Origin of the sequence: Niallia sp. RD1, from assembly GCF_024219955.1 — a bacterium.
GTDB lineage: Bacteria > Bacillota > Bacilli > Bacillales > Cytobacillaceae > Niallia > Niallia alba.
The window spans coordinates 5,169,532-5,284,874 of the sequence record NZ_CP100420.1 but is presented as its reverse complement, the minus strand read 5'-3'; the positions used below and the strand labels follow the sequence as shown (position 1 = coordinate 5,284,874).

Here is a 115,343-nt window from a genome sequence, read left to right as displayed (position 1 = left end):
ATGGCTCTTGGAAGATGGCACTTTAATGGATGTTACAAGAAGTGATAAACGCAAAGAACGCTTTAAATTAGCAAATAAACTACATTGGTATAAACGTGGTCAGGAGTTAAAGCAGAAACGTACTGAACTAGGATTATCACTTACTAAATTGGCTCAAATGATTGGAACATCACCAAGTCGTATCACCAATTTCGAGCAAGGTGAAGCAGTTTTAATGGCTAATCAGTTAGCTCAATCTTACAAACTAGCATTGGAACACTTTGAATTAACAAATAAGAATAGTAACTTAGTAAATCATGTACTCATCAGACACCAAAGCGATAACACATTCACTATTTACCTAGTGATGGCAGATTCGGAAATAAGCTTTGTAGAAAACTATGATGATTTAAGTTTAGCATTAATTATTATTGCTGATGCATTCAAAAACTTAGATGTTCAAGTTTACTTAGAAGATGAACGAGAACAAAGAATGCTTGTTGGACACAGTAAAGATATTAAGTCTCGCCATATTAAATCATGCAAAAACTTCTTGAAATTAGATACGAAAGTAGGTGCTTAATGAATACTAAAGAAACCACTAGATATGAATATGCATTACTTAAAATGAACTCTATACAGCTTAGAAACCACATCAATGAAAAGGTTAATGAACTTACTAAAGGTCATGATACGCATAAAGAATTAGACTTAGCAATTGATGAACTAGACGAAAGATGTAGTCAATATGCTTACGATACTACTCGATTAGACAATATTTTAATGTCTTTTATAGGTGAATACAAACTATATGATTTGTTTGCTGACCATGTTGAAAAGCTTGTCAAGGAATTAGATGATCCAGAAGATACATATCAAGTAGGAAAAGAAATGTATGGAGAAGATCTAGCAGATTTTATAAAGCAGCGTCCTTGGTTAGTAGGAAAATAATAATAGAACTTACATAATAACAGAGACTAATTTGCCGAGTGAGATTAGGCACACATGGGAGAGATGTGATGGGATGAGCGATAATGTTTCAACTATGAAAGAAGATGTTGCTAAACACTTACAGTCTAATGGATTTATCTTGCTTAGGGTCGAGGATATAGATGATAAGAAAAAGTATATCTTCAAAAATACTGAGGGTATACAAGCAACAGTTAAGGAATATCAGCTAATCAAATACTTAAAATATGATGAATTAGAGTCAAAGATATTCATAGCTAATGAGATATTTGACGACTTACAGAATCATATGAAGAAAGCTATACATATACCAGTTGCATATTCGTTTTATTACTTAGCTTCTTGGCTTTATAGGTATGCTAAATACTACGATACAGTAGCAACTATAAAGAAAATGAAGCGTATATTAGGCTATAACCCTGAATCTAGGGGGATTGATTACATATTTAAAAAGAATGGCATATTAGACACAATGGGTTATACATCAACAGATAGGGACTTCCCGTATTATTGGAATATGGAGGATCCACCTTTTGATAATAGACCAGCGTTTACCATGTTTTATCATCCGTATGTCCAAGAAGCATTGCCTAGTGATTACATAGGGAAGATACATAATAAATTCGTCATTAAGACACCAATAAAAGGTTTACATAGGTATGAGGAAGACCTGAAGGAAGGACATGAAAATGGAACTTTCTTTGAGGTGGATAATACTACCCTAGTCCCATTTGAAGTATTTCTATACTGTATGGCGAATGATGATCTAGGATGTACTGCATTCTACTTATACAGTTACATAAAAATGAAGAATCAAATATTCGGTGGTAGATATGACTGCCCGATGATTAAACTAGCTCAGGAAGTAGGGTTGTCTAATACTACCATGAAGGAAGCCTTATCAAAATTAAGGCAGCATAGAGTAATTGACGGTATACATAATCAGGAATACTTCTGCGTGTTATTACCAGATGGGGAAAGGAAAGCAAATACATACATAGCTAATGACTATATCCAGTTTGCTGGAGTTGCAAAACCGTACGACAAGATAAAGGTATTGGAAGCAAATGAATACTTAAAGTTGGAAGAAGAGAAAAAGAAAGAAGTTGAAGGTGAAAGTTTTCCGGTTGAGTTACTTCCTTTTTAATTGACATTTCTCATTGTGTACAATTCCGACCTACATATTAATATAATATGTCAATCTATTAGTATAGTAGATTAATTAATCAATTATAAAATTAAAAGTAAAATAATTATTCTATATTATGATTAGGTCAGATTTATACATTATTAAAAATAGTAATTAAATTATTAGGCTCTACGCCAAAATCTGTTCTTGCTTAAAAAAGAGTACAAAAAAACATCTGTATCCGTTAATGTTGAAAGTACGACCAAACAACAGAACGAGGTATACAGATGCATTCCCATTCTATCAAGGTTTTACTCGATTTACCAGAGTTAAATGTATGTGCTATTCAAAAAGTAAAAGATCAAGTGCTCATTGAAGTGACACCGATTGATGCCACACAGCCTTGTCCAGTATGTGCATCAACGCAAACGATTCGTCGTGGCACGGCTTATCAACGAAAAGTACGTCACCTCCCTGCGTTTGGGAAACGGGTGTATTTACTGCTGCCCGCTATCCGTTTAACATGCAAAGATTGTCATGCCCATTTTGTGTGGCATTACGACTGTGTTGCGCCAAAAAAGCGCTATACAAAGGCATTTGAAGCCACGTTACCGAAACAAGCGATAGGAGCGACGATTGCCCATGCGGCGCGCCTCTCTGAAACACCACCAACAACGGTTCACCGTGTTGTACGTCAATGGATGGCAGTGGAGTCGGTTCGCGTTCAAAGACGATGCGCACAACAGGCTAAAGTGAGTACGGGTCTTGTACTGGGTATCGATGACTTTGCGATTCGTAAAGGACATCGATATAACACCGGCTTACACGATTTACGTGGTGGCACGTTTTTAGATGTCATCCCAGGTCGTACGATTGCAGAATTACAGGATTATTATCAAGCGCAGCCGATTTGGCAGACGCTTAATCCCGTCGCTGTCGTCATGGATTTAGCGCAAGGCTATCATACATTCGTAAAAGAAATGTATCCAAATGCCATTCGAATTGCCGATCGTTTTCACGTCAATCGTTACGTAACGGATACCTTACAAACTATGCGAAAACAGGTTCAAAAGAGCCTTTCTCCCTGTGCGAAAGCCGATTTAAAACAACACTTCCATATTCTTGGTAAACGTCATGACCAGATCACAAGAGACGAAATGGTGATTTTAAAACGACTGCTTGGTTATGCGAAATTACTTCGCCAAGTGTATGAATGGAAAGAAGCCTTCATTGCTTGGTATGACTGCAGTCCATCGTATAGCCTTGCCAAAAAAGGTTACGAAAGATGGCTGGCGCAAGGAAAAGCAATTGACCATCCGATTGTAGAAATCTGTTTAAAAACGATGCACAATTGGCAAGAAGAAATCTGTAATTATCATCAATTGCGTTTTACGAATGCATCGGTTGAAGGAAAAAATAATAAAATCAAGGCTCTGCAGCGTCGTCACTATTTCACTCGCAATCCGGAGTGCTATAAGCAACACATTTTATTGGAGTGCAATGAAGAATGGATTCAATACGGCTACGGCTCTTAGTCAAGAACATGTTTTGATAAAGAGCCAATTATTAATAAATTTAAATATGCAATTATCAATACATAGGAATTAAAAATTTCAGCTTTATATTATGATTAGGCCGAAAAGATACATAATTGATTTTTATAATAACCGGTTGACTACTTAATATAAATAATAAATTACAAAAGGGAGAGTTGTTGTTGAATAAATTACCGACATATATACCATCATTTGAAGCTGAAGAGTTATACGATTTATCTGTTAGAGGTATTGAAACTGATATGAATTACAATGGGATGCAACCTTTCTCATTAGAATTAATTCAACTTAGAAAAATGAAGGAGTTTACAGAGAAGAAAATTAAACTAAAAGGTAATCTAGATGAGAATGGTAATCCGAAAGTTAAGTATCAATCGGACGCTATTATCAATGTTAAGTTTAAAAATAAGGTGAAGGATGGTAAGGAGATTACTTCATTTGTCAGAGGATATGAAAGTTTAATTGACCGATTGAGCTATCAAATTAAGAAACTACATAATCAGAAAAAGTATTGCTTAGAGAAAATCGAATTATCGCAAAACAGTCGTAAAATTAATACATATGAGAAAACAATCGCCAATTGTGAATTTAAGATTGAACGTTTAACTAATCAGATTGAACACATTGAAAATAATAATAATGCTGACATTTATCAACCTATGACATCTGTGGAGTTAAGAAATTATCTGTATACTCAAGGATTTACCTACAAGGGTAATAATTATGTTCTATACAAAAATACAGCTTCTAAAGCTAGAAATTCACAAACTTTATTTATTTTAGATACACTACATAAAAATATGCAAGAGTGGTCGAGAATGGGATTAAAATTCGAAGCACATAAGAAGTATGATATAGCTAGTCTGAAAGCTTATGAGAGTCTGTTGTCGAGTAGTATTATTGGTACAATAAATATTCATCCCGATAACATCTTTATTATTGCAGATGAGTATAGCAAACTGGAAACAGAAGCTTTGGAAGTGGGGAATGATCTAAAAGCCAGCTTTAATCCTGAAGCAACTATTAAAAATAACATATGGGACGGTCAGGCACTTATAGATGTGTCATTAATGAGAAGCATTGGTAAAGAGAAAGCTGGTTCGGCACAGTTAAGAATGCATTTCTTTAAATGTTGTAGTTTCAACACTAATATTCAAAAATTCCTAAGAAATAAACACACCGAATTGACTAATCCATTAAATGAAGAATATGATCCATCTATTCCTGTTAACTTTGATGAGTGGAAACTAACTGATTTATACGGAAACGTTATACTAGCATCTAAGATTTTATTGATCACCACACCTTCAGCATTAAAATTCATGAAATTTGCTGAGAAGGGGAAAGAAAAAGAAGCATATCAGAAATGGTGTGAAAGAGTTATCGCTGATAATTGTCAATGGGGTATATGTAAATTTGAGAAATCCAGCAAGCATAACGGAATGATTAGAAGTTCGTATCAAATGATTAATACTATAGATGCTCAACCTAAGGACATAAAAGAATTAGCAAAGTATGAAGTTGATTACATAGAACAGTTGCAAAATAACAATGATGAGTTTGTGAAGTATTTAAAGGAAGATGCCGATCTTACTAACTGTAATAACATGCTTGTAGACTTATACAATAAAAACAATGAAGTGGCTAATCTTAAATTTTTCCGTACCACTCGGAAAAGTAAAATATCTGCTTATCGAACAAAAGTAAAAGGTGGGAAGGTTCGTTTACAAGGTGAATATTGTACGGTAGTCAGTTCACCTTATGAGATGTTACTCAGTGTTATTGGTAAGCTCAAAGATGAGAATGGAGAAGTAATATCACATACTTTACATAATAATGAAGTCTATACAACATTACATAAATTTAATGAAACATATACAGTCGCTCGAAATCCACATAATGCAATGAATAATTATTATAAGGTTAAAAATACTGATAATCATTTAATTGAAAAGTATTTCAACTTTACAGATGCACCTAATATTATTGTTATCACGGCTATAAAAAGCACAATCCTTGTAGTGGCAAATGGAATGGATACGGACGGCGATACTTTAGCAGTATTCTCAGATGAAAAATGGAACAGTGTCATAGATAAAACGTTATCGAATAGGAAGTATCCAGTCATAATAAATACTATAATACCACCTTCAGATCCAGTTGAATTAACAAATGAAAATTTAAGTCTAATAGATGAAAAGGGTGCGTTAAGTCAAAGGTGGATCGGATCAGTAACTAATACTGCTCAATACCTAGTATCTGTCTTATGGGATATACAAAATGATGATAAATACATAGTGGATAAGGATAAAGTAGATAAAGAGAAGGATATAGATGATATACAAAAGGAGTTAGCTGTAACAGTCGTATTGTCGAATGTTGCGATTGATTATGTAAAGAAGAAAGTAGATATAGATGTTGAAGGAGCACTAAGAAGTATAAAATCAATGCCTGAATTAAAGATACCTACACTTTCATCTAGAGGAAAATTAAGAAGGAAATCAAGAAAGAAACCATTGTTTTGGAAATATGTTACATCAAGTAAACCGAAAAATACAGTTGAATTCAAAACACCAATGGATACGCTAATTCAACATATCGATGCTATTCCTAAAGCTGAATACAATACGAGTAAATTAGGATTGATGGATATAGTGAGAGATTTAACACCAGTAGAATTACAAGAAAAATATGATAACAAGCAAATTGAAGATATTATCGAAGGTGTTAAAGAGTATAAGAAGACAATTGGTAGGATTTATGCTACTGAAAGTATTGAAGAAGATGAGGAGTATCGTGCTTTAAATGATGCTGCTGAAAAAGTTAATTATAAGATAAACAAGAAGAAAATTAAGATCAGTACTTTACATAGGTTATTGCTGGAATTAAGTTACATTATGGAGGTTAACACAAGTAAAAAGGAGGATACAAAAGCAGAGAAACGTATGAAGAAAGATATGCAAGGTATTGCATTATACATCATGAACTATGTGTATATGAATAATAAGGAGAATTTTCTTAGTCTGATAATAGATAAAGAGACTAATTGATTTCATTTTCCCTAAAATAAATACGAAATAAGCCTAAGAACGTTGATTTAATAGGCTTTCTAGCAAACTATTTTGGTTACTAAATGGTAGGGGATTAGCGAAACGCAAGAGCGCTCAAATATTGCGACCGAACGACAAAGAAAGTTAAAGTCGAAGTAGATAGCTAAAATACATCTCCTACCGATTTTTTTATTATTAATATTTAAATTGGAAAATAATTCCGTATAAAAAAGATACTTTTATCCAGTTGAGATAATTGTATCAGATAGAGTTATAGAAAGCAAGGATTAGTTTGTAATCTTTATTAAGTTTATCTACTGGGCGTTACTCTCCCTTTCGCTTTACGGTAGGTAGACTTAATAAGGATTACAAATTTTAAATCCGACAGTGAGTCTGTTAGGGTGAGATGCCTAACAAGATGTGAGAATGTCGAGAAGATATGCTTTACATCCAAACCATTCCATTACAACTTAATATTGAAGTATTATCACTAAGTGACAATCAGGTGTTGTTTGTCTGTAGCTCGCCTATATCAAAAGAAACAGTCAACAAAATAAAATGGAAAAGGTGGATGATTTAATGAAATTAGTAAGACAGGCAAGTTTTGGTACACTGACTATGGATTTTTACATGGACAGTGAAAAAGAAGTATGGGCAACAAGAAAACAAATTGGTGAAGCTTTAGGGTATGCAAATCCACAGAAGGCGATTGACAATCTTCATGCTAAATATAGCGATAGACTGGATGGATTTTCAGTTACCCTCAATTTAAGGGGTACTGATAATAAGTCGTATCCTACAATGTTGTACAATTCAAAAGGTATTATGGAAGTTTGCCGTAAAGCTAGAACTGATAAAGCAGATGATTTCTTTGACTGGGTATCAGATATTATCAATGAATTAAGAGTTAATGGTGTGGTAGTATCAGAAAATGCTTCTCATGAGCAGGTCATCTACAATGTAGATACTTTTATTGCTAACTTAGATAACTACAATGTAACTAAACTATACGATTTAATTGAGGACTTCATGAATCATCATCGAGATAAAAAGACTAGATTAAGATACAAACGTAATCATAAAGCTAGACATGGTAATAAAAAGTTAAAAACTCATATTGAGTCTATGCAAGAAATTAGAGATTATCTAGTGGACTATTTAACAGTTCAAATTAATCATTTCAATAATACTAATCAGTCCGGTTTGTCACAAGAATATATTAGAATTCGTGAAATGGTTCGGGTTAATGTTGAAAACATGAAATTTAGAACAGCAGCTTGTAAAAAATAATTTTATTATAACCTAATTTTTACATACTTATTCAATTTACATATTACATAAAATATCATATTCAAGTCAAGTGGCAATTATGTCTCTTGGCTTGTTTTAATTTATAAGGGAGGAACTAAAGTGCAAGAAATGGAAACAAAGGACTTATTCGAATTACCAGGATTCAGTCGATATCTAGTTGATATTTATACAGGTAGAATCTATAGAAAGCCAACAGATAAGAGAACAGGTGCTTGGTTAAAAAAAACATCAGCAAACAAGGTAGGGTACTGTTATACGACATTAATTAATGATGACAATGAGCTAGTACGAATGGGGTTGCATTGGATTGTACTTTGTGCAGCTACCGAAAGCACTAAAGAGTTTTTTACATCAAAAAATTTACAAGTAGATCATAAGGATCGTGTCAAGTCAAATAACAATATACATAATTTAAAACTTTGCACAGCTAAACAGAACCATGAAAATATTCATAATAGGAAGAAGCCGGGTAGATTAAACCAAGAAGCTAAAGAAGTTATCCTTCAAGAATTTGCAGAGTGGGAAGGTAAGAAAACAGACTTTTACCAACAGCAAGCTGATCGTCATGGTGTCGTTTGGCAATCTATACAATATATGATTTTGAGAGAAGGACAAACGGTATGAGTGAAGAGTTTTACAGCTTAGTAGATGTTGTAAAGGACAGAATCAAAGAAGAAATGGGTTACTATAAAGCATTGTTTGAATCTCCAGGATATGATGATTTAGACGATTACGAACAGAATATGCTTTGTTCGATAGTTATGACTGATTATGGATATGAAATGAAGGATTTTATACTTGAATGTGTACAAGAGTTAGTAAGTAAAAAGCAATAATACATAATAATTAAGTAATACATATTGATTTAAGATTCCTGCTAGTCTACATGGCTAGCGGGAATACATACTTATAATAAAAACTAGTCTCGGACATTTTAGAATCTCTGAGACTTGAATTAAAAAACCCTTCAGTGGGCAAATATGAAATTAAAGTTTAACACCTCCCACACACTAACCGATGTCAAATTTTGGAGAGTTTGACCCTGACAAAGTACGAACGGATTATGTATTACATTTTATCTAGTTGGATAAGAACGCAAATGTTCTCTTACAAACTCAAGATTCCCTGCTCGGAATCTCTTGTATGCACGCACACGAACAAACTTATTATTCATAAGCTACACCTCCCTGTCAGTTAGGCGGTGTGGGATTAGCTATACTATATCACTAGTATTTGGTAAATGATAGCATTAATTTCTCTATTGGGAATGTTTTGTTCTTTATTTAATCAAGCCACCCAACCGCAACAACTGACAAAATGTTCTTTATTTCGAATTATCTTCTCCCTATCACTCTCTTAATATGGTAAAATATAGAGAAATATGGGGGGGTGAGAGTTTGAGTAATATAGATGATAATTTTAAAAATTTACCGTTAAAAATAAATGAGTTTAATAAGTTGAAATTTAAAGATAAATCTATTTATATCCATAATCTAAAGAAATGGTTAATAAGTAGTGTTGAACGCAATTTAAAAATTAAGAAAAACAATAAATTAGAAAAAGTTAATCGAATCAGGCAAAACGTTTATTGTATTGATTACGGGGTTAACATTGGTTCTGAGTTTAATTATTTTCATTTTGGCGTAGTTATTAAAGAATTTGATTATACTGCTATCATTGTTCCATTATCTACAGAAAAAGAAAATGATGCTGATTGGAAAAGTGCATCTAATTTAATTGTTCCAATTGGAGTCATTGATGATATGCCTAAAGATAAAAAACCTGTTTATGCTATGATTAATCAAATTAAGACCGTTAGTAAGCAACGATTGACTGATTATTATGTAAAAGAAGAAAAAAAGTATTATCCAATGACATTAAGTCCTAAACAAATGCAAACAATATTAGATGTAATAACGATGTCGATTGGACAACAAAAAGTCAGAGAAAAGAAAAAACCTGTTGAAACTGTTTGACACTGATAAAATAATGTAGTAGTATTATTTTAAAGAATAATTTCGGTTTAATTACCAACTCTATACTTGCATACGACTTAATTGTCAACTACATAATATGCATAAAAAAGACCTTCACTTTAACTGGTGGGGTCTTTTTTATTGTGCTGACTTAACCAACAACTGACAAAAAACGATACATAAAAAATGAGGTTTTTTTGTCTTCGAAAAAAGGTATAAAAAGATATCGGGATTTTTCGCATTTTTCATATGTCTAATTTTAACAAATTTTCATCATTTCTGTCGTATCCAAAAAGGAATCATTTAATAAGCATATATTTTATGCTTTTTTTCGCTATATTATTCCATTTCATTTAGAAACTTGGTATAATTTGTTTAAAGGAACACACACTAATCCCGTTTAATATATAGTTAAAGACTATAGTCAGGTGGTGATTTAGTGTGTAACGAGGAGGAAAAAGATATGTCAACAAATACTCTTGAGATACCTAAAACAGTCCATAACAATATTATTAGAGCTTTAAAAGAAGTTGAGTTGATTCAAAGTGGTAAATTACCAAGAAAAACTGCTAGAGAATTTTTAGCTGAACAACGAAAAAAATAAAATATGAGTGATTATACAGTTATCATTACGCCAATGTTCGAAGAATCATATGAAAAATTAAAAAGAAGATATCGTCAAATTGATGATGACTTTGAAGACTTTATTAATGATATTGAAGAAAACGGTAATATTGGAGACAGTGTTCCTAAGATTATTAAAGATGGAAATAAAGTGTTTAAAAAAAGAATGAAAAATTCTAGTGCGAACAAAGGTTTGTCTGGAGGATTTAGGATTATTGAATACCTAGTTACAGAAGATAATTCAGTGCATTTATTAGATATCTATTCAAAATCAGATCAAGAGGATATTGAAAAGAAAAAAGTATTAAGATTAATTAAAGAAGTTAAAAGATATGCTAGGTTAGATTAGAAATTTAAATTCGATATTTTTTAATTCATTTAAATTTAAATTCGAGTATTTTAAATTCGAGTAGTTTTTATTCGACTAAGACCTTCACTTTAACTGGTGGGGTCTTTTTTATTATTTAAGGGAGAAAAAATAAGTGAGTAAAATTAAACGAATATTAATCTTAAATAAGCCTAAGTACATTAGAGCAAGGTGTTAGGGCTATGAGTAACTTTTACAAATCAAGTCAATGGGTCAACAAAAGAAAAAGAATACTAAGGCGTGATGAGTATCTATGTAGAGAGTGTAAAAGGTATGGTAAGAATACTGAAGCTACATTGATACATCACGTATATCCTTTCCTTGTTAGACCTGAGCTAAGACTAACCAGTTGGAACTTACTAAGCCTATGCAAGACATGTCATGAAAAGATGCACGATAGAACTACAGATGAGTTAACTGACTTAGGAATACAGTGGGTTGACCGAGTAGAAAGGAACAGAGTGAATGAAGTATAAGCATGTATGTTTAAGTGATCAATGTGATTATGAAGAAGCGAATAATATTATAAAAGATGCAATGTTGAAAAAATAATAAGCCCCCCACCTTTTCTTATTCTAAAAACAATCTTATAGGGAACGAGAGGGACAACTTTTTCCAATAGAGCGGTTCTTCAGAAACTTTTTTTGGGAGGTGAAGACGATGACGAAAGTTCCATCGAAAGAAACCATTAAACGAAGAACAATCAAAGATATGAAAGGTCTACAAGTCTACAAAATTGAGTATTCACGCTTGATTGACATCTATTCTGAGTTAGTATTTCAGTACCTAACAATCAGTAAAGAGTTTGAAGATAGCGGATACGAGTACCAGGTAAACACTGATCAAGGTGGTGCAAAAAAATCCCCAATTGTTGCAACCCTAGAAACATTAAGAAAAGACATTTTGGCATATTCCGACCGTCTTTGCCTTAATCCAAAATCAAAGATGGAGAAGAATAATGATAAAGGTAAACCTACTCAGTCGAGGTTGGCTGCGGTGTTGAGTAATTTAGAATGAAGAAGAAATACGAAAATTATGATTTAGTAATGGAATATGCCACAAGTATAGTTAAGGGGACAAAATTAGCTAACAAAGAACAGATTCAAGGTTGTAAAAGATTTTTTAAATACATAGACAATCCTAAGTATGATTTCAGACCGAGTGAGCCTGAATTAATAATTAAATTAATTGAAAAAACCTTTATGCATCAACAAGGGGAAAAAATAGATGGTACTCCATTAAGGTACGAGCCTTTTTTATTGGAGCCGTTTCATAAGTATCAGATTTATAACATCATGGGTTTTTACCATAAGGATACTTTTGAACGTGTTATCAAAGAGTGTTTTATTTACATACCAAGGAAGAATATTAAGACAAGTTTTGCTGCCGCATTAGCATGGGCATTGAGTTTGTATTATAGAAAGTCAGGTTCAAAGTGTTATATAGTTGCATCTGCTTTGAAACAGTCTCTAGAAAGCTTTAACTTTATTAATTTTAATCTTGGACAAATGGGAGAGAAAGAAAACTTTAGAGTCATTGACAATAACCAGGAACATTCTATTGCTGGTGACTTTGGTGACGGTTCTCTTTATATCCAAGCATTAGCAGCTAACCCAGATAGACAGGATTCATTGAACTGTAATATCGCTATTGCCGATGAAATTCATGCTTATAAAACACCTAAACAGTACAACATCATTAAGGAAGCCATGAAAGCTTATACGAATAAGTTGATGATCGGTATTACAACTGCCGGTGATGATATGACAAGCTTCTGTTATCAAAGACTACAGTATTGTAAGAAGATTCTTGATGGAACTGTTAAAGATGAAGCTTATTTTGTTTTTATTGCTAAAGCTGATGAAGATGAAAAAGGCAATGTTGATTACACAAATCCTATTGAACATCAAAAAGCCAATCCTGCATATGGGGTTTCAATTAGACCGAACGATATTATGAATGATGCTATGCAAGCTCAAAATGATCCACAACAAAGGAAAGATTTTTTAGCTAAATCATTAAACATTTACACATCTGCAATGAGAGCATACTTTAACTTAGATGAATTTAAAGCTTCCGACAAAGAGTATTCTTGGAGCATTAAAGACTTAGCTAAGTTGAATATTGAATGGTTTGGTGGAGCTGATTTAAGTAAACTTCATGACTTATCTGCTGCTGCTTTATATGGCAACTATAAAGGTATAGACATTGTTTTAACTCATGCGTGGTTTCCTATTGTTGCAGCTAGACAAAAAGCGGAAGATGACAACATTCCTTTGTTTGGTTGGAAAGATGATGGGTGGTTAACTATGTGTAATACACCTACTGTAAACCATAGTGACATTATCAAATGGTTTGATGATATGAAGAAAATGGGATTCAAGATTAAACAGGTTGGATTTGACCGTAAATTTAGTCGTGAATTCTTCTTAGGTATGAAAAAGAAGGGTTATAGAATGGTTGATCAGCCACAGTATTTCCATAAGAAGTCTGAAGGGTTTAGGCGCATTGAGAAGAAAGCAAAAGACGGAATGTTTTATTACTTACATTCTCAAGCATTTGAATATTGTGTTCAGAATGTTTCAGCTATAGAGAAAACAGATGACATGATTCAGTATGAAAAGGTTATGCCTAATCAGCGCATAGACGTATTTGATGCTGCTGTATTCGGTGCTGTTCGTATGCTTGAAAATATGGACAGAGCTGTTAGTGCTTCTCAATGGCTTAATAGTTAAATTGATGAGAAAGGAGGTGTTTAAGTGGCGCTATGGAAATCTAGAAGAAAAAGAAATGCAGATAAAACATTAATGCAAATTGCATATGGAGATGTAGACAATGTTGTTGGTTACACAAAGTTATCTGATAATCCTGACATTCTAATTGCAGTTGATAAAATTGCTGACCTTGTTTCCAATATGACAATTCATTTAATGGAGAATACTTCAAAAGGAGACAAAAGAGTAAGGAATCAATTATCAAGGAAAATTGATATTGAACCACACCAAAATATGACTCGTAAAGCTTGGGTTTATAAAATTGTAAGAGATTTATTATTAGAAGGTGATGGGAACTCAATTGTACATATTGGAGTTGATCCAGAAACAACATTAATTAGTGATTTAACTCCATTTCAAATGCAAGCTGTATCTTATGAAGACATTGATGGTGGATATTTAATCAATTATAATGGGAAGATTTTTCATCCTGATGAAGTTATTCACTTTGTAATGAATCCTAACCCTAACTATCCATATAAAGGAACAGGATACAGGGTTGCGCTAAGAGATATTGTAAAGAATCTAAATCAAGCAAATAAAACAAAAAACAGTTTTATGAGTGGCAAGTATATGCCGTCACTCATTATTTCTGTTGATGCAATGTCCGAGGAATTAACAAGTGAAGAAGGTAAGGAAGAAATACTTAAAAAGTACACTACTGAGTCTGATAGTGGAGCAAGACCATGGTTAATTCCTGCAGACCTTGTAAAAGTAGAACAAGTTAAGCCTTTATCTCTAAAGGATATTGCAATCATCGAAGGAGCAGAATTGGATAAGAAGACTTTAGCTGGACTCATAGGAGTGCCGGCTTTTTTCTTAGGTGTAGGAAGCTTTAATAAAGAAGAATACGTTAACTGGGTTAATACTCGTGCTTATTCATTAGGACAAATACTTTCTCAAACATTAACTAAGGATATCTTATTCAATCCTAACTGGTATTTCAAATTGAATGCTAGAAGCTTGTACTCATATGATTTATCAGAAATGGTTACAGCAGGTGTACAAATGGTAGACCGTAATGCCATGAGAAGAAATGAATTGCGTAACTGGATTGGTCTAGATCCTGATGAAGAAATGGAGGAACTTATTGTACTAGAAAACTATGTTCCTGCTAGTCAATTAGGGGATCAAGAGAAGCTGAAAGGAGGTGGTAATAACAATGACGATGAGTAAACGTACTTCCTTTCTGAAAAGTGAATTTCGTGCTGGTGAACAGGAAGAGAAATTATTATTAGAAGGTTATTTTATTAAATACAACGAAGAAACAGAGCTTTATCCTGGAGTTTTTGAAGAAATCGACTCAAGGGCTGTAGTTAACAGTTTGGCAAATAACGATGTTCGCTGTTTGTTTAATCATGATACAGGAAAGGTTCTTGGTCGTACAGGTAATAGTACGCTTGAATTAAGAACTGATGATGTTGGACTTTACGGAGTTGTTGAAATAAATAGAGAAGATCCTGAAGCAATGGCAATATACGCACGTATTAATCGTGGAGATATTAACGCTTGTAGCTTTGGATTCTTTCCGATACAAGAAGATATTGAGTTTCGTGATGATGGAACAACAAAGTTTGTAGTGCGTGAAATTGACTTGTTTGAAGTGTCAGCAGTTACATTTCCAGCGTATCCACAAACAGAAATTGCAGCACGTAATAACGATATTGAATCAATTAAGAAACAAAAATTAGAAATTAGAAAAGCGAAATTAAAGGAGCGATTAAAGAATGACTAATCCGGTAGTTATTGGAGCTAAATTAAAAATGAAACGTGATGCTTTATCAGTTATTCAGGCGGAACTTGAAGCATTGCAATCTAAACGTAGTGAGTTTGAAGCAGCGATTGAAGCTGTTGAAAATGATGAGGATCTTGCAGTAATTGAGAAAAGCATTGACGATAACGATGCTGAAATCACAGAACAAGAAACTGAGAAAACTAAATTAGAGGAAGAAATTGTTGAACTTGAAAAAGAATTAGAAGCAAACAATCGAAAATCACCTAACAAAGGAGCGAAAAGAAACATGGCTAAAAACTTGGAAGTAAAAGAAGGTATCAATAGTTACGTACGTTCAAAAGGAGAACTGCGTGATGGATTCACATCGGTAGAAGGTGGTGCACTTATCCCAGAAGAGTTGTTAACTCTAAAGAAAGAACTTGTTGACGTTGTTGACTTAACACAATATGTACGTACTGTTCCAGTAAATCGTGGATCTGGTAAATACCCAATCATCAAGAAATCAAACGGTAAAATGGTATCCGTTGCGGAACTAGCTAAAAATCCAGAGTTGGCAAAACCGACTTTTGATGAAGTAACTTATGATATTGAAACATACCGTGGTTACATCCCAGTATCTCAAGAAGCAATTGATGATGCAGACTATGATATCTCAGGTCTAATTGCTGACGATATTAAGGATCAAGATTTGAATACTAAAAATGCTCAAATTGCTGCAATCTTTAAATCTGCTAAAGCTAAAGCAGTTACGGGTCTAGATGGTGTTATTACATTATTAAACACAGGATTCAAACAAGTTTATAATGTGAAATTCTATGTATCTTCTTCTCTATTCAACGAACTTGATTTGTTGAAAGACGGTAATGGTCGTTTCTTACTACAAGATGATATTACTGCTGCTTCTGGAAAACGTATCAAAGCAAGAGAAGTTGTCGTTCTTGATGATGAAGTAATTGGATCTGCTAAAGGCGATCTTGTAGGTTTCGTGGGAGATGCTAAAGAATTCTGCACACTATTTAATCGTAAACAAGCTTCTGTTAAATGGACTGACAATGATATCTACGGTCAATTACTTGCTGGTTATGTTCGTTTTGATACTAAGAAAGTTGATGAAGAAGCTGGTTACTACATCACTTACACAGCAGAAACTGCTGGAGCATAATCACTCATAGAAAGGGTGGTTCATAATGAAATACATAGTTCTTAGAGATTTTAGAGACTTGCAGGATGATAATCATGTCTATCGTGTAGGTGATAAGTATCCAAGAAAGGGACGAGTGAAAAGTGCAAGGGCAGAGGAATTAGCTTCTTTTGCCAATAAACTTAAAGTCCCTTTGATTGAAGAAGTGAAAGAAAATGAATAACGCCATACTTGAATTATTGAAAATTGACTTGGGCATCACTCATAACTTGAGAGATGCCTATTTTATGAGTGCATTGGAAAGTGCTAAAGAAGAAATGGAAGGATTCGGAATTGTTTTTGACTTAGATAGAAGCGATGATCAAATGCTTATTGCTGATTATACTGCTTATACATATCGGAATAGACAAAACAACGTACCTTTATCTAGAAGTATTCAATTTAGAATTAACAATAGAGTGATTAAAAAGGCAGGGACATCGAATGCCATCAATTAAATCAAGCTTAGGTAATTCAAATAACATTTCACTTGATGATATATGCGAATTGATTTCTACAACATCTGTAAAAGGTGAACTCAATCAACCTGTCTTCACAGAAATTCCAAGACAAATTTTCTGCTCAGTAATGAGTATAAGTAGGGCTGAGTTCTTTTCCGCAGGTCAATCATCATTGAAACCGCAGATCATGTTAATTGTGGACTCAGATGAATATGATGGAGAAAAGTTGGTAAAGTACAGTAATAAAAAATATTCCGTTTACCGCCATTTTCTACGTGTTGATGGATTTACAGAATTGTACTGTGAGGTGAAAGCTGGTGGCAAGTAGTGTTGACCATATTGTACAAGATATCATGAGACAACTGGAACTATACACAGAAGAAGTAAAACAAGAACTTGAAGTTGCGAAAGAAGAAGTCGCAGAGGAGACCGTTGCACTTTTAAAGAGTAATAGTCCTAAAAGAACTGGAGACTATGCAGAAGGATGGACTACTAAAAAAGTGGGCGGGAAAGTTGTTGTTCATAATAAAACAAATTATCAACTTACTCACATTTTGGAAAAAGGACATGCAAATGTTGATGGAGGAAGAACTGCAGCACAAGTACATATTGCACCTGCTGAACAAAAAGCAATTGATTCAATGGTTGAGCGTGCTGAAAGGACCGCAAGAGGATGAGTATAAACGACTTAATGAAACTATTGGAGGAAGGTACTGGTTTACCAGTTGCTTATTTTCAATTTATCGAAACCGATGATACTCCATTACCAAGTCTTCCTAATATTTGCGTTGTTGCATTAGACTCAAATAATTTCTTTGCTGATGACACTGTTTATCTTGAATCAGAGAATGTTGATATCGAACTTTATACAAAGGATAAAAGTCCAAGCACAGAAGCAATAGTTAAAAATGTTTTAAAAGAAAATAACCTACCCTTTCAAAAGAATGAGGTATGGATTGAATCACAAAAAGTATTTCAAATAACATATGAAGTGGAGCTGAAATTATAATGGCGGAAAATAAAGTTACTTACGGATTAAAGAACGTAAGGTACGCTAATTACACAATTACAGATGGGGTTGTCAATTTTGGATTACCAGTGGCAATTCCTGGAGCTGTTGAACTATCCCTAGAACCAAGAGGCGACATGGTTGAATTTTATGCGGATAACATGCTGTACTACTCTGCACCAAATAACCAAGGTTACGATGGTACATTAAATATCGCAAACATTCCTCAACAATTTGCTGTGGATTGCTTAGGTGAAGAACTAGATGAAACAGATGGCGTGTTGACCGAATATGCTGATGCAAAGCCAAAACAATTTGCACTAATGTTTGAATTCGAAGGAGATCAAAAGGCTACTCGTCACGTTATGTATAACTGCACAGCAAATAGACCTACATTGAGTTCAGCAACTAAGACTGACTCTGTGGAACCAAACTCCAATGAGCTTACATTTATTGCAAGTGCATTAGAACTTAACGGTCGTACTGTTGTTAAGACTAAAACTACTGATAAGACAACTCCAGCAATTTACGATTCATGGTATAACGAAGTTTATGTTAAAGAAGGTGCTGCTTAATGGAAAAAACGATTGTTGTTGATGGGCAATCGGTACAGTTAAAAAGCTCAGGTGGTACTGCTATGCGCTATAAAACTCAATTCCGAAAAGACTTTTTTACGGAAATTTTAAAATTGCATAAGTTAGGGCAACTTGAAAAACTGGATTTAAATAAGATGGATGATAAAACAATGAAGGCAATCGACGGATTAGACTTTGAAGTGTTTTATAATTTCACATGGGTACTCGCAAAGACAGCTAATCCTAGTATTCCAGATCCCTTAACTTGGCTAGATTCATTTGAAGAGTTTCCGCTATTCGATTTTTTGCCTGAGATTCAAGATATATTAGCTGCTACAATCCAATCAAAAAAAAACAGAATGATGATGAAATAGAAGATGGAGTGCCTGATGAAGACAGTGCAATGAACACTGAAACTTTTCAGGCTCTTTGTTATAAATGTAAACTGACAAGGGCTGATCTTGAAGATATGACTATTGGTGATTGTCTTGATTATATTGATAGTTATGTTGAATTAATGAATCCTAAGAAAAAGAAGAAAAACAAAGCAAGAAAAGCTAAACAAAATGACTTTGATAAGTTCTAAAAGTGAGGTGAGAATATGGCAAGTAGAATAAAAGGAATAACTATTGAGCTAGATGCAAATACATCGAGTCTTGAAGGTGCTTTATCAAATGTCAATAAGAAGTCTAAGGATTTACAGAATGAGCTAAAGGACGTTGAAAGGTTACTTAAATTCAATCCCAATAGCACTGCAGCATTAGCACAAAAACAAGAACTATTGACAGGAGCAGTTCAAAACACTACCAATAAACTAGAGCAATTGAAAAGAGCAGAAGCACAGGTTCAACAACAGTTTGAACGAGGAGATATTTCTCAAGAACAATATAGAGGATTTCAACGTGAATTAGCTCAAACTGAACAAGCGTTGCAAGGTTATCAAAATTCTTTATCTGATATGCAACAAGAACAGCAGAAAGTAGCTGAAGGAACTAGGAGATTAACAACCTTCTTTGATGCAGCAGGAACATCTGTTGAAGATTATGCTGGCGTACTTAATCAACGGTTAGTAAGAGCTATTCAAAACGGAACTGCAACAAGCAGGGACTTAGAATATGCATTTCAGCGTATTGGAAGGGAAGCTATTGGTTCAGAGGGTGATATTAACCAACTAAGGACAGCGCTTAACAGTGTCGATAGTGGGAATTCTTTGCAAGAAGTTAGACGAGAATTGCAACGTATTAGTGATGAAGCTTCAGAAGCTGAAAACTCTATTGGAGATTTAGAAGTAGGTATTGAAAATGTTGCTGGTGCATTAGTTGCGGGTGGAGGTATTTCCGAAGCAGTTGAAGAAGCATTGGATTATGCAGATTTAAATACCACAATAGACATTTCATTTGATGTTGATGAAGAAGCCCAAAAAACAATTATCGAAACCATTAGAACTGTTGAATCATACGGAGTTGATACTGAAGCATCTTTAGAAGGAGTCAGAAGACAATGGGCTCTTAATAAAAACGCTACAGATGAAAATAACTCTGCTGTGGCAAAATTAGCTGGAACAGTAACTAGAGCATACTCAGGTGTAGATTTTACTGAATTGATTCAAGAGACAAATGAAATTGCAGCTACATTTAAAATAAGCAATGAAGAAGCTTTAGGATTAGTTGATACTTTGTTAAAAACAGGATATCCACCCGACCAATTAGATACAATTGCTGAGTACGGGGATCAAATGATTCGTGCTGGCTTTGAAGCGGAAAAAGTTCAGGCAGTAATGCAAGCAGGGGTAGATACTAAAAGCTGGAATATTGATAATTTACTGGATAAAACATTGTCCCTATGAGTGGTGACATTCATAGAAAACTCCTTTAAAACGGTGGAACTCTCTTTCATAGAGACAATACCGTGCCAAGCATTTAACAAATTGACGATAGTTATTTTTTGTACTCGGATAACTTTTCCTTTAAGGCGGATTCAACCAATCGAGCTTGCGGAATCATAGTTTCTTCTGACACCTTTTTTAATTGTTCGATTAATTCTTCTTCTAAAGTGAATGTAATTCGTTTTTTCATTAAAAACACTCCTTTTTTACAATACAATATCATACAAATATTGCATGTGCAATACAATATGATACAATATAAGTAACGTTAAATATTGTTATTAAGGAGTGGGTTAAATGGAAAGGAGATTTTACATTTACGAATGGATTAGACTTGATACGAATGAGCCTTTTTATGTAGGCAAAGGAAGCGGGAATAGGGCATTGGGTATAAATTCAATTTGTTAAATGAAGGTGTAACGACTAGTCGAAAGACGTACACTATAAGCGAATGATAGTGGAAATGGGGAGCATCTAGGCTCTCTTTTTTAATGCCTAGATGATGATATAGTCTGGTCTACATGGCGACATGTAGAAGTTCATAAGAGAACTGACGTGACGTTGCGAATCACGTTGAACATAACGGGTATCAAAGAGGGTCGTATCCAAATGGCTGACTTTGGTTCTGGTACAGATAAAGCAACCAGAGAAATTATTGATTCAGCGGGTCTTGCAATTGATAAATTCGAAGATTGGGGTAAGGCAATTGCTGAAGGTGGAGATAAAGGGCAAGTTGCTATGCTTGAAGCTACAAAGTCTTTAGCTGGAGTAAGAGATGAAACAGCAAGGAATCAATTAGGTACTAAAATGTTTGGTACAATGTGGGAAGACCAAGGAACTAAGATCATTGATACCATTTTAAAAGCAGAAGAGAAACAAGTTGACTTAAAAGAAAATACAGATAATCTTAATGATTCTATGGCTCAACTTGATAGTAATCCATTAGTTATGATTAAGCAGGCAACTAGTGATTTATTGGTTACTTTATCACCTTTATTAACTATGATTGCCGAAGTCATAAGTATGATAGCCAGTTGGGCTCAAAATAACTCAACTTTAGCAGCTATTATAGTGACAGTATCAGTTGCTCTAGGTATATTATTGGCGGCAGTATTAGCCTTATCACCAGTGATAGCTTCGTTAACTGCAGCAGCTATTGCAGCAGAAGTGACAATTGCAGCACTTGTTGCACCATTTTTAGCAGTAGCGGCTGTTGTAGCTGCGGTAATTGCAGTCATAGCGTTATTAGTTGCAGCTTTTATTAATCTCTATAATAAAAATGAGGAATTCCGAAGCAATGTCCAAGCAATCTGGACTAGTATACAGGAGTTCTTTTTTATTGCTCTAGATTATATCAGAAATTTAGTTATTACCATTATGACCGAGGTTGCCACATTCTTTGGGGAAATCTTAAGTAAGATTAAAACTTTCTGGGACGAAAACGGTCAGCAGATCATGGCGGTTGTTTCAACATTTATGAATATTACTTGGACGATTATTCAGACGGTGATGAATGTCATCGTGGAAGTGTTCAAGATTGCCTGGACTTTAATACAGGCAACTGTAAAGTATACGTGGGAAACCATCAAATTAATCATACGAACAGGTGTAGACTTGATTTTAGGAGCTATTCAGACCATGTTAAAAATACTACGTGGAGACTGGGAAGGTGCTTGGAATTCCATTAAACAAACGCTTGTTAGCATCTGGAATAACATCACGTCTTTCTTGGAAGGAATCGATCTTGCCGGAACAGGTAAGCAAATTATACAGGGTTTAATTAATGGTATTTCCTCAATGGGTGGTGCAATTTGGGACAGTGTTAAATCTATAGGAAGTAGTATTAAAGATGGATTCACTGATTTCTTTGATATAAACAGTCCATCTCGTATGATGCGTGACAAAATAGGAAAGTACATTGGGGAAGGTTTGGCAATAGGTATACAAAGATCCACAAACATAGTAGATAAGGCTTCTAGGGCGATGCAAGAAGCAGCTACACCAAATGTTACAAATCAATCCAAGCAACAAGGTGCGAATGCTTCAATGCCTTCATTACAAATTAATCCTGCACCAGTAATGATTGATGGATACGAATTTGCAAAAATAACTTTCGATTACTTTGATGGAATGATACAGGATAGAGTGCAAAATGCGTTAAGTAGACAGGGGTGATTAAATGTACTTAACCATCATGAAAGATAATCGCACAATAGATCACCGAGATTTAGGGGCGAATTTATTGAGTTTTAGAAAAGCTTCTTTAGAAGCTACTAATAATTATGAAACTGTAGAAGGTCGACATGGTTTAATTCCTAATGGAACAGTCTGGGGAGGAAGGAAACTTACCGCAGGTTTTATTATACAAGCTCTGGATCATACTGATTTAATTCTTGTCATAGACGAGTTTATGGAGATATTTTCTACAGAAGAAGAGATTGGGCTAATTGATAGCCGACAACCAGGTAAGATATGGTTTGCTAAAGTAGATAGTGAGTTTACCCCTGAATTTGTTAATGCAAGTACAGGTAAATTCACTATAGATTTTACTTCCTCATCTCCGTTTTGTAGATCACTTGGAAGTACATTGGATGACCCTATTGACTATGGAAACGATCAATGGCAAGCAATTGGTGGAGAAATATCACTTGAAGATGATGCTGTTTATAAATTTAACACTTCCAGTTTCAAAGTCTATAACGGTGGTGTGTTGGTTGATCCAAGACAATTTCCTTTAAATATTACATTTAAAGGAACATCAAGCAATCTACAGATTAAAAATAATACAACTGGTGACTTATTCACTTATAAAGGCAATACAAGTAATTCAGACAAAATCGAATTAAACCGAATTAGACATTTAAAGAACGGTGTTAGCATATTCGCTAACACCAATCATAAACGTATTACATTAGCTCACGGTTGGAATGAGTTTGAAGTATTTGGAGCAAGTAACTCTTTTGAGATAACATTTGATTTTAATTTCTGGTATAAGTAGGTGAACATATGAAGGAAAATGAACTTTTGATGATTAAGGATAGAAAAGGAAATGTAGAGCCTTTGTATGGTTTCTCATGTACTTTAAAGGAAGGTCAACAAGGGACAAAAACACTAACTGTATCAGGAACTAAATTAGATGAAAACAAAGTTGGATTTGAAATGATTCAACAACGAAATTATTTTATGTATAAAGGCGAAGAATACATCATTACTAAGACAGGAAGAAGAGTGACTGGGAATTTAGTAAAGGTTGATTGTTCTAATGAGCATCGATTCTTTGATGATTTAAAAAGAAAAAGGATTTATGAAACCTACAAAGGCTCATTTACTCCTTATTATTTACTCGATATGGTATTTAAAGATACTGGCTATACATACGTACTAAATCCGGAAACATTACCTGAATTACTCGATTATGAAGACTTTGGCGGCAATAACAATTTAGCTTTGTTTCAAGAAATTATTAGTGATCTTGGTGCTGAGTTTGATTATACATCTGGAGTTGTTCATATAGCATCAAAGTTAGGTGTCGTAACAGAAAAGCAATTTCTACATAAATTCAATATTAATGATATCAATGAAGATACAGACTCAAGTAACTTTGCTACGTATATCAGAGGATATGGAAAACCAAAAGAAGAGAAAGATGTTAGCTCTAATAAATCCATTCCTTATGAATCAAAAACAGGAACCTATTATACAGAATCAACTCAAAATAAACCTGCTACTAAGGAAATTGGAGCTACTTTTAGTTTCAAGTTCACTGGTACAGGTTTTTCTTTTAGAACAATCGTCCACAAAATGGGTGGTAAATGGGAATTCGCAATAGGTGATACAAATAAAACCATAACAACTTATTCCAAAGAAGAAACATCTGAACAAACTATTGAGGTTGTTAGAGGGTTAGAAAGTAAGGAGTATTCCGTCAAAGCAACATTTAAAAAGGACACTGACAATCCCAACACTAAAGTTAAAAACTCTGTTCCGTTTAATTATTTATTAGACGGTAATATCATTAACCTATTTAGACAATTGGAAGGTGATGAGCAATATACCTGTGTGGCAGAGTACACATCTCCTTTAGCTCAAGAATATGGAATTGTGGAAGCAGAGCCATTATTTTCAGACACCATTACGAATGAAGCAGTTCTATACGAAACACTTAAAAAAGGACTTTATGATTCTTGGGATATTTCTCTTTCACTTACAGCTCAAGAATTAGCTGAAATGGGCTTATCAGACATCAACAGGTTAGATTATGCTTATTGCATTTTAGATCCATTAAATGTGGATTTACAGTTACGTATTGTAGAAAAAGAAAGTTATTCCGATCCCTACAAGTCTCCTAAGTTTACATTTGGAGCTATTAAGAAAAAAGGAACGGATATTATAGCAAGTCTATCCACGAGTTCACAAACTATTAGTAAAGTTGTAGATGCAAAAACTGGACAGATAAAAGAGTCTGCATTAAGTGGAACGATGGTGTTTAATCTGGCTTATGCCATAGGGGTATTGGCAGCAAACAAAGTACGAATAGGAGCTGGAACAATCTTTGAAGATGGGTATGATCCAAGAGAAATTGCAGCTGGTGTTACTGGTTTAGCTGATGAAACATCAGATGGACTATTATCCAGCCAGGACTTTATAAAACTGAGCAAAATTAATGTAGGTGAAGACGTAGTGGATTTACAAAGCATTATTGAAAGATTGGAAGTATTAGAAAATGGAGGTGGTACAACTTGAAATATCCATACCAACAAATAGGAACAGAAACCACTAGAATATTCAGGAACTTAGTTAATAAAATATTTGGCGATATTGAAGATGATATGAAATATGTAACTAAAAGTATTGATGATACAAATAAACGTATATCCAATCTAATCTTAAGTAGTTCGGATTTTCCGGAAATTGTTGATGCAAGACAAGATGCAGAAGGCGTTGTTAGTGTTTCGCTGAAGGAACGTCTAGATAAAGAGTACAATAAATTACTTTCAAAAATTAAAAGGACAGTTTATGTTACTGATTTCGGAGCAGTTGGTGATGGAATAACAGACGACACTGAAGCTTTTAGAAAGGCAATGGGTACAGGGAAAGTAAGAGTCGTAGTACCTGCAGGTGTTTATGTTGTAAGAGGTTTGAAAATTCCATCTTGGGTTGAACTTGTAGGCGACGGAATGGGACTAACGATAATCATTTTGCATGAAGATACACCTGCAACCGAATGGGTAATCACAAACCAAGATTACATAAATGGTAACAGAAACATTTCAATTAAGGGAATGACCTTAGATTGGAACAAATCAAGGCAGGGTGGTGTAAGTGCAACAGGTGGACAACACTCAAGCTGTTTATCACTTGCTAAAGTTAAGTTTGCTTGGATTAAAGAAGTTGAGGGAATTAATCCAGGGTTACATAGCTTTGATATCACTGCACCTACATATGATCATTTACCAGATACAGACTATACAAAAGACGGTTGTCGTTTTGTCTGGATAGATAATTGCGTCGGTTCTGGATACGGTGATGATGGTATTACAACTCATTATAGTGAATACATTTGGATTTCAAATAATCACCTTAGTGATCCGGATGGAGACGCTCATGAAGATGGTGTTTCTAATAGCAACGGTATTGAAATTGATGACGGCTCAAAGCATGTATGGGTAATAAACAATTACACAACCGGGAACATTCGTGGAGTTGAAGTAAAAGCTCATACAGAATGGTCTGCTGCTCAAGATGTTCATATTATCGGACACACTTCATATCAAGATGTACGAGCTTATGATTTTAGACATATTGGGCATCACACTGTAGAAGATCCTGATTCAACAACTGCTTATGATGTTGTAATGACTAACTGTACAGCAATTGAACCAGTATTCAATGATTTGTATGCAGGTTTAACACCAAGGGCATTAACTATTTCTGCATATGTGAATGTAAACATATCAGGGTTCACTGCAATTGGAGACCCTACTTATAACTATGATGATAATCCAGTAATTGCAGTTCAATACAAATCTAGAAATATAGGTCTTCATAATATAAATATCCGTGGATTCAAGAAAGCAAGTACTGATATTCGCCTAATTGGTGGAGATCAAAAAACAGACAATATTAATATAAGCAATGTACAAATTTATAAGTCAGCCAAAGAAGGAATTGGTATAGGTTCAGATATTTATCATGTGAACCTTACAAACATTACAATGATCGGTGAGAATGGTCAAGTTGGTTTATCCAGTGTCAATTCCCAAGACAGCATTGTTGGTGTACATGCTGAAGGCTATACATTAGCAGCATCTATTGCAGGTAATGATTATGTTGATTTTGTACCTAATAATGTGAAAGGCGGTACTAGGATTGCTAGTACAAGCGGTTATGCAAAAACTGAAACGTCAACCATTATTTCCTCCACATCTGATAGTAAAGCAACAGGTGATAAAACTGCAGTTATAGCTTCTTCTAACTCAGAAGCCGCCGGAGAAGGAAGTGTGGTAATTGCATCTAGTGGAGGTTCTAGAACTGAAGGTGGTCGTGATGCCATTATCGGCTCAAACAACTCCAAGACTACAGGAAGTACAGAGAACGGTAAAGTTATCCTAGCCAGTAATGGTGTAGTTAATGATAACAATTATTCTGTAAGGGGTGGATATGGAGATTCAGAGAATCCATCAATAGGAAATACAAAATGGGAATTGGATTCTATATCAGGAACAGGTAAATTTACTGGAGCTGTAACAGGGGCATCCTCATTTAGTGACTATGCTGAGTATTTTGAAAGCCTAGATGGTGAGAAAATTAAAAGTGGTTTTATCGTTACATTAGAAAATGGAAAAATCCGAAAGGCTAACAAAAATGAAATACCTTTAGGTGTTATATCCGAGACTGCAGGTAATATCTTGGGTCAAGCAACTTACCATTGGCAAAATCGTTTCTTGACAAATGAATTTGGCGGTTTAATTTTAGAAGAAAAAACAGTGGGAATACAGGATGATGAAACCGGAGAATACAAAGAAGAAAAGCATATGTTGCCAGTGGAAAATCCAGAATTTGATATTAATGAACAATATGTATCAAGAGAAGAAAGAGATGAATGGAATATTGTAGGGTTGTTGGGTCAAGTTAGAATACGAATTGATGAAACTGTCCAAGAAAATGGTTTTATATCTCCAAATGATGGAATAGGAACAAGTAGTGATAATGGATGGAAAGTTATGAAAATAACAACACCATACGATGAGAGCAAAGGATACGGAGTAGCCCTTTGTTTTGTTCATCCTATGTAGGAAGGTGAGTATATGGAAAAGAATGCGGATTTGAATTTTAATATCTCAGCTACTGCCAATCAAAGCATTGCATCAAATATCCGTTTCTCCACACAAGATGAAGGTTCGGCTAAGCTGACCTTCTTTTTATTTAAAGACGGAGTGGAATTACCTTTAAATGCTGCTGTTGGTAAATTAGTTATGAGAATGAGAGACGGCAGTAAATTTACGGATAATGTTTCAATCATTGATAAGGTAAATGGAATTGCTGAGTATAAATTAACAGCAGAACAATTAAAGCATTATGGTAAAGTGACAGCTGAATTGTATCTTTATTATGAAGAACAAAAAATGTCTGTACACAGATTTACATTTACCATCTTACAAGCTCTAATCGATGAAGACATTCCAGTATTAACAGAGTTCTATATAGATGATTTTGAGGGGTTAAAAGAAGCGATTAATTCCATTGCTGATGAAACAACAGAAATCATTAATACAGTTGGCGTTAATGTGGAAGAAGCGAAAGGTAAAGCAGATGAAGCTATTACGTTAATAGAACAAAATCAAGTAGTTAAGCTAACAGAATTCAACGAAAACAAGCAGCAAGTTACCGCACAGTTGGCAATTGAAAAACAGCAAGTAACCGCAGAAAGAAATTCTCGGGCAGTAAACCTATTGTATGAATATCAATTAGATCCAAATGCAGCGGAAGATATATCAGTAAAGCTGAATGAAGCACTAGCATCTGGTTATAAGAAATTTGTTTTGCCAGATGGATTGTATTTATTAACAGGCAGGGTATTCGGACAGCCAGGCATAGAAATTAAAGGTATACGTGATGGATTTAATATGGCGCCATCAACACTGATAAGTAATGGTCCAAACCGAATTTATGAGCATGACGGACCAAAGATATTAATAATACCAGATGACTTAGAAAATCCAACGTTTAATTTTGACGAAAATGTTACTTTTAGCGGAATCGATTTGTTTTACCCAGAACAGTTGCCTACTTTTACAGATAAAAGTCAACTGAAGATATACCCTCCTACAATTTCAGCAAAAGATGGATTTTCTTTTAGTAAAGTCCAGCACTGGGGCGCGACTGATTTTTTAAAAGCGACAGGAGAAAAAATCCACATTGAAAAAATATATGGTTATAATTTTGGAACAACTTTTCATCTAAAGTACAGCAAGGACGTTTCTTATATCAAAGATATACACATTAATATGAATATTGTTCGGCCGCTAAAAGAACAACAATCTTTTAATCTATCTAATGATAATTCTGTCGTAATTTTACTTGAAGACTGCGATGGTGTTTTTATAGATAATGCTCATTCTATTTTTACTAGAAAATTTATCAGATGCATTGGTAAAGGTGGCGCAAATTCATTTGCGCTTGGAAAAGCGTGGATAGACTGGGTTGGGACGTTGTTTGAGATAGAAGGAACTTTAAATATGGGGATTAATATTAATCAAGTACAAGCAGTTCTTGGTTATTCGGATAATCCAGATGACAGTGGAGTGTTAGTTGTTAAAGGTGATTCTCCAAGCGTCCAGACGACAATTAATTTAACTGACGTTAGAGCTTTGGTGGGTAACGGAGCAAATTTCGCTGACTATACAGTGCCTAATTTCGCAATAAAAATCAATCCGTTAAGTAATTTTATTGTGAATTGTAATGGGGTCGAAATCTATGGGTGTAAGGATTTAGTATCATCAAGTCGATATAACGTGATAAGAGGATCAATAAACGATGGAACTAAAAAGTACAACATTGAAACCACAAGCAATAAAGGTAACCATTTGTTAAATAGTAATCGATTTATTTTAAACGCTGACGGCATTCCAAAGCATTGGGGTTATATAGATAATCCTAATCCGGGAATTTATACGTCTATTACTTCGCTAGGACGTCTTAAAATACAAAACATAGCATCTTCTGTTCCAGCTTACAAGGGTTTGGCTCAGAGAGCAATCATTTCGCCGGGGGAGTATATTTTTTATATCAAGGGTATTCGATTAAATTCTCGGTCTAAAATACATGTTATGACGTACGATTTATCAGACTGGTCTAATTCAAAAGAATATTATGCGAACGTTTTAAATTCTGGATTAGCTACCATTAAATTTACTGTTACTAAACAATCTTATGTTGATTGCAGAATTTCTGCCGGAGACCAGCTTGATGATACGATAGAGGTTGATTATGCAGTACTAAGTCAAAATTCTGCGATTGGTAATATTCCGTTAGAAAGTAATTTTATGAATATATTTGACCAAGAAAAATTAACAGCTGCTGCCCCACCTAATGTGGGAACATATCAAAAAGGACAAATTGTGTTTAATAGCAATCCTGCAATAGATGACTGGATTGGGTGGTATTGCGTAGTGGCAGGGACGCCAGGAATTTGGAATGGTTTCGGAAAAACACAAACAGGAGGATGATAAAAATGATCATTGGATTAATTGGGAATTATAATTTTAAAGGAATCCCATTAACAAATGCTTTTGCAAGAATAGACACTGTGGAAAGCTATGATACGCATGCAACGGCTAGCGTTAATATATATGTCAATAAAGAAGCTTTCGAAACGAATCAGGGTTATTTAGAGCAAATTTATCCAGTTAAATTCGAGAAGCAAATAGGAGATACAGTTGGAGATGACAGAACACAAGGATATAGATTTGTTAAGACTATGACGCAATTCCAATCTTGGGAAGAGGTTACCGCATAGGATACAAGAATGCGATAAGAAATATGAATAATTTAAGGATTCTTCCATAAAGGAGGAGTCCTTTTTATGTTTTAAGGAGGTGATGCAATGGATATAACTCAGGTTGCTTCTTCACAATTCGTGTGGGCAATTTTATGTATCACACTTGCTGCGGTAGTAATTCGTGAAATGAGAAAAGACAATGTAACAAGAGAATCTAGTCTTATTAATTTGTACGAAGAGTCAAGGGTTGAGTCTAAGGTGAGAGAAGATAAACTAATGGAGCATCTAGAACGTTCTAATGATGCACAGGTACAGACTGCTAAGACGTTAGAAGCAATTCAAGATCATTTAGGGAAGATTGATGACCGTGTAGGAAGTCTTGAAGCATTAGCAAAAGGAGGAAAATAGGATGGAAATGTATGATGTAGCAATTATCCCATTAATTTTAGCGCTAGTGGAATTGCTTAAAAGAGTCGGATTCCCTGTGAAATATACGCCTGTAGTAGCATTAGTATTAGGTGTAGGATTTGGATTAGTGTACATAGATGGAGATATTAAACAAAGTATCATTGTTGGATTAATGTTAGGGTTATCAGCCAGCGGACTATATTCAGGAACTAAAAGTGTTGTGAAGAGTGATAACTAATCGTTATTGCTCTTTTTATGTTGAAAATTTAAAGGAGATGTTTAATCAATGAAAATTATGTTAGATGCTGGTCATGGTTATAACACAGCAGGAAAACGTACCGTAGATGGAACGATGAGAGAATGGGAATTTAATAGTAAAGTCGCTCATTATGTAAATGAAGCACTTAAAGGTTATGAGAATGTTAGTACTAAATATGCTCATGATACTACTGGTAAAACAGATGTGTCCCTAACTACTCGCACCAATAACGCCAATTCATGGAAAGCCGATGTATATGTATCTATTCATGCCAATGCTAACGGTAACGGCAAATGGGATAGTGCAAGCGGAATTGAAACATATGTGTATACTTCTAAACCAAAAGAAGCATTGGCGTTGGCAAATAAGGTTCAAGATGAACTAGTCAAAGTTACTAGTAGAAAAAATCGTGGTGTGAAAACTGCAGACTTTCACGTACTTAGAGAAACCCATATGACAGCTATTTTATGTGAATGTGGATTTATGACAAACAAAGAAGAAGCTGCCTTGTTGAAGTCTGATTCATATAGAAAGAAAGTAGCTAATGCAATTGTTAGTGGATTAGCTAAACAATATGGATTGAAGAAAAAAACTGTTACTAAAATGGAAGATAAAGCAGTGAATAATACATTATATAAAGTACAGGTTGGCGCTTTCTCAGTTAAATCAAATGCAGATAAAATAGCAGAGGAATTAAAGAAAAAAGGGTATAGTGTTGTAGTTACTCAAAATTAATGGTCGTATAAACAAGGACTCAGACTTTAACTCCGAGTCCTTTTATTAACATCAAATAATAATTGTAAAATGCTCGAACAATTCTTTTCTTTTTGGATTTTTCAATCCGTAACCATAAACATCCGAGAATTTAGTTTTCCATGAACTATCATCAGGTGATAATTCTCTAATATCAAATCCTATCAAATTATTTAAGTCTTTTCTGCTAACATTTGCATCGTATTGTTTTCCTTCAAAATTTAGACTAATTGAAACATATTCAAAATCTCTTAGAATTCTCGCAGGTTCTAAAACAATTAATTTTTCAATTTGTTTACCGGAACCAAAATAATTCAAGTAAGTATCTTTATCATGGGGAGTTTCAGGATTAAGATTTAAGTATTCTTCATAGGAGTTAAAAAAGTTAATAAATAAAGTTTTATTTGAATCATCATAAATTGCATTCTTTACAAATGTTCTCCCTGTCATATTTTCTAAAAATTCTTCTACAGTATCTCTATATCCCATAACATACTCCTTTTAAATATTTTTTTTACTTACAATCTCAACTTTCGCAGAGTGAAATCGGCAAGTAAGCCTTGATATAGCTAGGAAGGCCAGCGATCCACTGTTCGAGTTGACTTTGAATTAACTTTTTGATTTTCTTATTCGTTTGTTTTAGTGCGTCTTGAAGAAGCTCGATCAACTGCTGTAATGCGACAGCCCAATCAAGTTCATTCACTTCATCACATAATTCGTAAAACAGACCACCGATTGTACGTTGATCGGTATTACAGCGATTCTGCCATGACAGTACGATATAACGAGTAAACACAATCGTTGTATGGCAAATAAGCGCATCATAAGACCGGCTTTGGAACTCTTTTTCAAGTTTCAAAAGAGATTTGGCCATCTTAAAGAATACCTCGATATCCCAACGCATTCCATAGATTCGGACGATGTCCTGTTCTGAAAGAGTGCAATCGGTACTGAGGATGGCAAGCCAGTCGCTCTTCTTGTTTCTGTTTTGAATAAATACAACTTTAATTGGTGTTCCGTTAGCCATTGTCGTATGGATGGAACGAAGAATTCCTTTCTTTGATTGAACAGGCCCAGCCAAGCGATAAAGCTGCTTTAAAGAAGCCATTTTACCGTTTACGTTATAGCGCTGTTTTGTTTCTTTGACCATACCAATTACGTCTAATCCTTGATCCACAATTGCTTTAACAAGTGGTGGTAATGTAAACCAAGAATCCATGAGGACATAACTGGCATCTATCCCACTAGCTAACGCACGTTTGATCATATCAGGGATTTGTTCAGGCTCTGTTTGTAGGGCATTTTCTCGACGCATATAGCCACAGGTACGTTTATCAATATGTTCAGAGATTCCATTAATTTGAGACTTCTTAGAACTGACTAGGGAAAAGTCAATTGGCATAAATGTGTAGCCATCAGACCAGCCCAAAGTCAACATACGAAAGCCCTTATAGAAACGCATTTTAAGGGAAGCGTGATCAAAGCAACGTGCAAGTAATTCCACTTTTTTACTACGATTTCGGTCATAAGCAGAATCGTCGATAATAAACACTTTTGGACGTTTTTTATTTGTAAGACGGTTCACCTTTTGAATGGTAAAAGTACTCAACAGTAATAAAAAACGGCGCCAATTGAAAGTTGATTGGTTTAAAAAGCGATAGACGGCATCTTTGGCTGGAAATTGATCCGCCTTCTTTGAATCAAGAAGGGCAAACCAATTTTTATGTTGGAAAATCAAGCAAAAAACAAGTTGAAATAAGTAAGAGCAACTAAAACCAAAGGATTTTTTAATCCCGGCTTGGCGTAAATGCTTATTCATTTCAAGCTCAGAAAAAACAGAGTTAAGTTCATTTGGTAGTTGATTATATTGGCTATTTTGGTCTATCATATAGGGAGCACCTCTTCTGTATGGTAGTGTTTTCTCGTCAATTACACTATACCAAAGAATGAGGTGTTTTTTCATTTTTAAAAAAACATTGTCAAGCAACATATTTAATAGATATTAAACACAATACAGCCAACGATTAGCACTTATTTTTCTGGTGCGAAAGTTGAGTTACAATTATATTATATACGAACTAATGTTCTTTTGTAAAATATGATATATTTAATTTGAAAAATTTGAAAGGGGAGGCACATGGTCGTGAAAGTAATATGAAAAAGGAAGAATACGAACCTAAATGTATGGCACTAGGTTGTGAATTTCGTGGTGAGTTAATGAAATTTATTCCATGGAATAAAAATGAAAAAGAGCATGAAGATTATGCAATGTATTATTGTAAGAAACATTTTATTAGTAGTTATGCTAAAGACCAAGAATCATTAAACACATTCTTAGAGTATTATAAAGATTCAATGAAAAGGGAGTGGCTACCACCTAAATCATTAGAACTATATAATAAATATTCAAACAAATAACCCAACTCATTTGAGAAGGGTTATTTACTTAAAGATTCCACTCGAATACTTCAGCAGCTTCCTCAACTTCTTTAGTCATAAATTCAACTTCTGAAGCATCTAAAACTAAGTCAGACATAGGAATTTCCTCATTAGGTTTAAATTTATCTGTTTCAACAGTATACATAAGGATTTTTGTATCACCTTGTTTTACGTTAATAGAAATAGTTTTAGCATCTTTAACATCTTCTTGTTGAATAAAATCATATGTCTGATTTAATACATGTTGAGCTGCTAATCCTGGCTTTAAATCTTCACTCATATAGACAAATACAGTAACATGATCGTTAATATCTATTGCATTCGTTACTTCCGTTTTAGTTGCATATTCAAATACATCTGTATTGATAGTAGACTGTTCTTCTTCACTTACTTCTTCAGGTTCACTCTCTGTTGCTTCTTCAGTCGTTTCTGCTTTCTCTTCTTTTACATTTACTTCTGTAGTATCTTCACTTTTCTTTTCTTCCTTCGGTTCTGATCCGTCTGAACATCCAAATAATACCGCAGAAAAAATAACTACCGGTACTATATTAAGCAATTTACTCTTCATTGTCTTTAATTTCCCCCAATTCATCTACAGTGATGTTTAATATACGTGCTAAGATAAAAGATTGTTTCAAATCTGGTTGAGTTTTATTATTTGCCCAACGAGAAAAGGTTTGAATGGACACTTCACATTCCTTCGCTAAATGTTTATGCTTCATTCCTTTTAAATCTGCCCAGTAACTAATCCTATTTTTGAACATTCTATTCACCCATATTACCAATTCTACACAATTATGCTAAAACCTTTTAATAAATTTGATAAAAAAAGTTATCAAAAATGTATACAGACAGGCATTATTAAGTGTTTTCCATAATACACTCTACTATTCGCATAATCATTCGTTGAGAAAACGAACATACGAACAATACAAAATGACTTCAATCATGTACTCTATTAACCTTTTAGACTTCGTATCAGAATTCGTTACAACTACAACTATCTTTTACAAGATTATAAGAAAGGGTGGGGAAATTGTTATTTGAATTTTTATCTACTGGAACAATGCTTGGCATAACCGGAATAGCTTTTTACCAGAAACAAAATTCGATCAATGAGACAGATAAGATTTTAAAAATTGCAGATAATTGTGGCTTGTACAAAGGAGATGAACATCTGAGGATTTACAGACGAACACGCAACAAAAAATTAAAATTTACCGAATATGTGTTTATGACTCCACTTGGTCTATCTGAAAAAGATTTCCTTGATAAGTTTGATAATTTTAAGGATGGATTAAACAATAAAAGTGTTAGAAAGATTGACTTAAAAAAATTCACTGAATTGAAATTTAATAAAACCTTACCTAAACAAATTAGAGATATTTTTGATTATCGACAAGACTTAAAGAAAGAGCTAGAGATGGATTATGATGGAATGTTAAGGATTAGGGTATTCGACCATGGAATTGTGAATCAATTTAATTATGACAATGAATTATTAAAGAAAGTAAGTAATTGGAAAGTGCCAATTGGTATTACTCATAAAGCATTTATTTACCATGACTTTGATAAGATGCAAATATTAATTGTTGCCGGAATGACGAGATATGGGAAGACAGTCTTTCTAAAGAACGCTACAACAACATTAATCCATAATGAACCAGACAACTTTACAGCTACCTTAATTGATCTTAAAGGAGGTTTAGCTTTCGCTAGATACAAAGATTGTAAGCAGGTGAAAGCATTGGCTACGAATAAGGATGAAACGTTAGCAGTCTTAGAGGATATAGAAGTTGAATTGAAACGTAGGCAAGAACTGTTTCTTAAAAATGGGTGGGAAGATATCGGAGAAGCAAACTGGAAAGAACGGCACTTTGTAATTATCGATGAAGCAGCAGAAATAGCTGGGTTTGATCAAGTGGATAGAGATAGAGCCTATTATTTAATTGGAGAAATTGCAAGGATAGGAGCTGGACTTGGATTTAGATTAATTTTTTGTACTCAATATCCTACTGTTGATATTCTTCCTAGACAGGTGAAAGCAAATACTAGTGCTGCTTTGTGTTTTAAGTTAAAAACAAGTAATCAGAGTATGGTTGTATTAGATAAAACGGGGGCAGAGAAATTACCGTTAGGTGTACCAGGTAGGGCGATTTATCAATCTGACCAAGAGAGAATAGTTCAAACTCCATTCATTAGTAATGCTTTCATAGATGATTTAATAAAACCACACATAAAAATTAACATCAAGTCAAAGGGTGAGGTTAAGAATGAACAGCAAACAAATACAGAAGATGAAGCGACAGGAAAATATACTACTGTCTTTGAGGAAGCTGGATTATTTAACAAGAAGCCAAATACAAAGAATACACGATCTAAAAAGTGATAGAAACGCACAGAGAGTATTAAAAGATATGGAAGGGTATTTAAACGTGATAAAAGATACAGAGTCCATTTATTACCTAAATGCTAAAGGACGAGAGTTAGTAGGCTGTGAAAAGGTAAGAAAAAGAACTGGCAATGTTCTTCACTATATCATGAGAAACTATCTGTATATAGCATTCAGATGTCCTCCTACATGGCGCAATGAAATTAGAATAAGAAACGGTAGCAATAAGAATAACATGATAACGTGTGTGGCTGATGCAGTATTTATGAAAGGTGATGCTCATTGTATAGTGGAAGTCGATAACACTCAGACGATGAAAAAGAATCAAAAGAAAGTTGAGAAGTATCGTGAATTAAGACAACGTGGTGCGTTTGGAATGCTGGCTCCTCATTTTATTTGGATAACTACAACAGAGTATAGAAAGAAAGAGTTATTGGAATTACACAATGGGTTAAATGTTCAGGTGTTTACTTTATCTGATCTTGTTTGAGCAAACAGGAGCAAGTATGAGCAACCATGGTATTCAAATATCTACAGATATCAATAGGAATTTTTGGAGATAGTTAAAAATCGTAAAAGGCACTACGTGACATAAAATCACTCAGTAACACAGACATAATGTCGGAGTTAACTTACAAGGGAGAGATTATAATGGAGACTATCGCTTTTAATGATTTCATGAGTGGAAGCTATAAAAAAGAAAAATACTACGCATCCAAAAAGAGTAAGGAAAAAAGTAATGTAGGTAAGGTAATTAGGAGAGTAGGTACATCCATCTCAATCCCATTATTACTAGCTAAACCTGCCTTTGCTGCTAGTCCTACAGCTGTTCCAGTTAATGCTGCGACTGAATTTGCTGGTCATACCGCCATGGAAACACTGGCACATGCATTAGATCCATTGGTGAATATTTTAGTTGCTCTATCTTTTCCAGTAGCAAGTGTAATTATTGTAGGTGGATGCTTCTTCTTTATGATAGGTAGGAGTGAAAAAGGATGGAGTTCTATTATGAATGCTGGATTAGGTTATGTTTTGATACAGATTAGCCCGATAATACTGAATATGTTAAAGGATATAGGTAGTGCTTTTTAACACTAATATAGAAGAAAGTCGTATTTTGTAGATTAAATAGTAACCCTCACAAATAAAAAATAGTCATAAAATAAAACTTGTCTAACCAATACCTAAATGGTAAAATGAAGGAAAATGATACTTAAAAAGGCGTTAAATTAACTACCCACACTCTCCAGTAAAAGTAATGGTAATTCCAACAAATGAAGAAGTAATGATTGCAAGAGACGTTTGTAGATTAGCTGGAATCTAAGTTAACTATATAAACGTAGGTATATAATAATTATTAAATATAAAGACAATCTTTTTTCGTAGAACAATTTACGATTAGGATTGTCTTTTTCCCACTATAAAAAGGAATCCAATGTAAACTGATAAATATATTGTCTTTCATTATATTCTTTTAGTAAAATAAGGAATGATTCTTATTTTACAGAGGGGGGGTTAAATGCTTACGAAAGCAGAAACCTATTATTTGGAAAAATTGAAGCAGTGGGAAAATGAATTAAGAAGTGAGCGACCAAATAAAATTCTCCAACTTTGCTCAGATTATATAAATACTGGTTTAACCTATTTACCTGAAATGCAAAAACAAAAAATATTGCGATCACTCGATAACATCTTATTTCATCTTCATGCCATCTTATTTAATTCCACATTTCAACGAAATACCGCACAAAAATTAATGCAACAAGCAAGAGTACATAATGAATCCATCTTCACATTAAAAGACATGACAAAATTAAATATTGACCAATTACAATCAATTGCAGATAAACAAATGGCTCATTACAGGATGCTTGCTTCTGCCCAAGGGGCCTTGGCGTCAAAGCATACAGGCTTTTTAATAGGAGATTTTCTCTCTATACTTATTATTAATCTTCGTGCCGTTCAGGTTCTTGCTTCGATATATGGGAGACCAGCTGAAAGCCCTAATGAGATCATGACTGCACTAAAAGTTTTCTGTGCAGGTTGTTTGCCGAAGGAGCAGCGATTAGAAGCTTGGAATGAGCTAATGCTTGAACAGGTGCAGGAACAACAAGGTTTTTTTTATAATGGAAAGGAAGAAATTGTCCAGGAAAAAATGCTGTACACGATTTTAACAGAGCTAATAAAGCTTTCTTTGCTCGTATTTTTTAGAGGAAAATCATCCTATAAAGGTACAATCATTGGAGCAGCAGTAAATTATCATTTCACAAAAAAGATAACCGAAATGGCACATCATTATTATCAGAAATGCTATTTACTAAGTAAACGAGATGAAAATTTATCCTAATCTAACGGGTAGTCATCCCCCACCTTAAGGCTGTGGGAAACCGAGAAAACTAGGTGAGAAAACTTTCCCGTTAAGGTCGGTCCGATAGGTGCAACTAACCATCAGCGAGGGAGGAGGAAAAACCTCCCTGATGGAAGGTTTCTTATAAATGGAGAAAGGAGAAACGATGGAAGACTTTTCAAAAGATGAATGGGAACAGGAAGAAAGAAGACTTGAATATACTAAAAATTACATGAATGTTGTTTTACAAGAGGCACAAATAAATCAAGGGACATTACAAGAAAACGTACGAGAGTCTATAAGTAATGAAGAAGCTCTTGATAGTAGTTTGAGCTATATCAACTATTTAACTAACAGTAAGTTTTTACAGTTGGCAACAACAGAGCTAAATATTTTAAAGCGAATTTTAGATGCCCCTTATTTTGCACGAATTGATTATCAGATGAAAGGGAAATCCCATAAAGATGTTTATTATCTTGGGAAAACTTCACTTTATGAAAAAGATACACAAAAACCAATTATAGTAGACTGGCGCTCACCGATTGCGAATGTCTATTATGACGGAAGGTTAGGAGAAGTTGCTTACGAAGTCAATGAAGAAACGATTGAAGGGTATTTATCGTTAAAAAGACAATTTAAAATCGAAAAAGGAAAGCTAAATCATTATCAGGATATTGATTTAACAACAACAGATGAGTTATTACAGCAATCGCTTGCTGGTAAAGCAGATCAACGATTATCGGAGATTATTTCAACCATTCAAGCAGAACAAAATGAAATTATTCGAGCTGACTTAAATCGACCGATTATTGTGCAAGGAGCGGCAGGCAGTGGGAAAACCACTATTGCTTTACACCGTATATCATACTTTATATATAACTATGCAAGATATTTCCAACCGGAGCAATTAATGATTATTGCACCAAATAATATGTTCATAGGATACATTGCGGAGGCATTGCCAGACTTAGGTGTTGAAAAAATCCGGCAAACAACGTTTCTGGACTATGTCCTATTATGCATTGGGAAGAAAATGAAAGTAATCCAATCAAATAAAAAGCTGCTAACATTCATAAACCATGAGAATAAACAGGAAGAACTGGTAAAGTGGCTTTCTCGCTATAAAGGATCTTTAGCTTATAAAAAGGTAATGGATAAATATTTAATGGATATATGTAATGAAATGAGTCCGAAAGAAGATTTTCGAGTAGAAAAATTCCCCTTATATGGAGCGAAGAAGTTGGAGCGATTATTTAAGAAGGAATATGACTACCTTCCTTTAATCAAACGGAAAGAGAAAATAAAGGGGATTTTACAAGCAGATTTAAAGCGGAAAAAGAAAATAATTTTAATCAAATTAGAGGAAAAGTACGAGGAAGCATTAGATCGTGCTCTGCGGATTAAAGAAGATGACAAGCGGAAAGAAAAAGTAGTCTACTTTTTAGATACAAAGGAAGAACGTTTAGCAAATGTCAAAAAAGAAGCTTCAACTGCTGTTAGAAAATATATGAAAACAATGCAGACGACTGATTTATACGGGTATTATGCACGACTATTTGAGGATAAGAAGCTTCTTAGAAAATATACGGAAGATTCTCTAACGGAAAAGCAATTAAATTATATGATTGCCTTTCAACGAAAGATATTAAAGCAAAAGAAAGTAGAAATGGAAGATTTAGGGGCATTATTTTATTTGCAGTATAAAATTTTTGGTATCGACAAAGAGTATCGAGCGAAAAATATTGTTATTGATGAAGTTCAAGATTATAGTGAATTTCAGCTTTATGCCTTAAAAGCAGGACTGGAAACAGATATGTTTACTCTTGTCGGTGACTTGGCACAAGGTATTCACTCCTATCGCGGATTACAAAACTGGCAGACGTTGCAGCAGATTATTTTTCCACGAGCAAATTATATGACCTTACAAAAAAGCTATCGGACTACAATAGAAATTATGTTTTTAGCAAATGAGATTTTGCATCTACTAGATGAAGATCTGCCTAAAGTGAAACCAGTTGTACGTCATGGAGAAAAACCGACAGTTCATTTGTATGACCAAAAACAAGCTTTAGTAGACAAAATGATCGAGCTAGCAGATGGATTGCACGGAGAAGGTTTTCATTCTATTGCCATTATTGGTAAAACAGAAGAAGAATGTAAAGCTATATTCAAAGAAATGCAAAAAAGAAAAGTACCTAATGTTCAATTTCTACAAGAAAATGAAGAGCTTGAAAAGAATTATTTAATTATTGTACCGAGCTATCTTTCCAAGGGACTAGAATTTGATGCAGTGTTCCTTTTTACGTTAAACGAGGTTTTTACACAAGAAGAAATCGATTTAAAGCTATTATATGTAGCGATGACAAGACCGATGCATCGTCTTCATTTATTTACCCGCGAAAAAACAGCGCTATTATTAGATAAGGCAAATGAGTCACATTTTACAGTGGAGATAGCAAAATAGAAAAAGAGTGGAGGAAAGCATGAATAAACAAATCCATACGAAGCATCAATATTTGCAAGTAGGCTGTAAAGTTATAACAGTCAGTGATACAAGAACAAAGGAAAATGATAAAAGTGGCCAATTAATGATAGAACTATTAAAGCAAGAAAAACATTCTGTACTAGAATATGTCATCATAAAGGATGATGCACAACAAATTAAGCGAGAAATAATAGCGGGAGTTCAATCAGATGGAATTGATTGTATTCTCCTTAATGGAGGAACAGGTATCTCACCAAGAGATGTGACAATTGAAGCAATCAAACCAATTCTCACAAAAGAATTGTATGGGTTTGGAGAATTGTTCCGCATGCTAAGCTATACAGAAGACATAGGCTCAAGTGCAATTTTATCAAGAGCGATTGCTGGAACCATTCAAAATACGGTTGTTTTCTCTACTCCAGGATCAACGGGAGCGGTACGTCTTGCGATGAACAAACTAATTCTCCCAGAATTAAGCCATGTAGTCAGTGAATTACATAAATAGAAGATAATGATGAAGATGGGACATAAGTATTTTTAACCTAATAACCCCAAACAATTATACGTACATGCTAAGAAAAGTTCGTATAATTGTTTGGGGTTTTCTTCATTTTAGGCTGTTTTCGTAAAGTTTGTTGCGATTACCCGCAGCCGGAATGCGGGGTCTTGGACTTTCTCGCAATTCCCATAGGAGTCTACGTGTATTCCGTCTGCTTCGTATTTCCTACTCATTATATTTTCTTTAAAAAAATGATGGAATGAAATAACCTTTAAAAATGGAACGAGTTGGTTTCGCTACTAAATGAGAGACTGTTCGTCTTTATCTATATATATTTTGTTCTGTCCCAGCCTTTTTTTAATGGAGTGAAATATAGAATACATCTTTTTTAGAAGTGTGATGAATAAAAATATGCATAAATTAGAAAGTGTAATACAAGGTTTATTAATATAAACGGCTAATTAATAGGCTATTGTTGAAAAACGAGGTAATTATAATTGTATAAAAATTCACTAGTGTTGCATTAATTTAATTTCACTATTAAAAATACTCGAAATGTTCACTTTTATTATTTTATGCATAGAAAAAGTCCTTTATAATGGATAAGTCAGGTGGTAACCCGTCCAAATCCACTAAAAAAGGACCAATCTCATGGACAAGATTACACGAAAAACTTCATTTGGACAATGGTTTTCACCAATAAATCTTCAATTATTTGAAGAAAACGTGAAAACGTTGAAATTAGATTTCTATACGAAAAAACTAACGACAGAGTCATTTCTAAAATTATTACTTTTTGCGCAGCTAGAAGAAGTCGAAAGTCTGCATGCGCTGAGCGATTGTCTTTTCGATGATCAACTGCAAAAGGGCATTGATCTTGATTCTATCAGTATTTCCCAACTCTCACGCCGTTTAAATGGCATGAATCCAGACTTATTCCAAAAGCTTTTCCTTGATTTAGTTTCACAAATTCATGCCAAAACGCACAACACGAAACTTGTGATGCCATTAAAAATCATTGATTCAAGCACATTGCCTCTCAATTTGACTAATCATAAATGGGCAAAATTCCGCAAAACAAAAGCGGGTGTTAAATTGCACTTACGCCTTGTGTTTATGGAAAAAGGTATATCCTATCCCGAAAAGGCCATTATGACAACGGCCAAAGAACATGACCGCGGTCAGCTTGAAGTAATGGTTGATGACAAGGAATGTATGTATGTGTTTGACCGTGGTTACTTAGACTACGAACGCTTTGATCGGATGACAGATGACGGCTACTTTTTCCTTTCTAGGCTGCGAAAAAACGCAGTCATACGGGAGGTTTACGATTTTAAACTACCCGAGAATACATCTGTTTTGTCGGATCAAATGGTGTTGATTGGTACGACGCAAAACCGTGCCGAAAATTACTTTCGTCTTCTAAAAGTGATTGATTCAAAAGGAAATGAGCTTCATTTAATCACAAATCGTTTTGATTTAAGTGCTGAAGAAATCTCAAAGATGTATAAATCACGCTGGGCGATTGAGTTATTTTTCAAATGGATTAAACAACATCTCCATATCAAAAAGTTTTACGGCCAAAGCGAATGGGCAATTCAGAATCAAGTGTTTATCGCACTTATTGTTTTTTGCCTGCATGTTCTCGCACAAATCGAGACAAAAAGTAAACGAAAAACCCTACAAATTAGCCGATATTTACGGGCAGCTTTGTGGAAACCAGCACATATTTGGCTTCGAAAGATTGAAGGAAAAACCATTCCTTAATAAACAAATTGTCGTCGTCTCTTAAGTCTAATTGTAAAAAAATTTCCAAATGGATGGATCCACCTTTAGTTGGGTATTTACTTTTTTGGCTCTTAACAGGGGACATATTTAAACTGAATATTCTAACAACATTTATGCAACACTAGTGATAAAAATTAAATTCTTTATATTTTTATAAGAAATCTATTGAAATTATTAGAAAAAGTTGTTAAAGTGATAAATATAGTTTTTGAATAAAAATATAAATAAATGAATATTTATTCGAATATAGGAGGAATTAGGTAATGGCAAATCCAAAGGTAGTATTAGCATATTCAGGTGGATTAGATACATCTGTAGCAATAAAATGGTTACAGGATCAAAATTATGATGTAGTCGCATGCTGCTTAGATGTTGGTGAAGGAAAAGACTTGAATTTCATTCAGCAAAAGGCATTATCTGTTGGAGCTGTTCAATCTTACGTAATTGACGCAAAAGAAGAATTCGCACAGGATTTTGCACTTACTGCTATGCAGGCACATACGCTTTATGAAGGGAAATACCCGCTTGTTTCTTCCTTATCAAGACCTTTAATCTCAAAAAAATTAGTTGAAGTGGCAGAAAAGGAAAATGCAATTGCAGTCGCACATGGATGTACGGGAAAAGGAAATGACCAAGTGCGTTTTGAAGTTTCTATACAAGCATTGAATCCAAATTTAAAAGTACTAGCACCTGTTCGCGAATGGGGATGGTCTCGTGAGGAAGAAATTGCTTATGCAAAAGAAAAAAATATTCCGATACCTGTTAACTTAGATAGCCCATTTTCTATTGACCAAAATCTATGGGGAAGAAGCAATGAATGTGGTATTTTAGAAGATCCTTGGGCTGCTCCTCCAGAAGAAGCATATGACTTAACGGTAAGTCTTGAAAATGCACCTGATCAAGCAGATATTATTGAAATTGAATTTAAAGAAGGGGTTCCAGTTAGCATTGACGGCATTTCTTACTCATTATCGGGGTTAATCCTTGAGTTAAATAAAATCGCTGGAAAACATGGAGTTGGCAGAATAGATCATGTAGAAAATAGATTAGTAGGAATAAAGTCTAGAGAAGTGTATGAATGTCCAGGGGCATTAACACTTATTAAAGCACATAAAGAATTAGAGGATATAACACTTGTCAAAGAAGTAGCCCATTTCAAGCCAGTGATTGAAAAGAAAATCACAGAGGTTATTTATGAAGGGCTTTGGTTCTCACCAATAACAAAAGCATTACAAGCATTTTTACAAGAAACACAAAAAAATGTAACAGGTACTGTTCGTGTGAAATTATTTAAAGGGCATGCGATTGTAGAAGGGAGAAAATCACCAAATTCTCTATATGATGAGAAACTTGCTACGTATACTTCGGATGACGAGTTTGATCACGCTGCAGCGGTTGGTTTCATCAAGTTATGGGGACTACCAACAAAAGTACAAAGCATTGTGGAAAACGGCAAGAAGGTGACTGTGTGAAGAAATTATGGGGAGGCAGATTTACAAAATCTGCCGAGGAATGGGTCGACGAATTCGGTGCGTCCATTTCTTTTGATCAAGAGCTAGTGTTAGAAGATATCGAAGGGAGCATTGCCCATGTGGCTATGCTCTCTAAAACAGGAATATTGTCAGTTGAAGAGGCGGAGAAAATCAAAAGTGGTTTACTAGCTCTCCAAAATCAAGCAGAAAATGACGAATTAACGTTTTCTGTAAAGTTAGAAGATATTCATCTTAATTTAGAAAGTCAATTAACCGATTTAATAGGTCCTCTAGGTGGGAAGCTTCATACTGGGAGAAGTAGAAATGATCAGGTTGCAACAGATATGCATCTTTATCTAAGAAGACAAGTGAAGTTGATTATTCAATTGTTGAATGATTTACAAATCGCTCTGTTGGAAAAGGCTGAAATTCATATTGAAACAGTAATGCCTGGCTACACTCATCTTCAACGGGCACAACCTATTTCGTTTGCACATCATTTAATGGCCTATTTTTGGATGTTTGAAAGAGACAAACAAAGATATCAAGAAAATCTAACGAGAATTAATGTATCACCTCTTGGTTCCGGTGCTTTAGCAGGAACAACCTTCCCAATTGATCGTGCATATAGTGCTAACTTACTTGGGTTTGATTCTATATATGAAAATAGTATGGATGCAGTTAGTGATCGTGATTTTATTCTGGAATTTTTATCGACTAGTTCCATTTTAATGATGCACCTTTCCCGCTTTAGCGAAGAAATTATTCTTTGGTCTTCTCAAGAATTTAAATTTATCGAATTAGACGATAGTTTTTCAACAGGAAGTAGTATCATGCCTCAAAAGAAAAACCCGGATATGGCTGAATTAATCAGAGGAAAAACGGGGCGGGTATATGGTAATTTAATGGGGTTATTAACTGTGTTGAAAGGTTTGCCTCTTTCCTACAATAAAGACATGCAGGAAGACAAAGAGGGGATGTTTGATACAGTGAAAACAGTTGTTGGATCTTTACGCATCTTCGCAGGGATGATTCAAACAATGAAGGTTAATGAACAAGGAATGGAAAATGCCACAAAAAATGATTTTTCTAATGCGACAGAATTAGCTGATTATTTATCAGATAAAGGCATGCCGTTTAGAGAAGCTCATGAAGTAGTCGGGAAATTGGTTCTATATTGTGTAAATAAAAAATGTTATTTACAGGATTTAAGTATAGAAGAACTAAAAGCGGCAAATAGCTTATTTGAAGAAGATATTTATCATGTATTAAATCCAAGAACCGCAGTGGAAAGACGAAATAGTGCAGGTGGAACAGGATTTAAACAAATAGAACTAGCAATTGAAAAAGCTAAGCTTTGTGTATTTGAAAAAGAAGAAGTCAAATAAAAGAAGAATATTCTATTTTTGAGTGCAAAGTTGCAATCAAATAATAGAATATTCTTCTTTACACTTTAGCTGACACTTAACGGACAGTCATCCATGAAGCAAACTTCACCAACAAGGATGAAAATAGGGGGGACGACCGTTTATTTTCATGGGAGTAAATGATAAAAGTTTTCTTTATAATGCTTAACTATTTCTAACAACTAAAACATCACAAGGTGCGTTTCTTGTTATTCCTTCAGATACACTTCCAATAATAAATCGCTCAACTGCATTTAATCCTGTAGCTCCACAAACAATTAAATCTGCTTTATATTTAGTTGCGATTTCTCGAGGAACTACTGAGCGTGGAGAACCAAATTCAATTGCTTTTACTACATTTTGAATACCTGCAGTAGTTGCTTCCGCTACATATTTATCTAATAACTCATTTGCGAACTCATCCGATTTAGCGGCTATGGACTGATCATATGCAGCTACTGTTGCAAAAGACCTTGTATCAATAACATGAGCAATAACAAGCTTGGAATTGTTTTCTTTCGCTATCGAAATCGCTTTCTTTATTGCATTGTCTGCTTCTTCTGAACCATCTACTGCAACAATAATGTTTTGATAGTTTACGTTCATCCGTGTTCACTCCTTTAGTTTATCTACTTATATTATATACCCAATTCATGCATAAGTTTAACTTTTCATTCAGATAATAGGTAAAAATTTAAGAAAGGGAGGAATTAAGATGGACAAACAAAATGGAAGTAAACAGAATGAGTTTCAATTTGATGAAAAAGGAAGCGAAGAGGTAACAGCACAAGTAATGGATTCATATAATGCTGGTGCGATTGATACTATTTTAAGTGAAGAAAAGAAACAGCCGAAACAGTAAATATATATAGTTTCAAGAGGCTGGGGCATAACTAAATAGATATTCTTTACAGACGAATAATCCCTAATTTAGCTATTGAATAATGGCTACTTTCGCATACTTGGTTATTTGTGTTTTTACATGTAGTCATATGTAAGAACCAGCTCGTTCCATTGCGCTACAGACACTCGCTTTCCGCGGCTCAGCGCAAGCCCCACGGAAAGTGAAGTGTATTCAGACTACGAGTAATAACAACAAACTTCATAGAACATCCTTTTTAAAAACGAATAAAAAATCCCAAACAATTATACGAATCTTTCAATAGATTGGTTCGGCAATTTAGTAATGAGTATATAGATTAATAATGACCTGGAACGTAGTAAGGGTGTTGATAACCTGGTTGTTGCGGATAATTGTTAGTTGGATAATGCTGTTGTCGTGGATCGTTTCTATTGATAGATGGTCCAAGAATCGTGGTTTTATTAATTGGCGATATGGTAGATTTCCACTTATTTACGTCCATTGAATAAGTATGTGCCATTAAATCAGGAGGAGTGAGGCGAAGTAAATCAGATCCAAAGATTGCTTCAGGTGTTGGTGCATTAAATATAGCTAATAAATGAGTATTATTTGTATTAGCAATTTCATAATGCCACCATCCTTGGGGAACATTCGCTACTTGGGCAGGTGTGATTGTATAGTTTTGAATTTTTTTCGTAAACGGATTTAATAGCGAAACAGTGGCAGATCCGGATATACAATAAACGAGTTCAGCTGCGTTTTGGTGAACATGTGGCTCCACTACAATATCTTTGCTTAAATAGATATCCAGCAATGACACGTTTTCCAACGAATTTAACTGTTGTTCGCCTAAAACATTAATGTAATTTTGATTATCCCTTTTAAAAAAATTGCTTTTATTTACATCGAAACTATATTTTATTTTTGGATCTGTATAATCCACATATTTAACCATTCTTTTCTTCTCCTTCTTCCCCTTAAAAGTCTAGGTATTTTATGTAGGATTTTTAATTAGGTGCAAGTACATAAAGGAAGAAATAGATTAGGAGTTTATATTAATTCGAAGTTAATTATAAACAAAACAAAAAAGAAAGTATCGATGGTCATTTACCGATACTCTCTTAATTATTTTTACTTATTGGATGATTTGAAGTTCTTTTGGGAATTTTGTTAAAATCTCTACCCCTTCTTTTGTAACATAGATATCATCTTCGATTCGAACTCCTGCCACATTCGGTACGTAAATTCCAGGTTCGATCGTATATACCATGCCTTCTTGTAAAACAAGCGAATTTGTTTCCGTTAAGGAAGGGAATTCATGAACACTAATACCTAATCCATGACCTAAACGATGTGGAAAGAAATCTCCATATCCCGCATCTTTTATCGTGTTACGAGCAGCAAGGTCAACGGTAGCACATGAAACGCCTGGCTTAGAGGCTTCGATTGCAGTAAGCTGCGCTTTTAAAACAGTGTCATAAATGTCCTTTTGTTTTTCGTTAATGTCTCCAAAAGCAACTGTTCTAGTAATATCAGAGCAGTACCCATCAACCACTACCCCTAAATCAAATAATACTAAGTCTCCTTTTCTTACTTTTGTTTCGCCAGGGTTACCATGAGGAGAAGCGCCATTAACGCCCGTTAGTACCATAGTAGAAAAGGACATTTTACCGATGCCTTTTTTCTTTAATTCATATTCGATGCTTGCTAGGATTTCCATTTCTGACTTACCTTCTGCAATTTCATTGCAGCCAACTTCTATAGCAAAGTCTGCCCATTTACAAGCCTCTTTTATTTTAGCTAATTCATCCGAAGTTTTAACCATACGCAAAGTATTAATTTTTTCTTCAGCAGAAACATATCCTTTGATGTTAGGGAAAGAATTCTGCAATGCCTGATATCTTGTAACGTTCATGTGATCCATTTCAAGGGCAACTTTTACCGTACGGCTTGTACGACTTTGAACCATGCTTTGAATAGTGTCCCATGGGTTGTCTGTATCGCTATAGCCGATAATTTCATAGCTCCAGCCAGCGTTTTTCGCATCATTTTTTTCCATGGCAGGACAAACTAATATTGGATCATTTTCTGGAAATACAATCAATGCTAATAGTCTTTCGTGTGGATCACTGTAAAATCCACTGAAATAGAAGATATTATCTGTTGATGTTAAAAATGTGAAATCAATTTCTTCTTGTTTCATCCAGTTTGCTAGAGAATCTAATTTTTTTTCCATGTTAACCAACCTCCAAGTCTTTCTTACCAAGTAATACTTCTTTACTCTTACGCTGTTTCGTAGGACTAGTTGAATATATTTCTTATCCTATAAGATTAACAACATAAGTCGTGCATGTAAATATTTAGCTTTCCTAAATTTTTTGTCATTGTGGATATAATGGCTAACATCTTAATTTAGCAAATTTTCCATACTTTTTTCAGTCTTGTCCGCATAGTATGGAAACAGGGAGGTTTTAATGATTATGAATAAGAATAGATATTTATTATGCATCTTATTATGTGGAGTGCTTTTATATTATGGAGTGCCAAGACTTTCTCCATTTAGTGAAGGGGCTGAAGGAATCTTTTCGATTACTTGGCTTGCCTTTGCTTTAATAGTGGTAGCAGGGAATTTAACGGCGTTACTATATACTCCTAAGAAACCAAGAGCAGTCAAAAGATCCTATAGTAAAGTACAGAAAAAGAAAAAAATATATTATTACCAATAAGATTAAAATAGCTAGTTTGGATGAGTCCATACTAGCTTTCGTTTGTAGAAAAGAATGAGAAGAGATAGGCGAATGGAATTTATGTATTTAGGGAAAGAGAGAAAATGATGGTTCTTCCATTTGTTTATAGTCGAATGTTTTATGACGATTAACAGAGAATTCATTGAATACCCTAGTAGTTCACTCTATAATAAAGATATGTCAGCTTATTTGAAATAAGAAAAAATATTTCTCGGTAAGCTATGAGTAGATAAATGATGAATTTTAGATAAATAGAGAGAAAATACGTATTTAAATGTTTAGTGCAGGCAGTTTTCGCTTTAAGCAAGCTTAAGGAATCAAAACAACATGTTTTTCTAAGTTTGTTTGCGATTTAGCAATGTGCTTTTCTTAAAAGAGGGTGGTAATTTGGCTACAAAACATGAGCAAATATTAAATTATATTGATGAATTACAAGTAGGAGAAAAAATTTCTGTTCGACAAATTGCAAAAGCGTTAAATGTGAGTGAAGGAACAGCCTATAGAGCAATTAAAGAAGCAGAAAATAAAGGATATGTAAGTACGATTGAAAGAGTCGGTACGATTAGAATCGAACGAAAAAAGAAAGAGAATATTGAGAAATTAACATATGCTGAAGTAGTTAATATTGTGGATGGACAAGTTTTAGGAGGAAGAGCCGGGTTACATAAAACATTAAATCGTTTTGTGATTGGTGCGATGAAATTAGATGCAATGATGCGTTATACAGGTGCTGGTAATCTTTTGATAATTGGAAATCGAGTACGAGCCCATGAACATGTCTTAAAAGCTGGAGCAGCCGTTTTAATAACAGGAGGATTTGATACAGAAGAGCATGTGAAACGTTTAGCAGACGAATTGCAGCTTCCTATCATTTCAACAAGTTATGATACATTTACCGTTGCAACGATGATAAACCGGGCGATCTATGATCAACTGATAAAAAAAGAAATTGTCTTAGTAGAAGATATATTAACTCCACTTAAAGACACAATTTATTTAAAAACAACAGATAATGTCGCTTTATGGCATAAATATAATAAAGAAACATTGCATGGTCGCTTTCCCGTAGTAGATCAAAGTTTAAAAGTACAAGGTATGATTACATCCAAGGATGTTATCGGAAAATCGATGGATATGACTATTGAAAAAGTTATGACGAAACAACCGATGACTGTAAGTGGAAAAACAAGTGTTGCTTCTTGTTCTCATATGATGGTATGGGAAGGAATTGAAGTTTTGCCAGTAGTAGATGAGGCAAATAAATTAGAAGGAATTATTAGTAGACAAGATGTATTAAAAGCGCTCCAAATGAACCAAAGGCAACCTCAAATTGGCGAAACTATTGATGATATTGTAACTAAACATCTATTGTTGACAAAAGGGAAAAACAAAGGAGAAACTACTTTTTCCTGTGAAGTAACGCCGCAAATGACCAATCATATAGGTACCATATCTTATGGTGTGTTTACTACGATAGTATCAGAAGCTGCCAACAGAGTATTAAGAGGCTTTAAAAAAGGTGATTTAGTTGTAGAAAATATGACCATATATTTTATAAAGCCAGTGCAAATGGATAGTGTCATTGAAATTGCACCTAAAATTTTAGAGGTAGGACGGAAATTTGGGAAGGTAGACGTTGAAGTATTTAATCAAGGTGTACTCGTAGGAAAAGCAATGATGATGTGTCAATTAATTGATCGTCATTAAAGAAGGGAGAAATAAATGAAACAGCAAATACTAGATGCAATTAAAGCGTTTAATACTATCATCATTCATAGACATGTTCGCCCAGATCCTGATGCATATGGATCGCAAGGAGGACTAGCAGAAATTATTAAGGCTTCTTTTCCAGATAAAAAAGTGTTTACAGTAGGCGAAGAAGAAATATCCTTAAACTTTTTACGCAAACTAGATACCATTGATGACGGTATCTATAAGGATGCTTTGGTTATCGTATGTGATACAGCTAATCAAGAGAGGGTTTGTGATCAACGTTATCAAACAGGTAAAAGGCTAATTAAGATTGATCATCATCCAAATGATGATGCATATGGAGATATAGTTTGGGTGGAAACTACTGCTAGTTCAACTAGTGAATTAATTTATGAATTTTATTTGTTTGGAAGAGATCAAGGATTGAAGATGAGTGATGAAGCAGCAAGGCTGTTATATGCTGGGATTGTTGGAGATACAGGGAGATTTCTTTATCCAAGTACCTCAGAAAAAACATTTCATTATGCAGGAGAATTAATCAAATATTCATTTTCCCGAACAGAAATGTATGACCAAATGTATGAGTTAGATCCTCATATTGTAAAGCTAAGTGGCTATGTCCTTCAGAACTTTGAAGTTCATGCAAATGGTGTTGCAAGCATGAAACTAGATAAGGAAATTCTTGATCAATTTCAGGCAACTCCTGCACAGGCATCTTTACTTGTTAGCAGTTTAGGGACTGTGAAAGGTTTAAAAGCATGGGTCTTTTTTATAGAGGAAGCGGATCAAATTCGTGTGCGTTTACGTTCTAAAGGTCCAGTTATTAATGGAATTGCGAAAAGTTATAATGGTGGAGGACATCCATTTGCTTCTGGTGCAACGATTTATCAATGGGAGGATGCAAGTAAAGTAATTAGGGATTTAGAAGCGGTTTGTAGATAGAGGAGAAAAGGTGTTACTCATTTATCCCACTCTCTTCTCACATTAAGCTGTAGAAAATCAAGGCTAGGTGGGGATAATTTGATAAGTTCAACTAACGATTAGTGGAGCATGAGGAAAACACCAGCTGATCGTTAGTTTTCTTTATCTAATCCCCAAAGGTTACACTTAATTCGACATGAACAGTTGTATAGATAATTAACTCTGTCACCTTAAATTTGTAACGTTTTTTATCGGAGACAACAACCTTGTTTTCGATTGATTTTTTTAGTAGTGCACGACTTTTATATACCATATCAAGGTCTTTAGCAATAATGGTGGATAAGTCTTCTTTAATTGCATCTTCCATTTCGAGTGCATTAAAGGGTTTGATATCGTATTTTTCTTTATCTGTATTGTTTATTTTTACAACGATATTTTCAACTGTCAGCTTTTCTTCTGTTGTTTTATTTTGAGCAGCAAATTCTTCCTGCCAAATCTTCTTCTCTCTTTCTAAATCTTCAATGGTAGCTTTCTGTGTTTTAATTTCTGAACTATATCTTTCCTGCCATACGCCAAAAATAAAGACAAAAATACACCAACTGATTACCCCGCCGATGACCATCCCGGCAAAAAAGCGTTGTACTGCCCGATTTTTATAATATGGTGGAATTCTCATTTAAATGTACTCCTGTGTGATCCATTTAATAATGGTTATTCCAGTATGTGCTCCCCCAAAAGCTGATACAATTAATAAAATCTGTTTGAATAAGTCTTTAGTTCCAGCATCATAGATTCCTTTTTCAATCGTATCAATCGCATCAAAAGTACCACCAATTGCAGTGACAATTGCCCAAATTTTTATGATACCGGAAATACGAATGATTTCTGTGAGGAGGGGTTTTCCTGTTAGGAAAGCAGCGAGCCCTCCTAAAAGTGCACCTCCTAATATAACCCCTAATGCGATAAAGTAGCTTTCGATGAAGGTAGGGAAGAATGGTTGTTGATTCATACGTTAACCTCTCTAACTTTTTTGGTTTGGTTTTTATCCCACTCTTAACGGACTCTAGTAAACTTTCTATTCTTATTACTATGGACAATCTATAGTTTTTATGAATGATTTTAAAGACGATTCTTCATAAGTTTTGAAAAAAGATAATATCTTCTTTCGTAACTAACGACTAATAAAGAGAACATATTTTCTTTTTTTGCGCTGAACATCTATAATGAAAGGAAAAAGGTTTTTTTTAGAAAGGTCAAGGAGAACGGAAAGAATTATTGCTTTCTAAAAAGTAAGTTACCTTTATAGTGGTAACTAAGCTTTATGTAAGAAAGATTGATGAGGATGGGACGAAGCAAAATATATAATAGGTAAAGACGAACAATTTCTCATTTAGTAGCGATAACAATAAGTTTCCTAACTCTTTTCAAAAGAAACTATAATTAGGATGAAAGACGGAGCAGACTGAATACACGTAGATGGGAGTTGCGAGAAAGTCCGAGACCCCGCAGGAATGAGGCTTGACGCTCGCCCCGTGGAAAGCGAAGTGTATTCAGTCTTCGGGTAATAACCACAAATCTTCTTTCTTAAAATTAATAAAAAAACCCAAACCATTATACGGAAGTTTTATCCCACTCTTAACGGACAGTAAGACTCAACCGTAAGCTTATGAGAATACGAGGAAGAGAGGTGGGAGATCAACTGTCCGTAAAGGTCCGATTGGTTCAACTAACCATCAGTGGGGGATGAAGGAAAACCCCATTGATGGAAGTTTTACTTTATCAGCATCTACGTATAATGGTTCGGATTTATATTTAGTTGGAATACTTATGTCCAGCCTCTTTTTACATACTCTCCTGTACATAGGAGAAAATTAAAAAATTTTCATGAAAAGTGGTGAATTTATGTCTTTTGTACATCTTCAGGTTTCTAGTGCATATAGCCTTTTATCTAGTACTCTTTCCATTAAAGAGCTAGTCAGCAATGCCAAAAAGCAGGGCTATCGTTCTATTGCTTTAACGGATCGTAATGTAATGTATGGGGCAGCCTCTTTTTATAAAGAATCGTTGCGGCAAGGAATAAAACCGATTATTGGACTAAAAGTAGATGTAATAAGTGAATGGGAAGGGGAAAAAGCCTATCCATTAGTTCTATTAGCTAGAAATACCCTTGGATTTAAAAATTTATTGAAAATAACAAGTGCTATTCAAACGAAAAATCCACAAGGAATTCCCGTAAAATGGTTAAAGCACTATGCAAAAGGCTTGATAGCTATCTCACCTGGATGGGAAGGTGAGATAGAACAATATCTTTTGAATGGTAACAAGGAATCAGCCCAAGATACTTTATTATTATGGAAGTCCATATTTGAACAAGGACACTTCTTCTTATCTATGCAAAGACACGGCCTTTCTTTGGAAGATAGTTTAAATGAACAATTAAGACAATTGGCTATCCAAGAAGAAGTCAAGATGGTAGCAACCAATAATGTTATGTACCTTGAGCAAGAGGATCATTTTGCATATGAATGCTTAATCGCAATAAAAAACGGTGAGAAGCTATCAGATATTGAGCAAAATGAATGGCATTCTGATCAGCATTATTTAAAAAATAGAGAAGAAATGCTCGCGTTATTTAATGATCTGCCAGATATTTTGGAGAATACGTGGCAAGTGGGAGAAGTATGTCAAATCGAAATGGAGGGCATGCTTGCAACATTGCCTAAATATACTGTTCCTGCGGACAAAAATGCACAAAGTTATTTGAAAGAATTATGTATTGCTGGGTTATATGAGAGATATCCTGTCCCTTCTAATGAACATAAAGCGCGTTTAGAATACGAGCTTGAAATCATTGGGAAAATGAATTACAGTGACTATCTCTTAATTGTTTGGGATTTTATGAAGTTCGCACGGGAAAATGGTGTTTTAACTGGTCCTGGAAGAGGATCTGCTGCTGGGTCAATTGTTGCCTATGTTTTACATATTACAGACGTAGACCCTATTAAGTATCAATTGCTTTTTGAAAGATTTTTAAATCCAGAGAGAATTTCAATGCCAGATATCGATATTGATTTTCCGGATAATAAGAGAGACAAAGTTATTTCATATGTGAAAAATAAATATGGGGAGCTTCACGTTGCACAAATTATTACATTTGGTACGCTGGCTGCTAAAGCTGCCTTGCGAGATGTCGGCCGAGCGTTTGGCTTATCTGTAAAAGAGCTAGATGAACTTTCAAGGATGATTCCATCCAAACTAGGAATCAATCTTAAACAAAGCTATCAAGAATCAATACGTTTGCAACAATTTGTTACATCATCTCCTCGTAATAAAAAACTATTTGATACCGCTTGTAAAATTGAAGGCCTTCCAAGGCATACATCAACACATGCTGCTGGCGTAGTTCTAAGTCAACAGCCACTTGTTGACATTATTCCGATTCAAGGTGGTCATGACGACATTTACTTAACACAATATAGTATGGAATACTTAGAGGAACTTGGTTTATTAAAAATGGATTTTCTTGGTTTAAGAAATCTTTCTTTCATTGAATCAATTCTTGATATGCTATACAAAGCGACAAAGAAAAGGATAGATATAAGAAAAATACCGATCGATGATCCAGCTGTATTCAAGCTTTTGAGTAGGGGAGAGACAACAGGGATTTTTCAATTAGAGTCGGAAGGGATGCGCAATGTATTAAAAAGGTTACAGCCTACTGATTTTGAAGATATTGTAGCCGTTAATGCGCTTTACCGTCCAGGACCTATGGAGAATATTCCTCATTACATTAATAGAAAACATGGTAAAGAGTTGATTAACTATTATCATCCTGATTTAGAAGAAATATTAAGCAACACATATGGAGTTATCGTTTATCAAGAGCAAATTATGCAAATTGCTTCGAAAATGGCTGGTTTTTCACTAGGAGAGGCAGATCTTTTGAGAAGAGCTGTGAGCAAGAAACAAAAAGATATTCTAGAAAAAGAAAAAGTTCATTTCGTAAAAGGTGCCAAAAGAAAAGGATATCACGAAAAAACAGCGAATGAAATATATGAGTTAATTGTGCGATTTGCCAACTATGGTTTTAATAGAAGCCATGCAGTGGCATATAGCATGATTGCTTATCAGCTTGCTTATTTAAAGGCAAACTATCCATTGTATTTTATGGCTGCATTATTGACATCGTCCCTTGGAAACACAGGAAAAATACTTCAGTATATTCAAGAATTAAAACAGATGAATATTGAATTGTCTCCGCCTTCTATTAATCAGAGTAATTACTTTTTCCGCGTGGAAAAAAATAAAATTCGTTATAGCTTAGCGGGTATTAAAGGTATTGGCGGAAATGTAATGAGAGAAATTCTAAAGGTAAGAAGTCAGAAAAAATTTGACGATTTATTTGATTTTTGTATTCGTGTTTCTCCAAGAACAATTAACAGAAGAGTAATGGAAATGCTTGTTTATTCAGGAAGTTTTGATGAATTTGGTGTGGATCGTGCTACTTTGCTGGCGTCCATTGATGTAGCAATACAACATGCACAATTAGTCCATCCAGAGGATGAGGAGCAAAATGATTTATTTAGTGAGGATGATTTCTTTTTTAAACCAAAATATGTGGAAGTAGAACCACTCAAAATAGAAGATAAGTTAGCTTTAGAAAAAGAAGCATTGGGATTTTATTTGTCAGATCACCCAGTGTCTATCTATAAGCAGTATCAGACTACTTTACAAACAACTCCAATCATTGAAATGGAGCTAGGGAAGAAACATAAAAGTATTGTGTATATAACAGAATTAAATGTTATTCGGACAAAAAAAGGGGAGCCTATGGCTTTTATCCAGTTAAGTGACCAAAGCGGAGACATTCAAGGGGTTATTTTTCCAACGGTTTTTAAGAAATATCAAAGCTTGCTTATCTCAGGAGAAATGATTTATTTGGAAGGAAAATGTGAAGAAAGAAATGCAAATAAACAATTTGTTATTCAAATAGCTGAATCGATGGAGACAATTGTCCAATCACTTCCTAATAAAGAGCATAAGTTGTTTATTAAAGTTATGAATGAGAAACATATGGTTAATCAGAAAATGGAACTCCTCTCGGTTATGAGAAAATTCCCGGGAACTACTCCGGTTATTATTCATTATGAAGAAACAGGAAAAAGCATCGTTTTAAACGAAGAATATAAAATTTCTCCAAGTAAGGAATGTATGGCTGAATTATCGGCTTTACTAGGTGCTGATCAAGTTATCCTTACTGGATAAAACTTTACAACTTTAAAAAGTTGTTATATTGTTTAATAAGCTAACTGGTCAGACCACTTAGCAGAATGATTGGATTGGATTGGATTATTTTGTACTTATACTTTATTTATTTTATCGGCTGTTTTCTAAAAGAATGTTGTTTTTTGAATAGGGAAACTTAATGTATTGAAACACTTAGCAGCCTGAATTCAGGCTGCGGGTTACTAACAACAAACTTTAAGAAGACAACCATTTTTAAAAAACGTTGTCTAAAAAAGGCAAGAAAGAAGTGAGTGAGACATAAGGTGAATGAATCATCTTCAAAGGAATCCAAGTTATATGTGGATATCGTGAATCATTTACGAGAAATGATTGATCAAAATGACCTAAAGCCAGGGGACAAGCTTCCATCTGAACGGGTATTAAGCGAAACCCTTCGAGCAGGAAGATCTTCAATTAGAGAAGCTTTAAGGGCATTAGAGCTTTTAGGGCTTATTGAAACGAGAAAAGGAGAAGGTACCTTTCTTCGCGATTTTCAAGGTCATAAATTAGTAGAATTGATCAGTACGTTTATATTGCAGAATGATAAAGCAAAGCAAGACGTTTTGGAGACGAAGAATTATATTCAATTAAATGCTCTTTATATTGCAATGGAAAAAATAACACAAGATGAAATCGAACATTTAAAACATTGGGTGAAAGAACAAGCAATATCAGAGAGCGAATTTTTTTTTCAACTAATTAAAATCGCTGATAATTTCTTGGTTCATCGTTTATGGACGATTTTGAATGACTATTATCACTCATTAACAATTCCTGCGAAAGAATGGAAGCGAGAGGATTACCTCCTTCTTTTAGATTCATTAGATCGGAAGGATCAAATGCAATTATGGAGTGTGTTTAGTCATTACAATAACTTTAAATGAATATTGGTGCATGGAAATGACAGGAATCCGATTCAAATTTAAATTGTTACTTATGGGGAGGTTTCCATATTGATTAAGGGAATATTTTCGAAATCAAAAAAGCTTAAATATGCAACACTGCCTTCAGAATTATCAAAAAATGAAGTGCCAGAAGGTATTATGACAAAGTGTTCTAATTGTAAGAAAATAATGTATACACGTGAATTACAGAAGAATCATAAGGTTTGTCTAAACTGTGGTTATCATCTGCCAATGAAAGCTTATGAAAGAATGAATAGTATCCTAGACGAAGCAACCTTTGTTGAGTTAAATGCGGATATGAAAACAGGTAATCCTTTACAATTTCCTGGTTATGAAGATAAAATCGCAGGAGATATTCAGAAAACAAATATGAACGAAGCAGTAGTTACTGGTACGGGCGAAATAAATGGAATGAAAGTAGTAATAGCTGTAATGGATTCTTCTTTCCGAATGGGAAGTATGGGATCAGTGGTTGGGGAAAAAATAACCCTTGCTATAGAAAAAGCAGATGAGCTTTCCGTACCATTTATTATTTTTACGGCTTCTGGTGGAGCAAGAATGCAGGAAGGCGTTCTAAGTCTTATGCAAATGGCTAAAACAAGTACTGCATTAAAACGATTTAGTGATAATGGCGGATTATATATTACGATTATGACCCATCCTACAACAGGGGGAGTCTCTGCAAGCTTCGCTTCACTTGGGGATTACAATTTTGCTGAACCAGGCGCATTAATTGGTTTTGCTGGACGTCGGATTATTGAACAAACAATTGGTGAAGAGCTTCCTAAAGACTTCCAAACGGCAGAGTTTTTGCTAAAACATGGTCAACTAGATGCAGTAATACCTAGGTTAGAATTAAAAGATAAACTTAGCTTAGTCCTTGAAATGCATCAAACTGGTGGTGAATTAGAGTGGTAGGATTAGATTTTGATAAGCCGATTAATGAATTAAAAGATAAAATCCAAGAATTAAAAAACTTCTCTGAAAATGCAAATGTTGATTTGAGTACAGAGATTGAAAAATTGGAAATTCGCTTAAAAAAGCTTGAAAAAGATGTCTATGATAATATGAAACCTTGGGATAGGGTTCAAATTGCTAGACACCCAAATAGACCAACGACACTTGATTACATTTCTCATTTATTCACCGATTTTATCGAATTGCATGGAGATAGAGGTTTTGGAGATGATGAGGCAATCGTAGGTGGTATTGCAAAATATAAAGGTTTGCCAGTAACAATTGTTGGTCACCAAAGAGGGAAAGATACAAAGGAGAATATTCGCAGGAATTTTGGAATGCCACATCCAGAAGGATATCGCAAAGCCCTTCGCTTAATGAAGCAAGCAGACAAGTTTAACCGTCCAATCATATGCTTCATTGATACAAAAGGTGCATACCCTGGTAAAGCTGCAGAAGAAAGAGGACAAAGTGAAGCTATTGCCAAAAATTTATTTGAAATGGCATCTATGCAAGTCCCAATTGTCTGTATCGTAATTGGGGAAGGTGGTAGTGGCGGAGCTTTAGCTCTTGGTGTAGGTAACCATATCCATATGCTTGAGAATTCCACCTATTCAGTAATCACTCCAGAAGGAGCGGCATCTATCTTATGGAAAGATGCTGGTCAGGCGAAACAGGCTGCTGAAAAAATGAAGATTACGGCTCCAGACTTAAGGAAATTGGGTATTATTGATTCGATTATTAGAGAAGTGAAAGGTGGAGCCCACCATGATATAAAAGAACAAGCGGAGCAAATTGACGAAGTTTTATATTCATCCTTAAAAGAATTGACAGGGATGACTAAGGAAGAACTTGTGAATCATCGCTATGCTAAGTTTAAAAATATGGGATCTTATTTAAATCATTAATAATATCTAGCTTAATAAAAGATTTTAAACTGTAGACAATCTCACTTGTCTACAGTTTTTTGAGTGAAATAGGAAAAAATATTTTTTATCTTTGTATATAGACGAGTATAAAAAGCTCTAAGAAGGTAAAAATGTATTTTTGCAGAGGATTTATGGAAATTTACATAAAAAATAGTGTATGGAACATATTATAAAAAGCTTAACTTTCTTCTGTTAAGTATTTCAATTTAATGTTTAAAGTTTTAAATATCGGGAAATAGCTACAAAACGAGAGATTATAAAACGTTTGCAATTTGCTGATTATTCCGTCTTTTATTTTTTTGTCATATTAAGTTGAGATACGCGATTCTTCATGATATGGTAGAATTGTTTAATGGATAATTGGATAAATAGAATTCGAATTAATAGAGAAAAAGCAATTTCTTGATTAATTTACAAAAGTTAGCATTACATAGATTATATATATGTAAATTTTGTGAAATATGTTGCAGACAGCTATTTTGTTATATAATAGTATATGTATGTTGTGCTACATAATTTATTTGTTAATGAAATTATGAGGTGAGGAAATTGACAGTTAAAAGAATTGGTGTATTAACAAGTGGCGGTGACGCACCAGGAATGAATGCGGCCGTTCGAGCGGTAGTACGTAAAGCCATATTTCATGGCGTAGAAGTATATGGTGTTATTGGCGGTTATGCTGGGCTAATTAGTGGTAACTTCAGAAAATTAGAAGTTGGCTCTGTTGGTGATATTATTCATCGTGGCGGAACATTCCTTTTTTCTGCGCGCTGTGAAGAATTTAAAACAAAAGAAGGTCAACAAAAAGGAATTGAGCAATTAAAGAAACATAATATCGATGGTCTTGTTGTCATTGGTGGAGATGGGTCTTATATGGGTGCGAAGGCGCTTACAGAACAAGGCTTTCCTTGTGTTGGCGTTCCAGGTACAATTGACAATGATATTCCAGGAACGGAATTTACTATTGGCTTCGATACGGCACTAAACACAGTTATTGATGCTATTGATAAAATTCGTGATACAGCAACTTCTCATGAAAGAACATTTATTATTGAAGTGATGGGAAGAAATGCAGGAGATATCGCATTATGGGCTGGATTAGCTGGTGGTGCGGAAACAATCCTTATTCCTGAAGAAGGTTTCCATTTAGAAGAGATTGTAAAGAGATTGAAAAAAGGTCAGGAGCGCGGCAAAAAACATAGTATCATCGTCGTAGCTGAAGGAGTAGCAAGTGGTGTTGAAATCGGCAAATTAATTGAAGAAAACACAGACTTTGATACACGTGTATCTGTTTTAGGACATATGCAACGTGGTGGATCACCTACAGCACAAGACCGTGTATTAGCTAGCCGTCTAGGAGCTTATGCAGTTGAGCTACTTGTTGAAGGTAAAGGTGGAAGAGCTGTTGGTATCGAGAAAAATCAATTAGTAGATTATGATATCATTGAAGCGTTAGCACGTAAACATACGATTGACAATAATTTATATCACTTATCAAAAGAATTATCAATTTAATAAAACAGTAGGAATTTATGATTATCTAGTACATGTTATGACAGAGATAACGCATAAATTCCTAAAATGCTGTTAAGTAATTATTTTTTTACTAATATTATCGGAGGTTATTTTGAATGCGTAAAACGAAGATTGTATGTACTATTGGACCTGCAAGTGAAAGTGTAGAAAAATTAACGCAATTAATGGAAGCTGGAATGAATGTTGCTCGCCTTAACTTTTCTCATGGCGATTTCGAAGAGCATGGTGCTAGAATAAAAAATATTCGTGAAGCAGCAGAAATTACTGGTAACAATATTGCGATTCTTTTAGATACAAAAGGTCCTGAAATCAGAACAAACAATATGAAAGATGGTGCTATCGAACTAGTTTCTGGTAATGATATCATCGTTTCTATGACAGAAGTAGAAGGTACAACAGAAAAATTCTCTGTTACTTATGAAGGCTTAATTGATGATGTGGAAGCTGGTAGTAAAATTCTACTTGATGATGGCTTAATTGGTCTTGAAGTAACAAAAGTAGACAAAGCAGCTGGGGAAATACATACAAAAATTTTAAATTCAGGAACATTAAAAAATAAAAAAGGTGTAAACGTTCCTGGAGTAGCTGTAAAGCTTCCTGGTATGACAGAAAAAGATGCAAATGATATCCGTTTTGGTATTGAACAAGGAATTGATTTTATTGCTGCATCTTTCGTACGACGTGCATCTGATGTTTTAGAAATTAAGCAATTATTAGAAGATAATAATGCATCTCATATCCATATTATTCCTAAGATTGAAAACCAAGAAGGTGTGGATAATATTGATGAAATTCTTGAAGTTTCTGATGGATTAATGGTTGCCCGTGGTGATTTAGGGGTTGAAATTCCTGCTGAAGAAGTACCATTAGTACAAAAATTATTAATTAAAAAATGTAATACTTTAGGTAAACCAGTTATTACTGCAACACAAATGCTAGATTCTATGCAACGTAACCCACGTCCTACTCGTGCAGAGGCAAGTGACGTAGCAAATGCGATCTTTGATGGAACGGATGCAATTATGCTTTCAGGAGAAACAGCAGCAGGATCTTATCCAGTAGAAGCTGTACAAACAATGAACAATATTGCTTCAAGAGCAGAAGAAGCTTTAAATTACAAAGAAATTTTATCTAAACGCAGCAGAGATTCTGAGCATTCTATTACTGATTCAATCGGACAATCTGTTGCTCATACAGCATTGAATTTAGAAGTAAAAGCGGTAATTACACCAACTGGTAGTGGCCATACTGCAAGAATGATTTCTAAATATCGTCCAGAAGCTCCAATTGTTGCTGTAACTTATGATGCAAGAATTCAAAGACAATTAGCACTAGTTTGGGGAGTATACCCACGTCTAAGCCAAAAATCAGAATCAACAGATGAAATGCTTGATGTAGCTGTTCAAGAAGGTGTTAACAGCTCTATCGTAACTCATGGAGATTTAGTAGTGATTACAGCTGGCCTTCCTGTTGGTGAAACTGGTACAACAAACATCATGAAAATTCATGTAATTGGAGATGTTCTTGCTAAAGGACAAGGAATTGGCCGTAAAACTGCATTCGGTAAAGCAGTAATTGCGACAAGTGCAAAAGAAGCTTTAGATAAAGTTAATTCTGGTTCAATTCTTGTAACAAATGCAACGGATCGTGATATGGTGCCTGCATTAGAAAAATGTAGTGCATTAATTGTTGAAGAGGGTGGCTTAACAAGCCATGCGGCTGTTGTAGGTTTAAATATTGGAATTCCTGTTATCGTAGGAGTAGAAAATGCAACAAACATCTTAAAAGATGGATTAGATATTACAGTTGATTCTCGTAGCGGCTATGTTTATAGCGGACATGCTAGCGTACTTTAATCTGTGAATCATTAAATAATCCAAAGGAAGAATAGCCTTACCTAAATTAATAGGTAAGGCTATTCTTCTTTTTTTGTAGGCGGCTACTACACTGGGATTGGAATCCATACTAGCAATTGTAGCTATCTAATCAGAATAACAGAATTTTACAATGACATAAAAAGAGAAACGGATGCTGTCTACTATCAGCAAGGAACAAAAAAAGGTATAATAAAAAGAAAGGGAAATTAAATGAGGATGGTGACAACTTGAGAAATTTTATTATCAGCTTGCTGCTATTGCCACTAATCGAGCTTATAATCTTTCTTCTAGCTGGAAATATAATTGGAATAACAGAAACCTTAATTATAGTAATTGGAACAGGAATTTTAGGTGGGGTTTTACTAAAGAAACAAGGATTAAAGGCAATTCGCAATGTCCAAGTTCAGTTAAATCAAGGTATAATGCCAGGAGACGCTATTTTAGATAGCTTTTGTGTGCTTGTAGGCGGACTGTTATTGCTGTTTCCAGGATTTCTAACGGATATTGTAGGTGTGATTATTCTATTCCCTCCTACAAGGAGAATAGGAAAGAACTTATTAATGAGAAGCATACAAAGAAAGCTGCAAAAGAAAAATCGAGTAACCATTATTCATTAGTAGATAAACCTGTTTTTTAAAGATTGTTGTCTTTAATAGGAAAAGTATGAAAAGGAAGTACTAAACAGACTGAATACACGTAGACCCTAGGATAGCGAGAGAGATGAGATATCGTAAGGCTTGCCGAGCTGAAGTTGTATTCAGGCTCTGAGCTAAAGCATAAAGCAATAAACTTTATGAAAACAGCTAAATAAAAAGGAGTCTGATTTATTACAAAAGTAATTAGTCAGGCTCTTTTTTGTATTACATGTTTATCTAAAATTTTCTTTGAATTCAAAATAATTATTATGTTTATTTGTATAATGAATAAACAAAGTGGGCGTAATTTTTGGTATAATAATGTTGCAAATAAAGTGAAAGGCGATAAAATCGATGTTTAATATATTAAGAAAATGGAATACATTACGGAATCAGATCTTATTTGTATTTTTATCAGTTATGTTAGTCGTTCTTTTATTTGTAAGTACATTGATTTTTAATCAAGTATCGTCATTATTAAAAAATAATGCAGAAAAACAAATTCAACAAGTCGCAGTGGAAGCAAACGGAAGAATAGAGACTTTGTATGAGCAGTTAAATATGGCGTCGAAATTAGCAGCAACTAATGATAAGGTACAAAAGCTTTTAACGAAGGAATATGAACAAAAGAATGTAACTTTTTATGAAAAACAAGAATTGATGGGAACTGTTAATACAATCACGGCGAATTCTGATGGTATCTTTTCTTTTCAGTTATTTACAAGTAATCAAAAACGAATTTTGCCACTTGATGATGCGAATATAATGACTGGTTTGGATGCGAGTTGGGTAGAAAAGGCTGATCAAGCAAAGGGAAGTCTTGTATGGATTGGAGAGGATCCTAATGACAGCAATTATTTTCTCGCAATCAGGAGAGTCAATCTAATTAATCGCAGTTTTACTAATGGTGGATATCTGCTTTTTAGTATTTATGATAATTATTTTCAGTTTGCTAATCAAGCGCTTACCGATGAAACAAATCAATATTTTATCCTTTTAGATCAATTAAATCAACCAATAATCACTAATTTTGAACAGTCAAGTGAGCCAATCGTACAGAGTAATAAAAAAACAATTCAAATAAATGAAAAGGATTACATGATCACGAAAAACTTTTCCTACATGACAGGTTGGACTGTCCTGATTTTGACACCGTACAATACATTAACAGAAGGCATTACGGTGTTACGAACGAGTATCCTTCTTGCTGGTATAATTGGACTGCTAATTTTCTTTGTCTGTTCTTTTTTTCTTTCGAATATTATCACTCGGCCGATTATCCGCTTAACAAATACGATGAGATTCGCTAGTGAAGGTTCATTACCGCTGACACCCAGCATCTCCTCAGTCAATGAAATAAATGAACTAAATAGTACATATAATCAACTCGTAAAAGAAACAAACCATTTGATAACGATGGTTTATCAAAAGGAAATTTTTCGAAGTAGAAGTGAATTAAGAGCTTTGCAGGCACAAATCAATCCTCACTTTTTATTTAATACACTAGATGCCCTTCATTGGTCGCTAGAAGAAAAAGACGAGGAAGAGTTAGCAGAGCTTGTAGTTACCATGTCTAATTTATTTCGATACACTATTTCTCGATCTACAGAAGATGAGTGGGTTCGTATAAAAGACGAGATAGCACATATAGAAGATTATATGGAAATAATGAAAATGCGATTTGGAGAAGAGTTGAAATGGCATATACATCTCCCAAAAGCATTTGAAGAGGTTAAAATTCCAAAATTTTTAATACAGCCATTAGTAGAAAATGCTGTATTACACGGTGCAGAGAATAAGGTAGGACAATGTACTGTTGATGTAGTGGTGAAACAAGCAGAAATAGATAACCACATAAAGGTGATTGTTAGAGATGATGGAATTGGTATAAGTGAGACTAAATTATCAAGAATTAAGGAATCGATGGAAAGAGGAGGCATTACTTCTGCTACAGGCAAAGGAATGGCTATTTCCAATGTATATAAAAGGCTTACACTCTATTATCAGGAAAGGCAGCAAAAGGGACTAATAATTGAAAGTATTGAAAATAAAGGAACATTAATTTCTTTTGAAATTCCAAAAGATGGAGGGATGTAAGATGTATGCGAAAACCATTTTGATTGTTGATGATGAGCCAAGATCAAGGGAAGGCATCAAAAAAACGTTGGAGAGCTGGTCTAACGGGCAATTTCAAATTTTGACGGCAGAAAATGCAGAAACTGCCATTGACATCATGCAAAATCAAAAAGTAAACATCCTCATAACAGATATACGCATGCCAAAAATTACGGGTATAACCATGCTTAAAACAATGAAAGATCAAAAATATCTGCCTGTGGTTATTGTAATCTCCGCCTATTCGGAATTTGAATATGCTCAAGAGGCTCTTCGATTAGGCGTTATTAATTATTTATTAAAGCCAATTAGTAAAAAGAAATTAATTGAAGCTGTTGAAGATGCCATTAAAATTGATAAAGATAAAGAAAGAGCCGATATTATTTCAAGGGTTGTCGATAATAAGTTAATAGATGCAACAGTAACAAATGAATCGGTAAGAGAGCCGATTCAGAAAGCTTTGCTTTATATTGACAAGCATTTAAAAGAAGAATTAACTCAACGTGATGTAGCCGATCATGTTTATTTAAATCCGAGCTATTTTAGTGTGCTATTTAAAGAGGAGATTCGTTTAACGTTTAGTGAATATATCATGAGAAGAAGAATTCAGCATGCCAAAAATCTGCTTATCTCTACAAAGCTCTCCATTACTGATATTGCAGAAGAATCAGGATATAAAACAGCTAAATACTTTATTAAAATCTTTAAAGAGCTAGAAGGAAAGACACCGAGCGCTTACCGAAAAACAAATAATGAAAGGGCTTTCTAAAAATAGTTGAACTTTTTCTAATCATTGTTACCTTTTTTAGAAAATCTAATAATGATAGACTTTATTTGTAAGAAAAAAGTAAATAAATAGGATGGTATAGGGGGTAGTTTTAATGTTTCATAGAAAAGCAATGTCAGCACTATTATCTATTGCTTTATTAATGGTTTTAGTTTTAGCAGGATGTTCTTCATCCACTTCTTCGAACGATGAAAGCGCTTCAAAAGATGGGGATAAAACAGTAATTAAATTTATGCATCTATGGCCAGAGGGGAGCTCGAAAGCACAGTTCACAATTGTAAACGATATCATTAAGCAATATGAAAAAGACCACCCAGATGTAAAAGTTCAAACAGAGATTCTTGGAAACGAGCAATATAAAGATAAAATTAAAGTACTATCAGCGTCTAATGAACTTCCAGATGTTGGGGTAACATGGGCAGCAGGATATATGCAGCCATTTGTTAAAGGTGAAATGTTTGCTCCATTGGATGATGTAATAGATAGCAACTTTAAAGATCAATTTGTTGCAGGTACGACAGAAGCATTTGCCATAGACGGTAAAACATACGGTCTTCCACTCGAATTAAATATAACACCTGTGTATTACAATAAAGAAATCTTTGAAAAATATAATCTAGAAGTTCCTGAAACATATGATGAATTTTTAACTGTTGTTAAAACACTAACTGATAATGGTGTTACACCAATCACATTAGGTAATAAAGATCGCTGGACTGGTTCTATGTGGTATATGTACCTTGCAGATAGAATTGGAGGACCAGAAGTACTAACAAATGCAATTAATCGAAGCGGTAGTTTCGAAGATCCAGCACTTGTTCAAGCAGCTGAAGAAATCAAAAAATTAGTGGACATGGGCGGGTTCGTAAAAGGTTTTAACGGTTTATCCAATGATGAGGCAAAAGGATACTTTATGAATGAGCAAGCAGCTATGTATTTAATGGCTACTTGGGAATTGCCAAACTATACAACTAGCCCAGATGTTACACAAGAATTTAAAGATAAAGTAGGATACTTTAAGTTTCCAACTTACGAAGGCGGTAAAGGTGATATTAACAGTTATGTAGGTGGACCTGGAGTTGGATTGTTTGTTTCTGAGAAATCTAAAGTAAAAGAAGAAGCAAAAGATTTTGTTGCTTATTTAGTACAAGAATGGGGCAAAAACTCTGTTAAAGATGCGGGGGTAATTCCAGCAACTGTTGTTGACACTTCAAACATTGAGCTAGATCAAATGTATATCGATATTTTAAATGATCTTGGTGAGGCATCAAACTTAACATTATATGCAGATGTTCAAATGAGCTCTAGTGTAGCACAAGTACATTTAGATATGATTCAATCACTATTTGGCGGTCAGGCAACACCAAAAGAATTCACAGCAAAACAAGAACAAGCATTAGCTGAAGAAGAATAACAAAAGAACAGGTGGAATCTATCAGAAAAAGCAGGTGGATTCCACTATTTAAAAGATTATCACTTTGAATAAATAGTTATGATAATCACATTATTGATTTTAAGAGAAGGCTCTGTTAAACGATAATATTGGTCTAATGTATGTAACATTACTTCATTAGAATATCCAAACTTATCCTTTAACAAAGCCTTCCTAATCAATAAGGAGGGAGAGCAGAAAATGAAAAACGTGATGTCGAATAAATGGATTATTACCCTTTATGTGCTCCCTGCACTGTTACTCATTTTAATTTTAATCTATATTCCTATTATATTAACAGGATATTATGGCTTAATGGATTGGGACGGTATAGGAGCTAAGACCTTTATAGGGCTAGATAATTATATACAGCTTATGAAAGATAAAATGTTTTGGACGAGTACTTATCATTCGGTTTTATTAGCTGTTTTTTCTGCAATTAGTTTAATTGCCTATTTAGTAATTTCATTAATTTTAGCAAGTAAGATAAAAGGGGCAGGATTACTTCGTAAAATTTACTTAATTCCTATGTTATTGTCTTCTGTAGCGATTGCCCAGTTATGGTTGAAAATTTTTGATCCAACAAATGGAATGCTAAACAAACTATTAGAAATGTTTGGGGTCGTAAATACACCGATATGGCTGGCTGATCCTAATTTAGTACTATACTCCATTTTCATTCCAATTGTATGGCAATATGCTGGATTTTATATCATTATTTATTATGCAGCATTAAAAGGAGTGCCAGACGAAATTATTGAGGCAGCAAAAATTGATGGAGCAACACCATTTCAAATAGCTTATAAGATTAAGCTTCCATTGATTGCTCCCGTAATAAAAGTAACAATCGTATTAGCAATTGTAGGGTCATTAAAATACTTTGATTTAATCTATGTAATGACTGGTGGAGGACCAAACGGAGCTAGTGAAGTAATGGCATCTTATATGTATAAGGAAGCATTCAAAACATATAATTTCGGCTACGGTAGTGCAATTGGGTTTGCGTTACTAGTGATCTGTCTTGTCATGACATGGGTAATACAAAAATTAACAGCATCAAAAGAAGATGCTCAGTACTAAAGGAGAGAGATAATCATGAGTGAAGTAGTGGTTCAAAAAAATAATAAAACTGATTTATCCACATCTCCTAAAATAAAAGGATCTATTGGAAGTAAAATAGGATACGGCTTTTTGTATTTAGTGCTTGGAATAATTGCCATTTTTCAAATATATCCACTCATTTGGTTGTTCTTCTTTTCTTTAAAAACAAATCAAGAAGTGTTTGGCTTATCTCCATTTGCTCTTCCTAAGGATCCGCAATGGGGGAACTATGTAAAAGTATGGACACAAGGGAATATTAGCCAATATTTCTTTAACAGTGTTTGGATTACCGTTATTGCAGTAGTTTTAACAGTCATTTTGGCAAGTTTTGTTACCTTTGCAATTACAAGAATGCATTGGAAACTAAGTAAAATGGTTCTTGGTTTATTTATGGTAGGAATCATGATTCCCTTGCATTCCACATTGATTCCTTTATTTAGTTTCTTTAATCAATTACAACTAATCGATAATCCGCTATCGATTATCTTATCGTATACAGCGTTTAATCTGCCATTAACTATAATGATTTTATTAGGATTCTATCAAGCATTACCGCGTGAATTAGAAGAAGCAGCTGTAATGGATGGTTGTTCGATTCATCGCATATTCTTTCAAATCACGCTACCAATGACAACTCCCGTTATGGCAACCGTTGTTATTATCAATATGATTTATAACTGGAATGAATTTGTGTTCGTTAATACATTCATTAGCTCAGATAAATGGAAAACATTAACCGTTGGTGTGAATAACTTTGTCGGTCAATATTTAACAGATTGGGGAGCTATTGGCGCAACTTTAATGATTAGTATTATTCCAATTTTAATTGCCTTCATCGTATTAAGTAATAAAATTGTAGAAGGATTAGCTGCTGGATCTGTAAAAGGATAAGGAAAGGGAGGAATTAATAACAATGCCAAAAAATTCATTTTTTAATGCTCATCATTCTCCAATAGGAGCGTTTTCCAGCTTCACACTAGGTTTTCCAGGTGCAGGTGGCGGATTAGATTTAGAGCTAGGTCGTTCTCCTAAACAAAATATTTATATTGGTGCTGAAGTTTTAGACAAAAAAGGGACATATCAAGCATTTCCATTCTTTGCGTATCAAGAGGATGATGAAAGTAAAAGGTATGATATTGAAAATATGGATCCAGATCCTGATAAGCCTAATATAATTTTTCCTATCTCTAAAGATAAAATAAAACGTAATTTTCAACTTGGAACAGATACATGGGAATCTGAGGATCTATCTTTTACTATTTACTCCCAAGTGGAAGGTGTTCCAGATCCAAAAGCTGCAAATGAAGAAGAATTGAAAAGTACTATTTTGCCAGCTGTACTTGCTGAATTGACAGTAGATAATACAAATGGAACAAGAAATAGACGGGCTTTTTTCGGCTATCAGGGGAGTGATCCTTATTCATCGATGCGAAGAGTCGATGATACAATGGATGGCTTTGCAGGTATTGGTCAAGGCAGATTGACTGCTATTGTATCCAATAATCCTGATGTAAAATCAGCAATGCACTTTAGTTTGGAAAATATTCTAACAACTCCTGAAGAAGAGAATTGGACATTTGGATTAGGACCTTTAGGAGCACTTGTTATGGATGTTCCAGCAGGAGAAAAAAGAACATACCAATTTGCCATCTGTTTTTATAGAGGTGGGATTGTAACTGCAGGAATGGATACTTCTTATTACTATACAAACTTCTTTAATAATATCGAGTCTGTTGCTGAATATGCGCTTAAAAACTTTGATCCACTTGCAGACAGAGCGAAAAATGCGAATAAAAAAATAGATAGTACAAATCATTTATCAGAAGATCAAAAGTTTATGTTAATTCACTCTATTCGCAGCTATTACGGTTCTACGCAACTCTTAGATAATTATGGTGAGCCTTTTTGGGTGGTAAACGAAGGGGAATATCGAATGATGAATACCTTCGATTTAACAGTGGATCAGATTTTCTATGAACTAAGGATGAATCCATGGACAGTGAAAAATGAATTAGATATGTTTGTACAACGATTTAGTTATGAAGATACCGTTCGGTTTCCAAATGATGATACAGAATATCCAGGCGGCATAAGTTTTACCCATGATATGGGCGTAGCGAATACTATATCTCGTCCTCATTATTCATCCTATGAATTATATGGCTTAGACGGATGCTTCTCACACATGACACATGAACAGCTAGTAAACTGGGTATTATGTGCTGCTCTTTATGTTAGCCATACAGAGGATAAAGAGTGGCTGGATGCGAATTTAGAAATAGTGGAACGATGTTTTGATAGTATGTTAAATCGAGATCATCCAGAACCAGATAAACGTAACGGCTTAATGGGATTAGATTCTTCGAGAGTAATGGGTGGTGCAGAAATTACCACCTATGACAGCCTTGATGTGTCTTTAGGGCAGGCAAGAAACAATATTTATCTCGCAGGAAAAATATGGGCTTCCTATATTGCGCTTGAAAGAATATTTGCAGAGAATGAGCGAACAGAGTTAGCCAAAATTGCTGGAGAACAAGCAGAAAAATGTGCGGCAACGATTGTGGAGCATGTAACGGAAGCTGGTTATATTCCAGCTGTCATCGGTGAAGGCAATGACTCGAAAATTATTCCAGCAATTGAAGGATTAATATTCCCATACTTTACAAACTGTAAGGATGCATTAGATGTGAATGGTCGTTTCGGGGCATACATTCAAGCATTAAAAACACATTTTGAAACAGTTTTAACAGAAGGAATTTGTTTATTTGAAGATGGTGGCTGGAAAATTTCATCGACAAGTAATAATTCTTGGCTAAGTAAAATTTATTTATGCCAATTTATCGCTCGAGAAATTCTGGGCTGGAACTGGGATGAAAAAGGAGCAAAGGCTGATGCTACACATGTAGAATGGCTAACACATCCCGAACTGTCCATTTGGAGTTGGAGTGATCAAATAATAGCAGGAGAAATTGCGGGAAGCAAATACTACCCACGCGGAGTAACAAGCATCTTGTGGTTAGAAGAAAAGCAGTAGAAGCCCCTTTTCAGATAGTGTATTTCCGCTCTTAACGGGTAGTGAAAACCTTCAGATTAAGCTGCGGAAAATGGAGGAAGCCTTTGTGATGAAACTCTCTCTTAAAAGTCTGATAAGTACAACTAACCATCAGTGGGGGATGAGAAAAGATCCCTACTGATGGAAGTTTTCTTTATAGTAATTTAAAAATAAGTCAGAAAATAGGCTAGAAGGAAAGAAGAAAGTAGAGGGGATAAGCATGTCAACAAAACCAATGGGGAAGTTATATACCATTTGTGAATGGATTATGAAGCTAGCTTATATTAATTTACTGTGGATAATGTTCACAGTCAGTGGTCTTATCCTATTGGGCTTTATGCCAGCAACAGCAGCACTATTTACTGTTGTCCGAAAATGGTTTATGAAAGAAACGGAAGTTCCCATCTGGAAAACATTCTTCTCCGTCTATAAAAGTGAATTTATCAAGAGCAATAGTTTTGGTTTAGTATTTGTAATGGCTGGAATAATGTTGTATGTAGATTACTATCTTATTTTAAATTTAGATGGGATAATCCGTATTGTTGCAACAAGTATATTGCTATTGATTTCTTGTTTATACCTTATTACCGTTTTATTCTTCTTTCCTGTTTACGTACATTACGAGCTAAAGTTTTTTGACTACTTTAAATACTCCTTTTTTCTAGGAGTTTTAAATATCCACATATTAATGCTAGCGATCCTTGGATTAGCAGCAGATATGTTTCTATTATTCTATATACCTGGTCTTCTTCCATTTTTTAGTGGCGTTTCTATAGCTTTCATACTAATGTCAAGTAGTATTCTCATTTTTCAGCGTGTGCAGAAACTAAAAACAAATAAAGTGATCACAGAATAAGAGTAGAATCGATAATTAGAAAAAATAATAGTAAAAGTTGTAAAAAAAAATAGTTTGTATATTGAATAAACAAACTTTGGCATGGTATAATTTGATTAACTTGAGGGGGAGATAAAATGACGAGTGTTCAAAGAGTAGTAGAAAAACTAATCGAGCCCGCAAGAAAGTTTGAATCAACAACAGATGTACTAATAAAAGGATCTCCTCATATTGATGTGACAGGAATTGTAATCGCATTCATGCTAACGCAAGAAGTATTAGAAAAGGCAATTTCACTTAAAGCTAATTTGATCATTACCCATGAAGGTCCTTTTTACAGTCATGCAAATTGGAAAGACAAATATGCGAACGATCCTATATGCATGGCAAAGCTCCGATTAATAGAAGAGTCGAATGTCACTATTTTTCGCTTTCATGATTATTTTCATCGCTATGACCCAGACGGAATAATGCTAGGTTTAATCCATAAGCTTGAATGGAGAGAATATATCGAAAAGCATCAACCAACAGCAACAACTTTAACGATACCGCAAAAAACGGTTGGGGAAATAGCAACGTATGTAAAAGCGAAGCTTGGTGCGCCTTTTGTAAGAATTGTAGGCGATTTGTCCATGCAATGTCAAAAGATAGGATTACTTGCAGGCTATCGTGGTGGAGGAGAATTGGTAATTCCTTTATTCCAACAGCACCATTTAGATCTAATTATAGCAGGCGAAGGTCCAGAATGGGAGTCACCTGAGTATGTAAGAGATGCTATTTACCAAGGGAAAAAGAGGGCAATAATTTTGATTGGTCATGCTGTTAGTGAAGAACCAGGCATGGAATATCTAACATCTATAGTGAAAGCTGAATTTCCACATATTCCTGTACATTACTTGAAAGAGGATCCACTGTTTCAGATTCTTTAAACAAGAAAAGTTTTTGTCGATAATCTACCATACTAGTATGGTTAAACTGAATGAACAAAAAATCCGCATTTCACAACCTGATTAACATTTATTCTTTTCATTACCATCACTCCAATTTAAATCGACTTTGCAATCAATCATAAACTTATTTATATTATCTTTTTTTAATTTTGTAATAGAGCTTCTTAGTTTTGTTGGGTAAGCGCTTTAAAGTAGTGTATTTCGCTTCATTCATTTAAGTGAAGCTTTGCTTTATAACAGTCTGCTAGCTGCTATTCAATGAATCAGCAAACGACTGGTGTGTCACTATTAAACAGAAACGGGGGGTTCTCATGGAAACAGAAGTCGTTCAATCACAAGTAAATAAGACAATAAAGACAAAAAGAAGTAGATTTAAAACAACGTTAACTGCTATACGGAAAGATTGGCAGCTATATTCCTTGTTGGTTTTACCACTCATCTATTTATTAATTTTTAAATATGGTCCAATGCTTGGAAATGTTATCGCTTTCAGAAGGTATATGCCAGGCGGAAAAATGTATGGCGAACAATGGGTAGGCTTATATTATTTTGAGATGTTTATTAACGACCCGGTATTTTGGAATGTATTTAAAAACACCCTCATTCTAGGCGGAATAACTTTACTGTTTTGTTTTCCGATGCCAATTATTTTTGCTCTTCTTTTAAATGAAATAAAGTCGAAAAAATTCAAGAAATTTGTACAAACAGCTTCCTATTTACCGCATTTTTTATCTATTGTTATCATAGCTGGAATGATTTTACAATTGACTGCATTAAACGGTTCCATTAATGCGATAGTAGAGTTTTTTACAGGAGAAAAAATAAGCTTTATTCAAAGTCCAGACTGGTTTAGGACAATTTATGTTACATCGGAAGTATGGCAAGGAATGGGATGGGGAGCGATTCTTTACTTGGCTGCCCTAACGACTATTGATGATTCTTTATATGAAGCAGCAAAGATAGATGGTGCTAACCGCTGGAAACAAACCTGGCATATTACCATTCCAGGTATATTGCCGACAATTGTTACACTCCTAATTTTGAATATTGGTAGTTTCCTAGCGATTGGCTTTGAAAAGATCTTATTGATTTACAATCCTTTAACCTATGAAACTTCAGATGTTATTTCAACATATCTATACCGTGTTGGTTTAGAATCAAATAATTTTAGTTATGCGGCTGCTATTGGGTTATTTGAATCCATAATAGGCTTAGTGCTTGTGTTAACAGCGAATAGCATATCGAGAAAACTAACTGAAAGAAGTTTATGGTAGGGGGGAGATTAGATGAAAGAATCGAAGCAATACAAAATCTTTAAAGTCTTTAATGTATGTATTCTATTAATTATTATATTTTGTACGTTATATCCATTTATAAATGTAGTTGCACAGTCTTTTAGTAGTGAGTCTTATATCAATTCAGGACAGGTAAATTTGTTTCCAAAGGGATTTAATGTAGAAACCTATCAGAAGGTTCTTTCTGATACGATGTTTTGGATTAATTATAAAAACACAGTTGTGTATACAGTGGTAGGTACAATCATTTCCATGTTTTTGACGACAATATTTGCCTATGCACTTTCAAAAAGAAGATTAGTAGGACGCAGGTTTTTAACAGTATTTGCTGTATTTACGATGTTCTTTAACGGAGGCTTAATTCCAAACTATGTTTTAATCAACGCATTAGGATTCGCTAATACTATGTGGGCAATTGTTATCCCAGGTGCTATTAGTATTTATAATATGCTGATTATGAAATCTTTTTTTGAAAATATGCCTGAGGAACTTGAAGAGGCAGCAGCTATTGATGGTTTAAACACGTATGGCATTCTATTAAAAATTGTATTGCCATTAAGTAAAGCTGTAATTGCCACGATGGTGTTATTTTATGCAGTGGCATATTGGAATTCTTGGTTCAGTGCTTTCATTTATTTAGATAAAAAAGAATTATTTCCAGTTACTATCTATCTACGAAATATGATTGCGGGAACAACTAGTGGCATGTCAGCTGGTGCAACATCAGCCGACAACTTAACACAAATCTCTGCAAATATTAAGTCGGTAACAATGGTATTAACGATTTTGCCAATATTAACGGTGTATCCATTTGTACAAAAGTACTTTGTTTCTGGCGTAATGTTAGGTTCTATTAAGTAATAAAATAGGACCTTAATAGTAACAGGAGTTCAGCGTAGTTGTTTTTCCTAAGGATTCCTTCTATACGCCTGCTTTTAGTGAAAAACGACTTTACGCTTTTCCTATATATATAAGGGGAGGAAATACTATGAAAGAAAGTTGTAAAAAGGTTGGGCTATTTCTAGGTTTGATGATGTTAGTACTTATTGCTGTAGCTTGTTCGAATGAAGAATCAACAAGTAAAGAGGCAGAAGTATCGACAAAAGGGGCAATGGAATCTTATAATGCAGGGGACACATTTAAAGCAACTGAGCCATTTGATTTATCTATTTTATATATGGATCAGCCAACATATCCATATAAAGAAGATTGGCTATTATGGGATAAGATTAAAGAAATCACAGGTGTTACATTAAAGCCAACTATTGTACCAATGAGTGATTACACACAAAAAAGAAGTTTGTTAATTAGTTCAGGGGATGCACCAATTGTTATTCCAAAAACATACCCAGGAGAAGAATCTGCTTTTGTAGCATCTGGTGCGGCACTTCCGGTAAGCGATTACATTGATAAAATGCCTCATTTCAAAGAAAAAGTAGAAAAATGGAATATGGATTCTGAATTAGATACTTTACGTCAAAATGATGGGAAATTCTATGTACTTCCAGGTTTACATGAAGAGGTTTGGCCAGATTATACGTTAATTGTAAGAACAGATATCTTTGAAGAAAATAACATTGCTATTCCAACAACATGGGATGAGCTGTATACATCAATGAAGAAATTGAAAGAAGTATATCCAGATTCAATTCCTTTCTCTGACCGCTTTACGTTTAATAGTACACTGAATATTGCAGCAACAGGTTTTGGAACGAAAGCTGGATGGGGATTCGGAAACGGCTTGTCTTATGATCAAGATGCAGATGAATTCGTTTATGCAGCAACAACAGATGGCTATAAAGAAATGCTTACTTACTTTCACAAGTTAGTGGAAGAAGGCTTGTTAGACGAAGAAAGTTTCACACAAAGCGATGATCAAGCTGTACAGAAATTTGTAACTGGTAAATCATTCATTATAAATGGAAACTCTCAGACAATTAACTTACATCGTGTGGATATGGATAAAACATTAGGTAAAGGAAACTACGCTATTTCAAAAATTACTGTTCCTGGTGGTCCTGCTGGCCAATTAATGTCAGGATCTAGGTTAGAAAACGGCGTGATGATTACTTCGAAAATTAAAGAAAGCGAAAACTTCGAAGCAATTCTTCAGTTTATTGACTGGTTATATTACAGTGATGAAGGGCAAGAATTTACTAAATGGGGAGTAGAAGGAACAACGTTCACGAAGGAAGATGGAGAAAGAAAATTAACAGATGATATCAATTACAATGGTTTAAATCCGAATGGAACACAGGATTTACGTGTTGACTATGGTTTCTCTGGCGGGGTTTTTGCTTATGGTGGAACAACAGACTTGCTTCATTCCATGATGAGTGAAGAAGAGATTAAGTTCCAAAATGATATGAAAGCAGTCAAAACACCAATTCCAACAGACCCATTAATTCCTTATTCTATTGAAGATAGAGAAAAGGCAACATTACAAAGTACACCATTAAAAGATTATACAAACCAAAACACATTAAAGTTTATTTTAGGTACTCGTGATTTAAGTGAATTTGATGCTTTTGTAAAAGAGCTACAAAGTCAAGGCTTAGATCAATATGTAGATACAGCAAACAAAACGTATCAAGAATACAAGAAAAATAACTAAGTAATAATGATGGATGAGATATCTTCTAACAATCGGCTCTTGCTAAAAAGCTGGTTTCAAAAGATTATTGTGCTGCAAATAGAAAAATTTTAAAAAGTAATACGGAGCAGCCTGGATACACGTAGACGCCACGGAATTAGCGAGCAGTATGAGTGAAATCCTGAAGACTCTCCGCTCTCCTCACGGGAAGTGATGTGTATTCAGGCTGCAGGTTAATAGAAACAAACTTTAAGAAAAGAACCTTTCTAAAAAGCAGAATGTCTCATCCTCCATTTATATTTTGAAAGAAGGTGAAAAGCATGGAACAAAAAAAAGAGTTTGGCCAAGGGATATTATTTACATTTAGTAATTATGTGTATTGGATTTTATTAACAAATATCTATTTTGTCGCGACCAATGCAGTATTCATTTTTTTCTTCATGACATTAACACCATCATTTTCTAATATTGCACTATATGCTCTTGCCTTAATACCATCAGGACCAGCTATATCAGGACTGCTTTATTCGATGGAGAAATTAGTGAGAACGAAGGAATTGTCGCCAACTGCTGACTTTTTCTATGGCTATCGATCGAATTTAAAAGGTACGTTTTATATCTGGACCATAATCCTAGCGGTATTCTTTGTCTTACTCATCGACTTACAATACCTCCGTATGACAGTAACTCCAGTCAATCAAATCATTTTTATCGTTGTGCTTATACTTACTCTTATCTGGACAATGCTTAGTATAAATATACTAATAATCAATGCCAAATACACTTTTCGATTAAGAGATTTAGTAAAGTTGTCTGCGTATTATTTGTTTATTAAGTTCAAAGAAACAATAGGCAATATATTAATCTTATTTTTAGTTGGGGTTGCAACGGTAATGACGACTGATTTCCTAGTAATTTTTATTGCCAGTTTAATTGCAATGATCATGTCATTTAATTCAAGAGCGATGTTGAATCATATAGAAAGTAATTTCCTAAAAAAAGCTACATCAAATAGTATGGATGAAACGTATGATGCTCCGCATGTACATGGATCATAAGAGGAATTTAATAATTCCTTTTAGCATAAATTATAATTTTTTTAAAATGATATATGAATACTATAAGGCCCCGGTTGGTCGGAACTAAACTTATTTTCATACAAAAAATTATTTTAAGATTAATGGAGGCATATAGTGTAAAGAGATGAATTGATAGGAGGTTTTGTTAGTGAAGGCAACATTTAGGTGGTTTGGCAAGGAGGATGACAGCGTTTCCTTAGAGTATATTAGACAAATACCTGGAATCGATGGTATTGTGGGTGCTTTATTTGATATTCCTGTAGGAGAAGTGTGGCCTGAAAGTAGGATCATGGAGCTGAAGGAAGAGATTAATAGAAACGGCATGAGCCTAGAAGTGATTGAAAGTGTAAATATTCATGAAGATATAAAGCTTGGTCTTCCATCTCGAGAAAAATACATTGAAAATTATAAAGAAACGATTCGAAATCTGGCAAAAGCTGGTGTCAAGGTAATCTGCTATAATTTTATGCCGATTTTTGATTGGACACGTTCCGATCTAGCAAAGGAGCTTCCTGATGGATCGACTGTTCTTGCATACGAAAAAGCAAAAATAGAGTCGATTGAACCGTTAGAGTTAATCGAACAAATGGAGAATTTATCGAATGGATATTCTCTTCCTGGCTGGGAACCAGAAAGGCTAAAAGCGATAAAGCAGTTATTTGAATTATATCAAGATGTAACAGAAGAAGATTTATTTGATCATCTTCAGTATTTCTTAGAGCAAGTAATTCCGGTAGCAGAAGAATGTGATATTAAAATGGCAATCCATCCAGATGATCCACCATGGTCCGTATTTGGTCTACCACGAATTGTTCGATCGAAGGAGAATTTAGAGCGAATTATAAAGCTTGTGAATAGTCCATCTAATGGTTTAACGATATGCTCAGGTTCTTTAGGGGCAAATCCGAATCATGATATTCCGGATATCTTGTGTCAGTTTTTAAAAATGGATCGGGTACCCTTTGTTCATATACGAAATATTAAAATAGCCGATAACGGGGATTTTCAGGAAACCTCTCACAGAAGCACGGAAGAAGGTTCTCTTGATTTATATGAAATAGTGAAGGCTCTTCACGATTATGGATTTAAAGGTTATTTCCGTCCAGATCACGGCAGAATGATTTGGGGAGAAAAAGCAAGACCTGGTTATGGACTTTACGATCGAGCCTTAGGAATTATGTATATTTTAGGAATTTGGGATAGTTTGGAGCAAAACAATAAAGCGGTTAAGAAAGGGGAAATTAACAATGTTACCATTAATTGAAAATCTATCTGGGAAAGTAGCGGTTATTACTGGTGGTGGAGGAGTGCTTTGTAGTTGTATGGCAAAGGAGCTAGGCAGACAAGGGGTAAAAGTAGCTCTTCTTAATCGTACATATGAAAAAGCACAAAAGGTAGCGGAGGAAATAAATAAGGAAGGTGGAACTGCCATTGCTATTGCGTGTGATGTCGTAGATGTGAACAGTGTTAAGGAAGCGGAAAAAATAGTTTCTGATACATTTGGAAGCTGTGACATTCTTATAAATGGGGCAGGAGGAAATCATCCAAAGGGAATTACATCAGAAGAAATCCTACGGATAGAGGATTTGGACAAAGCAGGGCTTACTAGTTTTTTCGATTTAACGATTGAGGGCTTCTCCTTTGTATTTAATCTAAATATAATTGGAACATTGATTCCTACCCAGGTATTTTCTAAGCAAATGCTTGGGAAAAGTGGAACCATCATAAATATATCCTCAATGAGTGCGCCAAGTCCGATGACGAAAGTACCTGCCTACAGTGCAGCTAAAGCAGGTATAGAGAATTTCACAAAATGGTTAGCTGTACATATGGCGGAAACAGGTATAAGAGTAAATGCCATTGCTCCAGGATTTTTCTTAACAAAACAGAACGAAGCTTTGCTTAAAAATTCAGATGGCTCCTATACAGACCGGACGAAGAAAATATTGGCACATACGCCAGTAAAAAGATTAGGAAAACCAGAAGATCTATTAGGAACTCTATTATGGCTAGTTAATGAGGAGGCAAGCGGATTTGTTACGGGAATCAGCGTTCCGGTTGACGGAGGATTTATGGCATATTCAGGAGTTTAAGATTAGCATTTTTCGAAAAGATTGTTGTTTTTTTCAATAGAAAAAATTAATTATTTCGAAAAGGGGAGTAGCCTTAATGCATGTAGATGTTCAAGAATTAGCAACAAACGTTACGAAAACAGCTTTAAGAAAAAAGAGTAAAGTAGTTAAATTCTTTTAAAGATAAAAGATTTTACGAGAAAAGGAGTGAAGAGACAATGACATTAGTAGAAACCTTGCAAAAAACGGATGAATATAAATGCTGGCTAAGATATGAGAGAAAGAAAGATTTAGCAAATATAGAAGCATTAAAAAAAATTGTTGTATTAGAAAAAACGGAAATAATTAAGTCAGCAGTAGAAGAATTAAAAAGAGGAATATTATCGATAACAGGAATAGAACCTGAAGTTATAGCAGACATGGAAGGGAACAATTCGGCAATTGTTTTAGCAACAGTAGATAGTTCGAATATGACTACTTTGAATAGATCATTGAATAATGATGGATATATGTTACAGTCTTTCACTAAACCAAAGGAACGAATTTATTTAACAGGAAAGACCGATAAAGGTGTCTTGTATGCAGCTTTTCATTTTTTACGAATATTACAGACAAATAGAGATTATCAACAGCTAGATATTATAGAAAATCCTAAGACTCAATTAAGAATGATTAATCACTGGGACAATATGGATGGTTCTATTGAACGGGGCTATGCTGGACACTCAATCTTTTTTGAGAATAATCAATTTATACTGGATTATGGACGAATCAAAGATTATGCAAGGTTGATGGCTTCGATTGGAATTAATGGGATCTCTATCAATAATGTTAATGTTCATAAAGCTGAAACTAATCTGATTACAAAGGAATTACTTCCTGACGTGGCAAAAGTGGCAAATATATTCAGACAATACGGTATTAGACTTTTTTTATCTATTAATTATGCTAGTACGATTGAAATTGGCGGTCTTTCTACAGCTGATCCACTAGATCCACAGGTGAGAGAATGGTGGACAAAGAAAACTGCAGAAATTTATCAATATATAGAAGACTTCGGTGGCTTTGTTGTGAAAGCGGATTCTGAACATCGTCCTGGACCGTTCACTTATAATCGAAATCATGCAGATGGTGCGAATATGTTAGGGGAGGCTTTGCTACCTTTTGATGGAATCGTCATTTGGCGTTGCTTTGTATATGATTGTCTTCAAGATTGGAGAGATCGAACGACAGATCGAGCGAGAGCAGCATACGATCATTTTAAACCACTAGATGGTCAATTTTTAGAGAATGTTATTCTGCAAATCAAAAATGGACCAATGGATTTTCAAGTAAGAGAGCCAGTTTCACCACTATTTGGGGCTATGCCAGAGACAAATCAAGTACTAGAATTTCAAATCACACAAGAATATACGGGACAACAGAAACATTTATGTTATTTAATTCCCCAATGGAAAAAAGTACTGGATTTTGATACATATGCAAAAGGGGAAGGTTCTACGGTAAAAAAGGTGGTTGATGGAACTCTATTTCATTATAAATATAGTGGAATTTCAGCTGTTACAAATATTGGGAATGAGTCGAGTTGGACTGGTCACATTCTTGCACAAGCTAATCTATATGGGTATGGGAGATTAATTTGGAATCCAGACTTACCAGAAGCAACGATTACAGATGAATGGGTAACACAAACATTTGGAAATCATCCCAAAATACTAAACACTGTAAAAGAGATGCTTGCAGATTCATGGAGTATTTATGAAAAATATACCGCTCCTTTAGGAGTTGGCTGGATGGTGAATCCTAATCACCATTATGGTCCAAATGTAGACGGTTATGAATATTCCCCTTGGGGTACTTATCATTTCGCAGATTGGAAAGGGATTGGGGTAAATCGAACAAAGAAAGACGGAACTGGATATACGGAACAATATTTCCCGGAAAATTTCGACATGTATGAATCAGTGGAGACTTGTCCAGATGAATTAGTCCTATTTTTTCACCATGTTCCATATACACATATTTTAAAGTCGGGAACCACAGTAATTCAGCATATTTATAACACTCACTTTGAAGGGGTAGAAGACGTAGAAAATCTACTAGAAAGTTGGATTAGTTTAAATGGTTTAGTAGATGAAAAAAGATATAACGACATTCTACAAAGGTTAACTATTCAATTGGAACATTCTAAGGAATGGAGAGATATAATTAATACTTATTTCTATCGAAAGTCAGGGATAAATGATGAACTGAACCGTGTTATTTATTAAATATTTCTATTATAGCTATTAGTCAATTTATGTGGGCAGTATTCTCGATTTCGTCAACGAGTTAGGGAATCCACTGCCCAATGTTCTTTAGCTTATATAGGCTGTGGGTTACTAACAACAAACTTTACGAAACAATCTTTAACTAACAATATTTTGCTAGATGATTACAGAAATACATTTAAATGGAGAATAGGAGAGGTCGGTAATGGAATCAATTATTATAGCATCAAAAGGAGAGGGGAAGCTGAAGGAAAACTGGAAATATTGCATTGGAACTGGGAGACTTGGTCTGGCACTACAGAAAGAATATCTTGATCATCTCAAAATTATTCAAGAGAAAATTGGATTTAAATATATTAGAGGACATGGTTTACTTTCAGATGACGTCGGTATTTATCGGGAAATGAAGATAGGAGAGGAAGTAAAGCCATTTTATAACTTTACTTACATTGACCGCATCTTTGACTCTTTTCTTGAGCTGAACTTACGACCCTTTATTGAATTTGGTTTTATGCCAGAATTACTTTCTTCTGGTGACCAAACGATTTTTTATTGGAAAGGAAATGTAACTCCACCAAGCGATTACCAAAAATGGAGTAATTTAATTACAGCAGTAGTAAACCATTTTATTGAACGCTATGGAATAGAAGAAGTTAAACAATGGCCATTTGAAGTTTGGAATGAGCCTAACTTAGTAAACTTTTGGAAGGATGCCGATAAAGAAGAATACTTTAGGCTATATAAAGTTACAGCGCTAGCAATTAAAGCGGTAAACCAAGATCTTCAGGTTGGTGGTCCGGCAATTTGTGGTGGTGCTGACGAGTGGATTGTTGATTTCTTGAATTTCTGTCATAGGGAGAATGTGCCTGTAGATTTTGTCAGTCGGCATGCCTACACATCGCTAAGCCCTAAAAAAGTTACTCCTGATTATTATTATCAAGATCTAGTAGATAATACAGATATGCTTCAACAGTTTGAGGTAGTTCGTGGTCTAATTAAGGAATCACCTTTTTCTGATTTGCCCTTCCATATTACCGAATATAATACTTCTTATAGTCCGATCAATCCCGTTCATGATACACCGTTAAATGCAGCCTATCTTGCACGGATATTAAGTGAGGGTGGAGACTTTGTCGATTCTTTTTCGTATTGGACTTTTAGTGATGTTTTTGAAGAGGCTGATGTGCCAAAGGCTTTATTCCATGGCGGGTTTGGTTTAATGGCGCTTCATTCCATCCCAAAGCCAACTTTTCATTTATTTTCCTTTTTCAATAGACTTGGTGAGGAAGTTCTGTATCGTGATACACAAATGATTATTACGCGAAAAGAAAATGGATCGATTACACTTGTAGCTTGGAATGAGGTAATGGCTAAAGGAGAAGGCTTTGAGAAGGAATTAGTGATTAAAATACCTGTTAGTAGTGGGGAGTACTTTATGAAGAGGCAGAGTGTAGATGAGAATCATGCGAATCCTTGGAAAGTATGGAAAGAATTAGGTAGACCTCGTTTCCCAGACAAGGAATCAGTGGAAACATTAAAAGAAGCAGCTATACCAAAGTTATCTACAGCAAAACAAAAGAAAGAAGCAGATGGCTATTTAAAGCTTTCTATTACCCTAACAAAAAATGAAGTGACACTTATAGAATTAAGGGCAATAGTATATGAAACCCAAACTTATGAAGGATTAGATGATAGTCTTATAACTTCTTATTCTTCTTAATAGAAAGGAGGAGTGTTTAGGTGAAAGGTGCATTTTATACAGGTAATTATCGAAATATTTTTAAAGAGATGGGATACTCGGATACAGCTATTCAATCAAAAATAGAGGATGCATGGGCACAAATTTTTTATGGCGATGATGATACGAGAATTTATTTTCCTTCTATGGATGGAGGATATTTATTAGATACAGGGAATCTTGATGTTAGAACAGAAGGTATGTCCTATGGAATGATGATTGCTGTCCAATTAGATAAGAAAGAGGAATTTGATCGCATATGGAATTGGACAAAGAAACATATGTATATGAATACTGGAGAAAATGCTGGTTACTTTGCCTGGTCTTGTAATCCAGATGGCTCAAAGCGGTCAGATGGACCTGCACCAGACGGTGAAGAATTTTTTGCACTAGCCTTATTTTTTGCAGCCCATCGATGGGGAGATGGAGAACAACCTTTCAACTATAGTCAACAAGCAAGAGATTTATTGCAAACCTGTTTGCATAAGGAGGAAGAGGGAAAAGGACACTCCATGTGGAATCTGGACAACAAGTTAATAAAATTTGTTCCAAACTGTGAATTTACAGATCCCTCTTATCATTTGCCACATTTTTACGAGTTATTTGCTTGCTGGGCAAATCCAGAAGACCAAGCGTTTTGGAAAGAAGCAGCAGAGGCAAGCCGAGAATATTTGAAAACAGCATGTCACTCAGAAACAGGACTTGCTCCCGAATATGCTTATTATGATGGTACTCCAAATAATGATAAGGGCTATGGTCATTTTTATAGCGACTCTTATCGAGTTGCTGCAAATATAGGTCTTGATTATGAATGGTTTGGAGGAAGTGAATCAGAAAGAGAAACGGCTAATAAAATCCAGAATTTTTTTGCTGAAAAAGATCCTGAAGATTATCGGAGATACACGATTGAAGGAGTTCCTTTTACGGAAAAATCACTTCATCCAATTGGATTAATTGCAACGAATGCAATGGCTTCTTTAGCGGCCGACGGACCGAATGCTAAAAGAATGGTTGAATTATTTTGGAATACGCCAATTAGAAAAGGCGAAAGGCGGTATTATGATAATTGCTTATACTTTTTTAGTTTACTTGCTTTAAGCGGTAATTATCGAATTTGGATGCCAAAATAAATGTATGTTGAACGTATGTTTTAAACGACTTAATAATTAATATAGTCTAAACAGCAATTAATCCGGCTGCAACATACATCTTAAAAAATTCTCTGTAGAAAAAGCTGCAGCCCCTAAGGCAGAGGACGCAAAATCAATATCAGAGAAATGGATAGTCAGCTTCGATTGATGAAAGGGTAAAGTATAATTACTTATCATTTTTTTCACACGTGGCTCTATCCATCTTTTTGCTAAGGAGAGGCGATTTCCAATGATGATTTGTTCTGGATTAAATGTATGAATGATATTTATAATTCCAGCTCCTAAATGATCCCCCACCTCATGGAATAAATGGATTGCTTGGTTATTTCCTTGGTTAGCAAGCTCAATTAAGTCATTTAAATGAATTTGTTTTTTATCTCCTAGCTTTAATTGTGTAGCTCTAGTTAATAAGTATTGTTCAGAAGCATATAGTTCCCAGCAGCCTTTATTGCCACAGCGGCATTCTAGTCCATCCTTTTGTATGGTCATATGACCGATTTCACCTGAATAACCTAGCGTTCCTTTATATAATTCTCCGTTAATAATAATGCCAGCACCAATTCCAATGCCTGCACTTACATAAATAAGATTTTGAAAAGGTTGCCCTAGGCCGAATTCCTTTTCTCCATAGGCTCCTGCGTTTGCTTCATTTTCGACTAAAACAGGAAGATGAAATTGTGCCTCTAATTGTTTCTTAAGCGATATGTTTTTCCAGCCAAGGTTTGGTGCTAGTAGAATCTCTCCTTCCATGTTTATAATCCCTGGTGCGCCAATTCCAATCCCAATTACACCATAAGGAGATTTAGGAGCATTCTCTATTAAAGTAGTAATAATTTTTTTTATCATTTCTAGTGTATCTTCATACGTTAAATTTACATACTTTTCATTTATCCGATAAATAATATTTCCACGTAAATCGGTTAAAATTCCTAATATGTAATTGACACCTAGGTCAATACCGATTGAATAGCCTGCTTGTTCATTAAATAGCAGCATGACAGGTCGTCTGCCTCCACTCGACTCGCCATGACCAGATTTATAGATTAACTGTTCGTCAATAAGCTCTGATACTAAGGAGGAGACAGTGCCCTTTGTTAATCCTGTTTGTTGCGCAATATCTGCCCGAGAGATTGGAGCATTGTTTTTAATTAAATATAAACATAGTGACTTATTTTCTTTTTTTACCAATTGCTGATTCCAAGTAATATGCATGTTTTTTCTTAGTCTCCTTTTATCCCGTATCTTGCCTTTTGAACTGGAAAAATTTATTTATTATCAGAAGTTGAATTATCTCTTAAAGCATCATTCTTAATTGATTAATTATACTACAGTTTGTCTATTAACCAAACCTAAACAAAAGGGATAAATATTGTTGAAAAACTATTTATCCAAAAGATAAACAAAGGGAATCGTTTTTTATACGTTGGTTTATTTAATATACAAACTTATTAATCCTTGTTATAATTTTGATAGAACAACTTATCTGTATACGCACAGAGTAGAGACTCCTTTAGATTTTTTCTTTTTACAGATACCGTTCAAATTAGCATTAATTTCAATAAAATCGAGTAAGTAGTCTTAGCTAGTGGAGGTGCTTAAAGAGTGAATTACAGAAATTTAGGAAATACAGGCCTAAAAATCAGTGAAGTAAGTTTCGGTACGTGGGCAATTGGTGGTTCATGGGGAAAGGTTGATGACACTGAAGCATTAAAATCCTTAGAACTGGCAATCGAAAAAGGCGTGAATTTTTTTGATACAGCAGATGTATATGGAGATGGACATAGTGAGGAGCTGCTTGCTAAGGCCACGAAAGGGAAAGAGGATCAAATCCATATTGCAACTAAGTTTTGTCGTGGAGGAGATATTTTTGCACAGCAAACATACTCAGACGAAAGTGTTCGTCAGTATTGTGAAAATAGTTTAAAGCGATTAAATAGAGAAGCAATCGATTTATACCAAATTCATTGTCCGCCAACAGAAATATTAAAAGATGGTCAAGTATTTGAGGTACTTGATAAATTACAGCAAAAAGGAAAAATTCGGAATTATGGAGTAAGTGTTGAAACAGTGGAGCAGGGGCTTATATGCTTGCAAAATCCAAACGTAAAGGCGTTGCAAGTTATTTTTAATATTTTTCGCCAAAAACCACTTGAGAAATTAATTCCTGTAGCGGAGAAGCAAGGGGTCGGGATTCTTGTGCGTCTTCCGTTGGCTAGTGGTTTACTTACTGGGAAATTTACGAAAAATCATACTTTTGATGAAGATGATCATCGCAAATTTAATGAAAATGGGAAAGCCTTTAATGTAGGAGAAACATTTGCAGGGCTTGGTTTTAAAAAGGGTGTAGAATTAGCAGATGAGCTTACTTGGATTGCGAATGGTCGAAAGTCAATGGCTACTGCAGCATTACGATGGATATTGGATCAGCAAGGTATTTCTTGTGTAATTCCAGGATTCAAAAATCGAAAGCAAATTGTTGAAAACTTAAAAGCATTAGAGGAAAAAACATTTAATATGGATGAATTACAAACACTAAGAACATTTTATGAAGATAAAGTGAAAAATTCTATTAGAGGTCCATACTAACATTAGATATAGATGAAAAAGAGCGGTGAATTTCCAATTGGAAATTCACCGCTCCTTTTTTCAAACTTTGCTCTCAAAGAGATTAATAAATACATCTTTATCCCACATTTAACGGACAGTAAGACCCAACCGTAAGTTTAGGAGAATTCAAGGAAGATAGGTGGGAGATGAAGGGAAACCCTCACTTTATTTCGGTATCTCACTTTCTCCTTTAATAAATTTCCAAATGTCCTGAAAAACATTTGCTCTATGTAAGGTAGTGACAATGACTAGGGAAACAGGACCAATAATTAGCCCGATAAATCCAAAAAGCTTAAATCCAACAAATAGAGCAATTAAGGTTGCTAAGGGATCTAGCCCAATATTAGAAGAGAGAATTTTTGGTTCCATTATTTGCCGTTGAACTAAAACGACGATATAGAGCACCGATAACCCTATTGCCAGCACGATTTGTCCAGTAATAATCTCATAAATTATCCAAGGAACGAATATTAGACCTGTACCCAAATACGGAATAATATCAACTATTCCAGTTAAGAGTGCAATCGTAATCGCATAATCAACTCGAAGTATTAAAAGGCCAATTAAAATAATGACTGTTGTAATCGAAACAAGCGTTAACTGTGCTTTAATAAATCCAAGTAAAGCTTTCTTTAATTCAAAGAAAACTGTTTTTCCACTATTTAACCATTTAGATGGAAAAAATTTTCCGAACTTCAATGATAACCGAACCCAGTCTTTACTAATAAAAAACGTGGCTAATAAAGAGAATATTAGAACACTCGCTGCATTAGGAAACCAGGATAGTATGATGGGAATGTTAAGGAAAAAGGATTGCAAAAAATCTCCCATAACATTTCCAACCTGTTCGCCAACTTTATTTATATTTGTCATAATCGTATCTTGTTGACCTGTTCCAAGATTATTGAAGGTTTGTGATATTTTATTATACAATGGGATAATTTGCGCTGCGAACAAATCCTCAATATATCGAATAATGATATCAATATGTTTCGGTACTACCTCACCCAGATAAGCCGCCCCTGCTACAATCTCGGCAATTAGTAAAGAAACTAACCCAGCAAATACAGATAATATGAGCAAAATACTTAAAATTACAGCAAAGGCTCTAGGCAGTTTACATTTAAATTGCAAAAAATTAACAAGTGGATTCATTAAAAAAGCAATTAGAAATCCTATAATAAAGGGATAGGTTACTTTGGATAAATAAAAGAAGCTAACAAATAATAGGATGGTAGCTACAATAACTACAATAAACCGAATCGTACGGTTAAGATATGTATAATTCAATGTTAATCCTCCCATTTTTAGTATAATAAATAATAGACCATTATCAATTGCAAAATAGAATAGAAGTAAATTCCTTTTTCATCTATATTTTCTATACTTATGCATTTTTAATCGGAATTCCTGCTTTTTATAAATAATTTAATAAGTAGGAAGAGATTTTTTGGTTAATGTTTTTTAAAGGAGAGTCATTTATGTTTTTATTTAGTCAATCTTATTTATTTTTATATTTGCTTTTGGCAATTGCTCTTGTAGCTAAAAACAATTCTTTAATAATTGCGGTTATTTTCTTATTAATAATGAAACTGATTGGGATAGATAGTAAATTATTTGCCTTGATTCAATCAAAAGGAATTAATTGGGGGGTAACAATTATTACAATTGCTGTGCTTGTACCTATTGCAACAGGCGATATTGGATTTAAAGATTTGTCCGCTACCTTTAAATCACCGTATGCGTGGATTGCTTTAATTTCTGGAATTATGGTTGCGTTGCTCGCAAAGGGTGGGGTTAGTTTATTGGCTGATTCCCCTGAAATTACAACTGCTCTTGTTTTGGGAACCATTTTGTCAGTATCTGTCTTTAACGGGGTAGCTGTAGGTCCGTTAATTGGAGCTGGAATTGCTTATGCTGCAATAAAAGTAGTAGAGTGGATAACCTGATCCACTCTCTGTTATGCATAAGGAAGACAGGAGCTGTGAATTTATGGTATAATTAAAAAAAGAAAGAATATAGTGTAAAGGAGAATCAGAAAAAATTTTTTTTACTATATCTACAGTTTTTAACCTAGATTATTCACCAACCAACACGAAATCCCACTGAAAAGCTGACTTATCGGCTTTTCAATGGGATTCTCTTTTTCACTTAAAAGATGAAAAAAGAATCCTTTTCTGTTAAGGTTATTGCGACTTACAAATACCAAAGAAAGGATTCTTATGATGACAACTTTAACGCAAAAACCTTTACATTTCAATCGTTCTATTAAATTATCCAATGATGGAGGTGCACTTTCTTCTGACACAGGTGAATTGATCTTCCGTGAGTTTGATGAAAAAATCGGCTTTTCTCAAACTATTGCCAAGCATCTTTGTTTGAAGGATACACGCACGTATTGTATTCATGAAAACGAACAACTTCTTCGTCAAAAAATCTATCAGCTCATCGCCGGCTATCACGAGGACGATGCAGCGGACCGTTTGACACATGATCCGGTTTTTACACAAATTCTTGGTACCCCTGCACTCGCTTCTCAACCGTCGTTATCTCGATTTTTTAAGCGCTTTGACACGCAAGCACTGGACCAACTTCAAGAGGCAAATCAGAAGTTACTTGATCGGGTTCATCATGCCCGACAATCCAAGACACTGATTTTTGATTTAGATTCAACACATGCCGATACATACGGAAATCAAGAAAATTCGTCCTACAACGCGCATTATCGCACAATGGGCTTCCATCCACTTGTCGCATTTGATGGGCTAACCGGCGATTTCTTGAAAGCTCAATTGCGCCCGGGGAGCGTTTATACTTCCAATGGTGTAGTGGATTTTATGCGCCCACTCATCGAACACTATAACGAAGTTTTTCCTGAAAAGTCTTATCTTGTCCGTGGGGACAGTGGCTTTGCGGTGCCTGAGCTATATGAATTGTGCGAAAAGGAATCGGTATACTATATCATTCGTTTAAAAGCGAACGCCAAGTTAAAAGCACTTGCGGAAGAACTGCATCCAATACATGAAATTCGTGATGTGTCCGTGACAGAAAGCTATGTGGAAGAATCTATTTATCAAGCATCGTCTTGGTCAAAGCCTCGTCGTATTGTTATTCAATCGACCCGCCCAGCAGGTGAACTATTCTTTTTACATGCTTTTTTTGTGACGAGTCTCGGTGAAAGCTTTTCGCCTCAAGCGATTGTCACGTCCTATCAACAGCGAGGCACAATGGAAAATTTCATCAAAGAAGCAAAAGATGGCTTTGGCTTGGATCAGATGAAAAGCCATCATTTCCTCGTCAATGAAGCTCGGATGATGTTAAGTCTGCTTGCCTATAACTTCACAAACTGGCTACGTACACTAAGTTTTCCAGCTGCCTATAAAAGCATTCAAATTCAGACGATTCGCACACGTTTGATTAAAGTAGCGAGTAAATTGGTGAGATCCGGACGCTCACTGTATTTCAAAATGTCCTCGAGCTTTGTTTATGAACGCTTCTTTTGGGACGTACTGACTCGGGTGCAGCAGCTAAAATTCAACTAAATAGCCTTTTTAAAAAATCGAACCCGTACCAAGGGAGGAGTCTGTCTAAAAATCAGTTTTCTCCTAAGACTCGTTTCAAACCTTCTCTAACTAGGCTATTTTCTTGGTACAAATTTACCTTAGCATTACTAATCTAATGAAATCCTTAAAAATTTTAGATTGCGGTGAATAATTCAGGTTTAAGTATAAAATATGAGACATTTTGAAGATTTTTGTTTATAATGAAAGGGTAGTTACATTTTATCTCATCTATAAGTACCAAATGGTTTATTTTTTTATTTGAAAATGTAAGCATTTACAAATGATTGATGCTCACTTTATTTTTTATGAAAAACTCCCCCATCTTTTTTATAAATAAATCCGGATTACATTATTAATTGATTTTTTGGTACATATTCAGTTAATCTAACAAAATAGTAAACATTTATTTAAGGTGTATTCCATCGCTTTGTTTTTACAGATTTTCACAATATTGGTAACTACAGCAGGGACAATATGGGAGTTCGAAAGATTTGTACTAAAGAAAAGGTGTAAAGGAGAGATATGTATGGCTGTTACAAAAGGGCTTGAGGGGGTTATTGCAACAACATCTTCTATCAGTTCCATTATAGATGATTCACTTGCTTATGTGGGTTATGATATTGATGTGTTAGCAGAGCAATCTAGTTTTGAAGAAGTAATCTATTTATTATGGCATCAAAAACTGCCAAATGATACGGAGCTGGCAAAACTAAAACAAGAATTGGCAGATAATGCTGAATTACCAGTCTCTTTGATTGAGCAAATGAAGCTAATGCCATTAAATAAAGTACATCCTATGGCTGTACTTCGTTCAACTGTCTCTTTATTAGGAGCATATGATGAAAGCGCAGATGTAATGGATTCGGAAACCAATTATTTAAAAGCTGTAAGGCTTCAAGCAAAAATGCCAACTATCGTAACAGCTTTTTCTAGATTAAGAAAAGGTCTCGATCCAATTTCTCCAAGAAAAGATTTAGGATTTGCTGCTAACTTCTTATATATGCTGAATGGGCAAGAACCAGAAGACATTGCGATTGAGGCTTTTAATAAAGCGCTCGTTCTTCATGCAGATCATGAGCTAAATGCATCTACCTTTACTGCTAGAGTTTGTGTTGCAACATTGTCTGATGTATATTCAGGGATTACATCAGCTATAGGAGCATTAAAAGGGCCATTACATGGTGGAGCAAACGAAGCAGTTATGAAAATGCTGACGGAAATTGGAAGCATTGACAATGTGGAACCATATATTAGAGAAAAGATAGCGAACAAAGAAAAAATAATGGGATTTGGTCATCGCGTTTATCGAAAGGGCGATCCTCGTGCCAAACATCTAAAGGAAATGGCAAGAAAATTAACACAATTAACTGGTGAACCTCAGTTGTATGAGATGAGTATTAAGATTGAGACAATGTTAAAGGAAGAGAAAAATTTAGTACCAAACGTAGACTTTTTCTCTGCCTCTGTTTATCATAGTCTAGGTATTGACCATGATTTATTTACCCCGATTTTTGCGGTAAGCAGGGTTTCTGGCTGGCTGGCTCATATTCTCGAGCAGTACGAGAATAATCGTCTTATTCGCCCTAGAGCAGATTATGTTGGTCCTGAACGTTTGGAATATGTACCAGTTAACAAACGCTAAAAAGGATATGATTTCCCATAGAGTTAAAGAATGATATATACTTAATGTGGGAGAATTTAGTTTGTATATTGGCATTTTCCTTTTTTTATTCGTCAGAATAGTAAATATAATTAGCTTCTCAAAGCTTGTTATAATAAATTTATTTCATTCTATTTCCAATGGAGTTTGTAGCATTGGAAAAAGAAACTATTTTTTTACGGAGGGATAGAAACATGCAAGGAGAAAAAATTACAGTAGTAGATGGAGTATTAAATGTACCAGCGAATCCAATTGTTCCTTATATTGAGGGAGATGGAATTGGACCAGATATTTGGGCAGCATCATCAAGAGTATTAGATGCCGCTGTTGAAAAAGCATACAATGGGGAAAAGAAAATTGTTTGGAAAGAAGTATTGGCTGGGGAAAAGGCATTTAATGAAACGGGAGAATGGTTACCTACTGAAACATTAGATGTTATTAAAGAATATTTAATTGCTATAAAAGGACCATTAACTACACCAGTTGGTGGCGGTATTCGTTCTTTAAACGTTGCCCTACGCCAAGAATTAGATCTTTTTGTTTGTTTACGTCCAGTAAGATGGTTTGAAGGAGTACCATCTCCTGTAAAAAGACCACAAGATACAGATATGGTTATCTTCCGTGAAAATACAGAAGATATCTATGCCGGAATTGAGTATGAAAAAGGCTCAGAGGCTGTTTCTAAATTGATTAACTTTTTACAAGAAGAGATGGGAGTTAATAAAATTAGATTTCCTGAAACATCTGGAATTGGAATTAAACCAGTATCAGAAGAAGGAACAAGTCGTTTAGTAAGAGCTGCGATTAATTATGCGATTAAAGAAGGTCGTAAATCGGTAACTCTAGTACATAAAGGTAACATTATGAAATATACAGAAGGTGCATTTAAAAATTGGGGTTATGAATTAGCTGAAAAAGAATTTGGAGATAAAGTATTTACATGGGCTCAGTATGATCGCATTAAAGAGGAACAAGGTTCTGATGCAGCAAATAAAGCACAAGCTCAGGCAGAAGCAGAAGGGAAGATTATCATTAAAGATTCTATTGCAGATATTTTCCTTCAACAAATTCTTACTCGTCCGAAAGAGTTTGATGTAGTTGCAACAATGAATCTAAATGGAGATTATATTTCTGATGCATTAGCAGCACAGGTTGGTGGGATCGGTATCGCACCAGGAGCAAATATAAATTATGAAACTGGCCATGCTATTTTTGAAGCAACACATGGAACTGCTCCGAAATATGCTGGCTTAGATAAAGTAAATCCATCTTCTGTTATTCTTTCAGGTGTTCTATTGCTTGAACATTTAGGCTGGACAGAAGCAGCACAATTAGTGATTCAATCCGTAGAAAACACGATTGCTTCTAAAGTTGTGACTTATGACTTCGCTCGTCTAATGGAAGGTGCAACAGAAGTGAAATGCTCAGAGTTCGGTGATGAATTAATTAAGAACATGGGTTAAGAAACAATATGAAGAAGAGATTGGTCTCATCTCTTCTTCCTTTTTGCCTAAAACAGAAGTTTTGCGGTATTGGATTAGAATGGGATAAGCTAAAAAAAGTATTTCTAGATGGAGTAAAAGGGGACTCTAACTAGTAAAGTGCTTATTGGTGGGCTATGCATTCTCGGTCTAATAAGGGGGAAATTATATGGTTAAGCGCAAGAAAATTTCCATCATTGGTGGGGGATTTACTGGAGCAACAACGGCTTTTTTACTTGCTCAAAAAGAACTAGGGGATATCGTATTATTAGATGTTCCACGAAATGAAAATTCAACTAAAGGAAAAGCTTTGGATATGTTTGAAGCTAGTCCTGTACAGGGATTCGATGCAAATATAATTGGAACTTCTAATTATAAAGATACTGCTGATTCTGATATTGTCGTGATAACTGCTGGTATGGCAAGAAAGCCAGGCATGAGTAGAGATGATCTCGTACAGACAAATCAGTCTATTATGAAATCGGTAACGAAGGAAATTGTTCAGTATTCACCTAATTGTGTAATTATCGTGCTTACTAATCCTGTGGATGCTATGACTTATACTGTTTATAAAGAATCTGGTTTCCCAAAAAATAGAGTAATCGGCCAGTCTGGTATTCTAGATACAGCGCGCTTTCGCAGCTTTGTTGCAATGGAGTTAAACCTTTCTGTTAAAGATATCACAGGATTTGTATTAGGTGGCCATGGTGATGATATGGTACCGCTTATTCGTTATTCTTATGCAGGAGGAATTCCATTAGAATCGCTCATTCCAAAACATAGATTAGAAGAAATTATCGAGAGAACGAGAAATGGAGGAGCGGAAATTGTAAATCTGCTTGGCAATGGAAGCGCCTATTATGCTCCAGCAGCTTCATTAGTTGATATGTGTGAGGCAATTATTAAAAATCAAAGACGAGTCCTTCCAACTATCGCTTATTTGGAAGGCGAGTATGGCTATAACGATCTTTATCTAGGCGTACCTACTATTCTAGGTGGTAACGGAATCGAACAAATTATTGAACTTGATTTAACAGAGGAAGAAAAAGCGGCACTAGACAAATCCGTCCATTCGGTTCGTAACGTCTTGACAGTATTAAATTAAATACATGAAAAATCGGTTGCTCTATAAAAAGAGTTAGCCGATTTTTTTTAGGAATTAATTTTGTTAATCTGTTCTTTACGGGAGAGTTTCAACATTTAGCTTCCTTAATTTCTGCAGCTTGCAGTTGCGTCTAACTGTCTGTTTAGAGTGGAATAAAGCGGCCATCTTATTTACAAATACGAAGAAATTAAAAAAATTATTTCGCATTTGTAAACAGCAAATAAATGTTTTTTCCATTTTTATCGAACAATATATTATAATGTAAATAGGTATAAGGGGACTTTAGGGGAATTAACATATTTGGAGGCTGTATATGAAGAAAAAGGTTTTGGTTGTAGATGATGAACAATCTATCGTAACTTTACTGAAGTATAATTTGCAACAGGCAGGCTATGATGTATTAACTGCCATGGATGGAGAAGAAGGATTGAATCTAGCATTAACTGCTAATCCGGATGTCATCTTACTTGATTTAATGTTGCCAAAAAAAGATGGGATGGATGTTTGTAAAGAATTACGCCAACAGAAAGTGTTAACTCCTATATTAATGTTAACGGCAAAAGATGATGAGTTTGATAAAGTTTTAGGACTAGAGCTTGGAGCAGATGATTATATGACGAAACCATTTAGTCCAAGGGAAGTCATCGCTCGAATTAAAGCCGTTTTGAGACGAATACAAATGCAAGTACCCGCAGCTTCTGATGAAATAGATGAAGATGAGGATGACGGTATTAAAATCGCTGAGTTAAGAGTACTTCCTAATTATTATGAAGCGTACTTCAAAGAAGAATTATTAGAATTAACTCCGAAAGAGTTTGAGTTATTATTATATCTTGTTAAAAATAAGGGGAGAGTTCTAACAAGAGATCAGTTATTAAGTGCAGTATGGAACTATGATTTTGTAGGCGATACAAGAATTGTAGATGTCCATATTAGTCATTTGCGTGAAAAAATTGAAGAAAATACAAAAAAACCTATATATATTAAAACAATACGTGGTTTAGGATATAAATTAGAGGAACCAAAATAAATGAAGAGCTTTAAATCTCGATTAATGGCGAGCGTTTTATTTACTATATTTATCGTGTTTGTATTTGTCGCTATTTTCATTGAATCATACAATAAGAAGACTTTTATGGATTCTTTTGATAATCGATTGAAACGCGAAAGTACATTAATTGCAAATCAAATCATGAATAATGGTGGGATTTTAGAAATTAATAATCGCTTAGTGAAAGAATATAGTGAAGCGTTAGATGTACAGATTACTATTATTGATGATTCTGGAGAAATGTTGTTCAATGAGGGAGAACTGCAGACAGAAACAGAATATGAAAATCAAGTGCAAACCTTACTTTCAAATGAAAAGGTGAATGCTGTATCTATTAACGGGAATCCTAACTTCCATTTTTATCAACAGGAGCTTACGGATGAAGAAGGAAGACAAGGATATTTACTAATAGGGGCTAAAGTGGAAGAAATAGAGAATGCGTATCAACATATTAATTGGATTATTTTTTCTTCGTTTCTATTCTCATTTTTAGTGATTTATCTAATCGGTTATAAATTAATCTATCGTTATACAAGACCGATAGAATCGGCTACCAAAGTAGCTATCGATTTAGCAAATGGTAATTATCATGCTAGAACGTATGAAGATCGAGTAGATGAAACTGGAGTTCTAAGTTCTTCTCTTAATAAAGTAGCTAAAGATATGCAAGAAATGGTAAAAGCGCAAGAAATACAAGAAGATCGTTTAGGAACCTTGATAGAGAGTATTAGCAGTGGATTACTTTTAATAGATAGCAGAGGTTATATAAATTTAATTAATAAATCCTATAAGGACATTTTCTTTGTCCGGTCTGCTGACTATCTCTATAAACAATATTATAAAGTTATTCCATATAGACAAGTTACCGATCTTGCAGAAGAAATTTTTATGACAGAGCATAAGGTAATTCGCGAAATGGCGCTGGAAATCCAAAATGAAAAGAAAAGTTTTCAAGTATATGGAGTTCCCATTATTGGGACAAACGATAGATGGATGGGGATTTTGCTTGTTTTTAATGATATAACGGAGTTGAAGAAGCTTGAACAAATTCGTAAAGATTTTGTTGCCAATGTATCCCATGAATTAAAAACGCCTATTACATCTATTAAGGGCTTTTCTGAAACACTTCTCGATGGGGCGATGGAAGACAGAGAGACGCTAGAAGAATTTTTACGAATTATTTTAAAAGAGAGCCATCGACTACAAACATTAATTCAAGATCTTCTTGACCTATCTAAATTAGAACAACACCATTTTGCTCTAAATAAAGAGGAGTTTAATCTGGTGGAAATTTTAAATAAAGCGACTAAAATGCTGGAAGGTCGAGCAGAAGCGAAAAATATTAAATTAAAATTTCCTCAATCAAATGAAGTGATTCAAATGGAAGGAGATAGAAGTAGATTAACCCAGGTTTTTCTAAATTTAATAACAAATGCTGTGATCTATACCCCAAACGATGGGGAAATCAATGTTTATGTGGTGGAAAAGAAAAAGAAAATTGAAGTGAAAATTCAAGATACCGGCATAGGCATAGAACAGGATGAAATTCCAAGAATTTTCGAGCGTTTTTATCGTGTTGATAAAGCGAGAAGTAGAAATTCTGGGGGTACAGGTTTAGGTCTAGCAATTGTAAAGCATTTAGTGGAATTACATAGAGGAACAATTCAGGTGGAAAGTGAAATGGGAGTAGGAACAACTTTCACCGTGATTTTGCATAAGGAATTTCCTTTTTAAGGGCAAGAGGGCACATTAAAATTTGTTGCCCTCTTTTTTTGTCCAATGCTAGCCAAGATGAACTTCCCGATTGTCTCTACGATAAGTCAACATCAATTCACTAACGTTCATTGTGTTTCCTTTATCTCAAGAAAATCGCTCCAGTTCACAAGGCGCTAAACGGTACCTTCCGCTTTTCTATTGTCTAGCTCCGGTGCCTATCGGTTAGCAAACTTCCAACAATCTCCCTACGATAAGTCAACATCGATTCACTAACGTTCATCGTGTTTCCTTTATCTCAGTCGATAGTTTCCAGTTTGTACACCGATAAACAGGCCCTTCCGCTTTTCTATTTGTCTAGCTCCAGGCACCAGCGCCAGATGAACTTCCCGATTGTCTCTACGATAAGTCAACATCAATTCACTAACGTTCATTGTGTTTCCTTTATCTCAAGAAAATCGCTCCAGTTCACAAGGCGCTAAACGGTACCTTCCGCTTTTCTATTTACATTGTTTTTACATTTGGTTTATGGTGGGTTTACACTTTGTTGGTACAATTACTTATGAAGTCCCCCTTATCCATTTGGTTAAGGACTTAAGCTGAAAGCTACCCCGCTTTTAGCTTCCCCTGTATAATAGTGGGCTTGGTAGGAAATAGTTCGTTTGAAATTATTGGTAGGATTATCTAATTTCCAACCTTTGCCTGTGTCGATATACCTGAATTGATGCTGTTAAAGTTATGAAAAAAGCAGAGATTGTTGCAAAAAGGTGTGTGTTACACGCTTATTTCGTTGTAGGTTGAAATAAGAATGTGTATACTGGGCCTCTTTTTCAACCATCTCTGCTTTTTTACATTTATGAATATGTCATGTAAAATAGGTAGTATTGAGTTGTGTAGTAATCATCGTTTATTTACGAGAAAATATACATTATAAAAAGGATGGAGGAGGATTTCTTGAAAAAGAAATTAATCTTAATTGACGGTAATAGTATTGCGTATCGAGCGTTTTTTGCTTTACCTCTATTAAACAATGATAAAGGTGTACATACAAATGCGGTTTACGGTTTTACTATGATGCTAATGAAAATTTTAGAAGAGGAAAAGCCGACACATGCATTAGTTGCATTTGATGCGGGAAAAACCACTTTCCGTCATAAAACCTTCAGTGAATATAAGGGAGGACGTCAAAAAACACCACCAGAATTGTCTGAGCAATTTCCTTATATAAGAGAGTTATTAAAATCTTATGGTATCCATCATTACGAGCTTGAGAACTATGAAGCAGATGATATTATCGGAACACTTTCTCTTCAAGGGGAAAAAGATGGATTTGAAGTAGTTGTTATCTCGGGAGATAAAGATTTAACCCAATTAAGTTCGGATAATACAACGGTCTATATTACTAGAAAAGGAATAACAGATATGGAGTCCTATACCCCGAGCCATATTCAAGAGAAATATGGACTGACTCCTGAACGAATTATTGATATGAAAGGTCTAATGGGCGATAGTTCAGATAATATTCCAGGTGTTCCAGGTGTGGGAGAAAAAACAGCAATTAAATTGCTAAAGGAATTTGATTCCTTAGAAAATTTAGTACAATCTATCGACAAAGTAAGCGGTAAGAAGCTGAAAGAAAAGTTAGAAGAGTTTAAGGATCAGGCTTTGATGAGTAAAGAGCTAGCTACTATTTTCAGGGAAGCCCCTTTAACGATAACATTAGATGATACTGAATTTCCTGGGATGCAAATAGAGAAGTTAAAAGAAATCTTCAAGGAGCTTGGCTTTAATTCTTTACTTGAAAAATTAGGAGAAGCACCGGAAAAAGAAGAACTAGTATTAGAAGCCATCGAATTTAAAACAGTTGAAAATATTACAGATACAATTTTTTCAGATAGAAATATAATGTATGTCGAAGTATTAGAAGATAATTATCATTATGCACCAATCTTAGGAATTTCTCTTTTAAATGAAAAAGGAGCATATTATCTTCCGATTGAACAAGCTTTGAAATCACCTGCTTTTAAAGTTTGGGCAGAAGATGAAAAGAAAGAAAAAATTGTTTATGATGCTAAAAGATCAGAAGTGTCATTACGTCATCAAGATATTCATTTAAAAGGGATTACGTTTGATATCCTTATTGCAGCTTATTTAGCAGATCCTTCGGCAACTATTGAAGATGTTGCCTCTGTTGCTAAAAAGTATGGATACACTAATTTACAATCAGATGAAGCATTCTATGGAAAAGGGGCAAAGAGAAAGGTTCCAGAACAAGATTTATTAGCTGATCATCTCGTGAGAAAAGCGTTCGCTCTTCAGGCAGTACTGGAGGAAATGGAAGATGAATTAAGAAAGAATGATCAAGAAGCGTTATTTTATGATTTGGAAATGCCATTAAGCTTGGTACTTGCTGATATGGAGTCAACAGGTGTAAAAGTTGATGTTGCTCGCTTGAAAGCAATGGGAGAAGAGCTTTCCGAAAGATTGAAAGAAATCGAAGTGCGAATTTATGAGTTAGCTGGCGAAACCTTTAATATTAATTCTCCCAAACAGCTTGGCGTGATTTTATTTGAAAAACTTGGATTGCCAGTTGTGAAGAAAACAAAGACAGGCTATTCTACTTCAGCCGATGTATTGGAGCAACTTGCTAGTTCACATGAAGTAATCAGAGAAATTTTAGAATATAGACAGCTAGGCAAATTACAGTCAACCTATATAGAAGGATTGCAAAAAGTAGTCCATAACGGAAGAATTCATACAAGATTTAACCAAGTACTAACACAAACGGGCCGATTAAGCTCGATTGATCCTAACCTCCAAAATATCCCGATTCGTTTAGAAGAAGGAAGAAAAATAAGACAAGCGTTTGTACCGACAGAAGAGAATTGGGTTATATTTGCTGCTGACTATAGCCAAATTGAGCTGCGTGTCCTTGCACATATTGCTAATGATGAGAAATTAATCGAAGCATTTAGAGAAGATCATGATATTCATACAGAAACAGCAATGTCTGTTTTCCACGTAGAAGCTGATGAAGTGACCTCTAATATGCGCAGACATGCGAAAGCAGTTAACTTTGGAATTGTATATGGAATTAGTGACTACGGACTATCACAGAGTCTCCATATTACGAGAAAAGAAGCAGCTAAATTTATTGAACGCTATTTAGAAAGTTATCCTGGAGTAAAAAATTATATGGAAGAAATTGTGGCAGACGCAAAGCAAAAAGGCTATGTCTCGACTTTGCTTCATAGAAGAAGATATTTAGCTGATATTACTAGCAGAAACTTTAATCTTCGTAGCTTCGCTGAGAGAACAGCGATGAATACACCAATCCAAGGAAGTGCAGCAGATATCATTAAAAAAGCGATGATTGATATGGCTAAACGTTTGGAAGAAGAAGGCTTAAAAGCTAAATTATTATTACAGGTTCACGATGAATTGATTTTCGAGGCTCCCAAAGAAGAAATTGAAAAGTTAAAGGAAATTGTACCAGATGTAATGGAGCATGCAGTTGAATTAAGCGTGCCATTAAAAGTGGATTATTCTTATGGACCAACTTGGTATGATGCAAAATAATAAGGAAAACTTCTGTGAGTGGGGGTTTTTACTCCTCCTCCACTTCATGGTTAGTTGCACTTATCGGACCTTTACGAGAGATAGCTCCCTTAACTGGGGGCTTACTGCTCGTTATGCGTGAGTTAAATGATAATGGTAGTTATTCTAAACATATGAGCAATTTTTACAGGAAGGAGGAGATGAAGATGCCAGAATTGCCAGAAGTTGAAACGGTCCGAAAAACGTTGAAACAGTTGACGCAAAATAAAGTCATAAAAGAAGTTGTGGTTTCATGGGCAAAAATGATAAAAAAACCAGAAAATGCAGAGGAATTTTCTGATGCATTAATTGGTCAAAGCATACTTGATGTTAAAAGACGGGGGAAATTCATTTTAATCGAAACAAATGATTTTACAATCGTCTCTCATTTGCGAATGGAAGGGAAATATGGTGTGTTTCAAGTTAATGATCCGGTTGATAAGCATACACATGTTATATTCTTTTTTGAAGATGGCTCTCAGCTAAGATATAAAGATGTCCGGAAATTCGGTACGATGCATTTATTTAAAAAAGGGGAAGAACTAGACGCCCTGCCCCTTTCTCAATTAGGACCTGAACCGTTTGCTGAAGATTATACGATTGCTAATTTTACCGAGCGGTTATCAAAAACGAATCGTAGTATCAAAACAGCACTATTAGATCAAAAGATTGTGGTTGGATTAGGTAATATTTATGTAGATGAAGCATTATTCCGAAGTAGTATTCATCCGGAGAGAATGGCAAGTTCTCTTAAGTCAAAGGAAATAGAGAAATTATATAAAGAAATCATTGCTACGCTATCCGAAGCGGTTGAAAAAGGTGGAAGCACAATCCGATCCTATGTAAACACCCAAGGGCAAATTGGAATGTTCCAGCTTGAACTATATGTTTATGGTCGAAAAGGGCAGGAATGCAAAGTATGTGGACATACATTAGAAAGAATTATAGTCGGCGGAAGAGGAACTGTTTTTTGTCCTAATTGCCAAAAGAAATAAGAAAAAGATAAAATCAATAAACCTAAATTAACATTGGATGGGCTCTTTCCATATAGTATATTACTATTGATTTGGAAGGAGCTTATCTTTATGGCCCAGGTGTTTTCTCTTTTATTATTAGCAATCGCTGTCAGCATCGATAGCTTTAGTGTTGGTTTTACTTATGGACTGCGAAAAATGAAAATGCCCTTAAATTCTATCCTGATTATCGCCTGTTGTTCTGGTCTGACACTTCTAACAGCAATGTTGGTAGGTCATGTTATTTCAAGGATATTCTCCCCATCGTTTGCAGAAAGTATAGGTGGTATTATATTAATCATATTAGGTGGATGGATTCTTTACCAATATTTTAAGCCGAGTAAAGAAAAGGAAGTTCTAACAGAAGAGAAGAATATTATAAATTTTGAAATAAAATCTTTAGGAATTGTCATCAATATTTTAAAGAAACCTTTATCAGCGGATTTTGATAAATCAGGAACGATTACAGGGCTAGAAGCGGTTGTGTTAGGTTTTGCTCTGTCTTTAGATGCCTTTGGAGCAGGAATTGGTGCTTCTATGCTCGGGTTTTCGCCACTATTTTTAACTCTTGCTGTTATTTTTATGAGTACATCCTTTGTGTCTTTAGGCATTTATCTAGGTAAGTTTTTGTCAGAGAAAAGTTATATGGATAAATTCTCTTTTATTCCCGGGATTATCTTAATCATTATTGGGATTTTAAAACTTTAATTCTTTACCAAATTTGCGAAATAGGTTGGTTCCTTCTAAGGCGGTGCCCCTCCTTGGCGAATCGCCTTTGGAATTTCACCTATCTCTCTCCTTTATATAAATTTGTTACATACTAAATACTAAATTCAATAAGGTAGGTATTGTTATGACGATAATAGTAGGATTAACTGGAGGGATTGCGAGTGGAAAATCGACGATATCTTCCTATTTTCAATCACTAAACATCCCGATTATTGACGCAGACATCGAATCGAGACTTGCTGTAGAAAAAGGAGAACCAGCATATGTAGAAATAGTGTCCCATTTTGGTAAGGAGATTTTACATCAAGATGGTACCTTAAATAGACAAAAGCTTGGGGAAATTATCTTTTCAAATGAAGAAGAACGGAATGTACTTAATGGCATTGTACATCCTGATGTAAGAAGAAGAATGGATGTTAAGCAGAGACAAGCAGTTGAATCAGGAGAGAAAATAGCGATTTTAGATATTCCGTTGCTTTTTGAAAATAAATTAAATCAAACGGTGGATCGAACGATTTTAGTATATGTAGATCAAAATGTTCAAATTAATCGATTAATGAAAAGAAATGATTTAAGCTATGAGCAGGCTGTTAAACGAATAAACGCGCAAATGCCATTACGAGAGAAACTTCTTCTTGCTGATGAAGTAATTAATAATAATGGATCTATGGAAGATTCTATCAACCAAGCGAAGAGGATTTTGGAAAAATGGCAGGTTTTCCCTACCTGAAAATAAGGTTTGTCCCACACTTAACGGACAGTATGGCTTGGGTCTCAAGCATATGAGAATTCGAGGAAGAAAGGTGGGAGATCAACTGTTCGTAAAGATCCGAATGGTTCAACTAACCATCAGGGGGATGAAGGTAGCTCCCACTGATGGAAGTTTCACTTTATAGAAGAGAATTTGATATAATTACTTGTACAAGCCTTTATTTTTATATAATATGAAGATAAGTATATACATGGAACAATGAATTCGGAGCTGATATGAAATGAGATGTCCTACCTGTCAACATAATAACACCCGCGTTCTTGATTCACGACCAGTTGATGAGTATAAATCGATTCGCAGAAGAAGAGAATGTGAAGCTTGCGGTAATCGATTTACCACTTTTGAAAAAGTAGAAGAGATTCCTTTAATTGTAGTGAAGAAAGAAGGGACGCGTGAAGAATTTAGCAGGGATAAAATATTGCGTGGTTTAATAAGAGCGTGTGAGAAGAGACCAGTTGCTTTGAAACAATTGGAAGAAATAACCGCTGAAGTAGAAAAAGAACTTCGAAGTAACGTTGCTTCAGAAATAAAGAGTGAAATTATTGGAGAAATGGTAATGGATCGCTTGGCGAAAATTGATGAAGTAGCATATGTGCGTTTTGCATCCGTTTATCGTCAGTTTAAAGATATAAATGTATTTATTGACGAATTAAAGGAATTAATAAAAAAAGACTAAAAAACACATGGAAATGATAACTAAGGGAGCTAAAGATTTCTTTGGCTCTTTTTTGCCTTTTATCTCCTTTTGATGGAAATAGAATGTATGAAAGGAAGAATTAATATGTCTCAGCATTGGCAAGACCTACTTCCGGTCGACAGATATCGAGTAACGGTGAATGGGCTGTTAAGCGATTATGATCGAAAGACAATCACCTTCTTATATCAACCTTTAATTGGGACAAAATGTTTAGCTTTATATATGACCTTATGGGCTGAAGTCGAAGAAAATCGTTTATGGTCCATGACAAATACACATCATAGTTTAATGAATTTCATGAGTTGCGGTTTAAATGATATATATGAAGCAAGACTAAAGCTTGAAGGAATTGGTCTATTAAAAACTTATTTAAAGAAAGAGGATGGAAATAGAGCTTTTATCTATGAATTGCAGCCTCCTTTATCACCAGCACAGTATTTTCTAGATGGGATGTTAAATGTTTATTTATATAGAAAAGTTGGAAAAGCTCAGTATAGCAGATTGAAAAGATTCTTTTCCGATGAAAAAATTTCTGATTCTAGTTATCAACCAATAACAAAAGCTTTTCAAGATGTTTTTATGTCTGATCATGGAAGTGCAGTTCGGGCGATGCATGAATTAGATGAAGAAGATACTATTGATCAAACTTATATTGGAAAAGAAGAGCAAACTGGTATTCAAATTACTAAAGATGATTTTGACTTTGAGCTGCTATATGCAGGGATTCATGATTCCTTATTATCGAAAAAGGCTTTTACGAAAAAAGTAAAGGAAGCGATACTAAATCTCTCTTTTATCTATGGAATTGATCCAATTCAAATGAAGAATATCGTAATTAGTGCGATTAATCATCAGGACGAAATTGATGTGGAAGAATTGAGAATAGCTGCACGCGATTGGTATCAATTTCAACATAATGACTTGCTGCCAATGTTAGTTGATCGAAAACAACCGCAAAAGGATCATTCATCAACAGATGCTCCAAAATCGAAAGAAGAAGAATTGATATATTATTTGGATCACACTTCTCCCCGCGAAGTATTGAAAGATATATCTGGGGGAGCGGAACCTTCTAAGACAGACTTGCAAATTATAGAGGAAATTATGTTTTCGCAAAAACTGTTGCCTGGCGTCATTAATGTTCTGATTCAATATGTTATGCTGAAAACAGATATGAAATTGACAAAAGGCTATATCGAAAAAATCGCTGGTCAATGGGTTAGAAAAAATATCCGTACTGTTAAAGATGCAATGGACCTTGCGAAAAAAGAGCATAAGCAATATATGGAATGGGCTCAAGGTAAAAAAAATCCACAGCCAAAGGCAAACCGCAAAGCAATTCGGACGGAAAAGATTCCAGAATGGTTTGGACAAGATCAGGATAACGAAGAAAAGATAAAAACAACTGATAAGACTTCTGCAAAGAATACGAGCGATAAAGAGTTGGAGCAAAAAAAGAAAGAGCTGGAAGAGCGTATAAAAAAATTATAAAATCAGGTGGTGAATGAAACGGTGGAAAGAATTAATGATACATTAAAGAAATTTGGTGCAGGTAATAATTTTCAGGAAAGGTACCGTGCTATGAAACAAGAAGTACTTGCCCATCCTGATGTAAGAGCTTTTTTAAGAGAGCATGAGGATGAGCTTACTTCTAATGCTGTTGATGTGGGAATGATGAAGCTGTATGAATATGCCAATCAAAGCAAGGGTTGTGATAAGTGCTCCAGTCTTCAGGGCTGTGTGAATATGATGCAAGGATACCATCCTAACCTTGTTATAATAAGAGGGAATATTGAGATTCAATATGAACGATGCCCGCGCAAGGTTTCGGAGGACAATCAGAAGAAAAAGGAAAAGCTAATTAAAAGCTTATATGTACCGAAGGATATTCTTGAAGCTTCCTTCAATACAATTGATCTTGATGGAGAGAGAATGGAAGCGGTAGAAGCGGCTATTCGATTTGTAGAGGAATATAAACCAGGCCAAAGGCATAAAGGGATATATTTTTATGGGGAATTTGGTGTAGGAAAATCGTATATTTTAGGAGCAATTGCTAATAAACTTTCTCAAAAGCAAATTTCTTCCATGATTGTATATGTTCCTGAATTATTTAGAGAAATGAAGAGTTCGATTGCTGATAGTACGTTAAATGATAAAATTGAAAGCATAAAAAGAGAACCTATTTTAATGTTAGATGATATTGGTGCAGAAACAATGTCTAGCTGGATTCGTGATGAGGTCCTTGGACCAATATTGCAGTTTAGAATGCTAGAGAATTTACCTACTTTATTTACATCCAATTTTGATTTTAGCGGCTTAGAGCATCATCTCACCTATTCTCAAAGAGGAGAAGAGGAAAAGATGAAGGCGATGAGAGTGATGGAAAGAATTCGCTATTTATCTACACCAATTCGTGTAAAAGGAAAAAATAAACGACTATGACGATTTCATTTTTAGTAAGGAGAAGGGCAAGTTGACGGAAATTTCGAATGCTGAAAAATTATTAGTAAAACGATATAATCAATTTCTTTTGTTTGTATCTATAACCATATTATTGTTGTTAATCCCCTTTTTTCTATCCTTTTATAGCCCAGGGATTTATAAAATAATCCTGGCATTATTGGTATTTGGACTGACTTATACCTATATTACAAAAAATAGAAGATTACTTGCATATGTAAGAAGCCGATGTGAAAAACGATCTATCTCGTTTCAGACATTGTATACCTGGTACATTATTTTGTATGCCTTTGTATTAGGTGTCCTCTTATTCTTTCTATAATTTAAATTTGATATAGTGATTTGAGGTTGGGACATAACTAAATTGATATTCTGTAAAGACGAACAATTTCTCATTTAGCTAGTAGATAGCGGCTGCTTTCACACACTTTTTACAAGAGGAAATATAATTAGTTGGGAAAACAGAGCAGCCGGAATATACGAAGACGCCACGGGGATTAGCGAGACAGTCTGAGACCCTGCAGGCTGTAAGCAGACCGCGGCTCAGCGCGAGCCCCACGGAAAGCGAAGTGTATTCCGGCTGCGGGGAAACGCACTAACCTTCATGGAGACTTCCTTTAAAAAACAAATAAAAAACCGAACAATTATACGAACTTTCATTAGCATCTTCGTATAATTGTTCAGATTATGTTGGCTGGAATACTTTTGTCCCAGCCTTATTTGTAATTCTCAAAATTTGACCTAATTCTTTTCTACTGTATTTTTTAATAAACATAATCCAAAGCACTTTACATTTTTCATAGTCTATTTTCTACCTATCCCCCATATATATGAAATCGAGGACTTCTTTATAAAGGGGGGATACGGTTGATTGAAATTCAATTTCACGATCAAAAAGATGCTATGAGATTTTTGCGCATTTTAAATAAACAGGTGAAATTTGTTGAGTCGGTTGAGAAAATGGACGACGTCAATAATTGGATAGTTGTTAAAACCGATGGAAGCAGTACAGCAGTAAAGAAATGCTTAACCGCTTTTATCTTGCATATAAAAACAGATGATTGGGCAAGAGAAATACTACAAAATCGTTATTTCTATTTGGATGAACTAGAACAGCGGAGCATATTAGAAATACTTCACAGTTTAATAGAAGAAGAACGGGAAGGACTTACAAGCTTAACAAAAGATATCAATATAAAAACATGTCTTCTAGAGAGTTTGGATAACTTTATGGTGGAAATGCATAAAGAATTTTCGTTTGATTCCTTTGTAACCTTTCGATTAAAGGCTTTTTTTGAAAAGCTAATAAAATACATAGAATTATCGATTGATGAGTACAAAATGGAACAAGAATATCAGGTTTTTATTCATACATTGCGAAATTCCCTTTCCAAAAAGGCTGCAAAAGTGAATCATATCCATGTAGTAATCGACTTAGAAATACAATTTTTTGATACAGAATATCGAGAAATACCTCAGCAAGAGCTTATGATGTTGTATGACCAAAGAAATTTAGCTTCTTCCCATTATATCGACCCATATTCCCTTGGCCCATTGCTTGCGCTTGCTCCGAAAACAATTTTTCTATATACAGAGGATAGAGAATTGCCGATTGTACGAACGATTTTAAATATATTTGAAGAGCGAGTACAACTTCTTGATAAGGAACACTTTTTTCTAAGGATAAATAAACAGACAGAAATGAAATAAGATTCCCATTAATCCCCTTGATTTTATGCGGAGAAAAGCATATAATAACGTACATAAATTAACTATAACTTATACATGTAATGATAAGGACAATGGTTTTCTTGTACGGTTCAAAGAGAGGGAAGGATGCTGGGAACTTCCTAACACGATAAGATTACTTACCACCTTTAAACTTCAGTCAGGAACAGGAAATACTAAGTAATGACTGGCGGTATCAGCAGCCGTTATCTGTTTAAACTAAAGCTAGACAAATGAATTGTTTGGGAATTAGGGTGGAACCACGTGTTTTTAATTTAAAACTCGTCCCTTCGTATAGGGACGGGTTTTTTTGCGTTTTTTAATCGGTTCTTATCTTACATGCATGGCAAAAATAAAGGAGGAAGTTTCATGTCAGAATTAATTAACATTACATTTCCAGACGGAGCGGTAAAGGAGTTTCCGGGAGGAACTACAACAGAAGATATTGCAGGTTCTATTAGCCCAGGTCTAAGAAAAAAAGCACTAGCAGGGAAAATTAATGGTTCTTTATATGATTTGAAAAGACCTATTTTAGAAGATGCATCTTTTGAAATCATTACACCAGATAGTCCAGAGGCATTAGAAATTTTGCGTCATAGCTCTGCTCACTTAATGGCACAAGCAATTAAAAGAATTTATGGAAACGTAAAGCTAGGTGTAGGTCCAGTTATTGAAAATGGGTTTTACTATGATATTGACTTAGAGCAATCATTAACACCAGAAGATTTACCAGCTATTGAAAAAGAAATGAAAAAAATCATCAATGAAAATCTTGAGATTGTCCGTAAAGAAGTAAGCCGCGCGGAAGCGATTGAGCTCTTTAAAGAAATGGATGATGAATACAAACTGGAGTTAATTGATGCAATCCCTGAAGAGGAAACAGTAACATTATATCAACAAGGGGAATTCATTGATCTTTGCCGTGGAGTTCACGTACCATCTACTGGAAAACTAAAAGAGTTTAAATTGCTAAACATTGCTGGTGCATACTGGAGAGGGAATAGCGATAATAAAATGCTTCAGCGTATATACGGAACAGCATTCTTTAAGAAAAATGAGCTAGAAGAGCATTTACGCTTTTTAGAAGAGGCGAAAGAAAGAGATCATCGTAAGATTGGTAAAGAATTAGATTTATTTATGACTTCTCAAAAAGTGGGACAAGGTTTGCCTCTATGGCTTCCAAAAGGTGCAACAATTAGACGTATCGTGGAACGGTATATTGTAGATAAAGAAGAAAGATTAGGCTATAACCATGTTTATACACCAATCATGGGAAGCGTGGATTTATACAAAACATCTGGTCACTGGGATCACTATCAAGAGGATATGTTTCCTGTTATGGAAATGGATAATGAACAATTAGTTCTTCGTCCGATGAACTGTCCACACCATATGGTTGTTTATAAAAACGACATTCATAGCTATCGTGAACTGCCAATTCGTATCGCTGAGCTAGGCACAATGCATCGTTATGAAATGTCTGGTGCATTATCAGGATTACAGCGTGTGCGTGGAATGACTTTAAATGACGCGCATATCTTTGTAAGACCTGATCAAATCAAAGATGAATTCAAGCGTGTTGTAAACTTAGTATTAGAAGTATATAAAGATTTTAACATTACAGATTACTCGTTCCGTTTATCTTATCGTGATCCAGCGGATACAGAGAAATATTTTGATGATGATGAAATGTGGAATAAAGCACAAAGCATGCTGAAAGAGGCAATGGATGATCTAGGACTAGATTACTTTGAAGCAGAAGGAGAAGCGGCATTCTACGGTCCGAAATTGGATGTACAAGTAAAAACAGCTTTAGGCAAAGATGAAACACTGTCTACAGTTCAATTAGACTTCCTTCTTCCTGAACGCTTTGACTTAACATATGTAGGAGAAGATGGGAAACAACATCGTCCAGTAGTTATTCATAGAGGTGTGGTTTCAACAATGGAACGCTTCATTGCATTCCTGATTGAAGAATACAAAGGCGCATTTCCAACTTGGTTATCACCAGTTCAAGTACAAGTGATCCCGGTATCACCTTCCGTTCACTTTGACTATGCCAAAGAAGTGCAAGAAAACTTACAAAGACACGGTTTCCGCGTAGAACTTGATGAACGTGACGAAAAAATAGGCTACAAAATCCGTGAGGCACAAATGAAAAAAATCCCTTACATGTTAGTAGTGGGAGACAAAGAAGTAGAAGATAAAGCCGTAAACGTCCGCAAATACGGAGAACAAAAATCAGAAACAGTCTCTTATGTCGACTTCTTAGAGAAACTAACACAAGAAGTAAAAAAAACGAACTAAGTTAGAAATTAATTTTTATGACATAAATTGAAATTAAGGATTTTGAGTTGATTGGAGCGGATATTCTGTACTTTTGTGGGAAGTAGAGGAGAACAGGCTTCCTTCCCGCGTAAAGCAAGTGTCTGAAGTGGGAATTAACGAGTTTCATAAATAGGCGAACCATTTTTTAGAACACAATGTATTAAAAGAAAAATGATCAAAGTACTGTCGTTTTTAAGGATTGGAAGCCTACTTTTCGTTCTATATTCCTAGCTTTTCAGAAATTATGCACAAAAGGTATTGCATTGAATCAATTATTTTGATAAAATTTTTCTCGTTGTGATATTTCTTTCGTTGACTTACAGATATCATTTGTGATATAGTTACTAAGGTAAATTGAATACGAGTTTGAGGAAAAGAAGAAGCACCCGCTTCTCACCTGATTGACACAGATTCCAAGTAGTTAACAGGTATTACGTAAAACATTTTAGGTCTTACTATGTTATCGTAAGTGTGGGTGAATTGTTCATCCACACTTTTTTATTTGGATGATAAAGATTACAAAGCCTACGATGTCAACTTGGGAGTCAAGTGTCAATTAGTATCTAAACTAGAGAAGGTGACCTAGGTTAGATTATTCTTGACCCGAACGTTGTATTCGTCATTAACCTTGGAGGTGTTTAACTATTAGCAAAGATATGATTTTAAATGAAGGCATTCGTGCTAGAGAAGTTCGTCTTATTGACCAAAATGGAGAACAGCTTGGGATTAAAACGAAATTTGAAGCTCTTGAAATTGCAACACGTGTAAATCTTGATGTCGTTCTTGTTGCTCCAAACGCAAAACCACCAGTAGCTCGTATTATGGACTACGGTAAATACAAGTTTGAACAACAAAAGAAAGAAAAAGAAGCACGTAAAAATCAAAAAATCATTAATATTAAAGAGGTTCGCCTTAGTCCAACTATAGATGAGCATGACTTTAATACAAAGCTTCGTAATGCTATTAAGTTCCTAGAAAAAGGCGATAAAGTAAAAGCATCCATTCGTTTTAAAGGACGTGCTATTACACATAAGGAAATCGGTCAACGCGTACTTGTTCGTTTTGCAGAAGCTTGTGCCGAAGTTGCCACTGTGGAATCACATCCAAAAATGGACGGTCGAAGCATGTTCATGACCTTAGCGCCTAAAAACGACAAGTAAGAGGAGGAATACC

Annotated in this window: 103 protein-coding genes and 1 other annotated feature (1 of these 104 running past the window's edge); of the genes, 91 read left to right on the top strand and 12 right to left on the bottom strand. The window is 34.8% G+C overall.

Annotated features, from left to right (window positions below; all coding sequences use genetic code 11):
- The 26 genes from NKG37_RS25480 to NKG37_RS25355 all read left to right on the top strand — a co-directional run.
- Positions 1-562: the 3' portion of a helix-turn-helix domain-containing protein gene (locus NKG37_RS25480; RefSeq protein WP_254415553.1), read on the top strand. 266 nt of this gene lie to the left of the window's left edge; 562 of the gene's 828 nt are visible here — the last part of the coding sequence; the start codon falls outside the window, past its left edge; the stop codon is at positions 560-562.
- Positions 563-606: 44 nt separating this feature from the next.
- Entirely contained in the window at positions 607-930 is a 324-nt protein-coding gene (locus tag NKG37_RS25475) for a hypothetical protein (RefSeq protein WP_254415552.1), read from the top strand.
- 73 nt (positions 931-1,003) lie between these two features.
- The gene (locus NKG37_RS25470) at positions 1,004-2,095 is read left to right on the top strand and encodes a DUF5659 domain-containing protein (RefSeq protein WP_254415551.1); all 1,092 of its coding nucleotides are present in this window, start codon (positions 1,004-1,006) and stop codon (positions 2,093-2,095) included.
- Between the two features lie 269 nt (positions 2,096-2,364).
- Positions 2,365-3,612 (top strand): ISL3 family transposase, encoded by a 1,248-nt coding sequence (locus tag NKG37_RS25465; protein ID WP_254415550.1) that lies wholly within the window; start codon positions 2,365-2,367, stop codon positions 3,610-3,612.
- 182 nt (positions 3,613-3,794) lie between these two features.
- Positions 3,795-6,683: a hypothetical protein gene (locus NKG37_RS25460; RefSeq protein WP_254415549.1), complete on the top strand. Its 2,889-nt coding sequence runs from the start codon at positions 3,795-3,797 to the stop codon at positions 6,681-6,683.
- A 579-nt stretch (positions 6,684-7,262) separates the two neighbouring features.
- Positions 7,263-7,973, top strand: coding sequence for a BRO family protein (locus NKG37_RS25455; RefSeq protein ID WP_254415548.1), 711 nt, complete (start codon positions 7,263-7,265; stop codon positions 7,971-7,973).
- Between the two features lie 129 nt (positions 7,974-8,102).
- The gene (locus NKG37_RS25450) at positions 8,103-8,618 is read left to right on the top strand and encodes an HNH endonuclease (protein WP_367976441.1); all 516 of its coding nucleotides are present in this window, start codon (positions 8,103-8,105) and stop codon (positions 8,616-8,618) included.
- Positions 8,615-8,830 (top strand): hypothetical protein, encoded by a 216-nt coding sequence (locus NKG37_RS25445; protein ID WP_254415546.1) that lies wholly within the window; start codon positions 8,615-8,617, stop codon positions 8,828-8,830. Before NKG37_RS25450 ends, NKG37_RS25445 begins: the two co-directional genes overlap by 4 nt.
- A gap of 561 nt (positions 8,831-9,391) precedes the next feature.
- Positions 9,392-9,970 carry a type II toxin-antitoxin system PemK/MazF family toxin gene (locus NKG37_RS25440; RefSeq protein WP_254415545.1) on the top strand — a complete coding sequence of 193 codons (579 nt, stop codon included), beginning with the start codon at positions 9,392-9,394 and terminating at the stop codon, positions 9,968-9,970.
- Between the two features lie 463 nt (positions 9,971-10,433).
- A complete protein-coding gene (locus NKG37_RS25435; RefSeq protein WP_254415544.1) occupies positions 10,434-10,574 on the top strand; it encodes a hypothetical protein in 141 nt (46 codons plus the stop codon).
- Between the two features lie 3 nt (positions 10,575-10,577).
- Positions 10,578-10,943, top strand: coding sequence for a hypothetical protein (locus NKG37_RS25430; protein ID WP_254415543.1), 366 nt, complete (start codon positions 10,578-10,580; stop codon positions 10,941-10,943).
- Positions 10,944-11,143: 200 nt separating this feature from the next.
- Positions 11,144-11,437, top strand: coding sequence for an HNH endonuclease (locus NKG37_RS25425; protein ID WP_254415542.1), 294 nt, complete (start codon positions 11,144-11,146; stop codon positions 11,435-11,437).
- A gap of 184 nt (positions 11,438-11,621) precedes the next feature.
- A complete protein-coding gene (locus NKG37_RS25420; RefSeq protein ID WP_254415541.1) occupies positions 11,622-11,978 on the top strand; it encodes a P27 family phage terminase small subunit in 357 nt (118 codons plus the stop codon).
- On the top strand, positions 11,975-13,696 hold the full coding sequence (locus NKG37_RS25415; protein ID WP_254415540.1) for a terminase large subunit: 1,722 nt from the start codon (positions 11,975-11,977) through the stop codon (positions 13,694-13,696). Before NKG37_RS25420 ends, NKG37_RS25415 begins: the two co-directional genes overlap by 4 nt.
- 24 nt (positions 13,697-13,720) lie before the next feature.
- The gene (locus NKG37_RS25410) at positions 13,721-14,911 is read left to right on the top strand and encodes a phage portal protein (RefSeq protein ID WP_254415539.1); all 1,191 of its coding nucleotides are present in this window, start codon (positions 13,721-13,723) and stop codon (positions 14,909-14,911) included.
- Positions 14,898-15,470, top strand: coding sequence for an HK97 family phage prohead protease (locus tag NKG37_RS25405; RefSeq protein ID WP_254415538.1), 573 nt, complete (start codon positions 14,898-14,900; stop codon positions 15,468-15,470). Before NKG37_RS25410 ends, NKG37_RS25405 begins: the two co-directional genes overlap by 14 nt.
- Entirely contained in the window at positions 15,463-16,632 is a 1,170-nt protein-coding gene (locus tag NKG37_RS25400; protein WP_254415537.1) for a phage major capsid protein, read from the top strand. The genes NKG37_RS25405 and NKG37_RS25400 overlap by 8 nt, the downstream gene beginning before the upstream one ends.
- 25 nt (positions 16,633-16,657) lie before the next feature.
- Positions 16,658-16,834, top strand: a complete 177-nt coding sequence (locus NKG37_RS25395; protein ID WP_254415536.1) for a hypothetical protein — start codon at positions 16,658-16,660, stop codon at positions 16,832-16,834.
- The gene (locus NKG37_RS25390; RefSeq protein WP_254415535.1) at positions 16,827-17,108 is read left to right on the top strand and encodes a hypothetical protein; all 282 of its coding nucleotides are present in this window, start codon (positions 16,827-16,829) and stop codon (positions 17,106-17,108) included. The genes NKG37_RS25395 and NKG37_RS25390 overlap by 8 nt, the downstream gene beginning before the upstream one ends.
- On the top strand, positions 17,095-17,439 hold the full coding sequence (locus NKG37_RS25385) for a hypothetical protein (protein ID WP_254415534.1): 345 nt from the start codon (positions 17,095-17,097) through the stop codon (positions 17,437-17,439). The genes NKG37_RS25390 and NKG37_RS25385 overlap by 14 nt, the downstream gene beginning before the upstream one ends.
- A gap of 25 nt (positions 17,440-17,464) precedes the next feature.
- Positions 17,465-17,788 carry an HK97 gp10 family phage protein gene (locus NKG37_RS25380; RefSeq protein WP_254416445.1) on the top strand — a complete coding sequence of 108 codons (324 nt, stop codon included), beginning with the start codon at positions 17,465-17,467 and terminating at the stop codon, positions 17,786-17,788.
- On the top strand, positions 17,785-18,120 hold the full coding sequence (locus tag NKG37_RS25375; RefSeq protein ID WP_254415533.1) for a hypothetical protein: 336 nt from the start codon (positions 17,785-17,787) through the stop codon (positions 18,118-18,120). Before NKG37_RS25380 ends, NKG37_RS25375 begins: the two co-directional genes overlap by 4 nt.
- A complete protein-coding gene (locus tag NKG37_RS25370) occupies positions 18,120-18,695 on the top strand; it encodes a major tail protein (RefSeq protein ID WP_254415532.1) in 576 nt (191 codons plus the stop codon). Before NKG37_RS25375 ends, NKG37_RS25370 begins: the two co-directional genes overlap by 1 nt.
- Positions 18,695-19,069 carry a hypothetical protein gene (locus tag NKG37_RS25365; protein WP_254415531.1) on the top strand — a complete coding sequence of 125 codons (375 nt, stop codon included), beginning with the start codon at positions 18,695-18,697 and terminating at the stop codon, positions 19,067-19,069. Before NKG37_RS25370 ends, NKG37_RS25365 begins: the two co-directional genes overlap by 1 nt.
- 29 nt (positions 19,070-19,098) lie before the next feature.
- On the top strand, positions 19,099-19,281 hold the full coding sequence (locus NKG37_RS25360; protein WP_254416444.1) for a hypothetical protein: 183 nt from the start codon (positions 19,099-19,101) through the stop codon (positions 19,279-19,281).
- A 15-nt stretch (positions 19,282-19,296) separates the two neighbouring features.
- Positions 19,297-20,541 (top strand): phage tail tape measure protein, encoded by a 1,245-nt coding sequence (locus tag NKG37_RS25355; RefSeq protein WP_254415530.1) that lies wholly within the window; start codon positions 19,297-19,299, stop codon positions 20,539-20,541.
- Positions 20,542-20,632: 91 nt separating this feature from the next.
- Here NKG37_RS25355 and NKG37_RS25350 read toward each other — a convergent pair whose 3' ends face one another.
- Positions 20,633-20,770, bottom strand: coding sequence for a ribbon-helix-helix domain-containing protein (locus NKG37_RS25350; protein WP_254415529.1), 138 nt, complete (start codon positions 20,768-20,770; stop codon positions 20,633-20,635).
- A gap of 365 nt (positions 20,771-21,135) precedes the next feature.
- Between NKG37_RS25350 and NKG37_RS25345 the strand changes: the two genes are divergently transcribed.
- The 9 genes from NKG37_RS25345 (at position 21,136) to NKG37_RS25305 (ending at position 31,982) form a co-directional block, all read left to right on the top strand.
- The gene (locus NKG37_RS25345; protein ID WP_254415528.1) at positions 21,136-22,755 is read left to right on the top strand and encodes a phage tail protein; all 1,620 of its coding nucleotides are present in this window, start codon (positions 21,136-21,138) and stop codon (positions 22,753-22,755) included.
- A gap of 4 nt (positions 22,756-22,759) precedes the next feature.
- Positions 22,760-23,578: a phage tail family protein gene (locus NKG37_RS25340; protein WP_254415527.1), complete on the top strand. Its 819-nt coding sequence runs from the start codon at positions 22,760-22,762 to the stop codon at positions 23,576-23,578.
- 8 nt (positions 23,579-23,586) lie between these two features.
- Positions 23,587-25,323 carry a phage tail protein gene (locus NKG37_RS25335; RefSeq protein WP_254415526.1) on the top strand — a complete coding sequence of 579 codons (1,737 nt, stop codon included), beginning with the start codon at positions 23,587-23,589 and terminating at the stop codon, positions 25,321-25,323.
- Positions 25,320-27,875 (top strand): peptidase G2 autoproteolytic cleavage domain-containing protein, encoded by a 2,556-nt coding sequence (locus NKG37_RS25330; RefSeq protein WP_254415525.1) that lies wholly within the window; start codon positions 25,320-25,322, stop codon positions 27,873-27,875. Before NKG37_RS25335 ends, NKG37_RS25330 begins: the two co-directional genes overlap by 4 nt.
- A 12-nt stretch (positions 27,876-27,887) precedes the next feature.
- Positions 27,888-30,308, top strand: a complete 2,421-nt coding sequence (locus tag NKG37_RS25325) for a phage baseplate upper protein (RefSeq protein WP_254415524.1) — start codon at positions 27,888-27,890, stop codon at positions 30,306-30,308.
- Between the two features lie 5 nt (positions 30,309-30,313).
- Entirely contained in the window at positions 30,314-30,598 is a 285-nt protein-coding gene (locus NKG37_RS25320; RefSeq protein WP_254415523.1) for a hypothetical protein, read from the top strand.
- Between the two features lie 87 nt (positions 30,599-30,685).
- Positions 30,686-30,988, top strand: a complete 303-nt coding sequence (locus NKG37_RS25315; RefSeq protein WP_101730891.1) for a hypothetical protein — start codon at positions 30,686-30,688, stop codon at positions 30,986-30,988.
- Between the two features lies 1 nt (position 30,989).
- Complete coding sequence (locus NKG37_RS25310; RefSeq protein ID WP_101730892.1) at positions 30,990-31,226, top strand: hypothetical protein; 237 nt, start codon at positions 30,990-30,992, stop codon at positions 31,224-31,226.
- Between the two features lie 48 nt (positions 31,227-31,274).
- Complete coding sequence (locus NKG37_RS25305; protein WP_254415522.1) at positions 31,275-31,982, top strand: N-acetylmuramoyl-L-alanine amidase; 708 nt, start codon at positions 31,275-31,277, stop codon at positions 31,980-31,982.
- Between the two features lie 51 nt (positions 31,983-32,033).
- Here the strand turns inward: NKG37_RS25305 and NKG37_RS25300 are convergent, their stop codons facing one another.
- Positions 32,034-32,489 carry a hypothetical protein gene (locus NKG37_RS25300; RefSeq protein ID WP_254415521.1) on the bottom strand — a complete coding sequence of 152 codons (456 nt, stop codon included), beginning with the start codon at positions 32,487-32,489 and terminating at the stop codon, positions 32,034-32,036.
- 37 nt (positions 32,490-32,526) lie between these two features.
- Complete coding sequence (locus tag NKG37_RS25295) at positions 32,527-33,888, bottom strand: IS4 family transposase (RefSeq protein WP_254416388.1); 1,362 nt, start codon at positions 33,886-33,888, stop codon at positions 32,527-32,529.
- A 224-nt stretch (positions 33,889-34,112) separates the two neighbouring features.
- Here NKG37_RS25295 and NKG37_RS25290 point away from each other — a divergent pair, with 224 nt between their 5' ends.
- Positions 34,113-34,418, top strand: a complete 306-nt coding sequence (locus tag NKG37_RS25290) for a hypothetical protein (RefSeq protein ID WP_254415520.1) — start codon at positions 34,113-34,115, stop codon at positions 34,416-34,418.
- A 28-nt stretch (positions 34,419-34,446) separates the two neighbouring features.
- Here NKG37_RS25290 and NKG37_RS25285 read toward each other — a convergent pair whose 3' ends face one another.
- Together NKG37_RS25285 and NKG37_RS25280 are read right to left on the bottom strand one after the other, a co-directional pair.
- Positions 34,447-35,007, bottom strand: coding sequence for a hypothetical protein (locus tag NKG37_RS25285; RefSeq protein ID WP_254415519.1), 561 nt, complete (start codon positions 35,005-35,007; stop codon positions 34,447-34,449).
- Positions 34,997-35,203, bottom strand: coding sequence for a helix-turn-helix transcriptional regulator (locus tag NKG37_RS25280; protein WP_101730894.1), 207 nt, complete (start codon positions 35,201-35,203; stop codon positions 34,997-34,999). Before NKG37_RS25280 ends, NKG37_RS25285 begins: the two co-directional genes overlap by 11 nt.
- A gap of 272 nt (positions 35,204-35,475) precedes the next feature.
- Between NKG37_RS25280 and NKG37_RS25275 the strand changes: the two genes are divergently transcribed.
- The 9 genes from NKG37_RS25275 to argH all read left to right on the top strand — a co-directional run bounded on the left by NKG37_RS25275 (position 35,476) and on the right by argH (position 46,810).
- Positions 35,476-36,828 carry an FtsK/SpoIIIE domain-containing protein gene (locus NKG37_RS25275; protein ID WP_254415518.1) on the top strand — a complete coding sequence of 451 codons (1,353 nt, stop codon included), beginning with the start codon at positions 35,476-35,478 and terminating at the stop codon, positions 36,826-36,828.
- Positions 36,713-37,321, top strand: a complete 609-nt coding sequence (locus NKG37_RS25270) for a replication-relaxation family protein (protein WP_367976264.1) — start codon at positions 36,713-36,715, stop codon at positions 37,319-37,321. The genes NKG37_RS25275 and NKG37_RS25270 overlap by 116 nt, the downstream gene beginning before the upstream one ends.
- 161 nt (positions 37,322-37,482) lie before the next feature.
- A complete protein-coding gene (locus NKG37_RS25265) occupies positions 37,483-37,923 on the top strand; it encodes a hypothetical protein (protein ID WP_254415517.1) in 441 nt (146 codons plus the stop codon).
- A gap of 427 nt (positions 37,924-38,350) precedes the next feature.
- Positions 38,351-39,178, top strand: a complete 828-nt coding sequence (locus tag NKG37_RS25260; protein WP_169188969.1) for an EcsC family protein — start codon at positions 38,351-38,353, stop codon at positions 39,176-39,178.
- A gap of 148 nt (positions 39,179-39,326) precedes the next feature.
- Positions 39,327-41,642, top strand: coding sequence for an RNA polymerase recycling motor HelD (helD, locus tag NKG37_RS25255; RefSeq protein ID WP_169188968.1), 2,316 nt, complete (start codon positions 39,327-39,329; stop codon positions 41,640-41,642).
- Between the two features lie 19 nt (positions 41,643-41,661).
- Positions 41,662-42,168, top strand: coding sequence for a MogA/MoaB family molybdenum cofactor biosynthesis protein (locus tag NKG37_RS25250; protein ID WP_169188967.1), 507 nt, complete (start codon positions 41,662-41,664; stop codon positions 42,166-42,168).
- A gap of 645 nt (positions 42,169-42,813) precedes the next feature.
- A complete protein-coding gene (locus NKG37_RS25245; protein ID WP_100525938.1) occupies positions 42,814-43,929 on the top strand; it encodes an IS4 family transposase in 1,116 nt (371 codons plus the stop codon).
- A gap of 284 nt (positions 43,930-44,213) precedes the next feature.
- Positions 44,214-45,422 carry an argininosuccinate synthase gene (locus NKG37_RS25240; protein ID WP_254415516.1) on the top strand — a complete coding sequence of 403 codons (1,209 nt, stop codon included), beginning with the start codon at positions 44,214-44,216 and terminating at the stop codon, positions 45,420-45,422.
- Positions 45,419-46,810, top strand: a complete 1,392-nt coding sequence (gene argH, locus NKG37_RS25235; protein WP_016202796.1) for an argininosuccinate lyase — start codon at positions 45,419-45,421, stop codon at positions 46,808-46,810. Before NKG37_RS25240 ends, argH begins: the two co-directional genes overlap by 4 nt.
- A 183-nt stretch (positions 46,811-46,993) precedes the next feature.
- On the opposite strand, the gene NKG37_RS25230 is transcribed toward argH, so the two are convergent.
- Positions 46,994-47,434 carry a universal stress protein gene (locus NKG37_RS25230; RefSeq protein ID WP_101730640.1) on the bottom strand — a complete coding sequence of 147 codons (441 nt, stop codon included), beginning with the start codon at positions 47,432-47,434 and terminating at the stop codon, positions 46,994-46,996.
- 109 nt (positions 47,435-47,543) lie between these two features.
- On the opposite strand from NKG37_RS25230, the gene NKG37_RS25225 reads away from it, so the two are divergent.
- Positions 47,544-47,690 carry a hypothetical protein gene (locus tag NKG37_RS25225; RefSeq protein ID WP_156827780.1) on the top strand — a complete coding sequence of 49 codons (147 nt, stop codon included), beginning with the start codon at positions 47,544-47,546 and terminating at the stop codon, positions 47,688-47,690.
- 337 nt (positions 47,691-48,027) lie between these two features.
- Here NKG37_RS25225 and NKG37_RS25220 read toward each other — a convergent pair whose 3' ends face one another.
- Together NKG37_RS25220 and NKG37_RS25215 are read right to left on the bottom strand one after the other, a co-directional pair.
- Entirely contained in the window at positions 48,028-48,645 is a 618-nt protein-coding gene (locus NKG37_RS25220) for a cupin domain-containing protein (protein ID WP_016202794.1), read from the bottom strand.
- Positions 48,646-48,825: 180 nt separating this feature from the next.
- Positions 48,826-49,926 carry a M24 family metallopeptidase gene (locus tag NKG37_RS25215; RefSeq protein ID WP_016202793.1) on the bottom strand — a complete coding sequence of 367 codons (1,101 nt, stop codon included), beginning with the start codon at positions 49,924-49,926 and terminating at the stop codon, positions 48,826-48,828.
- A gap of 244 nt (positions 49,927-50,170) precedes the next feature.
- Here NKG37_RS25215 and NKG37_RS25210 point away from each other — a divergent pair, with 244 nt between their 5' ends.
- From NKG37_RS25210 to NKG37_RS25200, 3 genes are all read left to right on the top strand, one after another.
- On the top strand, positions 50,171-50,416 hold the full coding sequence (locus NKG37_RS25210) for a hypothetical protein (protein WP_040343196.1): 246 nt from the start codon (positions 50,171-50,173) through the stop codon (positions 50,414-50,416).
- Positions 50,417-50,824: 408 nt separating this feature from the next.
- A complete protein-coding gene (locus NKG37_RS25205; RefSeq protein ID WP_016202791.1) occupies positions 50,825-52,144 on the top strand; it encodes a CBS domain-containing protein in 1,320 nt (439 codons plus the stop codon).
- Between the two features lie 15 nt (positions 52,145-52,159).
- Complete coding sequence (locus NKG37_RS25200; protein WP_016202790.1) at positions 52,160-53,092, top strand: DHH family phosphoesterase; 933 nt, start codon at positions 52,160-52,162, stop codon at positions 53,090-53,092.
- A 145-nt stretch (positions 53,093-53,237) separates the two neighbouring features.
- On the opposite strand, the gene ytrI is transcribed toward NKG37_RS25200, so the two are convergent.
- Together ytrI and NKG37_RS25190 are read right to left on the bottom strand one after the other, a co-directional pair.
- Positions 53,238-53,747: a sporulation membrane protein YtrI gene (gene ytrI, locus NKG37_RS25195; RefSeq protein ID WP_101730643.1), complete on the bottom strand. Its 510-nt coding sequence runs from the start codon at positions 53,745-53,747 to the stop codon at positions 53,238-53,240.
- Positions 53,748-54,080: a sporulation membrane protein YtrH gene (locus NKG37_RS25190; RefSeq protein ID WP_016202788.1), complete on the bottom strand. Its 333-nt coding sequence runs from the start codon at positions 54,078-54,080 to the stop codon at positions 53,748-53,750.
- An 875-nt stretch (positions 54,081-54,955) separates the two neighbouring features.
- Between NKG37_RS25190 and dnaE the strand changes: the two genes are divergently transcribed.
- The 24 genes from dnaE (at position 54,956) to NKG37_RS25070 (ending at position 87,645) form a co-directional block, all read left to right on the top strand.
- Positions 54,956-58,336: a DNA polymerase III subunit alpha gene (gene dnaE / locus NKG37_RS25185; protein ID WP_254415515.1), complete on the top strand. Its 3,381-nt coding sequence runs from the start codon at positions 54,956-54,958 to the stop codon at positions 58,334-58,336.
- Between the two features lie 272 nt (positions 58,337-58,608).
- Positions 58,609-59,241, top strand: coding sequence for a FadR/GntR family transcriptional regulator (locus NKG37_RS25180; RefSeq protein ID WP_254415514.1), 633 nt, complete (start codon positions 58,609-58,611; stop codon positions 59,239-59,241).
- 69 nt (positions 59,242-59,310) lie between these two features.
- The gene (gene accD, locus NKG37_RS25175) at positions 59,311-60,180 is read left to right on the top strand and encodes an acetyl-CoA carboxylase, carboxyltransferase subunit beta (protein ID WP_169188965.1); all 870 of its coding nucleotides are present in this window, start codon (positions 59,311-59,313) and stop codon (positions 60,178-60,180) included.
- The gene (gene accA, locus NKG37_RS25170; RefSeq protein WP_016202784.1) at positions 60,174-61,127 is read left to right on the top strand and encodes an acetyl-CoA carboxylase carboxyl transferase subunit alpha; all 954 of its coding nucleotides are present in this window, start codon (positions 60,174-60,176) and stop codon (positions 61,125-61,127) included. The genes accD and accA overlap by 7 nt, the downstream gene beginning before the upstream one ends.
- A gap of 621 nt (positions 61,128-61,748) precedes the next feature.
- A complete protein-coding gene (gene pfkA / locus NKG37_RS25165) occupies positions 61,749-62,663 on the top strand; it encodes a 6-phosphofructokinase (protein WP_016202783.1) in 915 nt (304 codons plus the stop codon).
- 116 nt (positions 62,664-62,779) lie between these two features.
- Positions 62,780-64,540 carry a pyruvate kinase gene (gene pyk, locus NKG37_RS25160; protein WP_016202782.1) on the top strand — a complete coding sequence of 587 codons (1,761 nt, stop codon included), beginning with the start codon at positions 62,780-62,782 and terminating at the stop codon, positions 64,538-64,540.
- A gap of 248 nt (positions 64,541-64,788) precedes the next feature.
- Entirely contained in the window at positions 64,789-65,178 is a 390-nt protein-coding gene (locus NKG37_RS25155) for an FxsA family protein (RefSeq protein ID WP_016202781.1), read from the top strand.
- A 372-nt stretch (positions 65,179-65,550) separates the two neighbouring features.
- Positions 65,551-67,293 carry a sensor histidine kinase gene (locus NKG37_RS25150; RefSeq protein WP_254415513.1) on the top strand — a complete coding sequence of 581 codons (1,743 nt, stop codon included), beginning with the start codon at positions 65,551-65,553 and terminating at the stop codon, positions 67,291-67,293.
- Between the two features lies 1 nt (position 67,294).
- The gene (locus tag NKG37_RS25145) at positions 67,295-68,080 is read left to right on the top strand and encodes a response regulator transcription factor (RefSeq protein WP_169188963.1); all 786 of its coding nucleotides are present in this window, start codon (positions 67,295-67,297) and stop codon (positions 68,078-68,080) included.
- Between the two features lie 112 nt (positions 68,081-68,192).
- A complete protein-coding gene (locus NKG37_RS25140; RefSeq protein ID WP_169188962.1) occupies positions 68,193-69,512 on the top strand; it encodes an extracellular solute-binding protein in 1,320 nt (439 codons plus the stop codon).
- Positions 69,513-69,731: 219 nt separating this feature from the next.
- On the top strand, positions 69,732-70,610 hold the full coding sequence (locus NKG37_RS25135) for a carbohydrate ABC transporter permease (protein WP_016201835.1): 879 nt from the start codon (positions 69,732-69,734) through the stop codon (positions 70,608-70,610).
- A 15-nt stretch (positions 70,611-70,625) separates the two neighbouring features.
- Positions 70,626-71,522, top strand: a complete 897-nt coding sequence (locus NKG37_RS25130; protein ID WP_205835642.1) for a carbohydrate ABC transporter permease — start codon at positions 70,626-70,628, stop codon at positions 71,520-71,522.
- 22 nt (positions 71,523-71,544) lie between these two features.
- Positions 71,545-73,665 carry a glycoside hydrolase family 52 protein gene (locus NKG37_RS25125; RefSeq protein ID WP_254415512.1) on the top strand — a complete coding sequence of 707 codons (2,121 nt, stop codon included), beginning with the start codon at positions 71,545-71,547 and terminating at the stop codon, positions 73,663-73,665.
- 238 nt (positions 73,666-73,903) lie between these two features.
- Positions 73,904-74,539, top strand: coding sequence for a YesL family protein (locus tag NKG37_RS25120; protein WP_101730647.1), 636 nt, complete (start codon positions 73,904-73,906; stop codon positions 74,537-74,539).
- 116 nt (positions 74,540-74,655) lie between these two features.
- Positions 74,656-75,447, top strand: a complete 792-nt coding sequence (locus tag NKG37_RS25115; protein WP_016201831.1) for a Nif3-like dinuclear metal center hexameric protein — start codon at positions 74,656-74,658, stop codon at positions 75,445-75,447.
- A gap of 332 nt (positions 75,448-75,779) precedes the next feature.
- Positions 75,780-76,742 (top strand): ABC transporter permease, encoded by a 963-nt coding sequence (locus tag NKG37_RS25110; protein WP_016201830.1) that lies wholly within the window; start codon positions 75,780-75,782, stop codon positions 76,740-76,742.
- A 12-nt stretch (positions 76,743-76,754) separates the two neighbouring features.
- Positions 76,755-77,624: a carbohydrate ABC transporter permease gene (locus NKG37_RS25105; RefSeq protein ID WP_016201829.1), complete on the top strand. Its 870-nt coding sequence runs from the start codon at positions 76,755-76,757 to the stop codon at positions 77,622-77,624.
- Positions 77,625-77,751: 127 nt separating this feature from the next.
- Positions 77,752-79,377 carry an ABC transporter substrate-binding protein gene (locus tag NKG37_RS25100; protein WP_212119233.1) on the top strand — a complete coding sequence of 542 codons (1,626 nt, stop codon included), beginning with the start codon at positions 77,752-77,754 and terminating at the stop codon, positions 79,375-79,377.
- Between the two features lie 299 nt (positions 79,378-79,676).
- Positions 79,677-80,414: a DUF624 domain-containing protein gene (locus NKG37_RS25095; RefSeq protein ID WP_101730649.1), complete on the top strand. Its 738-nt coding sequence runs from the start codon at positions 79,677-79,679 to the stop codon at positions 80,412-80,414.
- 169 nt (positions 80,415-80,583) lie between these two features.
- The gene (gene uxuA / locus NKG37_RS25090; protein WP_254415511.1) at positions 80,584-81,699 is read left to right on the top strand and encodes a mannonate dehydratase; all 1,116 of its coding nucleotides are present in this window, start codon (positions 80,584-80,586) and stop codon (positions 81,697-81,699) included.
- Complete coding sequence (locus tag NKG37_RS25085) at positions 81,683-82,528, top strand: SDR family oxidoreductase (RefSeq protein ID WP_016201826.1); 846 nt, start codon at positions 81,683-81,685, stop codon at positions 82,526-82,528. The genes uxuA and NKG37_RS25085 overlap by 17 nt, the downstream gene beginning before the upstream one ends.
- A gap of 197 nt (positions 82,529-82,725) precedes the next feature.
- The gene (locus NKG37_RS25080; protein ID WP_254415510.1) at positions 82,726-84,777 is read left to right on the top strand and encodes an alpha-glucuronidase family glycosyl hydrolase; all 2,052 of its coding nucleotides are present in this window, start codon (positions 82,726-82,728) and stop codon (positions 84,775-84,777) included.
- A 205-nt stretch (positions 84,778-84,982) separates the two neighbouring features.
- Positions 84,983-86,497, top strand: coding sequence for a GH39 family glycosyl hydrolase (locus NKG37_RS25075; RefSeq protein ID WP_016201824.1), 1,515 nt, complete (start codon positions 84,983-84,985; stop codon positions 86,495-86,497).
- Between the two features lie 68 nt (positions 86,498-86,565).
- Positions 86,566-87,645, top strand: a complete 1,080-nt coding sequence (locus NKG37_RS25070) for a family 8 glycosyl hydrolase (RefSeq protein ID WP_254416442.1) — start codon at positions 86,566-86,568, stop codon at positions 87,643-87,645.
- Between the two features lie 57 nt (positions 87,646-87,702).
- On the opposite strand, the gene NKG37_RS25065 is transcribed toward NKG37_RS25070, so the two are convergent.
- Positions 87,703-88,878, bottom strand: coding sequence for an ROK family transcriptional regulator (locus NKG37_RS25065; protein WP_254415509.1), 1,176 nt, complete (start codon positions 88,876-88,878; stop codon positions 87,703-87,705).
- 390 nt (positions 88,879-89,268) lie between these two features.
- On the opposite strand from NKG37_RS25065, the gene NKG37_RS25060 reads away from it, so the two are divergent.
- Entirely contained in the window at positions 89,269-90,252 is a 984-nt protein-coding gene (locus tag NKG37_RS25060) for an aldo/keto reductase (RefSeq protein WP_169188954.1), read from the top strand.
- Between the two features lie 186 nt (positions 90,253-90,438).
- Here NKG37_RS25060 and ytvI read toward each other — a convergent pair whose 3' ends face one another.
- Positions 90,439-91,563: a sporulation integral membrane protein YtvI gene (ytvI, locus tag NKG37_RS25055; protein WP_016201821.1), complete on the bottom strand. Its 1,125-nt coding sequence runs from the start codon at positions 91,561-91,563 to the stop codon at positions 90,439-90,441.
- 191 nt (positions 91,564-91,754) lie between these two features.
- Between ytvI and NKG37_RS25050 the strand changes: the two genes are divergently transcribed.
- From NKG37_RS25050 to infC, 17 genes are all read left to right on the top strand, one after another.
- The gene (locus NKG37_RS25050) at positions 91,755-92,222 is read left to right on the top strand and encodes a DUF441 domain-containing protein (protein WP_016201820.1); all 468 of its coding nucleotides are present in this window, start codon (positions 91,755-91,757) and stop codon (positions 92,220-92,222) included.
- Positions 92,223-92,498: 276 nt separating this feature from the next.
- On the top strand, positions 92,499-93,815 hold the full coding sequence (locus NKG37_RS25045) for an IS1380 family transposase (protein ID WP_254416399.1): 1,317 nt from the start codon (positions 92,499-92,501) through the stop codon (positions 93,813-93,815).
- Between the two features lie 547 nt (positions 93,816-94,362).
- Positions 94,363-95,478 carry a citrate synthase gene (gene citZ / locus NKG37_RS25040; protein ID WP_016201819.1) on the top strand — a complete coding sequence of 372 codons (1,116 nt, stop codon included), beginning with the start codon at positions 94,363-94,365 and terminating at the stop codon, positions 95,476-95,478.
- A 212-nt stretch (positions 95,479-95,690) separates the two neighbouring features.
- The gene (icd, locus tag NKG37_RS25035; protein WP_016201818.1) at positions 95,691-96,959 is read left to right on the top strand and encodes an NADP-dependent isocitrate dehydrogenase; all 1,269 of its coding nucleotides are present in this window, start codon (positions 95,691-95,693) and stop codon (positions 96,957-96,959) included.
- Positions 96,960-97,146: 187 nt separating this feature from the next.
- Positions 97,147-98,082 carry a malate dehydrogenase gene (gene mdh, locus NKG37_RS25030; protein ID WP_169188953.1) on the top strand — a complete coding sequence of 312 codons (936 nt, stop codon included), beginning with the start codon at positions 97,147-97,149 and terminating at the stop codon, positions 98,080-98,082.
- 313 nt (positions 98,083-98,395) lie between these two features.
- A complete protein-coding gene (locus NKG37_RS25025) occupies positions 98,396-99,112 on the top strand; it encodes a response regulator transcription factor (RefSeq protein WP_016201815.1) in 717 nt (238 codons plus the stop codon).
- Positions 99,113-100,867 carry a two-component system histidine kinase PnpS gene (gene pnpS, locus NKG37_RS25020; RefSeq protein ID WP_016201814.1) on the top strand — a complete coding sequence of 585 codons (1,755 nt, stop codon included), beginning with the start codon at positions 99,113-99,115 and terminating at the stop codon, positions 100,865-100,867.
- A 933-nt stretch (positions 100,868-101,800) separates the two neighbouring features.
- Positions 101,801-104,425 carry a DNA polymerase I gene (gene polA / locus NKG37_RS25015; RefSeq protein WP_205835639.1) on the top strand — a complete coding sequence of 875 codons (2,625 nt, stop codon included), beginning with the start codon at positions 101,801-101,803 and terminating at the stop codon, positions 104,423-104,425.
- Positions 104,426-104,610: 185 nt separating this feature from the next.
- Positions 104,611-105,438: a DNA-formamidopyrimidine glycosylase gene (gene mutM / locus NKG37_RS25010; RefSeq protein WP_224427497.1), complete on the top strand. Its 828-nt coding sequence runs from the start codon at positions 104,611-104,613 to the stop codon at positions 105,436-105,438.
- Between the two features lie 90 nt (positions 105,439-105,528).
- Positions 105,529-106,164: a sporulation membrane protein YtaF gene (gene ytaF, locus NKG37_RS25005; protein ID WP_016201812.1), complete on the top strand. Its 636-nt coding sequence runs from the start codon at positions 105,529-105,531 to the stop codon at positions 106,162-106,164.
- A 145-nt stretch (positions 106,165-106,309) separates the two neighbouring features.
- Positions 106,310-106,915 (top strand): dephospho-CoA kinase, encoded by a 606-nt coding sequence (gene coaE, locus NKG37_RS25000; protein WP_016201811.1) that lies wholly within the window; start codon positions 106,310-106,312, stop codon positions 106,913-106,915.
- Positions 106,916-107,177: 262 nt separating this feature from the next.
- Positions 107,178-107,633 (top strand): transcriptional regulator NrdR, encoded by a 456-nt coding sequence (gene nrdR, locus NKG37_RS24995; RefSeq protein WP_016201810.1) that lies wholly within the window; start codon positions 107,178-107,180, stop codon positions 107,631-107,633.
- A gap of 105 nt (positions 107,634-107,738) precedes the next feature.
- Complete coding sequence (locus tag NKG37_RS24990; RefSeq protein WP_016201809.1) at positions 107,739-109,145, top strand: replication initiation and membrane attachment family protein; 1,407 nt, start codon at positions 107,739-107,741, stop codon at positions 109,143-109,145.
- Between the two features lie 21 nt (positions 109,146-109,166).
- Positions 109,167-110,096, top strand: a complete 930-nt coding sequence (gene dnaI / locus NKG37_RS24985; RefSeq protein ID WP_101730659.1) for a primosomal protein DnaI — start codon at positions 109,167-109,169, stop codon at positions 110,094-110,096.
- 885 nt (positions 110,097-110,981) lie between these two features.
- Positions 110,982-111,824 (top strand): putative sporulation protein YtxC, encoded by an 843-nt coding sequence (locus NKG37_RS24980; RefSeq protein ID WP_016201806.1) that lies wholly within the window; start codon positions 110,982-110,984, stop codon positions 111,822-111,824.
- A 387-nt stretch (positions 111,825-112,211) separates the two neighbouring features.
- Entirely contained in the window at positions 112,212-114,149 is a 1,938-nt protein-coding gene (gene thrS / locus NKG37_RS24975) for a threonine--tRNA ligase (RefSeq protein WP_224427496.1), read from the top strand.
- A gap of 389 nt (positions 114,150-114,538) precedes the next feature.
- Positions 114,539-114,676, top strand: a sequence feature (ribosomal protein L20 leader region).
- 150 nt (positions 114,677-114,826) lie between these two features.
- Entirely contained in the window at positions 114,827-115,330 is a 504-nt protein-coding gene (gene infC / locus NKG37_RS24970) for a translation initiation factor IF-3 (protein ID WP_016201804.1), read from the top strand.
- Positions 115,331-115,343 lie beyond the last annotated feature (13 nt).

Excerpts from the sequence above, each read along its gene's own strand:
- NKG37_RS25080 (WP_254415510.1), top strand. The coding sequence starts at position 82,726 with ATGACATTAGTAGAAACCTTGCAAAAAACGGATGAATATAAATGCTGG.
- NKG37_RS25430 (WP_254415543.1), top strand. The coding sequence starts at position 10,578 with ATGAGTGATTATACAGTTATCATTACGCCAATGTTCGAAGAATCATAT.
- NKG37_RS25220 (WP_016202794.1), bottom strand. The coding sequence starts at position 48,645 with ATGGTTAAATATGTGGATTATACAGATCCAAAAATAAAATATAGTTTC.
- NKG37_RS25385 (WP_254415534.1), top strand. The coding sequence starts at position 17,095 with ATGCCATCAATTAAATCAAGCTTAGGTAATTCAAATAACATTTCACTT.
- NKG37_RS25065 (WP_254415509.1), bottom strand. The coding sequence starts at position 88,878 with ATGCATATTACTTGGAATCAGCAATTGGTAAAAAAAGAAAATAAGTCA.
- ytaF (WP_016201812.1), top strand. The coding sequence starts at position 105,529 with ATGGCCCAGGTGTTTTCTCTTTTATTATTAGCAATCGCTGTCAGCATC.
- NKG37_RS25405 (WP_254415538.1), top strand. The coding sequence starts at position 14,898 with ATGACGATGAGTAAACGTACTTCCTTTCTGAAAAGTGAATTTCGTGCT.
- NKG37_RS25425 (WP_254415542.1), top strand. The coding sequence starts at position 11,144 with ATGAGTAACTTTTACAAATCAAGTCAATGGGTCAACAAAAGAAAAAGA.
- NKG37_RS25050 (WP_016201820.1), top strand. The coding sequence starts at position 91,755 with ATGTTTTTATTTAGTCAATCTTATTTATTTTTATATTTGCTTTTGGCA.
- NKG37_RS25400 (WP_254415537.1), top strand. The coding sequence starts at position 15,463 with ATGACTAATCCGGTAGTTATTGGAGCTAAATTAAAAATGAAACGTGAT.
- NKG37_RS25075 (WP_016201824.1), top strand. The coding sequence starts at position 84,983 with ATGGAATCAATTATTATAGCATCAAAAGGAGAGGGGAAGCTGAAGGAA.
- mdh (WP_169188953.1), top strand. The coding sequence starts at position 97,147 with ATGGTTAAGCGCAAGAAAATTTCCATCATTGGTGGGGGATTTACTGGA.
- NKG37_RS25375 (WP_254415533.1), top strand. The coding sequence starts at position 17,785 with ATGAGTATAAACGACTTAATGAAACTATTGGAGGAAGGTACTGGTTTA.
- NKG37_RS25420 (WP_254415541.1), top strand. The coding sequence starts at position 11,622 with ATGACGAAAGTTCCATCGAAAGAAACCATTAAACGAAGAACAATCAAA.
- NKG37_RS25215 (WP_016202793.1), bottom strand. The coding sequence starts at position 49,926 with ATGGAAAAAAAATTAGATTCTCTAGCAAACTGGATGAAACAAGAAGAA.
- infC (WP_016201804.1), top strand. The coding sequence starts at position 114,827 with ATGATTTTAAATGAAGGCATTCGTGCTAGAGAAGTTCGTCTTATTGAC.
- NKG37_RS25360 (WP_254416444.1), top strand. The coding sequence starts at position 19,099 with ATGAACACTGAAACTTTTCAGGCTCTTTGTTATAAATGTAAACTGACA.
- NKG37_RS25370 (WP_254415532.1), top strand. The coding sequence starts at position 18,120 with ATGGCGGAAAATAAAGTTACTTACGGATTAAAGAACGTAAGGTACGCT.
- NKG37_RS25120 (WP_101730647.1), top strand. The coding sequence starts at position 73,904 with ATGTCAACAAAACCAATGGGGAAGTTATATACCATTTGTGAATGGATT.
- NKG37_RS25455 (WP_254415548.1), top strand. The coding sequence starts at position 7,263 with ATGAAATTAGTAAGACAGGCAAGTTTTGGTACACTGACTATGGATTTT.
- NKG37_RS25125 (WP_254415512.1), top strand. The coding sequence starts at position 71,545 with ATGCCAAAAAATTCATTTTTTAATGCTCATCATTCTCCAATAGGAGCG.
- NKG37_RS24990 (WP_016201809.1), top strand. The coding sequence starts at position 107,739 with ATGTCTCAGCATTGGCAAGACCTACTTCCGGTCGACAGATATCGAGTA.
- NKG37_RS25115 (WP_016201831.1), top strand. The coding sequence starts at position 74,656 with ATGACGAGTGTTCAAAGAGTAGTAGAAAAACTAATCGAGCCCGCAAGA.
- NKG37_RS25335 (WP_254415526.1), top strand. The coding sequence starts at position 23,587 with ATGAAGGAAAATGAACTTTTGATGATTAAGGATAGAAAAGGAAATGTA.
- NKG37_RS25250 (WP_169188967.1), top strand. The coding sequence starts at position 41,662 with ATGAATAAACAAATCCATACGAAGCATCAATATTTGCAAGTAGGCTGT.
- NKG37_RS25025 (WP_016201815.1), top strand. The coding sequence starts at position 98,396 with ATGAAGAAAAAGGTTTTGGTTGTAGATGATGAACAATCTATCGTAACT.
- NKG37_RS25200 (WP_016202790.1), top strand. The coding sequence starts at position 52,160 with ATGAAACAGCAAATACTAGATGCAATTAAAGCGTTTAATACTATCATC.
- NKG37_RS25285 (WP_254415519.1), bottom strand. The coding sequence starts at position 35,007 with ATGAAGAGTAAATTGCTTAATATAGTACCGGTAGTTATTTTTTCTGCG.
- NKG37_RS25450 (WP_367976441.1), top strand. The coding sequence starts at position 8,103 with ATGGAAACAAAGGACTTATTCGAATTACCAGGATTCAGTCGATATCTA.
- NKG37_RS25295 (WP_254416388.1), bottom strand. The coding sequence starts at position 33,888 with ATGATAGACCAAAATAGCCAATATAATCAACTACCAAATGAACTTAAC.
- NKG37_RS25325 (WP_254415524.1), top strand. The coding sequence starts at position 27,888 with ATGGAAAAGAATGCGGATTTGAATTTTAATATCTCAGCTACTGCCAAT.
- mutM (WP_224427497.1), top strand. The coding sequence starts at position 104,611 with ATGCCAGAATTGCCAGAAGTTGAAACGGTCCGAAAAACGTTGAAACAG.
- NKG37_RS25320 (WP_254415523.1), top strand. The coding sequence starts at position 30,314 with ATGATCATTGGATTAATTGGGAATTATAATTTTAAAGGAATCCCATTA.
- NKG37_RS25130 (WP_205835642.1), top strand. The coding sequence starts at position 70,626 with ATGAGTGAAGTAGTGGTTCAAAAAAATAATAAAACTGATTTATCCACA.
- NKG37_RS25415 (WP_254415540.1), top strand. The coding sequence starts at position 11,975 with ATGAAGAAGAAATACGAAAATTATGATTTAGTAATGGAATATGCCACA.
- NKG37_RS25245 (WP_100525938.1), top strand. The coding sequence starts at position 42,814 with ATGGACAAGATTACACGAAAAACTTCATTTGGACAATGGTTTTCACCA.
- NKG37_RS25365 (WP_254415531.1), top strand. The coding sequence starts at position 18,695 with ATGGAAAAAACGATTGTTGTTGATGGGCAATCGGTACAGTTAAAAAGC.
- NKG37_RS25280 (WP_101730894.1), bottom strand. The coding sequence starts at position 35,203 with ATGTTCAAAAATAGGATTAGTTACTGGGCAGATTTAAAAGGAATGAAG.
- dnaE (WP_254415515.1), top strand. The coding sequence starts at position 54,956 with ATGAAAAGTGGTGAATTTATGTCTTTTGTACATCTTCAGGTTTCTAGT.
- NKG37_RS25445 (WP_254415546.1), top strand. The coding sequence starts at position 8,615 with ATGAGTGAAGAGTTTTACAGCTTAGTAGATGTTGTAAAGGACAGAATC.
- NKG37_RS25105 (WP_016201829.1), top strand. The coding sequence starts at position 76,755 with ATGAAAGAATCGAAGCAATACAAAATCTTTAAAGTCTTTAATGTATGT.
- helD (WP_169188968.1), top strand. The coding sequence starts at position 39,327 with ATGGAGAAAGGAGAAACGATGGAAGACTTTTCAAAAGATGAATGGGAA.
- NKG37_RS25270 (WP_367976264.1), top strand. The coding sequence starts at position 36,713 with ATGAACAGCAAACAAATACAGAAGATGAAGCGACAGGAAAATATACTA.
- NKG37_RS25085 (WP_016201826.1), top strand. The coding sequence starts at position 81,683 with ATGTTACCATTAATTGAAAATCTATCTGGGAAAGTAGCGGTTATTACT.
- NKG37_RS25310 (WP_101730892.1), top strand. The coding sequence starts at position 30,990 with ATGGAAATGTATGATGTAGCAATTATCCCATTAATTTTAGCGCTAGTG.
- NKG37_RS25355 (WP_254415530.1), top strand. The coding sequence starts at position 19,297 with ATGGCAAGTAGAATAAAAGGAATAACTATTGAGCTAGATGCAAATACA.
- NKG37_RS25100 (WP_212119233.1), top strand. The coding sequence starts at position 77,752 with ATGAAAGAAAGTTGTAAAAAGGTTGGGCTATTTCTAGGTTTGATGATG.
- NKG37_RS25475 (WP_254415552.1), top strand. The coding sequence starts at position 607 with ATGAACTCTATACAGCTTAGAAACCACATCAATGAAAAGGTTAATGAA.
- NKG37_RS25230 (WP_101730640.1), bottom strand. The coding sequence starts at position 47,434 with ATGAACGTAAACTATCAAAACATTATTGTTGCAGTAGATGGTTCAGAA.
- NKG37_RS25315 (WP_101730891.1), top strand. The coding sequence starts at position 30,686 with ATGGATATAACTCAGGTTGCTTCTTCACAATTCGTGTGGGCAATTTTA.
- NKG37_RS25465 (WP_254415550.1), top strand. The coding sequence starts at position 2,365 with ATGCATTCCCATTCTATCAAGGTTTTACTCGATTTACCAGAGTTAAAT.
- NKG37_RS25210 (WP_040343196.1), top strand. The coding sequence starts at position 50,171 with ATGAATAAGAATAGATATTTATTATGCATCTTATTATGTGGAGTGCTT.
- NKG37_RS25150 (WP_254415513.1), top strand. The coding sequence starts at position 65,551 with ATGTTTAATATATTAAGAAAATGGAATACATTACGGAATCAGATCTTA.
- NKG37_RS25350 (WP_254415529.1), bottom strand. The coding sequence starts at position 20,770 with ATGAAAAAACGAATTACATTCACTTTAGAAGAAGAATTAATCGAACAA.
- NKG37_RS25470 (WP_254415551.1), top strand. The coding sequence starts at position 1,004 with ATGAGCGATAATGTTTCAACTATGAAAGAAGATGTTGCTAAACACTTA.
- NKG37_RS25095 (WP_101730649.1), top strand. The coding sequence starts at position 79,677 with ATGGAACAAAAAAAAGAGTTTGGCCAAGGGATATTATTTACATTTAGT.
- citZ (WP_016201819.1), top strand. The coding sequence starts at position 94,363 with ATGGCTGTTACAAAAGGGCTTGAGGGGGTTATTGCAACAACATCTTCT.
- NKG37_RS25110 (WP_016201830.1), top strand. The coding sequence starts at position 75,780 with ATGGAAACAGAAGTCGTTCAATCACAAGTAAATAAGACAATAAAGACA.
- NKG37_RS25395 (WP_254415536.1), top strand. The coding sequence starts at position 16,658 with ATGAAATACATAGTTCTTAGAGATTTTAGAGACTTGCAGGATGATAAT.
- NKG37_RS25340 (WP_254415527.1), top strand. The coding sequence starts at position 22,760 with ATGTACTTAACCATCATGAAAGATAATCGCACAATAGATCACCGAGAT.
- NKG37_RS25305 (WP_254415522.1), top strand. The coding sequence starts at position 31,275 with ATGAAAATTATGTTAGATGCTGGTCATGGTTATAACACAGCAGGAAAA.
- pfkA (WP_016202783.1), top strand. The coding sequence starts at position 61,749 with ATGAATGCGGCCGTTCGAGCGGTAGTACGTAAAGCCATATTTCATGGC.
- NKG37_RS25145 (WP_169188963.1), top strand. The coding sequence starts at position 67,295 with ATGTATGCGAAAACCATTTTGATTGTTGATGATGAGCCAAGATCAAGG.
- icd (WP_016201818.1), top strand. The coding sequence starts at position 95,691 with ATGCAAGGAGAAAAAATTACAGTAGTAGATGGAGTATTAAATGTACCA.
- pnpS (WP_016201814.1), top strand. The coding sequence starts at position 99,113 with ATGAAGAGCTTTAAATCTCGATTAATGGCGAGCGTTTTATTTACTATA.
- NKG37_RS25225 (WP_156827780.1), top strand. The coding sequence starts at position 47,544 with ATGGACAAACAAAATGGAAGTAAACAGAATGAGTTTCAATTTGATGAA.
- thrS (WP_224427496.1), top strand. The coding sequence starts at position 112,212 with ATGTCAGAATTAATTAACATTACATTTCCAGACGGAGCGGTAAAGGAG.
- NKG37_RS25265 (WP_254415517.1), top strand. The coding sequence starts at position 37,483 with ATGGAGACTATCGCTTTTAATGATTTCATGAGTGGAAGCTATAAAAAA.
- NKG37_RS25240 (WP_254415516.1), top strand. The coding sequence starts at position 44,214 with ATGGCAAATCCAAAGGTAGTATTAGCATATTCAGGTGGATTAGATACA.
- NKG37_RS25135 (WP_016201835.1), top strand. The coding sequence starts at position 69,732 with ATGAAAAACGTGATGTCGAATAAATGGATTATTACCCTTTATGTGCTC.
- NKG37_RS25300 (WP_254415521.1), bottom strand. The coding sequence starts at position 32,489 with ATGGGATATAGAGATACTGTAGAAGAATTTTTAGAAAATATGACAGGG.
- pyk (WP_016202782.1), top strand. The coding sequence starts at position 62,780 with ATGCGTAAAACGAAGATTGTATGTACTATTGGACCTGCAAGTGAAAGT.
- NKG37_RS25045 (WP_254416399.1), top strand. The coding sequence starts at position 92,499 with ATGACAACTTTAACGCAAAAACCTTTACATTTCAATCGTTCTATTAAA.
- ytrI (WP_101730643.1), bottom strand. The coding sequence starts at position 53,747 with ATGAGAATTCCACCATATTATAAAAATCGGGCAGTACAACGCTTTTTT.
- NKG37_RS25190 (WP_016202788.1), bottom strand. The coding sequence starts at position 54,080 with ATGAATCAACAACCATTCTTCCCTACCTTCATCGAAAGCTACTTTATC.
- coaE (WP_016201811.1), top strand. The coding sequence starts at position 106,310 with ATGACGATAATAGTAGGATTAACTGGAGGGATTGCGAGTGGAAAATCG.
- NKG37_RS25390 (WP_254415535.1), top strand. The coding sequence starts at position 16,827 with ATGAATAACGCCATACTTGAATTATTGAAAATTGACTTGGGCATCACT.
- NKG37_RS25435 (WP_254415544.1), top strand. The coding sequence starts at position 10,434 with ATGTCAACAAATACTCTTGAGATACCTAAAACAGTCCATAACAATATT.
- NKG37_RS25070 (WP_254416442.1), top strand. The coding sequence starts at position 86,566 with ATGGGATACTCGGATACAGCTATTCAATCAAAAATAGAGGATGCATGG.
- NKG37_RS25140 (WP_169188962.1), top strand. The coding sequence starts at position 68,193 with ATGTTTCATAGAAAAGCAATGTCAGCACTATTATCTATTGCTTTATTA.
- NKG37_RS25380 (WP_254416445.1), top strand. The coding sequence starts at position 17,465 with ATGAGACAACTGGAACTATACACAGAAGAAGTAAAACAAGAACTTGAA.
- nrdR (WP_016201810.1), top strand. The coding sequence starts at position 107,178 with ATGAGATGTCCTACCTGTCAACATAATAACACCCGCGTTCTTGATTCA.
- NKG37_RS25260 (WP_169188969.1), top strand. The coding sequence starts at position 38,351 with ATGCTTACGAAAGCAGAAACCTATTATTTGGAAAAATTGAAGCAGTGG.